General features: G+C 54.3%; 87 protein-coding genes, 2 tRNA genes, 2 pseudogenes, 1 CRISPR repeat array and 1 other annotated feature. Of the genes and pseudogenes, 42 read left to right on the top strand and 49 right to left on the bottom strand.

Annotation, left to right across the window (positions count from 1 at the left end; genetic code table 11):
- Nucleotides 1-170 precede the first annotated feature (170 nt).
- Nucleotides 171-2,768 carry a type I DNA topoisomerase gene (gene topA, locus F153LOC_RS17475; RefSeq protein ID WP_102103867.1) on the bottom strand — a complete coding sequence of 866 codons (2,598 nt, stop codon included), beginning with the start codon at nt 2,766-2,768 and terminating at the stop codon, nt 171-173.
- A 399-nt stretch (nt 2,769-3,167) separates the two neighbouring features.
- On the opposite strand from topA, the gene F153LOC_RS17470 reads away from it, so the two are divergent.
- The gene (locus F153LOC_RS17470) at nt 3,168-3,419 is read left to right on the top strand and encodes a YciN family protein (RefSeq protein ID WP_100779968.1); all 252 of its coding nucleotides are present in this window, start codon (nt 3,168-3,170) and stop codon (nt 3,417-3,419) included.
- 34 nt (nt 3,420-3,453) lie between these two features.
- On the opposite strand, the gene sohB is transcribed toward F153LOC_RS17470, so the two are convergent.
- Complete coding sequence (sohB, locus tag F153LOC_RS17465; RefSeq protein WP_102103868.1) at nt 3,454-4,497, bottom strand: protease SohB; 1,044 nt, start codon at nt 4,495-4,497, stop codon at nt 3,454-3,456.
- A 254-nt stretch (nt 4,498-4,751) separates the two neighbouring features.
- Here sohB and F153LOC_RS17460 point away from each other — a divergent pair, with 254 nt between their 5' ends.
- Both F153LOC_RS17460 and cobO read left to right on the top strand, forming a co-directional pair.
- Nucleotides 4,752-5,513: a YciK family oxidoreductase gene (locus F153LOC_RS17460; protein ID WP_102103869.1), complete on the top strand. Its 762-nt coding sequence runs from the start codon at nt 4,752-4,754 to the stop codon at nt 5,511-5,513.
- On the top strand, nt 5,510-6,100 hold the full coding sequence (cobO, locus tag F153LOC_RS17455; RefSeq protein WP_100779965.1) for a cob(I)yrinic acid a,c-diamide adenosyltransferase: 591 nt from the start codon (nt 5,510-5,512) through the stop codon (nt 6,098-6,100). The genes F153LOC_RS17460 and cobO overlap by 4 nt, the downstream gene beginning before the upstream one ends.
- 33 nt (nt 6,101-6,133) lie before the next feature.
- Here cobO and rluB read toward each other — a convergent pair whose 3' ends face one another.
- From rluB to rnm, 3 genes are all read right to left on the bottom strand, one after another.
- Nucleotides 6,134-7,009: a 23S rRNA pseudouridine(2605) synthase RluB gene (rluB, locus tag F153LOC_RS17450; RefSeq protein ID WP_102103870.1), complete on the bottom strand. Its 876-nt coding sequence runs from the start codon at nt 7,007-7,009 to the stop codon at nt 6,134-6,136.
- A gap of 99 nt (nt 7,010-7,108) precedes the next feature.
- Nucleotides 7,109-7,729: an L-threonylcarbamoyladenylate synthase gene (locus tag F153LOC_RS17445; RefSeq protein WP_095282224.1), complete on the bottom strand. Its 621-nt coding sequence runs from the start codon at nt 7,727-7,729 to the stop codon at nt 7,109-7,111.
- Nucleotides 7,726-8,610 (bottom strand): RNase AM, encoded by an 885-nt coding sequence (gene rnm, locus F153LOC_RS17440; RefSeq protein ID WP_102103871.1) that lies wholly within the window; start codon nt 8,608-8,610, stop codon nt 7,726-7,728. The genes F153LOC_RS17445 and rnm overlap by 4 nt, the downstream gene beginning before the upstream one ends.
- A gap of 138 nt (nt 8,611-8,748) precedes the next feature.
- On the opposite strand from rnm, the gene trpL reads away from it, so the two are divergent.
- The 6 genes from trpL (at nt 8,749) to trpA (ending at nt 15,422) form a co-directional block, all read left to right on the top strand.
- Nucleotides 8,749-8,793: a trp operon leader peptide gene (gene trpL / locus F153LOC_RS21900; protein WP_107704263.1), complete on the top strand. Its 45-nt coding sequence runs from the start codon at nt 8,749-8,751 to the stop codon at nt 8,791-8,793.
- Nucleotides 8,770-8,864: a sequence feature (Trp leader region), on the top strand. It overlaps the preceding gene by 24 nt.
- A 25-nt stretch (nt 8,865-8,889) precedes the next feature.
- A complete protein-coding gene (locus F153LOC_RS17435; RefSeq protein ID WP_102103872.1) occupies nt 8,890-10,452 on the top strand; it encodes an anthranilate synthase component 1 in 1,563 nt (520 codons plus the stop codon).
- Nucleotides 10,452-12,047, top strand: coding sequence for a bifunctional anthranilate synthase glutamate amidotransferase component TrpG/anthranilate phosphoribosyltransferase TrpD (trpD, locus tag F153LOC_RS17430; RefSeq protein WP_100779962.1), 1,596 nt, complete (start codon nt 10,452-10,454; stop codon nt 12,045-12,047). The genes F153LOC_RS17435 and trpD overlap by 1 nt, the downstream gene beginning before the upstream one ends.
- A 3-nt stretch (nt 12,048-12,050) precedes the next feature.
- Entirely contained in the window at nt 12,051-13,409 is a 1,359-nt protein-coding gene (gene trpCF / locus F153LOC_RS17425) for a bifunctional indole-3-glycerol-phosphate synthase TrpC/phosphoribosylanthranilate isomerase TrpF (protein WP_102104131.1), read from the top strand.
- 10 nt (nt 13,410-13,419) lie between these two features.
- A complete protein-coding gene (gene trpB, locus F153LOC_RS17420) occupies nt 13,420-14,613 on the top strand; it encodes a tryptophan synthase subunit beta (protein WP_102103873.1) in 1,194 nt (397 codons plus the stop codon).
- Entirely contained in the window at nt 14,613-15,422 is an 810-nt protein-coding gene (gene trpA, locus F153LOC_RS17415) for a tryptophan synthase subunit alpha (RefSeq protein ID WP_102103874.1), read from the top strand. Before trpB ends, trpA begins: the two co-directional genes overlap by 1 nt.
- Nucleotides 15,423-15,454: 32 nt before the next feature.
- On the opposite strand, the gene F153LOC_RS17410 is transcribed toward trpA, so the two are convergent.
- Nucleotides 15,455-15,907, bottom strand: coding sequence for a MarR family winged helix-turn-helix transcriptional regulator (locus F153LOC_RS17410; protein WP_100779959.1), 453 nt, complete (start codon nt 15,905-15,907; stop codon nt 15,455-15,457).
- Nucleotides 15,908-15,980: 73 nt separating this feature from the next.
- On the opposite strand from F153LOC_RS17410, the gene F153LOC_RS17405 reads away from it, so the two are divergent.
- The 4 genes from F153LOC_RS17405 (at nt 15,981) to F153LOC_RS17390 (ending at nt 18,987) form a co-directional block, all read left to right on the top strand.
- On the top strand, nt 15,981-16,928 hold the full coding sequence (locus F153LOC_RS17405; RefSeq protein ID WP_102103875.1) for a zinc-binding alcohol dehydrogenase family protein: 948 nt from the start codon (nt 15,981-15,983) through the stop codon (nt 16,926-16,928).
- 161 nt (nt 16,929-17,089) lie between these two features.
- Nucleotides 17,090-18,301: a selenium metabolism membrane protein YedE/FdhT gene (gene yedE, locus F153LOC_RS17400; protein ID WP_102103876.1), complete on the top strand. Its 1,212-nt coding sequence runs from the start codon at nt 17,090-17,092 to the stop codon at nt 18,299-18,301.
- Nucleotides 18,298-18,531, top strand: a complete 234-nt coding sequence (gene yedF, locus F153LOC_RS17395) for a sulfurtransferase-like selenium metabolism protein YedF (protein ID WP_100779956.1) — start codon at nt 18,298-18,300, stop codon at nt 18,529-18,531. The genes yedE and yedF overlap by 4 nt, the downstream gene beginning before the upstream one ends.
- A gap of 141 nt (nt 18,532-18,672) precedes the next feature.
- A complete protein-coding gene (locus tag F153LOC_RS17390; RefSeq protein WP_102103877.1) occupies nt 18,673-18,987 on the top strand; it encodes a PTS sugar transporter subunit IIB in 315 nt (104 codons plus the stop codon).
- 57 nt (nt 18,988-19,044) lie between these two features.
- Here the strand turns inward: F153LOC_RS17390 and ompW are convergent, their stop codons facing one another.
- Nucleotides 19,045-19,680, bottom strand: coding sequence for an outer membrane protein OmpW (ompW, locus tag F153LOC_RS17385; RefSeq protein ID WP_100779954.1), 636 nt, complete (start codon nt 19,678-19,680; stop codon nt 19,045-19,047).
- A gap of 174 nt (nt 19,681-19,854) precedes the next feature.
- On the opposite strand from ompW, the pseudogene F153LOC_RS21550 reads away from it, so the two are divergent.
- The 4 genes and pseudogenes from F153LOC_RS21550 to yciA form a co-directional block, all read left to right on the top strand.
- Nucleotides 19,855-19,941 (top strand): annotated as a pseudogene (locus F153LOC_RS21550) (YkgJ family cysteine cluster protein); the annotation flags it as partial.
- A 25-nt stretch (nt 19,942-19,966) separates the two neighbouring features.
- Nucleotides 19,967-20,710 (top strand): YciC family protein, encoded by a 744-nt coding sequence (locus F153LOC_RS17380; protein WP_100779953.1) that lies wholly within the window; start codon nt 19,967-19,969, stop codon nt 20,708-20,710.
- 31 nt (nt 20,711-20,741) lie between these two features.
- Nucleotides 20,742-21,281, top strand: a complete 540-nt coding sequence (locus F153LOC_RS17375; protein WP_100779952.1) for a septation protein A — start codon at nt 20,742-20,744, stop codon at nt 21,279-21,281.
- Nucleotides 21,282-21,408: 127 nt separating this feature from the next.
- Nucleotides 21,409-21,807: an acyl-CoA thioester hydrolase YciA gene (gene yciA, locus F153LOC_RS17370; protein WP_100779951.1), complete on the top strand. Its 399-nt coding sequence runs from the start codon at nt 21,409-21,411 to the stop codon at nt 21,805-21,807.
- 29 nt (nt 21,808-21,836) lie between these two features.
- On the opposite strand, the gene tonB is transcribed toward yciA, so the two are convergent.
- Nucleotides 21,837-22,562 carry a TonB system transport protein TonB gene (gene tonB, locus F153LOC_RS17365; protein WP_102103878.1) on the bottom strand — a complete coding sequence of 242 codons (726 nt, stop codon included), beginning with the start codon at nt 22,560-22,562 and terminating at the stop codon, nt 21,837-21,839.
- A gap of 221 nt (nt 22,563-22,783) precedes the next feature.
- On the opposite strand from tonB, the gene F153LOC_RS17360 reads away from it, so the two are divergent.
- Nucleotides 22,784-23,080 carry a YciI family protein gene (locus F153LOC_RS17360; RefSeq protein ID WP_100779949.1) on the top strand — a complete coding sequence of 99 codons (297 nt, stop codon included), beginning with the start codon at nt 22,784-22,786 and terminating at the stop codon, nt 23,078-23,080.
- 140 nt (nt 23,081-23,220) lie between these two features.
- On the opposite strand, the gene F153LOC_RS17355 is transcribed toward F153LOC_RS17360, so the two are convergent.
- The 5 genes from F153LOC_RS17355 to F153LOC_RS21545 all read right to left on the bottom strand — a co-directional run bounded on the left by F153LOC_RS17355 (nt 23,221) and on the right by F153LOC_RS21545 (nt 25,225).
- Nucleotides 23,221-23,613 carry a cell envelope integrity TolA C-terminal domain-containing protein gene (locus F153LOC_RS17355; RefSeq protein ID WP_233210351.1) on the bottom strand — a complete coding sequence of 131 codons (393 nt, stop codon included), beginning with the start codon at nt 23,611-23,613 and terminating at the stop codon, nt 23,221-23,223.
- Between the two features lie 57 nt (nt 23,614-23,670).
- Nucleotides 23,671-24,306: a leucine efflux protein LeuE gene (gene leuE / locus F153LOC_RS17350; RefSeq protein ID WP_100779948.1), complete on the bottom strand. Its 636-nt coding sequence runs from the start codon at nt 24,304-24,306 to the stop codon at nt 23,671-23,673.
- 66 nt (nt 24,307-24,372) lie between these two features.
- A complete protein-coding gene (locus tag F153LOC_RS17345) occupies nt 24,373-24,783 on the bottom strand; it encodes an Exc2 family lipoprotein (RefSeq protein WP_102103879.1) in 411 nt (136 codons plus the stop codon).
- 17 nt (nt 24,784-24,800) lie between these two features.
- Entirely contained in the window at nt 24,801-24,929 is a 129-nt protein-coding gene (locus F153LOC_RS21895; protein WP_213015980.1) for a KPN_01571 family protein, read from the bottom strand.
- Nucleotides 24,930-25,051: 122 nt separating this feature from the next.
- Nucleotides 25,052-25,225 (bottom strand): YciY family protein, encoded by a 174-nt coding sequence (locus F153LOC_RS21545; protein ID WP_087892605.1) that lies wholly within the window; start codon nt 25,223-25,225, stop codon nt 25,052-25,054.
- Nucleotides 25,226-25,368: 143 nt separating this feature from the next.
- Here F153LOC_RS21545 and cls point away from each other — a divergent pair, with 143 nt between their 5' ends.
- Together cls and F153LOC_RS17335 are read left to right on the top strand one after the other, a co-directional pair.
- Nucleotides 25,369-26,829: a cardiolipin synthase gene (gene cls, locus F153LOC_RS17340; protein ID WP_100779946.1), complete on the top strand. Its 1,461-nt coding sequence runs from the start codon at nt 25,369-25,371 to the stop codon at nt 26,827-26,829.
- A 34-nt stretch (nt 26,830-26,863) separates the two neighbouring features.
- Nucleotides 26,864-27,193, top strand: coding sequence for an HI1450 family dsDNA-mimic protein (locus F153LOC_RS17335; RefSeq protein ID WP_100779945.1), 330 nt, complete (start codon nt 26,864-26,866; stop codon nt 27,191-27,193).
- A 30-nt stretch (nt 27,194-27,223) separates the two neighbouring features.
- Here F153LOC_RS17335 and F153LOC_RS17330 read toward each other — a convergent pair whose 3' ends face one another.
- The 7 genes from F153LOC_RS17330 to F153LOC_RS17295 all read right to left on the bottom strand — a co-directional run bounded on the left by F153LOC_RS17330 (nt 27,224) and on the right by F153LOC_RS17295 (nt 35,157).
- Nucleotides 27,224-28,060, bottom strand: coding sequence for an ion transporter (locus F153LOC_RS17330; protein ID WP_102103880.1), 837 nt, complete (start codon nt 28,058-28,060; stop codon nt 27,224-27,226).
- Nucleotides 28,061-28,108: 48 nt separating this feature from the next.
- Complete coding sequence (gene oppF, locus F153LOC_RS17325; RefSeq protein ID WP_100779943.1) at nt 28,109-29,113, bottom strand: murein tripeptide/oligopeptide ABC transporter ATP binding protein OppF; 1,005 nt, start codon at nt 29,111-29,113, stop codon at nt 28,109-28,111.
- Complete coding sequence (locus F153LOC_RS17320) at nt 29,110-30,123, bottom strand: ABC transporter ATP-binding protein (protein WP_100779942.1); 1,014 nt, start codon at nt 30,121-30,123, stop codon at nt 29,110-29,112. Before F153LOC_RS17320 ends, oppF begins: the two co-directional genes overlap by 4 nt.
- An 11-nt stretch (nt 30,124-30,134) precedes the next feature.
- Entirely contained in the window at nt 30,135-31,043 is a 909-nt protein-coding gene (oppC, locus tag F153LOC_RS17315; RefSeq protein ID WP_102103881.1) for an oligopeptide ABC transporter permease OppC, read from the bottom strand.
- Between the two features lie 14 nt (nt 31,044-31,057).
- A complete protein-coding gene (gene oppB / locus F153LOC_RS17310) occupies nt 31,058-31,978 on the bottom strand; it encodes an oligopeptide ABC transporter permease OppB (RefSeq protein ID WP_100779940.1) in 921 nt (306 codons plus the stop codon).
- Nucleotides 31,979-32,102: 124 nt separating this feature from the next.
- On the bottom strand, nt 32,103-33,737 hold the full coding sequence (gene oppA, locus F153LOC_RS17305; protein ID WP_102103882.1) for an oligopeptide ABC transporter substrate-binding protein OppA: 1,635 nt from the start codon (nt 33,735-33,737) through the stop codon (nt 32,103-32,105).
- A 772-nt stretch (nt 33,738-34,509) separates the two neighbouring features.
- Nucleotides 34,510-35,157 (bottom strand): YchE family NAAT transporter, encoded by a 648-nt coding sequence (locus F153LOC_RS17295; RefSeq protein ID WP_102103884.1) that lies wholly within the window; start codon nt 35,155-35,157, stop codon nt 34,510-34,512.
- A 486-nt stretch (nt 35,158-35,643) separates the two neighbouring features.
- Between F153LOC_RS17295 and adhE the strand changes: the two genes are divergently transcribed.
- Nucleotides 35,644-38,325, top strand: coding sequence for a bifunctional acetaldehyde-CoA/alcohol dehydrogenase (gene adhE / locus F153LOC_RS17290; RefSeq protein ID WP_100779936.1), 2,682 nt, complete (start codon nt 35,644-35,646; stop codon nt 38,323-38,325).
- A gap of 81 nt (nt 38,326-38,406) precedes the next feature.
- On the opposite strand, the gene tdk is transcribed toward adhE, so the two are convergent.
- On the bottom strand, nt 38,407-39,021 hold the full coding sequence (gene tdk / locus F153LOC_RS17285) for a thymidine kinase (protein ID WP_100779935.1): 615 nt from the start codon (nt 39,019-39,021) through the stop codon (nt 38,407-38,409).
- A 549-nt stretch (nt 39,022-39,570) separates the two neighbouring features.
- On the opposite strand from tdk, the gene hns reads away from it, so the two are divergent.
- The gene (hns, locus tag F153LOC_RS17280; protein WP_008502781.1) at nt 39,571-39,984 is read left to right on the top strand and encodes a histone-like nucleoid-structuring protein H-NS; all 414 of its coding nucleotides are present in this window, start codon (nt 39,571-39,573) and stop codon (nt 39,982-39,984) included.
- A gap of 198 nt (nt 39,985-40,182) precedes the next feature.
- On the opposite strand, the gene galU is transcribed toward hns, so the two are convergent.
- The 3 genes from galU to rssA all read right to left on the bottom strand — a co-directional run bounded on the left by galU (nt 40,183) and on the right by rssA (nt 43,293).
- Nucleotides 40,183-41,091, bottom strand: a complete 909-nt coding sequence (galU, locus tag F153LOC_RS17275; RefSeq protein WP_100779934.1) for a UTP--glucose-1-phosphate uridylyltransferase GalU — start codon at nt 41,089-41,091, stop codon at nt 40,183-40,185.
- Between the two features lie 197 nt (nt 41,092-41,288).
- Nucleotides 41,289-42,302: a two-component system response regulator RssB gene (rssB, locus tag F153LOC_RS17270; protein WP_102103885.1), complete on the bottom strand. Its 1,014-nt coding sequence runs from the start codon at nt 42,300-42,302 to the stop codon at nt 41,289-41,291.
- Between the two features lie 88 nt (nt 42,303-42,390).
- Nucleotides 42,391-43,293: a patatin-like phospholipase RssA gene (rssA, locus tag F153LOC_RS17265; protein WP_102103886.1), complete on the bottom strand. Its 903-nt coding sequence runs from the start codon at nt 43,291-43,293 to the stop codon at nt 42,391-42,393.
- A gap of 115 nt (nt 43,294-43,408) precedes the next feature.
- Here rssA and F153LOC_RS17260 point away from each other — a divergent pair, with 115 nt between their 5' ends.
- The 4 genes from F153LOC_RS17260 (at nt 43,409) to F153LOC_RS17245 (ending at nt 45,109) form a co-directional block, all read left to right on the top strand.
- A complete protein-coding gene (locus F153LOC_RS17260) occupies nt 43,409-43,867 on the top strand; it encodes a YchJ family protein (RefSeq protein ID WP_100779931.1) in 459 nt (152 codons plus the stop codon).
- Nucleotides 43,868-43,914: 47 nt separating this feature from the next.
- Nucleotides 43,915-44,757, top strand: a complete 843-nt coding sequence (gene purU, locus F153LOC_RS17255; protein ID WP_100779930.1) for a formyltetrahydrofolate deformylase — start codon at nt 43,915-43,917, stop codon at nt 44,755-44,757.
- A gap of 156 nt (nt 44,758-44,913) precedes the next feature.
- A tRNA-Tyr gene (locus tag F153LOC_RS17250) sits at nt 44,914-44,998 on the top strand.
- A 26-nt stretch (nt 44,999-45,024) separates the two neighbouring features.
- Nucleotides 45,025-45,109, top strand: a tRNA-Tyr gene (locus tag F153LOC_RS17245).
- Nucleotides 45,110-45,282: 173 nt separating this feature from the next.
- On the opposite strand, the gene narI is transcribed toward F153LOC_RS17245, so the two are convergent.
- The 5 genes from narI to F153LOC_RS17220 form a co-directional block, all read right to left on the bottom strand.
- The gene (gene narI, locus F153LOC_RS17240) at nt 45,283-45,960 is read right to left on the bottom strand and encodes a respiratory nitrate reductase subunit gamma (protein ID WP_102103887.1); all 678 of its coding nucleotides are present in this window, start codon (nt 45,958-45,960) and stop codon (nt 45,283-45,285) included.
- Nucleotides 45,960-46,670 (bottom strand): nitrate reductase molybdenum cofactor assembly chaperone, encoded by a 711-nt coding sequence (gene narJ, locus F153LOC_RS17235; RefSeq protein ID WP_100779928.1) that lies wholly within the window; start codon nt 46,668-46,670, stop codon nt 45,960-45,962. The genes narI and narJ overlap by 1 nt, the downstream gene beginning before the upstream one ends.
- On the bottom strand, nt 46,667-48,202 hold the full coding sequence (gene narH / locus F153LOC_RS17230; RefSeq protein WP_102103888.1) for a nitrate reductase subunit beta: 1,536 nt from the start codon (nt 48,200-48,202) through the stop codon (nt 46,667-46,669). Before narH ends, narJ begins: the two co-directional genes overlap by 4 nt.
- Nucleotides 48,199-51,942 carry a nitrate reductase subunit alpha gene (locus F153LOC_RS17225; RefSeq protein WP_102103889.1) on the bottom strand — a complete coding sequence of 1,248 codons (3,744 nt, stop codon included), beginning with the start codon at nt 51,940-51,942 and terminating at the stop codon, nt 48,199-48,201. The genes narH and F153LOC_RS17225 overlap by 4 nt, the downstream gene beginning before the upstream one ends.
- A 379-nt stretch (nt 51,943-52,321) precedes the next feature.
- Complete coding sequence (locus F153LOC_RS17220) at nt 52,322-53,719, bottom strand: NarK family nitrate/nitrite MFS transporter (RefSeq protein WP_102103890.1); 1,398 nt, start codon at nt 53,717-53,719, stop codon at nt 52,322-52,324.
- Nucleotides 53,720-54,029: 310 nt separating this feature from the next.
- On the opposite strand from F153LOC_RS17220, the gene narX reads away from it, so the two are divergent.
- Both narX and narL read left to right on the top strand, forming a co-directional pair.
- Nucleotides 54,030-55,826, top strand: coding sequence for a nitrate/nitrite two-component system sensor histidine kinase NarX (narX, locus tag F153LOC_RS17215; RefSeq protein ID WP_102103891.1), 1,797 nt, complete (start codon nt 54,030-54,032; stop codon nt 55,824-55,826).
- Entirely contained in the window at nt 55,819-56,469 is a 651-nt protein-coding gene (gene narL / locus F153LOC_RS17210; protein ID WP_100779923.1) for a two-component system response regulator NarL, read from the top strand. The genes narX and narL overlap by 8 nt, the downstream gene beginning before the upstream one ends.
- 2 nt (nt 56,470-56,471) lie before the next feature.
- Here narL and F153LOC_RS17205 read toward each other — a convergent pair whose 3' ends face one another.
- Nucleotides 56,472-57,878: a YchO/YchP family invasin gene (locus tag F153LOC_RS17205; RefSeq protein WP_102103892.1), complete on the bottom strand. Its 1,407-nt coding sequence runs from the start codon at nt 57,876-57,878 to the stop codon at nt 56,472-56,474.
- 326 nt (nt 57,879-58,204) lie between these two features.
- On the opposite strand from F153LOC_RS17205, the gene F153LOC_RS17195 reads away from it, so the two are divergent.
- The 3 genes from F153LOC_RS17195 to F153LOC_RS17185 all read left to right on the top strand — a co-directional run bounded on the left by F153LOC_RS17195 (nt 58,205) and on the right by F153LOC_RS17185 (nt 60,907).
- Nucleotides 58,205-58,558 carry a DsrE/DsrF/TusD sulfur relay family protein gene (locus tag F153LOC_RS17195; RefSeq protein ID WP_102103894.1) on the top strand — a complete coding sequence of 118 codons (354 nt, stop codon included), beginning with the start codon at nt 58,205-58,207 and terminating at the stop codon, nt 58,556-58,558.
- Between the two features lie 107 nt (nt 58,559-58,665).
- Nucleotides 58,666-60,450 carry a methyl-accepting chemotaxis protein gene (locus F153LOC_RS17190; RefSeq protein WP_102103895.1) on the top strand — a complete coding sequence of 595 codons (1,785 nt, stop codon included), beginning with the start codon at nt 58,666-58,668 and terminating at the stop codon, nt 60,448-60,450.
- A 214-nt stretch (nt 60,451-60,664) separates the two neighbouring features.
- Nucleotides 60,665-60,907, top strand: a complete 243-nt coding sequence (locus F153LOC_RS17185; protein ID WP_100779919.1) for a DUF1883 domain-containing protein — start codon at nt 60,665-60,667, stop codon at nt 60,905-60,907.
- Between the two features lie 31 nt (nt 60,908-60,938).
- Here the strand turns inward: F153LOC_RS17185 and F153LOC_RS17180 are convergent, their stop codons facing one another.
- Entirely contained in the window at nt 60,939-61,634 is a 696-nt protein-coding gene (locus tag F153LOC_RS17180; protein ID WP_100779918.1) for a gamma-glutamylcyclotransferase, read from the bottom strand.
- A 178-nt stretch (nt 61,635-61,812) separates the two neighbouring features.
- Nucleotides 61,813-62,043 (bottom strand): putative cation transport regulator ChaB, encoded by a 231-nt coding sequence (chaB, locus tag F153LOC_RS17175; RefSeq protein WP_102103896.1) that lies wholly within the window; start codon nt 62,041-62,043, stop codon nt 61,813-61,815.
- A 270-nt stretch (nt 62,044-62,313) separates the two neighbouring features.
- Between chaB and chaA the strand changes: the two genes are divergently transcribed.
- Nucleotides 62,314-63,414, top strand: coding sequence for a sodium-potassium/proton antiporter ChaA (gene chaA / locus F153LOC_RS17170; protein WP_100779916.1), 1,101 nt, complete (start codon nt 62,314-62,316; stop codon nt 63,412-63,414).
- 71 nt (nt 63,415-63,485) lie between these two features.
- On the opposite strand, the gene kdsA is transcribed toward chaA, so the two are convergent.
- From kdsA to hemA, 6 genes are read right to left on the bottom strand one after another with little or no spacing between them, the layout of a single operon-like run.
- Entirely contained in the window at nt 63,486-64,340 is an 855-nt protein-coding gene (kdsA, locus tag F153LOC_RS17165) for a 3-deoxy-8-phosphooctulonate synthase (protein ID WP_100779915.1), read from the bottom strand.
- A gap of 36 nt (nt 64,341-64,376) precedes the next feature.
- Nucleotides 64,377-65,186, bottom strand: coding sequence for an invasion regulator SirB1 (gene sirB1 / locus F153LOC_RS17160; protein WP_100779914.1), 810 nt, complete (start codon nt 65,184-65,186; stop codon nt 64,377-64,379).
- A gap of 2 nt (nt 65,187-65,188) precedes the next feature.
- A complete protein-coding gene (gene sirB2 / locus F153LOC_RS17155; protein WP_102103897.1) occupies nt 65,189-65,581 on the bottom strand; it encodes an invasion regulator SirB2 in 393 nt (130 codons plus the stop codon).
- A complete protein-coding gene (gene prmC, locus F153LOC_RS17150; protein WP_102103898.1) occupies nt 65,578-66,408 on the bottom strand; it encodes a peptide chain release factor N(5)-glutamine methyltransferase in 831 nt (276 codons plus the stop codon). Before prmC ends, sirB2 begins: the two co-directional genes overlap by 4 nt.
- The gene (gene prfA, locus F153LOC_RS17145; RefSeq protein ID WP_100779911.1) at nt 66,408-67,490 is read right to left on the bottom strand and encodes a peptide chain release factor 1; all 1,083 of its coding nucleotides are present in this window, start codon (nt 67,488-67,490) and stop codon (nt 66,408-66,410) included. Before prfA ends, prmC begins: the two co-directional genes overlap by 1 nt.
- Nucleotides 67,491-67,532: 42 nt before the next feature.
- Nucleotides 67,533-68,789, bottom strand: coding sequence for a glutamyl-tRNA reductase (gene hemA / locus F153LOC_RS17140; protein ID WP_102103899.1), 1,257 nt, complete (start codon nt 68,787-68,789; stop codon nt 67,533-67,535).
- Nucleotides 68,790-68,999: 210 nt separating this feature from the next.
- Between hemA and lolB the strand changes: the two genes are divergently transcribed.
- The 4 genes from lolB (at nt 69,000) to dauA (ending at nt 73,353) form a co-directional block, all read left to right on the top strand.
- Nucleotides 69,000-69,611 carry a lipoprotein insertase outer membrane protein LolB gene (gene lolB, locus F153LOC_RS17135; protein ID WP_102103900.1) on the top strand — a complete coding sequence of 204 codons (612 nt, stop codon included), beginning with the start codon at nt 69,000-69,002 and terminating at the stop codon, nt 69,609-69,611.
- Nucleotides 69,608-70,477 (top strand): 4-(cytidine 5'-diphospho)-2-C-methyl-D-erythritol kinase, encoded by an 870-nt coding sequence (ispE, locus tag F153LOC_RS17130; RefSeq protein WP_102103901.1) that lies wholly within the window; start codon nt 69,608-69,610, stop codon nt 70,475-70,477. Before lolB ends, ispE begins: the two co-directional genes overlap by 4 nt.
- Nucleotides 70,478-70,602: 125 nt before the next feature.
- Complete coding sequence (prs, locus tag F153LOC_RS17120) at nt 70,603-71,550, top strand: ribose-phosphate diphosphokinase (protein WP_003856663.1); 948 nt, start codon at nt 70,603-70,605, stop codon at nt 71,548-71,550.
- Nucleotides 71,551-71,673: 123 nt separating this feature from the next.
- Nucleotides 71,674-73,353 carry a C4-dicarboxylic acid transporter DauA gene (dauA, locus tag F153LOC_RS17115; RefSeq protein WP_102103902.1) on the top strand — a complete coding sequence of 560 codons (1,680 nt, stop codon included), beginning with the start codon at nt 71,674-71,676 and terminating at the stop codon, nt 73,351-73,353.
- Nucleotides 73,354-73,435: 82 nt separating this feature from the next.
- Here the strand turns inward: dauA and ychH are convergent, their stop codons facing one another.
- On the bottom strand, nt 73,436-73,711 hold the full coding sequence (gene ychH / locus F153LOC_RS17110; protein ID WP_100779906.1) for a stress-induced protein YchH: 276 nt from the start codon (nt 73,709-73,711) through the stop codon (nt 73,436-73,438).
- A 272-nt stretch (nt 73,712-73,983) separates the two neighbouring features.
- Here ychH and pth point away from each other — a divergent pair, with 272 nt between their 5' ends.
- Together pth and ychF are read left to right on the top strand one after the other, a co-directional pair.
- Nucleotides 73,984-74,568, top strand: coding sequence for an aminoacyl-tRNA hydrolase (pth, locus tag F153LOC_RS17105; protein WP_100779905.1), 585 nt, complete (start codon nt 73,984-73,986; stop codon nt 74,566-74,568).
- Nucleotides 74,569-74,694: 126 nt separating this feature from the next.
- Nucleotides 74,695-75,786 (top strand): redox-regulated ATPase YchF, encoded by a 1,092-nt coding sequence (gene ychF, locus F153LOC_RS17100; protein WP_100779904.1) that lies wholly within the window; start codon nt 74,695-74,697, stop codon nt 75,784-75,786.
- A gap of 130 nt (nt 75,787-75,916) precedes the next feature.
- Nucleotides 75,917-77,746: a CRISPR direct-repeat array (repeat unit 28 nt; unit sequence TTTCTAAGCTGCCTGTACGGCAGTGAAC).
- Nucleotides 77,747-78,015: 269 nt separating this feature from the next.
- Here ychF and cas6f read toward each other — a convergent pair.
- From cas6f to cas1f, 6 genes and pseudogenes are all read right to left on the bottom strand, one after another.
- The gene (gene cas6f, locus F153LOC_RS17095) at nt 78,016-78,570 is read right to left on the bottom strand and encodes a type I-F CRISPR-associated endoribonuclease Cas6/Csy4 (protein ID WP_102103903.1); all 555 of its coding nucleotides are present in this window, start codon (nt 78,568-78,570) and stop codon (nt 78,016-78,018) included.
- Between the two features lie 9 nt (nt 78,571-78,579).
- Nucleotides 78,580-79,575, bottom strand: a complete 996-nt coding sequence (gene csy3, locus F153LOC_RS17090) for a type I-F CRISPR-associated protein Csy3 (RefSeq protein WP_102103904.1) — start codon at nt 79,573-79,575, stop codon at nt 78,580-78,582.
- 11 nt (nt 79,576-79,586) lie between these two features.
- Entirely contained in the window at nt 79,587-80,531 is a 945-nt protein-coding gene (gene csy2, locus F153LOC_RS17085; protein WP_102103905.1) for a type I-F CRISPR-associated protein Csy2, read from the bottom strand.
- Entirely contained in the window at nt 80,524-81,846 is a 1,323-nt protein-coding gene (csy1, locus tag F153LOC_RS17080; RefSeq protein WP_102103906.1) for a type I-F CRISPR-associated protein Csy1, read from the bottom strand. The genes csy2 and csy1 overlap by 8 nt, the downstream gene beginning before the upstream one ends.
- Nucleotides 81,847-81,867: 21 nt before the next feature.
- Nucleotides 81,868-84,831, bottom strand: a complete 2,964-nt coding sequence (gene cas3f / locus F153LOC_RS17075) for a type I-F CRISPR-associated helicase Cas3f (RefSeq protein ID WP_102103907.1) — start codon at nt 84,829-84,831, stop codon at nt 81,868-81,870.
- A 47-nt stretch (nt 84,832-84,878) separates the two neighbouring features.
- Nucleotides 84,879-85,358: pseudogene (gene cas1f, locus F153LOC_RS17070) on the bottom strand (type I-F CRISPR-associated endonuclease Cas1f); the annotation flags it as partial.
- Between the two features lie 566 nt (nt 85,359-85,924).
- Between cas1f and F153LOC_RS17065 the strand changes: the two are divergent.
- Nucleotides 85,925-86,464 (top strand): DUF2058 domain-containing protein, encoded by a 540-nt coding sequence (locus F153LOC_RS17065; RefSeq protein WP_102103908.1) that lies wholly within the window; start codon nt 85,925-85,927, stop codon nt 86,462-86,464.
- 12 nt (nt 86,465-86,476) lie between these two features.
- Here the strand turns inward: F153LOC_RS17065 and F153LOC_RS17060 are convergent, their stop codons facing one another.
- Nucleotides 86,477-87,172, bottom strand: coding sequence for an RluA family pseudouridine synthase (locus F153LOC_RS17060; RefSeq protein WP_102103909.1), 696 nt, complete (start codon nt 87,170-87,172; stop codon nt 86,477-86,479).
- Between the two features lie 127 nt (nt 87,173-87,299).
- Here F153LOC_RS17060 and F153LOC_RS17055 point away from each other — a divergent pair, with 127 nt between their 5' ends.
- Entirely contained in the window at nt 87,300-87,650 is a 351-nt protein-coding gene (locus F153LOC_RS17055) for a DUF1304 domain-containing protein (protein ID WP_100779902.1), read from the top strand.
- A gap of 137 nt (nt 87,651-87,787) precedes the next feature.
- Here the strand turns inward: F153LOC_RS17055 and F153LOC_RS17050 are convergent, their stop codons facing one another.
- Nucleotides 87,788-88,393, bottom strand: a complete 606-nt coding sequence (locus F153LOC_RS17050) for a LysE family translocator (RefSeq protein WP_102103910.1) — start codon at nt 88,391-88,393, stop codon at nt 87,788-87,790.
- Between the two features lie 168 nt (nt 88,394-88,561).
- On the bottom strand, nt 88,562-89,500 hold the full coding sequence (locus tag F153LOC_RS17045; RefSeq protein WP_102103911.1) for a LysR family transcriptional regulator: 939 nt from the start codon (nt 89,498-89,500) through the stop codon (nt 88,562-88,564).
- Between the two features lie 99 nt (nt 89,501-89,599).
- Here F153LOC_RS17045 and F153LOC_RS17040 point away from each other — a divergent pair, with 99 nt between their 5' ends.
- Nucleotides 89,600-90,034: a DMT family transporter gene (locus F153LOC_RS17040; protein ID WP_102103912.1), complete on the top strand. Its 435-nt coding sequence runs from the start codon at nt 89,600-89,602 to the stop codon at nt 90,032-90,034.
- 9 nt (nt 90,035-90,043) lie between these two features.
- A complete protein-coding gene (locus F153LOC_RS17035) occupies nt 90,044-90,535 on the top strand; it encodes a DMT family transporter (RefSeq protein WP_102103913.1) in 492 nt (163 codons plus the stop codon).
- A gap of 74 nt (nt 90,536-90,609) precedes the next feature.
- Here F153LOC_RS17035 and F153LOC_RS17030 read toward each other — a convergent pair whose 3' ends face one another.
- Nucleotides 90,610-91,116, bottom strand: a complete 507-nt coding sequence (locus tag F153LOC_RS17030) for a phenolic acid decarboxylase (RefSeq protein ID WP_102103914.1) — start codon at nt 91,114-91,116, stop codon at nt 90,610-90,612.
- Between the last annotated feature and the right edge of the window lie 4 nt (nt 91,117-91,120).

The raw sequence follows: 91,120 nt of genomic DNA, 5'->3' as shown, positions 1-91,120 counted from the left end.
ATGGTTAAATCCTTATCAGTTATGGGGATAACAGATTCGGATTTTCCCATGAGTAGCATTATTGGCAGAGCCAACTTATTGCTGACCACCTCCATAGGAGGTGGTGTTCATGCAGGGATAAAAAAGGGCCGGAATTCCGGCCCTTTCAGGTAAGTCACAGGAAGAAAAGATTATTTCTTGCCTTCAACCCATTTACCATCCACGAAGAATGCAGACCAGCCGGTCGCTTTACCCTCTTTCTCGGCAGCGACGTACTGCTGCTTCGTTTTACGGCTAAAGCGGACAACGGTCTTATTGCCTTCCGGATCCTGCTGCGGCGCATCGGCCAGATAACGCAGTTTCTCTGGCAGACGGTCGCGGAAGCGGTACAGCTCTTCCACCAGCGGCGCACGGGTTTCACGCGATTTCGGGAAGGTGTTGGCGGCGAGGAACACGCCCGCAGCACCGTCACGCAGCACGAAGTACGCGTCAGACTTTTCACACGGCAGTTCTGGCAACGGAACCGGATCTTCCTTCGGAGGAGCCACTTCGCCGTTACGCAGGATCTTACGCGTGTTCTTACATTCGTCGTTGGTACACGCCATGTACTTACCGAAACGCCCCATTTTCAGGTGCATTTCAGAACCACACTTCTCGCACTCCACAATCGGGCCGTCGTAGCCTTTGATGCGGAACTCGCCCTCTTCGATTTCGTAGCCATCGCAGGTCGGGTTGTTACCGCAGACATGCAATTTACGCTTCGGATCGATCAGGTAGCTGTCCATCGCCGTGCCGCATTTCTGGCAACGGCGTTTCGCACGCAACGCGTTGGTTTCTGCATCGTCACCTTCCAGCACGTTGAGAACTTCGTTCTCTGGCACCAGGTTGATGGTGGTTTTGCAGCGCTCTTTCGGCGTTAAGGCATAGCCAGAACAGCCGAGGAACACGCCGGTAGTCGCGGTACGGATACCCATTTGGCGGCTACAGGTCGGACATTCGATGCTGGTCAGGACCATCTGGTTCGGCTGCATTCCGCCCTCTTCTGGCGCTTTTTCAGCTTTCTCCAGTTGTTGGGTGAAATCGCCGAAGAAGCTGTCGAGCACCTTCTTCCATTCAGCCTGATGGTTAGCCACCTGGTCGAGGCGGTCTTCCATCTGCGCGGTGAAGTCGTAGTTCATCAGCTCGCGGAAGTTATCTTCCAGACGATCTGTCACGATCTCACCCATTTTTTCAGCGTAGAAACGACGGTTCTCAGCGCGAACGTAGCCACGATCCTGAATGGTCGAAATGATCGACGCATAGGTGGACGGGCGGCCGATACCGCGTTTTTCCAGCTCTTTCACCAGTGACGCTTCGCTGAAACGCGCAGGCGGCTTGGTGAAGTGCTGGGCCGGGATCAGTTCCGTCAGCGAAAGCTCATCGCCCTTGTTCACGGCTGGCAGCGTACGATCTTCATCACCTTTACGCAGTGCTGGCATGACTTTCGTCCAGCCGTCAAAGCGCAGGATACGGCCGCGCGCTTTCAGACGGAAATCGCCTGCGCCTACGGTCAGTGTTGTAGAGTCGTATTTTGCCGGATTCATCTGGCAGGCCACGAACTGACGCCAGATCAGCTGATACAGCTTCTGGGCATCGGTTTCCATGTCTTTCAGGGCTTCGGACTCGACAGCCACATCGGACGGACGGATCGCTTCGTGCGCTTCCTGAGAGTTTTCTTTGCTCGCATACTGGATAGCGCTTTCCGGCAGGTATTTCTTGCCGAAATTATCGCTAATGTAGTCGCGCACCATGCTTACGGCGTCCTGGCTCAGGTTCGTTGAGTCGGTACGCATATAAGTGATGTAACCCGCTTCATACAAGCGCTGCGCCATCATCATGGTTTTCTTCACGCCAAAGCCCAGACGCGTACTGGCCGCCTGCTGGAGCGTAGAGGTAATGAAAGGCGCGCCCGGTTTGCTGCTCGTCGGTTTGTCTTCACGATCCAGCACCTGATATCGGGCTTTTTCCAGCAGCGCAACCGCCGCCATGGTTTGATCGCGATTAACCGGACGGAACGGTTTGTCTTTTTCGTGGGTCACCTGCAGCGGCAGTGCATCACCGCCTGGCGTTGCGACATTCGCATCGATTTCCCAGAACTCTTCCGGCACAAACGCTTTGATTTCGCGCTCACGCTCGACGACCAGACGCACCGCTACGGACTGAACACGTCCAGCGGAAAGGCCACGCGCGATTTTCTTCCACAGCAGTGGCGAAACCATGTAGCCCACCACGCGGTCCATAAAACGACGCGCCTGTTGAGCGTTTACACGATCGATATTCAGTTCGCCCGGCTTTTCAAACGCCTGACGAATCGCATTCTTTGTAATCTCGTTAAACACGACACGGCTGTATCGCGAGTCATCACCACCAATGATTTCCCGCAGGTGCCATGCAATGGCTTCCCCTTCGCGGTCAAGGTCGGTTGCGAGATAGATGTGGTCAGCTTTTTCGGCGAGCTGCTTCAGCTCATTAACGACTTTCTCTTTGCCGGGCAGCACTTCGTACTGTGCTTCCCACTCGTGCCAGGGATCGACACCCATACGGTTGACGAGCGCGCTACGTTCATCCTTTTTAGGCTTCTTAGCCCCTTTGGTGGAGGTAGAGTCTGCGCTCTTTTTACTGGCTGAGCCACTGGTCGGCAAATCGCGGATGTGACCAACACTGGATTTAACCACATAGTCATTACCCAGATACTTATTGATCGTTTTGGCTTTTGCCGGGGACTCAACGATGACGAGAGCTTTACCCATATTCACCTTTACCTAATTTAATTCTTCCAGGAATACGCCGCATGTTGATTTCCCTTCCGCTGGCGACGCGTTGTTGATATTGCGACGACGCCAGGGGATATCAACCCCTTTCTTCCTACCGGACAACAGCAGAACCTGTCCAGGTGATTGAGTTATCGGGCATTTCACTCTTATCAAAATGACTATGCGACGAGCTTTCGGTCGAATGTCAAGCAATTCTGTTGCCAGAATGACGAAAGCGCACACTCTACCTGATAAAATCTGTTACGCAACTTTATTAGCATGCAAAAGCAAATCGTGCCAGCTTTGCACCAGGCGCGTAGCCCCGCGAAAAACAGGGAAAATTTGCCCAGGGTGCGCGTCCGGCGTAGACTATTGCCACTGTTTAAGGAGTGGAATATGCAGCAAAATACCCAACCTATCGATCGTGAGACTTTGCTTGTCGAAGCCAACAAACTGATTCGTGAACACGAAGATACCCTGGCCGGTATCGAAGCCACCGGCGTTGAGCAACGTAACGGCGTGCTGGTGTTCAGCGGCGAATACTATCTCGATGAGCAAGGGTTACCCACCCCTAAGAGCACGGCGGTATTTAACATGTTTAAATACCTGGCCCATGCGCTCTCAGAGAAATATCACCTGGTCGATTAACGCGAAACGCGAGGCAAATGCCTCGCGTTTTTGTTTACAGCAGCGGTTTTTGTCCGCGTTGTAGCCAACGCAACAGCAAGCGGTCCGCGCTCTCGGCGGCACTATTTGTGAAGCGGTCAAGCATTCTCTTACGTTGAGTATAGCGTACGCCCACCAGCTCACGGCCCTCCATAAGGCTCAACAGCAGGTCATCGCTGGTACCCACTTCATCTACCAGCCCTTTTTCCTGTGCCTGAAGGCCATACCAGTGTTCACCGGTCGCTACATGCTCGATGTCCAGCGACGGACGCATCCGTTTAACGAAGTCCTTAAACAGATGATGCGTTTCGTTGAGATCTTCACGGAATTTCTGTCGGCCCTCTTCCGTGTTCTCGCCCAGCAGGGTCAGGGTGCGCTTATACTGCCCGGCGGTGTGCAGCTCGATGTCGATCTCTTTATTTTTTAGAAAACGATTAAAGTTAGGGATCTGCGCCACCACCCCGATCGAGCCGAGAATGGCAAAGGGCGCGGCCACGATTTTATCGGCAACACAGGCCATCATATAGCCACCGCTGGCCGCGACTTTATCCACCGCAACCGTCAGCGGAATCTGTTTTTCACGCAGGCGCTGCAGCTGAGAGGCGGCCAGACCGTAGCCATGCACCACTCCACCCGGGCTTTCGAGGCGCAGAACGACCTGGTCCTGAGGTTTTACGACCGCCAGTACCGCCGTGACCTCTTCGCGAAGTGAAGTAACTTCATGGGCATCCATACTGCCTTTAAAATCCAGCACATAGACCCGTGGTTTCGTCGTTTCCTGATGATCCTGTTTCGCCTTCGCTTTTGCCGCTTTGGCTTCAAGCTTTAGCTTTTTCTTGTGCGCCTTATGCCACTGTTTCTGCTGATGTCCATCCAGCAGCGCCACCGACATGTCTTCCTGCATCTCCTTATACTGCTCGCTTAAGCGGGTAATGCGCAGTTCACCACGCTGACGCTTACGCTGCGTCAGGTTCACGATCAGCACTGCAATCACCGCTATAGCGATAACCACTGTCGCGATTTTGGCCAAAAACAGACCGTACTCAGAAAGTAATTCCACGTGTTCCACCTTGATTTAACCACGAATCTTTCACGACCAGTGTACAACAGCCTTTGCCAGGCGTCTCGCATACGACAATACCGCTGCGAGGCGCTTTCCAGAATTTCTTCTTGTGGCTGAAATCGTTGCAAATTGTTAATTCAGAAGCCTTCTCTCCTGTAGACTGATTGAAATCACCCGCCGTTTCGGGCATAAAGCCAAAAAGTGAAAGAAAAGCAGGCGCCGCAGGCCCGTCATGCGCCACAGGAGTATTCGTGCACTATCAACCACAAAAAGATCTACTGCAAAACCGCATCATCCTGGTGACCGGTGCCAGCGACGGCATTGGCCGTGAAGCGGCACTCACCTACTCTCGCCACGGCGCACAGGTAGTACTACTCGGTCGGAATGAAGAAAAGCTGCGCCGCGTGGCGCAAGAGATTAGTGACGCCAGCGGAGAGACGCCGCGCTGGTATATCCTCGATTTACTGACCTGTACGCCGGACTCCTGCACGGAGCTTGCACAGCGTATCGCCGCGCACTACCCGCGCCTGGACGGTGTGCTGCACAATGCCGGTCTGCTCGGAGAAGTGCGTCCGATGGATGAGCAGGACCCGCAGATCTGGCAGCAGGTGATGCAGGTTAACGTTAACGGCACCTTTTTCCTCACCCAGGCGCTGCTTCCTTTATTACTCAAGTCTGAATCCGGATCGCTGGTATTCACCTCGTCGAGCGTCGGGCGTCAGGGGCGAGCCAACTGGGGCGCTTACGCCGCGTCGAAGTTTGCCACCGAAGGGATGATGCAGGTGCTGGCCGAGGAGTATCAGACCCGCCATCTGCGCGTCAACTGCATTAATCCAGGCGGCACGCGCACGGGCATGCGCGCCAGCGCGTTCCCGACAGAAGATCCGCAAAAGCTCAAAACTCCCGCTGAGATTATGCCGCTCTATCTGTGGCTGATGGGCGACGATAGCCGCCGTAAAACCGGTATGACATTTGATGCCCAGCCGGGCCGTAAGCCAGGGATTTCGCAATGAGTGAAGAACGCCATCAGCAGCGCCAGCAGCGTCTGAAAGAACAGGTCGATGCCCGAGTCGCCGCCGCGCAGGAAGAACGCGGCATTGTTATCGTGTTTACCGGCAACGGAAAAGGCAAAACCACGGCAGCCTTTGGCACCGCCACGCGCGCTGTCGGTCACGGTCAGAAAGTGGGTGTGATTCAGTTCATCAAAGGCGAATGGCCAAACGGTGAGCGTAATCTGCTGGAGCCGCACGGCGTGGAATTTCAGGTAATGGCGACCGGTTTTACCTGGGACACGCAAAACCGTGAAAGCGATACCGCCGCCTGCCTCGCCGTGTGGGAACACGCAAAACGGATGCTGGCCGATCCGACGCTGAACATGGTCCTGCTGGATGAAATTACCTACATGGTGGCATATGATTATCTGCCCCTGGAAGAGGTGCTGGACGCGTTGAAAAATCGCCCTGTCCACCAGACGGTCATTGTGACCGGACGCGGCTGCCATCGGGATATTCTGGAGCTGGCCGATACGGTCAGCGAACTGCGCCCGGTCAAACATGCGTTTGACGCCGGAATAAAAGCGCAAATCGGTATCGACTACTAGAAAAGAAAAACCCGGCAGCCGCCGGGTTTATTTTTAGCCGTTGTTGTTACGGCTGCCAGAGCGGCGAGAGGTGCTCACCTGGCTGTGGCGTTTCACCGCGCGACGAATCTGATTCGCTTTCACGCGACGACGTTCTTTTTCAACCGCCACTTTGGTCGTGGTTTCTGGCTGCAGTTCCACCAGTTCACGCAGGTAGTTAGTCTGGGTCAAATCCAGCTCGGTGTAACCACCGCGCGGAATCCCCTTCGGCAGCAGAATGTCACCGTAGCGCACGCGAATCAGACGACTCACCTGCACGCCAACCGCTTCCCACAGACGACGAACCTCACGGTTACGACCTTCCGTCAGCGTGACGTTATACCACTGGTTGATCCCTTCACCACCGGTGAATTTAATGGTTTTGAACGCCGCAGGACCATCTTCAAGCTGAACGCCGCGCGACAGGTCACGCAGTTTATTTTCATCAACCTGGCCGAAAACACGCACAGCGTATTCACGTTCCACTTCTCGGCTTGGGTGCATCAGGCGGTTAGCCAGTTCACCGTCGGTGGTGAACAGCAGCAGACCGCAGGTGTTCACATCCAGACGGCCTACCGCAATCCAGCGCGCGCCGCGCAGTTTTGGCAGACGGTCAAAGACGGTTGGGCGGCCTTCCGGGTCGTTACGTGTACACAGCTCGCCTTCCGGCTTGTAGTAAGCCAGCACGCGGCAAATCTGTTCAGCAGACTCTTTCACGGAGATCACATGACCGTCGAGACGGATCTTCATCCCCGGAACGACTTCAACGCGGTCACCCAGCTTGGCAATTTTGCCGTCAACGCTGACGCGACCCGCTTCGATAATCGTTTCGATTTCACGGCGTGAACCGTGGCCAGCACGCGCCAGCACTTTCTGTAATTTTTCGCTCATTGAGCATCCTTCAGGTGTCGCCTTCACAGGCGTCGAATTAGGGTCAAAATAGCGGTCTACCGCTGTTTTGATGGCCGCGTAGTATAGCCGCTTATACCTTTACAAGAAAGGCTTTACGTCACCCACGCCTTCACGAATCACTTCTGGTGCATCTTCCGTCAAATCAACGACCGTCGTCGGCTGCTGGCCGAGGTAGCCACCGTGAATAATCAGGTCTACCTGTTTCTCCAGACGGTCTTTGATCTCCTCCGGGTCGGACTCGGTGAAATCGCTGCCCGGCAGCATCAGGGAGGTCGACAGCATCGGTTCGCCGAGGGTCTCAAGCAACATTTGCGCAATCGGGTTAGACGGCACGCGCATCCCGATCGTTTTGCGTTTTTCCTGCAACAGACGGCGCGGCACTTCCTTGGTCCCTTTCAGAATGAAAGTATAGTTGCCCGGCGTGTTATTTTTGATTAAACGGAAAGCGACGTTGTCTACGTAGGCGTAGGTCGAGATTTCCGAAAGATCGCGGCACATCAGGGTAAAGTTATGCCCGTCCGGCAGATGACGGATGCGGCAAATGCGCTCCATCGCCCCTTTGTCTTCGATTTTGCAGCCCAGCGCATAGCCGGAATCGGTCGGATAGACAATCACACCGCCCTTGCGAACGATCTCAACCGCCTGATTGATCAGACGCGCCTGCGGGTTATCCGGGTGAATATAGAAAAATTGACTCATGCTTCCCTCTCTTCAATATATTGCTGCGGCTGCTCCCAAAGTGCCCAGACGGGTTCCACGCCTGCGGGTAACCAGAGCTTACGCCCCAGCTCAATCCATGCACAAGGCTGATGGAAATCCGAGCCTTGCGACGCAAGCAGACCATACTGACGCGCATAGGTCGCCAGCTGACTACGCTCATTGGGTGCCTGCTGGCACTGGGAAACTTCCATCGCTTCTCCACCCTGTTCGGCGAAGTGCGCCAGCAGTCTTTTCAGCCACTTAGCCGAAAGGTTATACCGACCTGGATGGGCCAGCACCGCCTTGCCGCCAGAATGATGAATGACATCAATAGCTTGTTTTATTGTACACCACTGTGGCGGAACGTAACCGGTTTTACCGCGTGCCAGATATTTTTTGAAGACATCGGCAAAGTTATTCGCTTTACCCGCTTCGACCAGAAAACGGGCGAAGTGGCCGCGCGTCACAGCGCCGCCGTTAGCCAGGCGTCGTGCCCCTTCCAGCGCGCCGGGAATCTGCGCTTTCTCCAGCCGCTCGCCAATCAGTTCCGCGCGTTGATTGCGGCGCGCTTTCTGCTCTTCGAGGAACGCACACAGGGCCGGATGTTCGATATCAATATTCAGGCCGACAATATGAATTTCGTGATTTTCCCAGACCGTGGAGATTTCTACGCCGGATACCAGCGTCAAGGGCAGCGCGCTGCGGGCAATCTCCGCGCGTGCCGCCGGAATAGCATCCGTGGTGTCGTGATCGGTTATTGCCAGCGTACCTACACGCATTTCTACCGCGCGGTGAACCAGCGCTTCGGGCGTCAGCAGGCCATCAGAGGCCTGGGTGTGGCTGTGTAAATCATAAATCACGGCGTATTTTGTCTCGCTCAAAGCGGTTTCCATCACAGGTTTGTCGTATAACAGAGGGCTATGATAACGGCTTAAGCGCAAATTCTGAAATCAGGGGTTGACAATACGCCATCGAACTAGTTAACTAGTACGCAAGTTCACTCAAGAAGGTATCTGAAAATGAAAGCACATTTCTCTCTGCACGGTTGGTGGCGCACTTCCTGATCCTCGGGCAGTGTCACTCGTCTGCAAATTGCAAACAGATACCAGGCCCGCCACGATGCGGGCTTTTTTATGAACAGAATTAATGAGAACAACAATATGCAAACCGCTAAAACACACCTTGAGTTGCTGACCTGCGAAGCCGTGTATCGCCACAACCCTACCGCCTTATTCCACCAGGTGTGCGGTGCACGCCCGGCCACCCTGCTGCTCGAGTCTGCTGACATCGACAGTAAAGACGATCTGAAAAGCCTGCTGCTGGTTGATAGCGCACTGCGTATTACCGCATTAGGTGACACTGTCACCATTAAAGCACTGTCTGAAAACGGTTCCGCCCTGCTCCCGCTGCTTGATGCGGCGCTGCCAGCGGGTATCGAAAACGAACAGCGCCCGGAAACACGCATTTTGCATTTCCCGCCGGTCAGCCAGCTGCTGGACGAAGACGCGCGTCTCTGCTCCCTCTGCGTGTTTGACGCCTTCCGCCTGCTGCAAAACCTGGTCGAAGTGCCAGAGAATGAGCGCGAAGCGATGTTCTTCGGCGGGCTGTTTGCCTATGACCTGGTGGCCGGTTTTGAAGACCTGCCTGAAACCGAACAAGGCAATCGCTGCCCGGATTACTGCTTCTATCTGGCGGAAACGCTGATGGTGATTGACCATCAGAAAAAGTACACCCGCATTCAGGCGAGCCTGTTCACCCCTTCGGTTTCGGAAAAACAGCGTCTGGCGCAGCGTATCGAACAGCTTCAGCAGCAGATGACCGAAGAGCCGACGGCGCTGCCGGTCCAGCGTATCGATCATATGCAGTGTGAAACGAATCAGACAGATGACCAGTACGGTGCCGTTGTACGTCAGATGCAGAAAGCGATTCGCGCCGGTGAGATTTTCCAGGTGGTGCCATCGCGCCGCTTCTCGCTGCCGTGCCCGTCTCCGCTGGCCGCGTATGACGTGCTGAAGAAAAGCAACCCAAGCCCGTACATGTTCTTTATGCAGGACAACGATTTCACCCTGTTCGGCGCGTCGCCAGAAAGTTCGCTGAAATATGACGCGCCTAGCCGCCAGATTGAAATTTATCCGATTGCCGGTACACGACCGCGCGGTCGCCGTGCGGATGGCTCCTTAGATCGCGATCTCGACAGCCGCATTGAGCTTGAGATGCGTACGGATCATAAAGAGTTATCCGAACACCTGATGCTGGTCGACCTGGCCCGTAACGATCTGGCGCGCATTTGTACGCCAGGCACTCGGTATGTCGCGGATCTGACTAAAGTCGACCGTTACTCCTTCGTGATGCACCTGGTGTCTCGTGTAGTTGGCGAGCTGCGCCATGACCTCGACGCGCTGCACGCCTATCGTGCCTGCATGAATATGGGCACCCTGAGCGGCGCGCCGAAAGTCCGTGCGATGCAGCTGATTGCCGGAGCCGAAGGCCGTCGTCGTGGCAGCTACGGCGGCGCCGTGGGGTACTTCACCGCGCACGGCGATCTGGACACCTGTATCGTCATCCGCTCCGCCTACGTGGAAGATGGCATTGCCACCGTCCAGGCAGGCGCAGGCATTGTTCTCGATTCTGTTCCGCAGTCTGAAGCTGACGAAACTCGCAGTAAAGCTCGCGCGGTATTGCGCGCCATTGCCACCGCACACCACGCACAGGAGATTTTCTGATGGCTGACATTCTGCTGCTCGATAATATCGACTCCTTTACTTACAACCTGGCAGACCAGCTGCGTGCAAACGGGCACAACGTGGTGATTTACCGCAATCATGTTCCGGCGCAAACCCTGATTGAGCGCCTGGAAACCATGCAAAACCCGGTGCTGATGCTCTCTCCAGGCCCGGGTGCGCCGAGCGAAGCGGGCTGTATGCCTGAGCTGCTGACCCGTATGCGCGGCAAACTGCCGATTATCGGCATCTGCCTTGGGCACCAGGCGATTGTTGAAGCGTACGGCGGATACGTCGGCCAGGCGGGTGAAATTCTGCACGGTAAAGCCTCCAGCATTGAACACGACGGCCAGGCGATGTTTGCCGGGCTGCCAAACCCGCTGCCGGTCGCGCGTTATCACTCGCTGGTCGGCAGCAATATTCCGGCGGGGCTGACGATCAACGCCTCTTTTGAAGGAATGGTAATGGCCGTGCGTCACGACGCTGATCGCGTCTGCGGCCTGCAGTTCCATCCGGAATCGATTCTGACCTCTAACGGTGCACGCCTGCTGGAGCAGACCCTCAACTGGGCGCTGCAGAAGCTGGAGCAAACCAACACGCTGCAGCCGATTCTGGAAAAACTCTACCAGGCCCAGACGATGACCCAGCAGGAGAGCCACCAGCTTTTCTCTGCGGTGGTTCGCGGTGAGCTGAAGCCAGAACAGCTGGCCGCCGCGCTGGTCAGCATGAAAGTGCGCGGTGAGCAGCCACAGGAAATTGCCGGTGCGGCCACCGCCCTGCTGGAAAACGCCGCCCCGTTCCCGCGTCCGGATTATGCGTTCGCGGATATCGTCGGCACCGGTGGTGACGGCAGCAACAGCATTAATATCTCCACCGCCAGCGCCTTCGTGGCGGCGGCCTGCGGCATGAAAGTGGCGAAACACGGTAACCGCAGCGTCTCCAGCCGCTCAGGCTCTTCCGATCTGCTGGCCGCGTTCGGGATTAACCTCGACATGAACGCTGAACGTTCCCGTGAAGCGCTGGACGATCTGGGTGTCTGCTTCCTGTTCGCGCCGAAATATCACACCGGTTTCCGCCACGCGATGCCGGTCCGTCAGCAGCTGAAAACCCGCACCCTGTTTAACGTGCTGGGGCCGTTGATCAACCCGGCGCATCCGCCGCTGGCTTTGATTGGCGTCTACAGCCCGGAACTGGTACTGCCGATTGCGGAAACCCTGCGCGTGCTGGGCTATCAGCGTGCGGCCGTGGTTCACAGCGGCGGAATGGATGAAGTGTCGCTCCATGCGCCAACGCTGGTTGCCGAGTTGCGCGACGGCGAAATTCAGAGCTATCAGCTGGACGCTGCCGACTTTGGCCTGACGCCCTATCATCAGGAACAGCTGGCAGGCGGCACCCCGGAAGAAAACCGTGACATTCTGACACGCTTGCTACAAGGTAAAGGTGAAGCCGCCCATGAGGCCGCTGTCGCCGCCAACGTCGCGATGTTGATGCGTTTGCACGGCGAAGAAGACTTACAGGCTAACGCACAAAAAGTCATGGCCGTATTGCGCTCCGGCGCAGCTTACGACCGCGTTACCGCACTTGCGGCAAGAGGGTAAATGATGCAGACCGTTTTAGCGAAAATCGTCGCCGATAAGGCCATCTGGGTAGAAGCGCGCAAAGAGCAGCAGCCACTGGCCAGTTTCCAGAATGACGTGGTTCCCAGCCAGCGCCGTTTTTATGATGCCCTGCAGGGCGCGCGCACCGCGTTTATCCTGGAGTGCAAAAAGGCCTCGCCATCGAAAGGCGTGATCCGCGACGACTTCGATCCCGCGCGTATTGCCGGGGTCTACAAACACCATGCGTCAGCCATTTCGGTGCTGACGGATGAGAAATATTTCCAGGGCAGTTTTGATTTTCTGCCGATTGTCAGCCAGATCGCCCCGCAGCCGATTCTGTGCAAAGACTTCATTATTGATGCGTACCAAATCTGGCTCGCGCGTTTTTATCAGGCCGACGCCTGCCTGCTGATGCTCTCCGTGCTGGATGACGAGCAGTATCGACAACTGGCCGCCGTCGCCCACAGCCTGAATATGGGTGTGCTGACAGAAGTGAGCAACGAAGAGGAGCTGGAACGCGCCATTGCGCTGAAAGCCAAAGTCGTCGGCATCAATAACCGCGACCTGCGCGATCTCTCCATTGACCTGAACCGTACGCGCCAGCTGGCGCCACGTCTCGGGGCTGGGGTCACCGTTATCAGCGAATCGGGCATTAATACTTATGCCCAGGTTCGCGAGTTGAGCCATTTCGCAAATGGCTTTTTGATTGGCTCGGCGCTGATGTCCCACGACGATTTGAATGCCGCCGTTCGCCGCGTGCTGTTGGGTGAGAACAAAGTCTGTGGGCTGACGCGCCCTCAGGACGCCGCCGCCGCCCTCGAGGCGGGTGCCGTCTACGGCGGGCTGATTTTTGTCGACTCGTCTGCGCGAGTGGTAACGGAAGATCAGGCCCGCGACGTGATTGCCGCTGCACCGCTGAGCTATGTTGGCGTGTTCCGCGATGCGCCAGTTTCGGAGGTCGCCGCCAAAGCTGAAAACTTATCGCTGGCTGCCGTGCAGCTGCACGGCAACGAAGATCAGGCGTACATCAATGAGCTTCGCCAGGCACTGGCACCGCAGGTGCAAATCTGGAAAGCGCAAAGCGTGAGCGACACGCTGCCTCCACGCGATCTCCAGCATGTCGATAAATATGTGCTGGACAACGGCCAGGGCGGAACCGGCGTTCGCTTCGACTGGTCCCTGCTGAACGGTGAAAAGCTGGACAACGTCCTGCTGGCGGGTGGATTAAGCCCTGATAACTGCGTAGAAGCCGCGAAAGCTGGCTGTGCGGGTCTCGATTTCAATTCTGGCGTGGAGTCTCAGCCGGGTATCAAAGATGCCAGTAAGCTGGCCTCGGTATTCAAGACGCTGCGTGCATATTAAGGAAGAGCAAATGACAACTTTATTAAATCCCTATTTTGGTGAGTTTGGTGGCATGTACGTGCCGCAGATTTTGATGCCTGCCCTGCGCCAGCTTGAAGAAGCGTTTGTCAGCGCGCAGAAAGATCCGGCCTTCCAGGCGGAATTTACCGACCTGCTGAAAAACTACGCGGGCCGCCCGACGGCGCTGACCAAATGCCGTAACCTGACCGAAGGCACAAACACCACCCTGTACCTTAAGCGTGAAGATCTGCTCCACGGCGGCGCGCACAAAACCAACCAGGTGCTGGGCCAGGCGCTGCTTGCCAAGCGGATGGGCAAAACCGAAATCATCGCCGAGACCGGTGCAGGCCAGCACGGCGTGGCATCAGCGCTCGCCAGCGCCCTGCTCGGCCTGAAATGCCGTATTTACATGGGTGCGAAGGATGTAGAGCGTCAGTCGCCGAACGTATTCCGTATGCGTCTGATGGGTGCCGAAGTGATCCCGGTACACAGCGGCTCCGCCACGTTGAAAGATGCCTGTAACGAAGCGCTGCGCGACTGGTCTGGCAGCTACGATACCGCGCACTACATGCTTGGTACCGCTGCGGGTCCACACCCGTTCCCGACCATCGTGCGTGAATTTCAGCGCATGATCGGGGAAGAGACCAAAGCGCAGATCCTCGAAAAAGAGGGTCGTCTGCCGGATGCGGTTATCGCCTGCGTCGGTGGTGGTTCTAACGCCATCGGCATGTTTGCTGATTTTATTGATGACGAAAGTGTGGGCCTGATCGGTGTCGAACCTGCGGGTCACGGCATTGAAACCGGCGAGCACGGTGCGCCGCTGAAACATGGCCGCGTGGGTATTTACTTCGGCATGAAGTCGCCGATGATGCAAACCGACGAAGGCCAGATTGAGGAGTCTTACTCTATCTCCGCCGGGCTGGATTTTCCGTCCGTCGGGCCGCAGCACGCGCATCTGAACAGCATCGGCCGCGCGGATTATGTCTCGATTACCGATGACGAAGCGCTGGAAGCGTTCAAAACTCTGTGCCGCAACGAAGGGATTATCCCGGCGCTGGAGTCTTCTCACGCGCTGGCTCATGCGCTGAAGATGATTAAAGAAAACCCGGAAAAAGAGCAGCTGCTGGTGGTTAACCTTTCCGGTCGCGGTGACAAAGATATCTTCACCGTTCACGATATTCTGAAAGCACGAGGGGAAATCTGATGGAACGCTACGATAACGCATTTGCTGAACTGAAAGCCCGCAAGGAAGGCGCGTTTGTTCCCTTCGTCACGCTGGGCGATCCAGGCCCGGAGCAGTCGCTGAAAATTATCGACACCTTAATTGCTGCGGGTGCCGATGCGCTGGAGCTGGGGATCCCGTTCTCCGATCCACTGGCGGATGGCCCGACCATTCAGAACGCCACCCTGCGCGCCTTTGCCGCAGGCGTGACCCCAACCCAGTGCTTTGAGATGCTGGCGGCGATCCGCCAGAAGCATCCGACCATTCCGATTGGCCTGCTGATGTATGCCAACCTGGTCTTCAGCAAAGGTATCGATAATTTCTACGCCGAATGTGCACGCGTGGGCGTTGATTCAGTGCTGGTCGCCGATGTGCCGGTAGAAGAGTCTGCACCGTTCCGTCAGGCAGCGATGCGTCACAACGTCGCGCCGATCTTCATCTGCCCGCCAAACGCCGATGACGAACTGCTGCGCCAGATTGCCTCTTACGGTCGCGGGTATACCTATCTGCTGTCGCGCGCGGGCGTTACCGGTGCGGAAAACAAAGCGGCGCTTCCCCTGCATCATCTGGTGGAAAAACTGGCCGAGTATCACGCTGCCCCTCCGCTGCAGGGCTTCGGAATTTCATCGCCAGAGCAGGTCACCGCAGCGATTGATGCCAATGCCGCAGGCGCTATCTCCGGATCGGCGATTGTGAAAATTATCGAGCGCAACGTCGATAAGCCAGAGCAGATGCTGACTGAACTGCGCGACTTCGTCACCGCGATGAAAGCGGCGACGCGCAAGGGCTGAGTCTTCTCACCGTCTGGCGACCCGCCAGACGGTTATTCCCCTTTAATACTGTCCGCGTATTTGCGCACCAGCCGAAACAGACTCCCCACCTCGTCTTCCTGCCAGTCGCTGAAAATCTGGTTCATTAGCGTCATACGCGCCTGCGCGATTTTCATCGTTAACGCTTTTCCTTGCGCCGAGGTGGATACTTCGGAAACCCGTTTATCCGTCGCGCCTGGCTTTTTCTGCACCAGCGCTTGTGCCTCCAGACGTTTAACCTGGCGACTGACGGTGGTGTAATCGCGCCCCAGCCTGTCGGCAAGCTCGACCACGCCCAGCGGGCCGTAGCGATCGATGGTGATGAGCAACGGGAACAAAATTTGATCCAGCGAAACGCCCGCCTCCGACAGCAAGGTGTTGTCGCGTTGCGGCTGATTCATCACGCCCATGATATCCAGCAGTGCGCCGTGAAAATCCGTGACATCGTATTTATGTGCATATTGCATATATTTTCCTGGCGAGTATAGTGCTCTAAAAGATATGTGCATTTTACACATATTCCACAACAGGAGAAAGTGTATGAAAGCAGCCGTTGTTTATGATCCGCTCGCTGGGCCGGTTTACGCCGATTTCGCAACACCTAACGCTGAGCCAGGCCAGCACCTCGTTCGCGTTACCGCCTCGGCAATCAGCCATGTGGTGAAAAGCCGGGCCTCCGGTAAGCACTACAGTTTTGACGGTACACTGCCCTTTATCGCCGGGATCGACGGAACGGGCGTCACCGAAGCAGGTCAGCGCGTCTATTTTGCGTTTCCGCCGTCCCCCTGGGGCAGCATGGCGGAGTTTGCCCCAGTCGATATGAATCTCTGTATTCCCTTACCTGAGGGGCTGGACGACGCCACCGCCGCCGCGATGGCGAATCCGGGAATGTCGGCGTGGGCCGCACTGGTGACGCGCGCGAAGTTTCAGCCAGGTGAGACCGTGCTTATCAACGGGGCCACGGGCAGTGCCGGGCAGCTTGCGGTGCAAATTGCCCGCTACCGTGGCGCCGGGAAAATCATCGTTACGGGCCGCAATCCGCAGGCACTGTCCCGCCTTAATGCGGATGTGAGCATACTGCTGAATGACGATAACGCGCGCATCGGACAGGCGTTTGCAGACCAGGCGGCCCAGCAGATTGATGTGGTGATCGACTATCTGTGGGGGCAGAGCGCGCTCGCTATTCTCAACGCCCTGGCAAAACACACGCCAGGGCTGACGCCGATGCGTTTTGTTCAGGTCGGCTCACTTTCCGGCGCGGAGATTGCGCTGCCGAGCGCGGTGCTGCGCGCCTCTCCGATTCAATTAATGGGCAGCGGGATTGGCAGCCTGTCGCTTGCACAGCTCATTCATGCCACGGGTGAGATGTTTCAGGCGGCGGTTCCCGGTGGATTCACGATCGCCACCACCAGGGCACGGCTGGAAGTTGTCGCTCAGGCGTGGTCACAGGATGACAGCAAAAAACGCACGGTGTTTGTGATGAACTGAAAGGAAAACGGCAGAGCCTCTACGACTTAAGGGTGAGGACAAAATTGATCGGGTCGAGCTTTTGGGTGAACGACACTTTTCAAATAGGATCGTAAGAGTATGATCCCCTTTCTTTTCGGCTCTCAGCCGTTTTAAATCCTTCTGAGTTCAGAGGTTTACACATGTCATGGCAACACTTCAAACAGGCTTATCTGATTAAGTTCTGGTCCCCTGTTCCTGCAGTCATCGCTGCGGGTATCCTCTCTACCTACTATTTTGGCATTACCGGCACCTTCTGGGCGGTCACGGGTGAATTTACCCGCTGGGGCGGACAGCTTTTGCAGCTGGCGGGCGTGCATGCCGAAGAGTGGGGTTATTTTAAGCTGATTCATCTGGAGGGCACCCCGCTCACCCGCATCGACGGGATGATGATTATCGGGATGTTCGGCGGCTGTTTTGCGGCGGCGCTGTGGGCCAATAACGTCAAACTGCGTATGCCCCGCAGCCGTATTCGTATTGCGCAGGCCATCGCGGGCGGGATTATCGCCGGGTTTGGCGCGCGTCTGGCGATGGGGTGCAACCTGGCGGCCTTCTTCACGGGTATTCCTCAGTTTTCCCTGCATGCCTGGTTTTTCGCCGTGGCGACCGCCATCGGTTCTTACTTTGGCGCGCGTTTCACGCTGCTGCCTATCTTTCGCATTCCGGTCAAAATGACCAAAGTCAGCGCCGCCTCCCCGCTTACGCAAAAACCGGATCAGGCTAAGCGCCGTTTCCGTCTGGGGATGCTGGTCTTTTTCGCGATGATTGTGTGGGCACTGTGCACCGCATTTAATCAGCCAAAACTGGGGCTGGCGATGCTGTTTGGCGTCGGCTTTGGGCTGCTGATTGAGCGCGCGCAAATCTGCTTTACCTCGGCGTTCCGCGATATGTGGATCACCGGGCGCACCATGATGGCAAAAGCAATTATTGCCGGGATGGCGGTCAGCGCCATCGGTATTTTCAGCTATGTGCAGCTGGGCGTGGAGCCAAAAATCATGTGGGCCGGCCCGAATGCGGTGATTGGTGGTTTGCTGTTTGGCTTCGGTATTGTGCTGGCGGGCGGATGCGAAACCGGCTGGATGTACCGTGCTGTAGAAGGACAGGTGCACTACTGGTGGGTGGGTCTCGGCAACGTCATCGGCTCGACTATTCTGGCGTATTACTGGGACGATCTCTCACCTGCACTCGCCACCAGTTGGGATAAAGTCAATCTGCTGAACACCTTTGGTCCGTTGGGAGGGCTGTTGGTCACCTACGCCCTGCTGTTGATCGCCTTTTTACTGGTTATCGCCCAGGAGAAACGATTCTTTCGTCGCACCGCGCGTAACACTGAAACACAGGAGAATGTGGCATGACGCAAATTGTCCCTGATTATCGCCTCGATATGGTTGGCGAACCTTGTCCGTACCCGGCCGTCGCCACCCTCGAAGCCCTGCCGCAACTGAAGAAAGGGGAAATTCTGGAGGTGGTCAGCGATTGTCCTCAGTCGATCAATAACATTCCACTGGATGCCAAAAATCACGGCTATACCGTGTTAGATATTCAGCAGGACGGCCCGACCATTCGCTATTTGATTCAGAAGTAACGCCCCTCTGACAACGTTCCCCAGCGGGAACGTTGTTCCCTCCGCATTGCCGATGAAAAAACAACCAACACGTTGCGTTAGCTCTCATTTTCTTTTTATCACGAAGAATACTGTATCCACAGTTTCCATGAGGATAATCTGATGAAAAAGTTACTGATATGTTGTCTGTTCGGCAATACCGCCCAGTCGCTTGCCAGGAAAATGCAGCATGCTGCTGATGCGCGCGGAATGAAACTGCTGATAAGCGCCGTCGGGCTGGATAATTTCGCCAGCGTCGCCCCGGCTTTTGACGCCTTTTTAGTCGCGCCGCATATTCAATATAAGCTTGAAGAATTACGGGCAGTGATTGGCGAAGGCCAGCCGATCACGGTTATCGAAAGCTATCCGTTTGCCTCACTGGACGGTGAGAAAGTGCTGGAGTTTGTACATAAGCATATGCCGGAGCTGGTGGCATAGCGTTGATCAATGAAAACTGGCCGCAGTACGACCAGTTTTTTACGAGCGTCGAAGCAATCAGAAACGATAACCCGCCGAGAACATAAACACCCATGGGTCCAGGCGCGTATGAACGCTCTGCTGTTCGCCGCCAGCCTTGAAGCGCACGTCGGTGTCGATATCCATATACCAGACGGACATGTTCAGCAGCCAGTCGCGGTTGATCAGATAATCCAGCCCGACCTGCCCCGCAGCACCCCAGGAATCTTTCAGACTCAGATCGGAAAGACCATTCTCTTTACCCGTATCGTTAAACTTCTCGTCGAAGAAGGTGGTGTAGTTCACACCTGCACCGATATACGGACGCACTTTGCTGCTGGCATCACCGAAGTACCACTGCGCCATCAGGGTTGGCGGGAGCTGATGAACCGTTGCAATATTTCCCGTCGGACCGGTGCCGACTTTGTGGCGGAATGGCGTTGCCGCCAGAAGTTCAATACCGACATTTTCCGTTGCCATATAGGTGAACGTCAGGCCCAGTTGGGTATTGTTGCTGACGTTAAAGCCGCCCAGACTCCCCAGCACATTGTCCGATCCCTCTGTCGGGCGAACCGTTGCCGAACCCGCACGAATAAAGAACTCACCCGCTTCATGTGCGTACGCACCGCCAGAAATACTGCTTAAGATCAGGGCTGCCACTGCTAACTTTTTCATATCCGCTCCATCGTTGTGGTTTTATTGGCGCGGTGAATATACTCATAAATAAGTAACAAGTGATCTAACTCAGATCACACTTGGTCTGGTAATTTAACATTCATTGATCCAGATTAATTTTTGCCGTGCAAACAGACACGCATATCCTCGTCTCAGGTCAATTTTGCAAAATGACCGAGGCTTTACAAAGATATGCTTTTCCATACAAGTCATGGTGCTGCCACGACAGAGTTATCCAGGGTACAATTGCCCGCTTATTAATACCTGCAATACTCAAGGAGAGTGCATGTCTATCACGGCGAAGTCCGTCTACCGTGACACGGGGAATTTCTTCCGCAATCAGTTCATTACTTTTTTACTGATCGCCTTGCTTTGCGCGTTTATCACGGTGGTGCTTGGCCATGCGTTTTCGCCGAGTGATGATCAAATTGCCACCCTGAGCCAGGGCGATCATCTCGCCGGCAGCGGCGGGCTGTTTGATCTGGTTCAGAACATGACGCCAGAACAGCAGCAGATTTTGCTGCGCGCCTCTGCGGCATCGACCTTCTCGGGTTTGATCGGTAATGCGATTCTGGCGGGCGGTGTCTTGCTGATGGTTCAGCTCATTTCTGCGGGACATCGCGTCAGCGCCCTGCGCGCCATCGGTGCCAGCGCGCCTGTACTGCCTAAACTGTTCATCCTGATCTTTTTGACCACCATGCTGGTGCAGATTGGGGTGATGCTGGTGGTCGTGCCGGGTGTACTGCTGGCAATTATCCTCTCGTTCGCCCCGGTGATGCTGGTGCAGGACAAGATGGGAATATTTACAGCCATGCGCAGCAGTGTAAAACTGGCATGGGCAAATATGCGCCTGGTGGCCCCGGCGGTGATCAGCTGGCTGCTGGCTAAAACCCTGCTGCTGCTGTTTGCACCGAACTTTGCGGTCTTGACGCCAAACGTCGGTGCGGTGGTTGCAAACACGCTGAGTAACCTGATTTCAGCCGTGTTGCTGGTCTATTTATTCCGCCTGTATATGTTGATTCGCCAATAGTCTCCCTGAAAGCAGATAATGGAATCGAAGAATGAAGCAGTTTCTTGATTTTTTACCACTGGTCGTGTTTTTCGCGTTTTACAAGCTCTACGACATCTATGCCGGCACAGCCGCGTTAATCGTCGCGACGGCCGTGGTGCTGATTTACAGCTGGGTGCGTTACCGTAAAGTCGAAAAAATGGCGCTGATCACCTTTGTACTGGTGGCGGTGTTTGGGGGATTAACCCTGTTCTTCCATAACGATGAATTTATCAAATGGAAAGTGACGGTCATTTACGCACTGTTCGCGGGTGCGCTGCTGTTCAGCCAGTGGGTGATGAACAAACCACTGATTCAGCGCATGCTGGGCAAAGAGATCACCCTTCCTCAGGAAGTGTGGTCGCGCCTGAATATCGCCTGGGCGCTGTTCTTTATCCTCTGCGGACTGGCGAATATCTACATTGCGTTCTGGCTGCCGCAGAATATCTGGGTCAACTTCAAGGTCTTTGGCCTGACGGCGTTGACGCTGATTTTCACGCTGCTTAGCGGTGTGTATATCTATCGTCATATGCCTCAGGACGATAAGCACTAAAATTGAAGGCCAGGCAGCGTGCTGTCTGGCCTTTTCTCTTCCCGACCGTCTGCTTTTCGTATTTCCCACCAGCTGTAAATCATAGTAGCATCCCGCCTGTCGTCTTCCGTAACGAGCTTAAGAAACAATGACAACAACGAATGACGCCCCTCAGGGCGAACTGGTTTTACGCACACTTGCTATGCCTGCCGACACCAATGCGAACGGTGACATCTTTGGCGGGTGGTTAATGGCCCAGATGGACATGGGTGGCGCGATCCTCGCAAAAGAGATCGCACATGGCCGCGTGGTGACGGTCAGAGTCGACGGGATGACATTTTTACGTCCGGTCGCAGTGGGTGATGTCGTGTGCTGCTACGCACGCTGCGTCAAACGCGGTAACACGTCGATATCGATCAACATTGAAGTCTGGGTGAAGAAGGTCTCTTCCGAGCCGATTGGCCAGCGCTACAAGGCGACTGAAGCGCTGTTTATCTATGTCGCGGTGGACAATCAGGGCAAACCTCGCCCACTGCCACAGGTATAAAAAAAGCCTCCATCTGGAGGCTTTCTTGTTTATTCCATCTGCGCCCCGCCGTTCAGGCGGAAGACGATGTTAACGATAAGTCCATTCCCCGGCTTGCCAGGCTCGTAGCGCCATTTACGCATCGCGGCTTTCACCTCTCGCTCGAACATGTTTGCTGGTTGCGCCGAGAGCACTTCGACGTTATCGACACGGCCATCCGCGGTCACGTCGAACTTCACACGCAGACGTCCTTCAATGCGCAGGGCCTGTGCACGCGCAGGATACTGCGGCTGATTGCGGCTCATCGCGCGCGGACCAGAAGGAGCAGACACCACCGGCTTCGTCGTCGTCGGCGAACTATTCATGACCGGTTTCGCGGGTGCGGTGTTCTGGGTTGACTGTACCGCGCGGGGTTCGACCGGACGCTCTTCACGCTTCGGACGCTCCTCGACCTTTTTCACCGGCTTCGGTTTTGGCTTCGGCTTAGGTTTTGGCTCCGGCTTGTGGATCACCACGGGCGCTTCTTTCGGCGGTTCCGGAACAACTTCAGGTTCTGGTTCTGGCTCAGGCTCGACAACCGGCTCCGGCGGAGGCGGAACCACCTGCGGCTCCAGGTCTGCCGGCGACACCATCGTCACAGAAATCGGCTGCGCAGGTGCTGGCATTTCAATAACCTGATGAACCGAAGTGTAGAGCAGCGCCGCCACGACAGCGCCGTGGATCACAACGGACAGTAGCGTCGGCCAGGGAAAGCGGCGAGGTAAATCGAGGGTCATCGAAGTCATAATCGTTACAGTTAAAAAACCAGACCCTGATTTTAAATGCAAATAGCAATCATATTCAATAAGACACTCCATCTTCTCGCGATTTAACTGCTCGCAAGGCCAAAAAAGTCGCATCTTTGTTATGGTTTTAACAAGGTCGTTATCTTTACATTGCAGTCATCGATGCTTTCACATAACGTAATTGACACTTTTTATGGCTAAGGAGCTCCGCCGTGCTTTACGTGATTTACGCTGAAGATGTTGCCGATTCTCTGGAAAAACGACTTTCCGTGCGCCCTGCCCATCTCGCGCGTCTGCAACTGTTACATGACGAAGGAAAATTACTGACCGCCGGCCCGATGCCCGCAGTGGATAGCAACGATCCCGGTGCGGCTGGCTTTAGCGGTTCTACGGTCATTGCGGAGTTTGAATCGCTGGAAGCTGCACAGTCCTGGGCCGAAGCAGACCCGTACGTCGCGGCAGGGGTTTATGAGAAAGTGACGGTCAGACCGTTCAAGAAAGTGTTTTGAGGTGAGGGGGAAGGCTCCCGCAGGCGCTTTTCCTATATCGTCATCACGATTGCATTGATACCAAAAGCCCCGCCAGTGCGGGGCTTTTATTTTTTACATGACGCAACAGGGCAGGAAAAAAGTAATACCCATCACCTCATTCACTCCCCGCGCATACTAAAACCGGCTCTGCGAAAGTCTCGATATACTTCGGGATTGGTGAATGCCGGGAACTTAGCTTTCTGGGCTGCGGATTTGAGTGCTTCGCAATAGGCTTTATTGCCGTCGCTGGTCGATATGTTTAACGCCGTGCCATCCTCTGCAAACTGGATGTGCAACCTGCATCGTTTTCCTTTCCAGCGCTGAGGATCAACAAGTTGGTTATTGATGGCATCTCTGATGGCTCGCGCCTGTGCGCCCCACTCATCCTTGTCATCCCAGCGGCCGGAACTGCAATCACCCATTGCGGTGGTTTTATGGCATCCGGACGGATGTAACGGTGCGCAGCCCGAGACCAGGCTTATCAGAATGGCGAGCATAAGAATCTTATTCATGTGAAACCTTTAATATCGTCCCGCCAACCGCTTTCACGTTTGGCGGGACGATGGTTCTCAATGCAATGACGCGAGTCGTGCCGCAAAACCCACAAACAGCAAACCGATCAAGCCATTTCCCAGCTTCGCCAGTTTCTTTTTGGTTTTCAGGTAGCGGGTGACAAACGCGCCGGAGAAGATCAGGAAACTCATGTACATAAAGCTGATAAGCTCAAGAGTGGTCGCGAGGATCAGGAAAGAGGTCCCGGTGTTTTTCGCGCTGACGTCGATGAACTGCACGAAGAATGAGACGTAGAACAGAATCGCTTTAGGATTGGTCAGGCTCAATACCAGCGAGCGCTTCATGATCATGCTCGCGGGTTCCGTTCCTCCGGCTTGCGCGCTATTTTTATGCGTCATCACTGACCAGAGCATTTTGCCACCCAGCCACAGCAGATAGAGCGCACCGAGATAGCGGACAATGTTGAACAACACCGGTGTGGTCTGGATCAGCGCAGCGACTCCTGCCCACGCCAGAAACATCAGTACCGCATCACCGATGAAAACCCCCGTGGCGGCGAGATAACCTTTTTTCACCCCGTGGCCGATGCCAGTTTTTAAGACAAACAACGTATTTGGGCCAGGCACCAGCACAATAAAGAAAGCACCCACAACATAAGTCCAGAAATTGAGAACACCAAACTCCGCAAACACCACCCGCTCCTTTTATCAAATAAATGAAAATGCCGCAGCTAAGCGGCATTTCAGGGTTAACTTTCGCTATTGTACGCCGTTATACCCGTCAAGATAAGACGCTGCCAGCTCATTCCCGAACAGCTTCGCATCTTTCTCTTCCATATCAGATGACCACTGATCGCTCTTATTGCCCGTAAAGCTGTTATTAGTTTTGACGCCTTTCAGCACCTGATCGCGGATACTTTGCGCATACTCATTGGCTTCCACCAGGGTGCGCCCCGCTTTGCGGTCCGTTTTGCCCTGCTCGTAGAGCTCGCGAAACTGCGGCACATTCAGGCGATAATTGAGCTGTTGGCTATTGGCGAAATTTCCACCGACAAAATTCGATTGATGAGAAACGAAGTAATAAGCGTGTCTTTCAGGTGCGGTTTTGCTGTTGGCGCATCCGACGAGGGCCGTCACGGCCATGAGTGCGGCGAGGTATTTACTGTTCATCCCTTTTTATTTCCCTTTTATATGTTCCACTGCATCATCCAGGCACCGACAAAATCAACCAGCCCTGAAAATGATGACAATCCCAAACTTTCCCTGAGCGCATCCAGCGCAAAAAGCACAACCAATACCCACAGGAATGGATTCATCTGTTTTTATTCAACACGTTATGTAGGTGAATTATATCTGAACAGCAGGGGGCGAAGGATACTGCGAAAATTGATAGTTATGCGGAAAACATCAGGCACCTGTCACGGTGCCTTCAGGGTACTCAGAGATCGCGAACGGCAAACACCAGTGCATTACGGTGATGGCTTAGTCCACATTTTCTGATGGCGTGGATACGCATATTGCGGCGGGACTGAGCCTCAAGCCAGCGGGCTTTACGACGACTCATTTGTCGCAACATGCGCCAGCGCCCTACTTCCGTTCTGCTGCGCTTCATGTCTACAACTCTTTCCTTAACAGAGACGCCATTATAAACCCCTGCCCACGGTAAACCAGCGCTTTTACCCACCCTTTTTATTTGCCAGATCAATTCTGATGCGTACACTCATAACAATACGCTTTCAAAAGGATTTTTTATTTATGACAACCTTCTACACCGTGGTGAGTTGGCTGGTCATTCTGGGATACTGGCTGCTGATCGCAGGTGTGACGCTTCGCATCCTGATGAAACGCCGGGCCGTCCCTTCTGCCATGGCCTGGCTTTTGATCATCTACATCCTGCCGCTGGTAGGAATTATCGCGTATCTCTCCTTTGGTGAATTGCATCTGGGTAAGCGCCGCGCCGAGCGTGCGCGCGCCATGTGGCCGTCGACGGCAAAATGGCTGAACGACCTCAAATCCTGCAAACATATTTTCGCCCAGGAGAACAGCAGCGTCGCCTCGTCACTGTTCAAACTTTGCGAACGTCGTCAGGGAATTGGCGGCGTCAAAGGCAACCAGCTGCAGTTACTCACTACCTCCGACGATGTGATGCAGGCGCTGATCCGCGATATCCAGCTCGCCCGACATAATATCGAGATGGTGTTCTATATCTGGCAGCCCGGCGGAATGGCCGACCAGGTAGCCGAATCGCTGATGGCGGCATCGCGCCGGGGTATTCATTGCCGTCTGATGCTCGACTCCGCCGGTAGCGTGGCGTTCTTCCGTAGCCCCTGGGCGACCATGATGCGTAATGCCGGCATTGAAGTTGTCGAAGCGCTGAAGGTAAATCTGCTGCGTGTGTTCCTGCGCCGCATGGATTTACGCCAGCATCGTAAGATGATCATGATCGACAACTATATTGCCTACACCGGCAGCATGAACATGGTCGATCCGCGCTTCTTTAAACAGGACTCTGGCGTGGGTCAGTGGGTCGATTTAATGGCGCGTATGGAAGGCCCGGTTGCCACAGCGATGGGGATTGTTTACTCCTGCGACTGGGAAATCGAAACCGGCAAACGCATTCTGCCGCCACCGCCCGACGCAAACATCATGCCGTTTGAGCAAGAGAGCGGCCATACCATTCACACCATCGCATCGGGGCCTGGATTTCCTGAGGATTTAATCCACCAGGCGCTGCTCACGGCAGCCTATTCTGCGCGTGAATATCTGATCATGACTACGCCCTACTTTGTCCCGAGCGACGATCTGCTCCATGCGATTTGCACCGCCGCACAGCGCGGTGTGGATGTCAGCATTATTATGCCGCGTAAAAACGATTCAGTTCTGGTGGGATGGGCCAGCCGGGCCTTCTTTAGCGAACTGCTGGCAGCGGGTGTCAAAATTTATCAGTTTGAAGGGGGCTTGCTGCATACCAAGAGTGTGCTGGTCGACGGCGAACTGAGCCTGGTCGGTACGGTGAATCTGGATATGCGCAGCCTGTGGCTCAATTTTGAAATTACACTGGTGATTGATGACGTCGGTTTTGGTGGCGATCTGGCGGCGGTGCAGGACGATTATATCTCCCGCTCGCGCCTGCTGGACGCGCATCTGTGGATGAAACGCCCGCTGTGGCAGCGGATCACCGAACGACTGTTTTACTTCTTTAGTCCGTTGCTGTAAAACGTGCCCAACGATGTTTTAACAGGTAATCATCATGGAAATGGATCTGAACAATCGCCTGACTGAAGACGAAACCCTTGAGCAGGCCTACGACATTTTTCTCGAACTGGCGATGGACAATCTCGATCCCGCAGACGTGATCCTCTTCAATCTTCAATTTGAAGAGCGCGGCGGCGCAGAGCTGTTTGACCCGTCCGAAGACTGGGCCGAGCACGTCGATTTCGACCTCAACCCGGACTTCTTCGCCGAAGTGGTGATTGGGCTGGCCGATACTGATGGCGGCGAGATTAACGATATTTTTGCCCGCGTGCTGTTATGCAGGGAAAAAGATCACAAACTGTGCCACATCCTCTGGCGCGAATAACAAAAAGGCTGCGATGGCAGCCTTTTTTATTTAGTCCGGTAGTTCACTCCCACAGCGATTACAAAACCGCGCGCTATGCTCATGGCTCGCCTGCTGGCATCTCGGGCACTTACGCTGCTGCTGACGATTCTGAAAAGCCGCGCTCATGTGAGTGGTAATCAGACCGGTCGGGATAGCAATCACCGAGTAACCAATCAAAATGAGCACTGATGCCACGATCCTGCCGAGCGGCGTGTGGGGGGTAATATCCCCGTAGCCCACGGTCGTCACGGTGACAATCGCCCAGTACACCGACGCATTCAGCGTGGTGAAACCGTAAGTCGGCCCTTCAATCAGATACATCAGCGCGCCGAAAACCACCATCACAATCGCGATAAACGAATAGAACAGGATCAGCTGATGCCGGGCGCTATAAATGGCTTTCCAGAACACGCGTAATGACGGCATAAAACGCAGCAGTTTCAGGACGCGCAGCACGCGGATGGCGCGCATCGCTCGCCACGCAAAAACATAATTGATGCTGATTTCAGGCCATAGCCACATTACATACAGCGGCAGAATCGTCGCTAAATCAATAATCCCCCAGAAGCTGAACACATATTTCGCCGGATTCGCCCAGCTGAACAGGCGCAGGAAATACTCCAGGGTAAATATCAGGGTGACAAACAGCTCCAGCCAGACGAACAGATGCCATTCATCAAGCGTAAGGTGATACTGCGTCCCCAGGCCGGATTCAATAAAGATGATGAATACGCTGAGAAGCGCAAACAGGCCGCACAATCCTTCGAAGCGACGCCCGGAGCGGGTGTGAGGATCGAATAGCAGGCGATAGGTCTTACGCCGTACAGAAGAAACGGATATCGACACGTTAACCTCGCAAAAGAAGAAGGGCTGACATCATGTCAGCCCTTGCGATTATAACGGGTCTACTTTCAGGCAGGAAACCGCATGTCGGAAACTTCCTTCCAGAACAGGCCGGGTTTGCGCACATTCCGGCCCCGCCATTGGGCAACGCGTGCGGAACACGCAGCCAGACGGCGGGTTGATCGGCGAAGGCAGCTCCCCTTCCAGAAGCTGGATCACTTTATTTTTTTCCAGATCCGGGTCGGGAACCGGCACCGCAGACATCAGCGCTTTGGTATACGGGTGCAGCGGGTTGTGATAGACCTCATCATAGGTGCCCAGCTCAACCGCATGGCCAAGATACATCACCAGCACGCGGTCGGAGATGTGTTTCACCACCGCCAGGTCGTGGGCGATGAAGATCAGCGACAGCCCCATTTCACGCTGCAATTTCTGCAGCAGGTTCACCACCTGCGCCTGAATCGACACGTCCAGTGCTGAAACCGGTTCGTCACAGATAATCAGCTTTGGTTCCAGAATCAGCGCGCGGGCAATACCGATACGCTGACACTGGCCGCCAGAAAACTCGTGCGGATAGCGGTTGATAAGGTTCGGCAGCAGGCCCACTTTCATCATCATCGCTTTCACGCGGTCGCGAACTTCCTGACGCGGCATTTTCGGATGATAGGTGCGCAGCGGCTCAGCAATGATATCGCCGATGTTCATACGCGGGTTCAGGGAAGCCAGTGGATCCTGGAAAATCATCTGGATGTCGCTGCGCACCGCGCGCCACTCTTCCTGTTTCATTCCCAGCAGGTCTTTGCCAAGCCAGGCCACTTTGCCGTCCGTCGCTTTGACCAGGCCGATAATGGCGCGGGCAAAGGTCGACTTTCCGCAGCCGGACTCGCCGACCACGCCCAGAGTCTCCCCTTCGTAAAGACGCAGGGTGACGCCATCGACGGCTTTCAGGGTTTTCGACGGCTGCCAGAACCACTGCTTGCCGTCTTTGATGTCGAAATGCACTTTTAGGTCAGCGATTTCGAGCAGGACATTTCTTTTTTCGTCAATGGCGTTCATACCAGCTCCTCATGCGGCTTAAAGCAGGCGCGCAGGCGGCCTGGTGCAAACTCTTCCAGCGGGGGTGCGCTGTTGCAGATTTCCATCGCGTACTGACAGCGAGGCTGGAACGGGCAGCCTTTCGGCAGACGCAGCAGGTTTGGCGGGTTGCCGGGAATGGTCAGCAAGGATTCGCCTTCCGCATCGAGACGCGGAACCGCATTCAGCAGGCCGATAGAGTACGGGTGCGCAGGATGATAGAACACATCGCGCGCCCTGCCGTACTCCATGGTACGACCGGCATACATCACCAGCACTTTGTCACAGATGCCGGCCACGACGCCGAGATCGTGGGTAATCATGATGATGGCGGTGTTGAACTCACGCTTCAGTTCATTTAGCAGGGTCATGATCTGTGCCTGAACGGTCACGTCCAGCGCGGTGGTGGGTTCATCGGCGATCAGCAGTTTTGGCCGACACAGCAGCGCCATGGCGATCATTACGCGCTGGCGCATCCCACCGGAAAACTCATGCGGGAACATGCGCATGCGTTTACGCGCTTCGGGCATTTTGACTGCATCCAGCATTCTCACCGACTCTTCGAACGCTTCTGCTTTGTTCATGCCTTTATGCAGCATCAGGACTTCCATCAGCTGCTCGCCCACACGCATGTACGGGTTCAGCGAGGTCATTGGGTCCTGGAAAATCATCGAAATCTGTTCTGCGCGCAGCTTGTTCAGCTCGTGCTCAGGCAGATTCAGAATGTTTTTGCCGTTAAAGGTCGCGGTTCCTCCGATGCGGCCATTCGGTGCCAGCAGCCCCATCAGCGCAAAGGCGGTTTGCGATTTACCGGAGCCGGACTCACCGACGATACCCAGCGTTTCACCGGCCCGCAGATCGAAATTCAGATCGTTGACGGCAGTAACATCGCCATCCGGGGTTTTAAAGGTGACGCGCAGATCTTTGACATCCAGCAGCACGTTTTGCTGCTTTTGCGCCTGTGGCGCAGCTGCCGTTTCAATAATAGTCATCGCGGCACTCCTTAACGGTCTTTCGGGTCGAGGGCATCACGCAGGCCATCGCCGATAAAGTTGAAACAGAACAGGGTTACCACCAGGAAACCAGCCGGGAATAGCAGCAACCACGGAGAGACTTCCATGGAGTTTGCGCCATCGCTTAACAATGCGCCCCAGCTACTCAGCGGCTCCTGGGTACCCAGACCGAGGAAGCTCAGGAAGGATTCAAACAGGATCATGCTGGGTACCAGCAGTGATGCGTACACCACAACCACGCCGAGCACGTTTGGCACGATATGACGCACCACAATCCCGCTGACGGAGACACCGCCCACCTGTGCTGCTTCGATAAATTCTTTACGCTTCAGGCTCAGCGTCTGGCCGCGCACGATACGCGCCATATCCAGCCAGGAAACCATCCCGATAGCCACAAAGATCAGCAGGATGTTTTGTCCAAAGAAGGTCACCAGCAGAATAACGAAGAACATAAACGGGAAGGAGTTCAGGATTTCCAGCAGACGCATCATCACGGAATCCACTTTGCCGCCGAGGTAGCCGGAAAGCGAGCCGTAAAGTGTGCCGACGATCACCGCCACCAGCGCCGCAGCGATACCGACCATCAGAGAGATACGGCCACCAATCGCCACGCGCACCAGCAGGTCGCGCCCGGAGGAGTCCGTACCAAAGTAGTGGCCGGAAACCATATCGGGAGCACTGGACATCATGCCCCAGTCAGTATCGAAATAGGTGAACTGCGACAGCATCGGGGCCAAGGCCACGAACAGGGCAATACAGATCAAGACGACCAGACTGGCGACGGCCGCACGGTTATGCATAAAGCGACGGCGGGCGTCCTGCCACAGGCTACGCCCTTCGACTTCAAGTTTCTCAGTGAAGTTTTCCAGCGCCTCGCTGTTTTTCTTACTCAACATCATGGCGTGCTCCAGCGCTAGTAGCGAATTTTCGGGTCGATAACGGCATACAGCACATCGACAATGGCGTTAAAGAGAATGGTCAGTGCACCGACCAGGATCGTAAGGCTGAGCACCAGCGAGTAGTCACGGTTCAGGGCGCCATTCACAAACAGCTGACCGATACCCGGCAGGCCGTAAATGGTTTCAATGACCATGGAACCCGTGATGATCCCAACGAACGCAGGGCCCATATAGGAGAGCACAGGCAGCAGCGCAGGTTTTAACGCATGACGGAGAATGATGCGGTGCATCGGCAGGCCTTTCGCCCGCGCGGTACGAATAAAGTTGGAGTGGAGCACTTCAATCATCGAACCACGGGTAATACGCGCGATACTGGCGATATAGGCCAGAGAGAGCGCCACCATCGGCAGAATCATGAATTTTAGCGCCCCGCCGTTCCAGCCGCCTCCGGGCAGCCATTTGAGCGTGATGGCAAATATCATCACCAGTAACGGTGCCACCACAAAGCTCGGGATAACCACCCCGGTCATGGCGATCCCCATTACCGTGTAGTCCCATCGGGTGTTTTGTTTCAGCGCGGCGATGACGCCTGCGGTGACCCCCAGAACAACGGCCAGAATAAATGCCGCTGCGCCTAACTTAGCCGACACGGGGAAGCTCGATGCGACGAGGTCGTTAACGGAATAGTCTTTATATTTAAACGAAGGACCAAAATCGCCCTGCGCCAGCTGCTTCAGATAATTGAAGTACTGCGTGGAGATAGGATCGTTTAAATGGTATTTGGCTTCGATGTTCGCCATGACTTCTGGCGGCAGTGCGCGCTCGCTGGTAAACGGACTACCTGGTGCGAGACGCATCATGAAGAATGAAATCGTAATGAGAATAAAAAGCGTCGGTATCGCTTCAAGACAGCGACGTAGGATAAATTTCAACATTGCCCGTACCTTCTGGCGTGTGCCTTTTACACAAGCTCGTTCAGTCGTTCCTGAATGATGCCGTGTATATTGTGCGATGAATTAAGACACGGTGGGGCAAATAACTTTGCCCCACGGTTTGCCATTAATGCTTAATGATGTACAGATCTTTGGTGTAGATGTTATCCATCGGATCTTTGCCGGTATAACCGCCAACCCATGGTTTCACCAGACGCGCGTTTACATAGTAGTAAACCGGTACAATCGCAGAATCCTGACCCAACTGCTGTTCCGCTTTGTCGTACAGTGCAGTACGCTGCGCTTCGTCAGTCACTTTCAGCGTATCTTTCATGATCGCGTCAAAGGCCGGGCTCTTATAGTGCGCGGTGTTCATGGAGCTGTCAGACAGCATGGTGTTCAGGAAGGAAGTCGGTTCGTTGTAATCCGCACACCAGCCCGCACGCGCCACGTCATAGTTGCCCTGATGACGGGTATCCAGGAAGGTTTTCCACTCCTGGTTCACCAGCTTCACATCCACACCCAGGTTTTTCTTCCAGATGGAGGAAGCCGCGATGGCCAGTTTTTTGTGCAGATCGGAGGTGTTGTACAGCAGGTTAAACGTCAACGGTTTATCAGCGGTGTAGCCTGCTTCAGCCAGCAGTTTTTTCGCTTCTTCGTTACGTTTTTCCTGAGTCCAGGAGAACCACTCTGGTTTGGTCAGTTTCGCACCGTCAGTATATGGCGGGGTATAGCCGAACGCAGGCAGATCGCCCTGTGCTTTTACTTTGTTCACGATGATGTCGCGATCCAGACCCAGCTTCAGCGCGGTACGTACGCGAGCGTCATTGAATGGCGCTTTCTGGTTGTTGATTTCGTAGTAATAAGTACACAGATACGGGTCAACGTGAACTTCGGTCGGGATCTCTTTTTTCAGTTTCTGGAACAGTTCGATCGGCAGGTTGTTATAAGTCATGTCGATCTCACCGCTGCGGTAGCGGTTTACGTCGGTGACTTCAGACGAGATCGGCAGATAGGTAATCTGATCGACGATGGTTTTCGCGTTATCCCAGTAGTTGGTATTACGCTCCATCACGATACGCTCGTTAACCACCCAGTCTTTCAGCTTGTAGGCACCGTTGGTCACGATGTTCGCTGGCTGAGTCCATTTCTCACCGAATTTTTCGATAGCGGCTTTGTTGACCGGTGACATGGCCGGGTTAACCAGCAGTTTGTAGAAATACGGAACAGGTTCGCTCAGGGTCACTTCCAGCGTGTGGTCATCAACCGCTTTTACGCCCAGCTCAGAAGGTTTCTTTTTGCCGTCGATAATTTCATCAACGTTCAGGATGTGACCGTACTGCGGATAGCTGGCGTACGGGGATGCGGTGTTTGGATCCACCAGACGCTGCCAGCTGTATACGAAATCTTGTGCGGTGACAGGTTCACCGTTGGACCATTTTGCGTCTTTACGCAGGTGGAATGTCCAGACTTTAAAGTCTTTATTATCCCAGGATTCAGCAACGCCCGGGATCGGGTGACCGTCTTTAGTGGAGGTAATCAGCAGGCCTTCAAACAGGTCGCGGCTGATGTTTGCTTCAGGAACGCCTTCAATTTTGTTCGGATCCAGTGACTGTGGCTCGGCGCCATTGTTGCGGATCATGGTTTGCTTTTCTGACAGTGTGACACCTGCAGGTACATCAGCAGCCATTGCCATATTACCTGCGATTAGCGCAGTGAAAATTCCTGCGGCAATCAGACTTTTTTTTGTGATGATGGACATTGTGTTGATACTCCACTCATTATAATTACTGGTTTTAATGCCAGCCTGTTTATTTCCCCTAAGGGGTCCTGAACAACGCAGGAGTTTAGCTGCTGTCAGGTCGTTTACTTCTTGCTATCACCGACTGTACTTATTACTGGTGGCTCGTTTGGCCGCCTTGCGTCGATTCTTAACACGCCTCCCCTGTTTTGAGGCGTGTGATGTCTCGTTGAGATGAGCGTTATATTTGAAAATCATTCTCATCTGGAAAAGTGCGTTGGCAAAATATAAGGCCGGAAAGTACCAAATGGCTTAATTTCGCGCCAATACATTTTGCAAATTTGTTAAGCAATTCTCTTTTACGGGGAGTCCCGTTTTTCTGGGGGGCGTCCTGCCACACATCAAAGGTAAAGAAACTACCAAATATTCAATGTGATAGAGAGTTTTCTCTCGCCAACCGCTGTGCTGTGGTCACCTCGGTGGGTTTTTGTACAAAAAATTAACAACTGATTATTATTTAGCACATTCGTCTAGGGGAATGTTGAAATTACTAATATCATTTCAGTTATCGCACAGCAAGCCCCAGAGTATCGTGTGAGTAAAATAACAGAGTGTTTGCGCGGTTTATGTTCAGGTCGAGTGACAGGATAAAACTAACTTACTGAAATGTAAGAAAACATATTTATTAGCAGAATTTATTATGTCTTGTGAAGTTTTCAACTTTATTTATATGATTTGCTGATAATCACGAAAAAAAACGGAGCCACTGGCTCCGCTCTTTCATATGAAAACGTTAATTTAGTAACCCAGGGAAAATACTTTTTAGCCCGGTCACAATAAATTCGATCCCAAGCGCCATCAGCAACAGGCCCATAATACGGGTAATAACGTTAATGCCGGTCTGCCCCAGCAAACGCACCAGCCAGGGTGCAATTCGGAAAACGCCCCAGCAGCAGAGGGCAAACAGCGCAATCGCCACCGAAAAGCCAACCAGATGCACCCAGTTGTGGTAGCGGGTTCCCCAGACGATGGTCGAGCTGATTGCCCCTGGCCCGGCCATCAATGGCAACGCCAGCGGCACAACGCCGATACTTTCGCGCACCGCCGTTTCTGATTTTTCCTGCTTGTTCTGTTTATCCTCACCCAGCTTACCGCTGATCATCGACATGGCGATAGTCACCACCAGGATGCCGCCGGCGATACGGAAGGAGTCGATGGAGATGCCAAAGATTTGCAGAATCGAATCACCGAGGAAAAGCGACGTCAGCAAAATGATGGCCACCGACAGGTTTGCAGTCAGGTTGGTCTTATTTCTGGCAGCCGCCGTCTGGTAACTGGTCATACTAATGAAGACAGGAATGATCCCGACCGGGTTCACCAGCGCGAACAACCCGATAAAAAACTTAAAATAGGTAGAAAAATCAAAGAGCAATGGGGTCACAGTTAGCTCCGTAAATCAGCATGGCCCAGGCGACAGAATAAAGGGATAAAAACCGCGCTGAAGATACGCTTTTTATCAGCATACTTCACCAGAAATCTGCGCCAAAACGCTATGATTTTCATGTGTTATGTATTTGTGTAAGCAATGATAGTTTTGATTCCATTACTTTTGTAATTATTTAACACTTGATATGATTGTGCGAAATACCCGTGCTGAAAGGTATCAGCTTCGGTGTAAATTGATTTAGATCATGTTTTTCGTACTCAGAAGTGAGTAATCTGGGTGACACCAAAAGGGAGAGAAAGAAACAAAAAGGGATGATGCTAAAGTCAGGCTCTTTTAGTAAGTTAGTGCAAAGCGTTAACAGTAAACGAGACTAAACCTTTGTTTTACTGTGTGTTAAGCAAGTACTGGCACCTCGTCTATAATGTTGTCGTATCGAGCGCTGGTTTACTAAAAGAGTTTAAACATTATCAGGAGAGCATTATGGCTGTTACTAATATCGCTGAACTGAACGCACTCGTCGAGCGCGTCAAAAAAGCCCAGCGTGAATATGCCAATTTCACCCAAGAACAGGTTGATAAAATCTTCCGCGCCGCCGCACTGGCTGCTGCAGATGCTCGAATCCCTCTCGCTAAAATGGCCGTTGCCGAATCCGGTATGGGTATCGTAGAAGATAAAGTGATCAAGAACCACTTTGCTTCTGAGTATATCTACAACGCCTATAAAGATGAGAAAACCTGTGGCGTGCTGGCTGAAGACCACACCTTCGGTACCATCACCATTGCAGAACCTATCGGTATCATTTGCGGTATCGTTCCGACAACTAACCCGACTTCTACCGCGATCTTCAAATCTCTTATCAGCCTGAAGACGCGTAACGCCATCATCTTCTCCCCACACCCACGTGCTAAAGATGCGACTAACAAAGCCGCTGACATCGTACTGCAGGCAGCCATCGCTGCGGGTGCACCAAAAGATCTGATCGGCTGGATTGACCAACCTTCTGTTGAACTGTCAAACGCACTGATGCATCACCCGGACATTAACCTGATCCTGGCGACCGGTGGCCCAGGCATGGTTAAAGCAGCATACAGCTCTGGTAAACCAGCAATCGGCGTAGGCGCAGGTAACACCCCTGTTGTTATCGACGAAACGGCTGATATCAAACGTGCTGTTGCTTCTGTCCTGATGTCCAAAACCTTCGATAACGGCGTTATCTGTGCTTCTGAGCAGTCCGTTGTTGTGGTTGATTCTGTCTATGATGCGGTGCGCGAGCGCTTCGCAAGCCACGGCGGCTACCTGCTGCAGGGCAAAGAGCTGAAAGCGGTTCAGGACATCATCCTGAAAAATGGCGCACTGAACGCCGCCATCGTTGGTCAGCCAGCTTACAAAATCGCTGAACTCGCAGGTTTCACCGTACCCGCTACCACTAAGATCCTGATCGGTGAAGTGAAAGTGGTTGATGAAAGCGAACCTTTCGCACACGAAAAACTGTCCCCTACTCTGGCGATGTACCGTGCGAAAGACTTCGAAGACGCTGTGGTCAAAGCAGAGAAACTGGTGGCAATGGGCGGTATCGGTCATACCTCTTGTCTGTACACCGACCAGGACAACCAGCCAGAACGCGTGAAATTCTTCGGCGACAAAATGAAGACCGCACGTATTCTGATTAACACCCCGGCTTCTCAGGGTGGTATCGGTGACCTGTACAACTTCAAACTCGCGCCTTCCCTGACTCTGGGTTGTGGTTCATGGGGTGGTAACTCCATCTCTGAAAACGTTGGTCCTAAGCACCTGATCAACAAGAAAACCGTTGCTAAGCGAGCTGAAAACATGTTGTGGCATAAACTTCCGAAATCTATCTACTTCCGCCGTGGCTCTCTGCCAATCGCGCTGGATGAAGTGATTACTGATGGCCACAAACGTGCGCTCATCGTGACTGACCGTTTCCTGTTCAACAACGGCTATGCAGACCAGATCACCTCTGTTCTGAAAGCGGCTGGCGTTGAGACTGAAGTTTTCTTCGAAGTAGAAGCTGACCCAACCCTCACCGTTGTTCGTAAAGGTGCGGAACTGGCGAACTCCTTCAAACCGGACGTGATCATCGCGCTCGGTGGCGGTTCCCCAATGGACGCCGCGAAAATCATGTGGGTTATGTACGAACACCCAGAAACGCACTTCGAAGAACTGGCGCTGCGCTTTATGGACATCCGTAAACGTATCTACAAGTTCCCGAAAATGGGCGTGAAAGCGAAAATGATCGCCGTCACCACCACTTCCGGTACCGGTTCTGAAGTGACTCCGTTTGCGGTTGTTACCGACGACGCAACCGGTCAGAAATACCCACTGGCTGACTACGCGCTGACTCCAGACATGGCTATCGTTGATGCCAACCTGGTGATGGATATGCCGAAATCACTGTGTGCATTCGGTGGTCTGGATGCAGTGACTCACGCCCTGGAAGCTTACGTTTCTGTACTGGCATCTGAGTTCTCTGACGGTCAGGCACTGCAGGCTCTGAAACTGCTGAAAGAAAACCTGCCAGCGTCTTACAACGAAGGGTCTAAAAACCCGGTTGCTCGTGAGCGTGTGCACAATGCTGCGACTATCGCAGGTATCGCGTTTGCTAACGCCTTCCTGGGTGTATGTCACTCCATGGCGCACAAGCTGGGCTCTCAGTTCCACATTCCTCACGGTCTGGCGAACGCCCTGCTGATTTCCAACGTTATCCGCTATAACGCGAATGACAACCCAACCAAGCAGACTGCATTCAGCCAGTACGACCGTCCAATGGCTCGTCGTCGCTACGCTGAAATCGCAGACCACCTGGGTCTGAGCGCTCCTGGTGACCGTACCGCTGCGAAGATCGAGAAACTGCTGGCATGGCTGGACAGCATCAAAGCTGAACTGGGTATTCCTAAGTCAATCCGTGAAGCGGGCGTTCAGGAAGCTGACTTCCTGGCACACGTTGACAAGCTGTCTGAAGATGCCTTCGATGACCAGTGTACTGGTGCGAACCCGCGCTACCCACTGATCTCCGAGCTGAAACAGATTCTGCTGGATACCTACTACGGCCGTGAGTTCCATGAAGACAACGCTGTTGCAGTGAAAACTGAAGCACCTGTTGTTCTGAAAGCTGACAAGAAAGTGAAGAAAAACGCTTAATTGCTTAGCCCAATAAAAAACCCGCCTCGGCGGGTTTTTTTATGTCTGTTGATTACTCTACAAACAAAGGGGAATAAGCTGTTATCGGCGAGAATTTTCCTGAATTGCCGTCAGTGAGCCGACAACCAGCGCTTCTTTATAATGCTTGCGGCATACCGAGATATAACGCTCGTTGCCACCAATCACCACCTGCTCCCCTTCTGCGTAAGGTTTCCCTTCCTGATCAAGACGAAGCACCATACTGGCTTTACGGCCACAGAAACAGATAGTTTTCAGTTCCACCAGCTTATCTGACCACGCCAGTAAATACTGGCTGCCAATAAACAGCTCTCCACGGAAGTCGGTGCGTAAACCGTAGCAAAGCACGGGAATATCCAGCTGATCGACCACTTCAGATAACGCATGAACTTGCTCGCGGGTCAGGAACTGGCTCTCGTCCACCAGAACGCAATGTACCGGCTTCTGCGCGTGTTCTGTGCCGATATCTTTTAGCAGGTCAGTCTCTTTATTAAACAGCGTTGCAGGCGACGACAGGCCGATACGCGAGCTCACCTTTCCGGCACCAAAGCGATCGTCAATCTCGGCGGTGTAAACGATAGCGCGCATACCCCTTTCTTGATAGTTATAAGCCGACTGTAGGAGCGCCGTGGACTTCCCTGCATTCATTGCGGAATAGTAAAAATAAAGTTGTGCCATTGGTCGTTAAACCCTAATCAATGTGTAATATTCCCGATGGTTGATTGTACCCTATTTTTCCCCCTTTCTCAGCGACGCTACGCACAGACTCAGCCTGAGAAGTAAAGTCAGGTTCCGGACGAAATGAGAAAATAGCATGTTAAAACAGGCAGTAATCTCACCTGGACGTCATAAACCCTGACATTTCAACTTAAGCAAATCCTGATTTTTATAGTGGAATCAGCCGGCTTTAAAATTCAGTATTTATTAACTATCGGTGCGGTTAAACGGCTTTATGGGAGTAATACAAAAGGTTGATATTTATCCGGGGTAACTATAAGCGGTTAGAGATTTGTCACAAAACTAAACACTCTGGCCATCAGTTTATCCCATTAGCAGGGATATCAAATCCGTCTTTGGCGTAATGAAATTTAAGTTAGCGTCATTAATAATAGCGCCAGATATTAACTCTTTTTTGAATTCCTTACATTCCGACCTATTGCACATCTGAAATTATCACTCTATTATTAGGACAACAAACCAACCCAATATAAGTTTGAGATTACTACAATGAGCGAAGCACTTAAAATTCTGAACAACATCCGTACTCTTCGTGCGCAAGCAAGAGAATGCACCCTCGAAACGCTGGAAGAAATGCTGGAAAAATTAGAAGTTGTTGTAAACGAACGTCGTGAAGAAGAAAGCGCTGCTGCTGCTGAAATCGAAGAACGCACTCGTAAACTGCAGCAATATCGCGAAATGCTGATTGCAGATGGTATCGATCCAAACGAATTACTGAACAGCATGGCTGCTGCTAAGACCGGTACTAAAGCTAAACGCGCTGCTCGCCCGGCTAAATATAGCTACGTTGACGAGAACGGCGAAACTAAAACCTGGACTGGCCAGGGCCGTACCCCAGCAGTAATCAAGAAAGCCATGGATGAGCAAGGCAAACAACTGGACGATTTCCTGATCAAGGATTAATCACCCCGCCTTCAGAAAAATCCCGTTTATACGGGATTTTTTATGCCTGTAATTTACCGCCGAGATATCTTCTTACACCCCGTCATATAGCCACATCTATTAGTGCCAACTTCCTTACATACCCTCGGTGCCGGTATCAGGCATAAAAAAACCGGTGGAGTAAGACTCACACCGGTTTCGACCATCACGGGGGGCAGATTAGTTTTTAATACCCATGGTCTCTTTCAGCCAGGCTTTAAATTCTTCGCCCAGTGAGTTATGGCGAATACCATATTCAACGAAAGCCTGCATATAACCGAGTTTATTACCGCAGTCATGGCTCTTGCCTTTCATGTGGTAGGCTTCAACGGTCTCTTTTTCGATCAGCATATCAATGCCATCGGTCAGCTGGATTTCGTCGCCAGCGCCCGGAGGGGTTTTCGCCAGCAGTGGCCAGATCTCTGCGCTCAGCACATAGCGACCAACAACCGCGAGGTTAGACGGCGCCACATCGGCTTTTGGCTTCTCAACCACACCGACCATTGGCACGCTCTCACCTGGCTTCAGATCAACGCCTTTGCAGTCCACAACGCCATACGCAGTCACGTCTTCAACAGGTTCAACCATGATCTGGCTGCTGCCGGTTTCGTCAAAGCGACGAATCATGTCGGCGAGGTTGTCCTGAGAGAGGTCTGATTCGAACTCATCGAGAATCACGTCTGGCAGAATAACCGCGACCGGCTCATCACCGACAACCGGATGCGCGCACAGCACAGCGTGTCCCAGGCCCTTAGCCAGCCCCTGACGCACCTGCATGATGGTCACGTGAGGTGGGCAGATTGACTGAACTTCTTCCAGCAGCTGACGTTTAACGCGTTTTTCCAGCATGGCTTCAAGTTCAAAACTGGTATCGAAATGGTTTTCGATAGAGTTTTTGGACGAATGGGTCACCAGCACAATTTCTGTAATACCGGCAGCAATACATTCATTGACGACATACTGGATTAATGGCTTATCGACCAAAGGCAGCATTTCTTTCGGAATTGCCTTTGTGGCCGGTAGCATCCTGGTTCCCAATCCCGCTACCGGGATAACGGCCTTTGTAACTTTCGAATTTAGGGCAGCCATTGAAATCTCCTGAACTGTTCAAGTTTTGAACTTTATGCATTGAATAACGCGACAAGTATATCAGTCTCGTTCAGTAAACCGGGTCTGAAAAGGGCACGTTACCCATCAATTAGGATAAATACGTATCAAACTGGCAGTGATAGTAGCACTGCCGTTAAAACGAAGGTAAAGCTATCTGACGAATAAAATTCAACTGCTTATTCCGTGGACAACATTAAGCGTAAACGCCCACCTGCTCCCCAAATTTGACACTGCCAGGACGCGCAGCGGTGACTTATTTGATTAAGATAAGTCGTACCCAGCGTACCTAAAGGAACACCATTGCTGACCTGAATATGATGCTCACCGGTATTCAGCGTGGCGTTTAGACCCGCAGAGACCAGAATGAGATTTTTTAATTCGCTATGGTAATAACCGACTAACAGCGGAAACTGTCCGGGCAAATTGGCCTGACGGAAAAGATGGTTCACCTGTTTCAGCAATGCCCCTAATTCAGGAAGTCGTTGCCCCTGATGGGAGAGTTGTTCTTGTAACAAACCGTTAAATAATGCCCGCAATAATAATGCCGCTAATACCCCGTTATCACCCGCTCTCGTCACATCGAGGCAATAAAATGCCAGGTCAACATCCGATAACGGTGCAATATCAAGCACCAGGCCGTGCTGATCTGCGGCAACAAGTTGTCGATAGTTAATTCTGCAATGCGATATATTCTGCTGAACCGGTGGCTGAAGTTCTTGTAAAAGCTTAGCAGCAGCATGGGGATTACTGACCAGCGCATCCCAGTCCTGGAAAAGGCGCTCTTCTTCCTCGACGCGGGAATTAAACATATTCGGATAGAGGCAGGCGAAAACTGTTTCCCGCAGACGGTTCAAATCTTTAACCGGCTTCAGGAGCACATCCTGCACGCCGAGACGCAGCGCTTTGGCGATATCGGCCATATTTTCGGTCGCTGAGATCACAAGGATAGGCGTCTGGTCACCTTCATTGCGCAGATGCTCCACCAGTTTAAGCCCGTTCATGCGCGGCATCGCGATATCACAAATCATCAGATCGGGCTTGGCTGACGCCATTTTTTCCAGCGCATCCACCCCATCAACGGCCAGTATGGTCGTTGCGCCCAGCGAACTTAACCACGAATCCATCAGCGAACGGAAAACGGGCTCGTCTTCGACTATCAGAATCTGTTTTCCTGCCAATGGCTGTGTCATGGTCTCTCCTCTGGCAGACGATAAATCAATAGTGGCATGCTATTGGTACTACCGCCTGTCAGATTTTGCTGAAGTCTTCAAAAAAGGGCTAAGCTGTCGCTCGCACCAAAGGTAACAGTTCGTCCATTTTTTTCTCAACAGCCAGTGCTCCGGCGGCGATCGCCGCATCTGCGCGATGGAAGTCGAGTGTTGATATTTGCGGACAGAATGGCTGAATCAGAATATCCGGAGGATCACCCGCCATTCGATTTCGCTTCAGGCGATTCTCCAGTACCTGAATAGAAGTGGTCATGATCTCCATTGCCGTCGGCGCGGAGACCATCCGGCGCGTCGTTGCACGCCCTAAACGCTCACGCAGGCGCTTATGCCAGACCAGCTTTTCGTTTTCCGTTTCGTCGTTCTGGAGATTCACCGGCATTAAATCTTGTTGCATCAGGTGGGCGTCATGCTGCAAATCGACGGCGATAACAATATCAGCGCCCATCGCGCGGGTCAGCGAGATCGGTATTGGATTTACCACGCCGCCATCCACCAGCCAGTAGCCATTATGAGGAACCGGTGCCATCAGGCCAGGAATACTGCAAGATGCACGAACGGCAAGGTGGATATCCCCCTCGGTGAACCAGATTTCCCTGCCCGTGCTGAGATTGGTTGCCACGGCGCCAAAGGGCATCTGGCAATGGTTGAAGTCATCCAATGGCATGATTTGGCGGAACTGGTTAAACACGCGCTCACCGCGCAGCAGGCCGCCGCGTTGCCATGAAAGATCCATCAGGCGCAGTACGTCCCAGTAGCTAAAGGAACGCACCCACGTTTCAAGTTCCGGCATTTTACCGCACGCGTAGGCGGCACCCACCAGCGAACCAATTGAACACCCTGCTACAAGATCAACATCGACACCCAGTCGTTTTAGCGCGTTAATCACGCCAATGTGCGACCAGCCCCGGGCTGCACCTGATCCCAGCGCCAGACCAATTTTTACCTTTCTCATTAGCCCTGTTTGACTTCCCCTGGATTCCTAACGTAGCGTCATCGCTACTGCTCAGTTAACATAGTGCCACCTGGGCGTTTAAACGCCGTGACTTTTTTATTCCAGGAAGAGAATTGTGTCTCAACTCTGCCCCTGTGGTAGCGCCCTCGAGTATAGCCTATGTTGCCAGCGATATCTTTCTGGCAACCTGGTTGCACCCGATCCATCACACCTAATGCGCTCCCGGTATGCTGCTTTTGTGATCAAAGACGCAGACTACCTGATTAAAACCTGGCACCCCTCGTGCCACGCCGCTGACTTCCGCCAGGAAATTGAAGCCGGATTCGCCAATACGCAATGGCTCGGCCTGACGCAGTATGAAACCGCCCCCGGCAGCACGCCCAATGAAGGTTTTGTCAGCTTTGTTGCCCGATTTATCGAGCACAATAAGCCTGGCGCCATCATCGAACGCTCCCGGTTCATACTGGAGGGCGGACAGTGGTACTATATTGATGGTACTCGTCCGCAGTTTGGTCGTAACGACCCCTGCCCCTGCGGTTCAGGTAAAAAATTTAAAAAGTGTTGCGGGCAATAACGCCTGACCACAAATAACAAGCAAACACTCAACAGGATTTCCTCGCGATGCAATCATTACAACGCAAAATACTGCGTACCATTTGCCCGGACCAGAAGGGTTTGATCGCCCGTATCACCAACATTTGTTACAAGCATGAACTGAACATCGTGCAGAACAACGAATTTGTGGATCACCGCACCGGCCGCTTCTTTATGCGCACCGAACTGGAAGGGATCTTTAACGACACCACCCTGCTCGCCGATCTCGACGGCGCGTTACCGGAAAACTCCATACGTGAACTGACCCCTGCCGGGCGTCGTCGCGTGGTGATTCTGGTCACCAAAGAGGCCCATTGCCTGGGCGATCTGTTGATGAAAGCCAATTACGGTGGTCTGGACGTCGAAATTGCCGCGGTAATCGGCAACCACGATACCCTGCGCACTCTGGTTGAGCGTTTTGATATTCCGTTCGAGCTGGTGAGCCATGAAGGCCACACCCGCGAAGAGCACGACGATTTGATGGCTCAGGCCATCGAAGCGCACAACCCGGACTACGTGGTGCTGGCGAAGTACATGCGCGTGTTGACGCCGTCATTCGTTTCCCGCTTCCCGAATAAGATCATCAACATTCACCACTCGTTCCTGCCGGCGTTTATTGGTGCGCGTCCTTATCACCAGGCCTACGAGCGTGGTGTGAAGATCATCGGTGCAACCGCCCACTATGTAAACGACAACCTGGATGAAGGCCCGATCATCATGCAGGACGTGATTCACGTCGATCACACCTACACGGCGGAAGACATGATGCGTGCCGGACGCGACGTCGAGAAGAACGTGTTAAGCCGCGCGCTGTATCAGGTGCTCGCCCAACGCGTCTTCGTTTACGGTAACAGAACGATTATTCTTTAATCCTTTGTGAAATGAATTGATTAGCTTTGCGCCTTTACGGGTAAAAAGCAGACAAACGAATCGTTTTCATCAAAGGAATGCTTTACAGGGGCGCGTCATTTGATATGATGCGCCCCGCTTCCAGCAGGAAGCAGGCCAGTAAAAGCATTACCCCGTGGTGGGGTTCCCGAGCGGCCAAAGGGAGCAGACTGTAAATCTGCCGTCATCGACTTCGAAGGTTCGAATCCTTCCCCCACCACCATCTCAACGCTCAAGCATCATACCCCTGGCGGGGTTCCCGAGCGGCCAAAGGGAGCAGACTGTAAATCTGCCGTCATCGACTTCGAAGGTTCGAATCCTTCCCCCGCCACCATCTCGCAGATCAAATCCCAACTTTACTGTTCGCGCAATATTCCAGCCCTCTACTCTTCTCCATTAAATATTTACCAGACTTTCACACACCTGCTCTTCTCTCGTGGTAATTCGTTTCCAGAGGTGAAAAAAAACCCCGCCGAAGCAGGGTTTTGTTCATTCAGCATGCGCCGCTTAGCGACGTGCGCGAACGATCTGATATCTACGCGTCAGATACTCGACCGGCACGCTCCAGATATGCACCAGGCGCGAGAACGGGAACAGCACGAACAGCGTCATACCCAGCACCAGATGCATGCGGAAGATAAACGCCACACCATCCAGATGCGTGGACGCCCCGCCGTGGAAGGTCACCACAGACTGCGCCCAGCCAACCAGTTTCATCATTTCGCTGCCGTCCATATGCTGGGCAGAGAAAGGAATCGTCGCCAGACCCAGGGCGCACTGAATCACCAGCACCGCCATCACCAGAATATCAGCAGCTGTCGTGGTCGCACGGATGCGAGGGCTGAACAGACGGCGTTTGAGGAGCAGCAAACCGCCCACCAGACACATCAGGCCCGCAGCACCGCCGCCAAACATCGCCATTTTCTGTTTCACGTCCAGCGGCAGCCAGGCTTCATACATCCAGTGCGGTGTCAGCATCCCGAAGGCATGGCCTGCAATCACACCCAGAATCCCGATGTGGAACAGGTTAGACGCCAGGTTCATCCCTTTGCGATCCAGCATCTGGCTGGAGCCTGCACGCCAGGTATACTGGCCGTAGTCGTAGCGCAGCCAGCTGCCCACCAGGAACACGGTACCCGCAATGTAAGGATAGATATCGAAGAAGAACATATTCAGGAAGTGCATTAGTGCTGTCCTCCGTTAGAGATATTCAAATATTGCGGGGCGACAGCTCCGGCAAAACGACGCTGGTGAGCCGAGATTTCTGACTCGCCACAGTTCTGGTCAGCAAGGAATTTCACCTGCTCTTCTTCCCAGACCGCATCCAGCGCCTGTGGGGTATCATCGCGCGCTTCATCGGCGATTTTCTCCGCCACTTTATCGCTGTCGATGGCGGTATTCGCCAGTTTCACCAGCAGATCGAACAGCACCGCATAACGGCTTTCACGCTGCTTCAGGCGCGCACTTAACAACGCAAGAATCGGCGCGATGTCCTGCAAACCGCCCAGCGCCTCTTCACGCGGCAGCTGAGCCAGATATTCCAGGTACAGCGGGAGATGATCCGGCAGTTCGCGGCTGTCTAACTGCAAGCCCTGAGCTTCGTACTGCGCCATCAGGTCAACCATCGCCTGACCACGATCGCGGGATTCACCGTGAACGTGTTCGAACAGCAGCAGCGAAGTCGCACGGCCACGGTCGAACAGCTGGCTGTAGTCAGACTGCGCGTCCAGCTGATCCTGAGTGAGTAAATCGCGCAGGAAAATACCCAGCGCCTGTGCATCTTCTTTATCCAGATTTTCTGATGACGCGAGTGCATCAAAGAGTTCCTGCTGATGCTGCCACAGGGCAGCATCAGGGTACTCGAGCAGACGCGAAACAATGACGAGTTCAATCATTGGTGCGGCTCCGTTTTGCTGGTCACATCCATCGCATCAATGCGACGGCTGTTAAACAGGTTGAATTTGCTGTCTGAACCGTGGCAACCGTCGCCAAAGGTAAAGCCACAACCGCTCTTCTCCGGGAAGGCTTCACGCGCCAGTTCACGGTGGCTGCTCGGCACCACGAAACGATCTTCGTAGTTCGCAATCGCCAGATAGCGGTACATCTCCTGCGCCTGGGCTTCGCTTAAACCCACCTCTTCCAGCGCGCGGGTATCGATCACACCCTCGACCGTTTCCGCACGTTTGAAATGACGCATCGCCAGCATACGTTTCAGGGCCAGCAGCACCGGCTGGGTATCGCCTGCGGTGAGCAGGTTCGCCAGGTACTGAACCGGGATACGCAGACTTTCCACGTCCGGTAAAATACCGTTGCTGCCCAGCTCACCCGCATCGGCGGCGGACTGAATCGGTGACAGCGGCGGCACGTACCAGACCATCGGCAGCGTGCGATATTCCGGGTGCAGCGGCAGGGCCAGCTTCCAGTCCATCGCCATTTTGTACACTGGCGACTGCTGTGCGGCGTCAATCACGCTCTGCGGGATACCGTCTTTCAGCGCCTGCTCGATCACTTTCGGATCGTTAGGATCGAGGAATACGTCCAGCTGACGCTGATAGAGATCTTTCTCGTTCTCGGTGCTTGCAGCGGTCTCAATCGCATCCGCGTCATACAGCAGCACGCCCAGATAACGAATACGGCCTACGCAGCTTTCAGAACAGACGGTCGGCATACCCGCTTCGATACGCGGATAACAGAAGATGCACTTCTCGGACTTCCCGCTCTTCCAGTTGAAGTAGATCTTTTTGTACGGGCAACCGGTGATACACATCCTCCAGCCGCGGCACTTGTCCTGGTCGATCAGGACGATGCCGTCCTCTTCACGTTTGTAGATCGCACCGCTCGGACAGGTCGCCACACACGCCGGGTTGAGGCAGTGTTCGCACAGACGCGGCAGATACATCATGAAGGTATTTTCGAACTGACCGTACATCGCCTTCTGCATGTTTTCGAAGTTCTGATCTTTCGACAGTTTCTCGAATTCGCCGCCCAGATCGTCTTCCCAGTTCGGACCTTTACTGATTTTGTCCATACGCTGGCCGGTGATCAGTGAACGCGGACGGGCAATCGGCTGATGTTTCCCTTCTGGCGCGTTGTGCAGATTCTGGTAGTCAAAATCAAACGGCTCGTAGTAATCATCGATGCCCGGCAGGTGCGGGTTAGCGAAGATTTTACCCAGCAGCAGCGCTTTGTTACCCATGCGCGGCACCAGTTTGCCGTTGATCTTGCGGATCCAGCCGCCCTTCCATTTTTCCTGGTTTTCCCAGTCGGTCGGGAAACCGGTGCCCGGCTTGGTTTCTACGTTATTAAACCACGCGTATTCCGCGCCTTCGCGGCTGGTCCAGACGTTTTTACAGGTGACTGAGCAGGTATGACAGCCGATGCATTTATCCAGATTCAGCACCATGCCGACTTGTGAACGAATTTTCATTTTACGCTCTCCTGTACCTGGTCATTACCTTCGCCATCTAACCAGTCAATATTCTTCATCTTACGCACCACCACGAACTCATCGCGGTTAGAGCCGACCGTACCGTAGTAGTTAAAGCTGTACGCCAGTTGCGCATAACCGCCGATCATGTGAGTCGGTTTTGGCGTGATACGCGTCACCGAGTTATGGATACCGCCGCGCTGCTGGGTGATTTCAGAACCCGGCAGGTTCACGATACGTTCCTGCGCGTGGTACATCATGGTCATCCCGGCTGGCACACGCTGGCTAACTACCGCACGTGCCGTCAGCGCACCGTTGCTGTTGAACACTTCAATCCAGTCGTTATCCACGATGCCCAGATCTTTGGCATCCACTTCGCTCATCCAGACGATTGGCCCGCCGCGACCTAAGGTCAGCATCAGCAGGTTGTCGCTGTAGGTAGAGTGGATACCCCACTTCTGGTGCGGCGTCAGGAAGTTCAGCGCTTTTTCCGGGTTACCGTTGGATTTCTCGCCCATCACCTCTTTCACCGAACGGGTGTCGATTGGCGGACGGTAAACCAGCAGGCTTTCACCGAAATCACGCATCCACTGGTGGTCCTGATACAGAGACTGACGACCGGTAAGGGTGCGCCACGGGATCAGCTCGTGAACGTTGGTATACCCGGCGTTATAGGAAACATGCTCATCTTCCAGACCAGACCAGGTCGGGCTGGAGATGATTTTGCGCGGCTGAGCCTGAATATCGCGGAAGCGGATTTTCTCGTCTTCTTTATTCAGCGCCAGATGCGTGTGGTCACGACCGGTAAACTCGCTGAGTGCAGCCCAGGCTTTTACCGCCACCTGGCCGTTGGTTTCGGGTGCGAGGGTCAGGATCATCTCTGCCGCATCAATCGCCGTGTTCAGCATTGGCTGGCCTTTCGCCGGGCCGTCCGCTTTGGTGTAATTGAGCTTACGCAGCAGATCCATTTCGGTCTGGGTGTTCCAGGCGATGCCTTTCCCGCCGTTACCGATTTTCTCCATCAGCGGGCCGATAGAGGTGAAACGCTCATAGGTGGCAGGATAATCACGCTCCACCGGAATGATGTGCGGCGCGGTTTTACCTGGGATCAGGTCGCATTCGCCTTTTTTCCAGTCCTTCACATCCAGCGGCTGCGCCAGTTCGGCGGCGGAGTCGTGCTGGATGGGCAGCGTCACTACGTCGGTTTCCACACCCAGGTGGCCTACGCACACTTCTGAGAACTTTTTGGCGATGCCTTTGTAGATTTCCCAGTCGCTTTTGGAATCCCACGCCGGGTCAACGGCCGCAGACAGCGGGTGAATAAACGGATGCATATCCGACGTATTCATGTCGTCTTTTTCGTACCAGGTCGCCGTCGGCAGCACGATATCGGAGTAGAGACAGGTACTGGAGAGACGGAAGTCCAGCGTCACCACCAGATCCAGCTTGCCGTCGAGACCGTTGTCTTTCCACTCGACTTCTTCAGGTTTCACGCCGCCCTGTTTGCCCAGATCTTTACCCTGAATACCGTGGTCAGTGCCCAGCAGGTACTTCAGCATGTATTCGTGGCCTTTACCGGACGAACCAAGCAGGTTCGAACGCCAGATAAACAGGTTACGTGGGTGGTTTTTGCCGTTTTCAGGCTGTTCCGCCGCAAAGCGAAGTGAGCCGTCTTTCAGGGATTTCACGGTGTAATCGACCGGTGACATGCCAGCTTTTTTCGCTTCTTCTGCGATGCGCAGCGGGTTAGTGCCCAGCTGTGGCGCAGAGGGCAGCCAGCCCATGCGTTCTGCACGCACGTTGAAGTCGATGAGATGCCCGGTATAGCGGGATTTATCCGCCATTGGCGACAGCAACTCCTGCGCGGTGACAGTTTCGTAACGCCACTGGCTGGAGTGGTTGTAGAAATAAGAGGTGCTGTTCATGTGACGCGCCGGACGCTGCCAGTCGAGGCCAAACGCCAGCGGCTGCCAGCCGGTCTGCGGACGCAGTTTTTCCTGGCCCACGTAGTGTGCCCAACCGCCGCCGCTCTGACCGATACAGCCGCAGAACACCAGCATATTGATCAGGCCACGATAGTTCATATCGAGGTGATACCAGTGGTTCAGGCCCGCGCCGACGATAATCATCGAACGACCGTGGGTTTTGTCAGCGTTGTCGGCGAATTCACGCGCGATACGGGTGATTTGTGCGCGTGGCACGCCCGTCACCTGCTCTGCCCAGGCCGGGGTATACGCTTTGATATCGTCGTAGCTGGTTGCGCAGTTTTCGTCGTTCAGACCGCGTTCCAGACCGTAGTTGGCCATCGTCAGATCGTAAACGGTGGTCACCAGTGCGGTCGATCCGTCAGCCAGTTGCAGACGTTTCACCGGCAGTTTGTGCAGCAGGATGTTTTCCAGCTCCACCTTCTTGAAGTGTTCAGAACCTTCACCGCCAAAGTACGGGAATCCGACTTCCGCGATATCGTCCTGGCTACCCAGCATGCTAAGGCGCAGTTCGGTCTCATCACCGGTGGTCGCGTTACGTTGCTCGAGGTTCCATTTGCCTTTTTCACCCCAACGGAAACCGATGGAACCGTTCGGCGCGACCATATCCCCTTCATTGTTGAAGGCGACGGTTTTCCATTCCGGGTTATTTTCCTGGCCCAGCGCATCCACCAGATCCGCCGCACGCAGCATACGACCCGCTGCGTAGTAGCCGTCGCGCTCTTCAAGCATCACCAGCATTGGCATGTCAGTGTAGCGACGCACGTAGTCGGTGAAATACTGGCTTGGTTTGTCGAGGTGGAATTCACGCAGCATGACGTGACCCATCGCCAGCGCCATCGCGGCATCGGTACCCTGTTTCGGTGCCAGCCACAGATCGCACAGTTTCGCGATTTCGGCGTAGTCCGGCGTTACGGCAACGGTTTTGGTGCCTTTGTAACGTACTTCAGTGAAGAAGTGGGCGTCCGGAGTACGGGTCTGCGGCACGTTAGAGCCCCAGGCGATGATATAGCTGGAGTTGTACCAGTCAGCGGATTCAGGAACGTCAGTCTGTTCGCCCCAGGTCTGCGGAGAGGCTGGCGGTAAGTCACAGTACCAGTCGTAGAAGCTCAGGCAGGTCCCGCCGATGAGAGACAGGTAGCGCGCACCCGAGGCGTAAGAGACCATCGACATCGCCGGAATTGGCGAGAAGCCTGCCACGCGGTCCGGGCCGTAGGTTTTAACGGTGTAGACGTTGGAGGCCGCAATCAGCTCGTTCACTTCCTGCCAGGAGGAACGAACAAAACCGCCGCGTCCACGCGCCTGTTTAAAGCTTTTCGCTTTATCAGCGTCTTCAATAATGGAGGCCCAGGCATCAACTGGATCGCTGTGCTGCACTTTTGCTTCACGCCACATCTTCATCAGGCGTTTACGCATCAGCGGGTATTTCAGGCGGTTAGCGCTGTACAGATACCAGGAGTAGCTCGCACCACGCGGGCAGCCGCGCGGTTCATGGTTTGGCATATCCGGGCGGGTACGCGGATAGTCGGTCTGCTGCATTTCCCAGGTGACCAGACCGTTCTTAACGAAGATCTTCCAGCTGCAGGAACCGGTGCAGTTTACACCGTGTGTAGAACGAACGACTTTATCGTGCTGCCAACGTTGACGGTATCCATCTTCCCAGTCCCGGTTGGTTTCCAGAACCTGACCGTGCCCATCGGCAAAGGTCTCGCCCTTCTGCTTGAAGTAGCGAAACCGGTCCAAAAATTTGCTCATCGGGTATCTCCTGTGTGGAGCCTGTGGCTCTCTAAATCGACATTGCTGATTTGCAGCGAAGGTAACGCTATGAAAGATGACGGGAATTGATAACGATCAAGGCGAGCGGGCTCTGTAACGCAGGGTATTAGGGCGAATACCACCAAAGCGGTAGAAAAATTAATTTTTTAACTATCTGTTATTTATAGATATTTTATATTTATCCTCCTTATAGCCCCGCTTTTTTTAACATCTTAGGTATTAAGGGGTAGATACCGCTGCAAGGCGATGGCGATCACAGTGTTAGCCCGGCTCCCGTTTCTACACCCAACAAGTATGTTGTAACTAAATGCAGGATAAAAAAACGCGGCACTGAGGCCGCGTAAACGGATAATCAAACTTACTTATTTTTCTTAGTATTCCGGCCGTATACCAGCCACGTGATCACCACGCAGGCGACATAGAAAATAAGGAAGACTTTCATCGCACCCGCCGGGGAGCCGGTCAGCTCCAGAGAGATGCCGAATGATTTCGGGATAAAGAAGCCACCGATCGCGCCAATCGCTGAGATAAAGCCCAGTGCCGCTGCGGTGTCGGTTGCGGCTTCACGCATCGCGCGCTCTTCAGTACCGCCCTGCGCTTTCACACGATCCATAGTCAGCTTACGGAAGATCACGGAGATCATCTGGAAGGTCGAAGCACTCCCCAAACCGGCCGTCAGGAACAGCCCCATGAACACCGCAAAGAACGCGATAAAGTTACCGCCCTGGCCGTTGGTTGGCAGCGTCAGGAACAGCAGCGCACAGAAAACCGCCATCAGGATAAAGTTCACCAGCGTGACGCGAGTCCCGCCCAGACGGTCGGAAATCATCCCCCCTGTAGAGCGTGCCAGAGCGCCGATAAACGGACCGAAGAAGGCAAAATGCAGGATCTGCACATCCGGGAACTGGGTTTTCGACAGCATCGCAAAACCTGCGGAGAAGCCGATAAAGGAGCCAAAGGTCGCCAGATACAGCAGCGCCATGATCCACAGATGGGCGCGTTTCAGAACCGGCAGCTGCTCACTCAGCGACGCTTTAGACGCGGACAGATCGTTCATAAAGAACCAGGCCGCCAGCGTGAAGACCACCAGGAAAGGCACCCAAATCCAGGCCGCGTTTTCCAGGAACAGTTTAGAACCGTCTGCCTGTTCCACGCCGGTGCCGCCAAAGACAGCAAAGATAGACATGGAGATCGCCAGCGGCGCGATCAACTGCATCACGCTCACGCCCATATTCCCGAGGCCGCCGTTAATACCCAGCGCGCCGCCCTGCTTTTGTTTCGGGAAGAAGAAGCTGATGTTAGCCATGCTGGAGGCAAAGTTAGCACCGGCAAAACCGCACAGCAGCGCGATGATGACAAACACGCTGAACGGAGTAGACGTATCCTGCACCGCAAAACCCAGCCACACGCAAGGGATGATCATGATACCGGTGCTGAACGCCGTCCAGCGACGACCACCAAACAGCGGAACCATGAACGCGTAAGGAACACGCAGCAGCGCGCCGGAAAGCGCAGGTAACGCGGTCAGCATAAACAGCTGATCGGTCGTGAAGTTAAAGCCTACTTTCGGCAGGTTCACCGCCACAGCACTGAACAGCATCCAGACACAGAATGCCAACAACAAACACGGAACAGAAATCCACAGATTACGACTTGCTACACGTTGACCACGCTGTTGCCAGAACGCCGGATCTTCCGGATGCCATTCTGTTATAACAGCACCGGATGCCCTTTCCGGGGCGGATGAGTGACTCATAGACACCTCTGATTATCGAATGATGCTGCAAACATTAGGGTTTTAAGCAGGCGGTAAGTTGATATAAATCAAAGGAAAAGTTGACTGTCAGACGCTCAAAAAAACGCCATGACTCTTAGTGAGTAGATGATTTCGGCAAAAAAGGTGTGGTTTTTTAACGGCGCTGACGGTTTGCCGGTCCCCCCTCCCCCTGGCCATTACCCCTGCGGCAATTTAGGAGTAATCCTTTGTTGGTATGGGTATACTCCAAGGTATGCATGAAAATAGCGCCATTCCTGGAGGCAGGCAAAATCAGGAGCCCGGCAAGCCCATGTTAAAACGACTCTTCTCTCCGCTGACGCTGGTTAATCAGCTGGCCCTTATCGTGTTGCTGTCCACCGCTATTGGTGTGACCGGCATGGCGATCTCTGGCTGGCTGGTACAGGGCGTTCAGGGTAGCGCGCATGCCATTAACGAGGCAGGCTCCCTGCGTATGCAGAGTTATCGCCTGCTGGCGGCAGTGCCGCTGACGGCGGAAGACAAGCCCCTGCTGGATGAGATGGAGCGTACCGCATTTAGCCCGGAACTGGAAATCGCCGCCCGTCGCGATGGTCAGACAAAACAGCTTAACGCGCTGCAGGGCTACTGGCACAGTCAGCTCAAACCCGGACTGCAGCAAGCGCACAGCCCTGATACGGTGGCCGGTGATGTGGCGAGTTTTGTGGCGCGCATCGACACGCTGGTCTCCTCTTTCGACTCCTCCACCGAAATGCGTATTGAGCGCGTGGTCACAGTCCACGGCGTAATGGCTGTTTTTATGGCGCTGCTGCTGGTGTTTACCATCGTCTGGCTGCGCGCTCGCCTGCTCTATCCCTGGAAGCAACTGCTGGCCGTGGCCCGTGCCGTCACTCAGCGTGATTTCACCCAGCGCGCGCACATCAGCGGACGCAACGAAATGGCGATGCTCGGTCAGGCGCTGAATGATATGTCCGGCGAGCTGGCCGAAAGCTACGCGGTACTGGAAAAACGCGTACAGGAAAAAACCGCCGGGCTGGAGCAAAAAAACGAAATCCTCTCGTTCCTGTGGCAGGCGAATCGCCGTCTTCACTCTCAGGTTCCGCTCTGCGAGCGCCTCTCCCCGGTGCTTAACGGCCTGCAAAATCTGACCCTGCTGCATGACATTGAACTTCGGGTCTATGACGTCGAAGACGAAGAGAACCATCAGGAATTCACCTGTCAGTCGGATATGACCTGCGATGACAAAGGGTGCCACCTGTGCCCGCGCGGGTTACCAACGCCCGCCAGCAGTGGCACAACCCTTAAATGGCGTCTCGCGGACAACCACACTCAGTACGGCATTTTGCTGGCCACGCTGCCGACCGGCCGCCATTTGAGCCACGATCAGCAGCAGTTGGTCGATACGCTGGTCGAGCAGCTCACGGCGACGCTGGCGCTGGATCGCCATCAGGAAAAGCAGCAGCAGCTGATCGTCATGGAGGAGCGCGCGACCATTGCCCGCGAGCTGCATGACTCGATAGCCCAGTCGCTCTCCTGTATCAAAATGCAGGTCAGCTGCCTGCAAATGCAGGACGATGCTCTGCCACCCACCAGCAAAGAATTATTGAGTCAGATTCGCAACGAGCTGAACACCTCCTGGGTGCAGCTGCGCGAACTGCTGACCACCTTCCGTTTACAGCTCAACGAGCCAGGTTTACGCCCGGCGTTAGAGTCGAGCTGTCAGGAATTTAGCGCCCGGCTGGGCTTCCCGGTGAAGCTGGACTACCAGCTTCCGCCGCGTTTTGTCCCTTCCCATCAGGCCATTCATCTGCTGCAAATCGCCCGCGAAGCCCTGAGCAATGCGCTCAAGCACGCCGACGCGACGGCAGTGACGGTGACTGTTGCGCACCATGATAATCAGGTGAAACTGACGGTTCTGGATAACGGCCGCGGCGTGCCGGAAAACGCTGAACGAACCAACCACTATGGGTTAATTATTATGCGAGACCGCGCGCAAAGCCTGCGCGGGGATTGCCAGGTTCGCCGGGGAGAGTCTGGCGGCACTGAAGTCGTAGTGACCTTTATTCCCGAAAAGCCTCTAATCACTTCCGAAGGAGAAAACCATGACTAATCAGGAACCGGCAACCATCCTGTTAATCGACGATCATCCGATGCTGCGCACCGGCGTAAAACAACTTGTCAGCATGGCGGCAGATATCACCGTCGTGGGAGAAGCCAGCAACGGCGAACAGGGTATTGAACTTGCCGAGTCACTCGATCCTGATTTGATCCTGCTCGATCTCAATATGCCGGGCATGAACGGCCTGGAAACCCTGGATAAACTGCGTGAAAAGTCCCTCTCCGGGCGCATCGTGGTGTTCAGCGTTTCCAACCATGAAGAAGATGTCGTCACCGCGCTAAAACGCGGCGCAGATGGCTATCTGCTCAAAGATATGGAGCCGGAAGATCTGCTGAAAGCCCTGCAACAGGCCGCCGCAGGTGAAATGGTCCTGAGTGAAGCCTTAACGCCGGTGCTCGCCGCCAGCCTGCGCGCCAACCGCGCGACGTCCGACCGCGATGTGAGCCAGCTGACCCCGCGCGAGCGCGACATCCTGAAGCTGATTGCTCAGGGCCTGCCGAACAAAATGATCGCCCGCCGTCTGGATATCACGGAAAGCACGGTCAAAGTGCACGTTAAACATATGCTCAAGAAGATGAAGCTCAAGTCGCGCGTTGAAGCGGCCGTCTGGGTTCATCAGGAGCGTATTTTCTAGTTTTATTCGTCCGGCAGCAGTTTCCATCTCGGATCGTCATCCGGCACTGCCAGCAGCGGTGGCGACAGAGAGAGCGTGATCTCATTGGAAGAGACACGCTGCCCGTCTTCATCCTCGACCACCACCGACAGCCGCCAGCGGTTCGTCGCGCCTTCACGGTCATCCCAGGCCGGAAGTATCACACTCCAGCCATCGCTGCTGCTCGCATTCGGTGGCGAAGTCAGACTTAACGCCTGCGTATCGCCCTGCCAGTGAAGACGACGCACCCCATGGGTACTGCGGATCTGCAGTTTCAGATTCACGGTTTCACCCGGATGCAAATCCCACGGCGGCGTTGCCAGATAGACCGACAGCGTCTTGCGCTGGCGGAACTCCATCACCGGCAGGCTGGACCGATCCGGCGAATCGTAGCGACTTCCGCGCAGGGAGCGCGCAGCCGCCACTTCATCCGACGAAAGCTGTTTTTTCAGCGGAACGCCAAAACGATAGTTGAGTTTCATGCCAAGATTATTCTGGCTGACACCGCTCTCGCCCTGCTTGTGCGCCGCCGAAAACGTGAGAAGTGGCACAGGCGTGTAATCCAGCCCGAGGTTTACCGCCATCGGGTTGTGATACCCGGTGCCGCTGCGAAACAGATCGACGTTATCACCGAAATATTGTTCGAAGCTGACGCTGGTATTGAAATGATGAAAGTACGGCAGCCAGGCTTTGGCCGTCACGTCATAGCCCCGCGCCATCCGCTGCTCTTGTACGTCGGAGCTGTCGCGCCAGCTGGCGAACGGCTGGTAGTAGTTCGCCGATAAGCGCAGGTTTTCACCCCAGGCTTCGGCACCCAGCCCGGCGCGCTGTAAATTCTCATCCAGCAAATTATCGTAAAAGGTGTTGTAGCCCAGCAGCCATTTCCCCGCGACCCAGCGCTGGCCGATGCCCGCGTTACTCACCAGCCCGTCGGTTTGCTGCGTCAGCCCGAGCTGGCTCCAGCTCAGATAGCGGTTGTTGTCCTGCCACGGAATAAACCACCTGCCGCTGCTGCCGGTAAATTTGCCGTCGTCATCCACCAGCAGATCGACGCTGGCATTACCCCAGGGCGACAGCCAGGACTCGATCTGCTGATTCACTTCTCCACTGACAACGTCGCGCACCTGACCGAATGCAAACTGGCGCGCCTGCTCGCCGGTGGTCAGGCCGTTGTCGGTCATGCTTGCTTCACCGAAGGCTTTCGCCATCTCCGCCAGATGTTTTTCACTCTCACCGGAGGGTTGAGCTAACCCGAGATCCGGCAGACCATCACCGTTGTTATCAAAGGGGTTTTTCGCCTGATTTTCAAATGAACGGGAGGCAGCCGAAACGGCTCCGGCCGGAAAAAGGAGGAGTAACAGCAGCGCGCGAATGTGTGGTGAAGACATCATGAATGTCGTAACTGTGATCCAGATCGCAAGTTAATACAGTGCTAACCTTAACGCGTTCCGGACATTTTTGCAGCCTTAAGGGCAATTTCAGGAATATCCCGAGAGGCTGGCTTTACACTCCACCGCGTACCGTTTTCCCGGCGCGCACAGCCAGATGTTTAACGCACCGCGCTCGCGCGGTAGCATATGCGCATGACCGCTGATGCTGTTCCCCCTCCGATGGCACCGGGTGGCCCGCCATTGAAATTCGTCATGCTTACTCTGCGGGGTCAATATTATCCCGTGGACTAAGCCCTATCCGTGCCTTATTACACTGAGGAGTTACCATGCAGAAAATTGTGATTGTCGCCAACGGCGCGGCCTACGGCAGTGAATCCCTGTTCAACAGCCTGCGCCTCGCCATCGCCCTGCGCGATCAGGAGAGTGAACTGGAGCTGCGTCTGTTTCTGATGTCCGATGCCGTCACCGCCGGGCTGAAAGGGCAAAAACCGGCAGAGGGCTATAACATTCAGCAGATGCTTGAGATCCTCACCGCCCAGGATGTGCCCGTGAAACTGTGTAAGACCTGCACCGACGGGCGTGGGATCACCGCCCTGCCGCTGATTGACGGCGTTGAGATTGGCACCTTGGTGGAACTGGCGCAGTGGACCCTGTCCGCCGATAAAGTATTAACTTTTTAATAATAAACCCGTAAACATATTTTTTACTTATGGACGCGGTTGCACCATCAAGTTACCGGCTGGGTTGCCGATAGGCTACTTAAGTCAACTCAGCAGGTACACAGTGAATGTTAAGATCAATCCGTGCCCGTATCATCGCCGCGACAACAGGTTGTCTGGTTGTCGCCCTTCTTCTGAATACCATTATTAACTTCGAGGTCACGCGGCAGGATAACCAGCAGTCGCAGCGCGATATTCTGGCCAGCACCAGTGCCAGCCATAATCTCGCCATTGCCGACTGGGTTAATAGCAAGCTGACGGTGATCGCCTCCGCGCAATCCGTGGCGCTGAGCGACGATCCGGTCCCGGTGTTTAAGCAACTGGCTCAGGCCGGTGGCTTCACCAACGTCTACGTCGGCTATGCCAGCAAAACGGCAAAATTCTCTGACCCCGCAGGCGTCCCGGCGGATTACGATCCAACCGTACGCCCGTGGTATCAGCAGGTCGTCAGCGCCGATGCGCCTGTCGTTACTGCGCCCTACGTGGATGCAGGAACCGGTAAACTGGTGGTGACCTTTGCCGTGCCGGTGAAGGAAAATGGTGAGCTGAAAGCGGTGGTCGCCGGGGATGTGGCGATGGACAGCGTAGTGGCTAACGTGCGGGGTATTCACCCGACGCCTGCCAGCAGCGGCCTGCTGATTGACAGCGACGGTACGGTGATTGCCGCCAGCGATCCGGCCCTGACACTTAAACCCTTCAATGAAGCCATCAACGGCGTCGATATCAACGCGCTGAAAAAAGGCACGGAACTCGACGGCACCCTGGGCGGCGCGGAGAAAACCTTTATCGCTACGCCGGTGGCGGGGACTCACTGGCTGTTAGTCGTCGCCCTCGACAGTAACGATGCCACCTCCGGGATGCGCTCTCTGCTGAAAGCCTCGGGGTTGTCACTGGTGATTCTGGTGCTGCTGAGCGGTGCGATTGTTCATTTTATTATTGCCCGCCTGCTCAAGCGCCTGTCAAATATCCGCGATGCGATGCACGCCATCGCCAACGGAACAAACGATCTGTCTCAGCGCCTGCCGGATAACGGCCAGGACGAAGTGGCGGAAATCGCCCAGGCCTTTAACGCCTTCAGCGATAAGCTGTCGACAGTAATGGTGCAGCTGCGCGACGCCAGCTCGTCGGTCAAAAACGCCGCGCGCGAAATCGCGGCGGGCAACCAGGATCTCTCGGGACGTACCGAGCAGGCGGCCTCCAGCCTGCGTGAAACCGCCAGCGCCGTGGAGCAGATTACCGCCTCCGTCACCCAGTCCACCGAATCCGCGGCAGAGGCCAACGATCAGGCGAGCAAAGCGTCGGCTGCGGCTTCGCGCGGCGGCGAAGTGGTGTCTCAGGCCATCACGACCATGCAGTCTATCGAAGTGGCGTCGGCCAAAATCGGTGATATCACCAGCGTGATTGACGGGATCGCCTTCCAGACCAACATCCTGGCGCTGAACGCCGCCGTAGAAGCGGCCCGTGCGGGCGAACAGGGTCGCGGATTTGCGGTGGTGGCCGGAGAAGTACGCAGCCTGGCAAGCCGTAGCGCGCAGGCGGCCAAAGAGATCAAAACGCTGATCGACTCAACCGCCCACAGCGTAGCGACCGGCTCCCGCTACGTGCATCTGGCCGGGGAGAGCATGGACGAGATCCGCTCCACCATCGGCAGCGTATCGGGGATTATGCGTGAAATCACCATCGCCACCAGCGAGCAGATGAAAGGCATTCATGAGATTAACCACGCCGTGACCCATCTCGACAGAATGGTGCAGCAGAACGCTGAACTGGTGGTGGAATCCGCCGCCGCCGCGAGTGCCCTGCAAAGCCAGGCGGGCGACCTTGCTGAAACGGCGGGACATTTCCGCATATAATTTTCTTCCGGCGCGTATTGGCCTGTTCAAATACGCGCCAGCTGAACCCTTTCAGGCATTTTGTCATTTTTGTTTAAACGTTATGCCATTTTTTGATCAAAATCAGCATCCCCTCTCTTCCCCTTTGGTGTTATGCAATGAGTGAATTGTGAACAACATCACGCTCAGGATTAACCGCAGGGAGAGCGTTGTTTCCGGACTATGGGGTAAAGAGATGGCACTGGTAAAAACAAGTTTGAAGCTGTTTGGCGGGGATACGGTGGTGGTGCGCTGCTCAGAGCGCTGTCATATTCATTTGATGAGCGCTAAAGCGCAGAAGTCGTCGCAGGCGGATATTTTAAGCGTGCAGAATAAAGACAATGCGTGGTTAACGGTGCCCTATACCGGCACCTGGGATGTACTGATCGACAGCCACAGTCAGTCGCTGGAGCACTCCGTCAGCTACGTCGCTGCATAACATTTACGCCCGGCAAGCCGGGCGTATCTTTTCAGGCAAAACCCGGACGCAATGACGCTTCGCGGGGATCCCCCTCAATTAATGCTTTCACTTTAGCGACCAGCTCGTTCAGGCAGTCATCCTGCATTCCTAAGCGCGTCAATTCCTGATCGAGGGAGAACAGGTACTGGGCATTGGTACCCAGCGGCCCACTGGCGGCGGCGATAAGCGGCGCGATCACCTGCGTTCGGGTGTCGGATTCGTACAACGGATGACGCGGGTCCATGATAAACACCAGCGCGTTGACGGTGCGACCGTCGTCGAGTTCAAGCTTGCACCAGCTCGGCATGTAGCAGCCGGTGATCATTTCGCGCTTCCACAGCAGCGCCAGCTCCTCTTCGAGGGTATCGTCCGGCAGACGATAGGCCACACCGGTGGTGCGCCCGCCCTCTTTTAGTGCAAGCATTCGGCCAGGCTGACAGGCGCTGCCACGTCCGGCGGTCAGGCGCAGACAAAATGCGCGGTGCCATCCGGGGAGCGTGCCCGTTGCGGATTCCACATACTCCAGCGCGGGATTCCACATCAGCGAACCATAACCAAATATCCATACCGGGCCTTCATCCGGACGACAGGCAATCGTCGCTGCGAGCGACGCTGCACGTTGTTCAGCCGACCAGAGAAGCGATTCCTCAATAGCACCAAATGCCGTCTTACAATCTGCCTTCATTAAGAAATCACGCGTTAACACTTTCCACCTCCGCCACTGCATGCTTCCTTGCGACATCTTGTTGCGCCTTCCCGGCATTTCGTTTTCTGCTCATTTTGACAGCAGTCAATAAACGATAAGCAATTCACAGGCCAGTTGCAATACAACGAAAGTTCAACAGCCGGAAAAGTCAAAACAGAGGCGGCTAATCATAAGGCGACTATTTCTTTTTATGCCATTTATCATCTTCTCCTTTTTTATAATCATGTTTTACCGCCGCCCACGCGACACGATGGGCAGTCTCTTCGCGGCTCGCATCGTCGCGACGGTCCTCTTTATCCTTATATTGATCCCAGGCGCTGTTAAACGCCTCTTTATAAATATCCTGTGCGTGGGCAGGCAGTACATGCTGAACGCTGTCGGGCAGGTCGCTTTTCGATTTGTAGGGCATGACTCACCTCTTTTTGGTCAAAAAGATAAGTGTGGTCGATGGCTGTTTCCCCTGCCAGTCAAAATGACAATTGTGTGAAATTAATTAACTTAATACACTGTTATTTAGACTGTATTTAGATTAAAAACGTTTTTACGGGCAGTTTGAGAAAAATCGCTGCTGTGACGTAAAATTAAGTAAAACATCACTGGTAATTAACGGTTTTCTGTTAGTTTAATGGCCTGCAATTTCATTCTATAATTACAAACACCTGCATTGACGGAGTATCACATGACAACAACGCATGAGGCGGTTAAGACCCGCCACAAGGAGACGTCGCTTATTTTCCCGCTTGTGGCACTGGCTGTGCTGCTCTTCTGGGGAAGTAGTCAGTCACTGCCAGTGGTCGTTGGAATTAACATTCTTGCTCTTATTGGTATTTTATCCAGCGCATTTAGCGTCGTACGCCACGCCGATGTTCTGGCTCACCGCCTGGGTGAACCCTATGGCTCTCTGATTTTAAGTCTTTCCGTCGTTATTCTCGAAGTCAGCCTGATTTCCGCACTGATGGCGACGGGCGACGCCGCCCCGACGCTGATGCGCGATACGCTCTATTCGATCATTATGATTGTTACCGGCGGTCTGGTGGGCTTCTCGCTGTTATTGGGCGGGGGGAAATTTGCCACCCAATATATGAATCTGTTTGGCATTAAACAGTATTTGATCGCCCTCTTCCCGCTGGCGGTTATTGTGCTGGTCTTCCCGATGGCGCTGCCGGGTGCGAATTTCACCACCGGCCAGGCACTGCTGGTAGCCCTGATTTCCGCCGCGATGTACGGCGTCTTCCTGCTGATTCAGACCAAAACGCACCAGAGCCTGTTCGTGTATGAGCACGAAGACGACGGCGACGACGATGACCCGCATCACGGTAAGCCATCAGCGCACAGCAGCCTGTGGCACACGGTTTGGCTGATCGTACATCTGATTGCGGTTATCGCCGTCACCAAGATGAACGCCAACCCGCTGGAAACCCTGCTGACAGAGCTGAACGCGCCTGTGGCCTTTACCGGCTTCCTGGTAGCGCTGCTGATTCTCTCGCCGGAAGGTTTAGGTGCCCTGAAAGCGGTGCTGAATAACCAGGTCCAGCGCGCCATGAACCTGTTCTTCGGCTCGGTGCTGGCGACGATTTCACTTACCGTCCCGGTGGTGACGTTGATTGCCTTTATGACCGGCAATGATCTGCATTTTGCGCTGGGTGCACCAGAGATGATTGTTATGGTAGCGTCGCTGCTGCTGTGCCAGATCTCGTTCTCAACCGGACGCACTAACGTACTGAATGGCGCTGCGCATCTGGCGCTGTTTATCGCCTATCTGATGACGATATTTGCCTGACGTTCTGCGCCATTGCCGCGCCGCCAGACATAAAAAAACCCGCCGCGGCGGGTTTTTTATTTGCTCAGAGATTAGTTGCTGGTATCCAGCTCATCGAAGCTCTTCACCAGATCGTCAATCGCTTTGATCTGTTTCAGGAACGGCTCCAGTTTATCCAGCGGCAGCGCGGATGGGCCGTCGCATTTCGCGTTGGCTGGATCCGGGTGCGCTTCGATAAACAGACCGGCCAGACCGGTCGCCATACCGGCACGCGCCAGCTCGGTGACCTGACCACGACGGCCGCTGGAGGCAGCACCAAACGGGTCACGGCACTGCAGCGCATGAGTCACGTCGAAAATCACCGGGGAGTTGTTAGAGACTTTCTTCATCACGCTGAAGCCCAGCATGTCGACCACCAGGTTGTCATAACCGAAGTTTGCACCACGGTCACACAGAATGACCTGATCGTTGCCGCCTTCGATGAATTTATCGACGATGTTACCCATCTGGCCAGGGCTTACGAACTGGGGTTTTTTCACGTTGATGACTGCGCCGGTTTTCGCCATCGCTTCAACCAGATCGGTCTGACGCGCGAGGAACGCCGGAAGCTGAATCACATCCACCACGTCAGCAACAGGCTGCGCCTGAGACGCTTCGTGCACGTCGGTGATCACTTTCACGCCAAACGTCTGTTTCAGCTCCTGGAAAATCTTCATCCCCTCTTCCAGGCCCGGGCCACGGTAAGAGTTGATAGAGGAGCGGTTGGCTTTGTCAAAAGAGGCCTTAAACACATACGGAATGCCCAGTTTCTGGGTCACAGTCACGTAGTGCTCGCAGATACGCATGGCAAGATCGCGGGATTCCAGAACGTTCATGCCACCAAACAGCACGAACGGCAGGTCGTTTGCCACGTTGATATCACCAATGCTAACCACTTTTTGTTTCATAGGATCGCCTTATTCAGGTGTGAATCGGAATTAAGATTAATGCAGTGTAATTTGTTTATGCGCGATCGAGTTGATCTGCGCGCGAATCATTTCGCTTATCGGATCTTCCGGGCACTGCTCAACGAAGTAATTCAAATCGTTGAGGGCAACGTGCTCACATTCCAGCTGCGCGTAGATAAGGCCACGGTCGCGGATCTCGTACGGGTCTTCCGGATTGAACTGCAGCAGCACTTCGCTCGCGCGCAGGGCCAGCTCCATCTGCCGCTCTTCCATCAGCGCGGCTTTCAGCGTATCCAGCAGTTTACGCACCACTTCGGCGTTATCCGCCTCATCGAGATCTTCGTTAAACAGCTCTGCCACCGGGCTAATATTGCCCTTCAGCCAGACATCCAGCGTGTGCTCGTCCAGCGTGTCGCCATTGAACGGATTGATCAGCCACATTTCGCCATCCAGCCACTCCGCGCGCAAAATCATCTGAGTCGGAAAAATGACCGGCACCAGCGGAATATCCAGCCGGTTAGCGACCCACAGCAAAACAGCCCCCAGAGCAACGGCGCTGCCCTGACGGTTCTTCAGTACCTGATCCAGCCACAGCGCGTCGGAGAGGCGATACACGCCGCGCGTGTCGCAAAAGCCCCATTCGCCGTAAAACAGCTCGATCAATTTTTCCAGCTGCCAGTCCTGAGGACGCGCTTCGCTGATCTCTTCACGCGCCAGGCTCGCCAGATTTTCCAGCTCATCGTAGACCCACTGCGAGGTGAAATCGTCACGGATCATCTCAGAGATCAGGACCATTCCATCGCAAAGCGGTACTTTATTAAATTCGAAATCGGCTAAGGACCTCATACTTACCCCAGTAACGGTATTCTTGTGGTGGCGAGTTTAATGATGATGTACAGCACCACCAGCCCCAGCAGGAAGGCGATAAAACCGGCCTGCTGGCTGCGCGGACGACGACGTCCAAGCGCGATAAAACCCAAAACGATGTAGATGATAACGCCAAACAGCTTTTCAGTCAGCCATGCGCCTTTATCAGTAAATGGCAGATAGCCCGTCAGCCACATCAGACCGGCGCCGGAAAGCAGCAAAACCGTGTCGATGCAGTGCGGAGCAACGCGCACCCAGCGGGCGTCGATGAGCGGATGGTTGCTGTAACGCCACCAGTAGCGCACCACGAAAAAGCTGATGGTCAGTACCACGGCGGCAATATGCACAGCGATCAACACGCTGAAGACGCTCATGGCTTTTTCCCCAGCGTCAGGCGTTCGTTGCCGCCGTAGTCACGACAGGTTTCGACGCTCGCGTATCCCGCCGCGCTAAACAGCGCACGGACCGCTGCCCCCTGCGTCCAGCCGTGTTCAAGCAGCAGCCAGCCGCCGGGCACAAGGTGCTCGCGGGAGGTCGTGATAATATGTTCGATATCGGCCAGCCCGTCGTTCGCTGCAACCAGCGCCGTGAGCGGCTCAAAGCGCACATCCCCCTGCGACAGATGCGGGTCGTGCTCGTCGATGTAGGGCGGATTGCTGACGATCATCTCAAAGGTGTGCTGCGCCAGGGCGGAAAACCAGCTGCTTTGATTGATCTGAACGTTACTGAAACCCAGACGCGCAAGATTGCGCTGCGCCAGGGCTACCGCGTCAGGCATTACGTCGACCGCGGTAACCAGACAATCCGGGCGCTCGCTCGCCAGCGCCAGCGCAATCGCGCCGGTGCCCGTGCCTAAATCCAGGATGCGACACGGACCGTCAGGCAGACGCGCCAGCGCCTGCTCGACCAGACACTCGGTGTCCGGGCGCGGGATCAGCGTGGCGGCTGAAACATACAGCGGCAGCGACCAGAACTCCCGTTCACCGGTCAGGTGCGCCACCGGCTCACCGGTTTTACGCCGGGCGAGCAGCGCCGCGAGCTGCGCTTCCTGTTCAGGCGTCAGCAGCGTCTCACCGAATGCCAGGAGATAAGTGCGCGCTTTTCCGGTGACATGTTCCAGCAAGATTTCGGCGTCGCGACGCGGGCTTTCACTGTTGGAAAGCTCGCTCGCGGCGGCACGTAACCAGGCCTGAAAATCCATTAGTCCTGCTCGGCCAGCGCGGCCAGCTGATCGGCCTGGTATTCCTGCACGATCGGCTCGATCAGGGAGTCGAGTTTGCCTTCCATCGTCTCATCCAGACGGTAAATCGTCAGGTTGATGCGGTGGTCGGTCACGCGGCCCTGCGGGAAGTTATAGGTGCGGTTACGATCGCTGCGATCGCCGCTGCCCAACAGGTTACGACGCGTAGAGGCTTCGGCCTGCTGGCGTTTCGCCATTTCGGCGGCGCGAATACGTGAGCCGAGCACCGCCAGGGCTTTGGCTTTGTTTTTGTGCTGGGAGCGTTCGTCCTGACACTCCACCACGATGCCGGTCGGCAGGTGGGTAATACGGATCGCGGAATCGGTGGTGTTAACGTGCTGACCGCCCGCGCCTGACGAACGGAAGGTATCAATACGCAGATCGGCTGGATTGATATCCGGCAGTTCAGCTTCTGGCAGCTCCGGCATCACCGCAACGGTACAGGCAGAGGTGTGAATTCGCCCCTGAGATTCCGTCGCCGGGACACGCTGCACCCGGTGCCCGCCGGACTCAAATTTCAGACGGCCATACACGCCGTCGCCGCTGATCTTAGCGATCACTTCTTTATAGCCACCATGTTCGCCTTCGTTGGCGCTCATGATTTCTACGCGCCAGCGGCGGGATTCCGCGTAGCGGCTGTACATGCGGAACAGATCGCCGGCAAACAGCGCGGCTTCGTCGCCACCCGTTCCGGCGCGAACTTCGACAAACGCGTTGCGCTCATCGTCCGGATCTTTCGGCAGCAGAAGAACCTGGAGCTGCTGCTCCATCTCTTCGGCGCGCGCTTTGGCGTCCTGCAACTCTTCCTGCGCCATTTCGCGCATTTCAGGGTCGTCGAGCATCATCTGCGCGGTTTCAATATCTTCCTGAACCTGCTGCCATTCAGTAAAGCAGCGCGCAACATCACTGAGCTGCGCATATTCGCGCGACAGGGCGCGAAAACGATCCTGGTCAGCAATAGTCGCGGCATCACCGAGCAGGGCCTGAACTTCTTCATGGCGCTCGTGCAAAGCTTCCAGTTTGGCGACGATAGAGGGCTTCATAGGCGTAAAATGCACCTTGTAATAGAAAATGGGTGGGTGGCGCTATTCCAGCCCGAGGCTGTTGCGCAGAATAGTCAGGCGTTCATCATCCCCGTCACGGGCTGCCTGTTGAAGTGATTTGGTTGGAGCATGGATCAACCGGTTGGTTAGCTTCCACGCCAGGTCCTGCATAATGACCTGCGGATCGCCGCCCTGCTCGAGGGCCGCCATCGCTTTGGCCGTCAGATCGTCACGTACCTGTTCCGCCTGACCACGGTATTCGCGAATCGTCTCGCTGGCGCTTTGCGCGCGCAGCCAGGCCATAAATTCGCTCGATTCCTGCTCGACAATCGTCTCTGCCTGCACCGCCGCCGCTTTACGTTGGGCGAGGTTATGGGAAATGATACTTTGCAGATCGTCAACGCTGTAGAGATAGGCGTTTGCCAGCTTGCCGACTTCCGGCTCGACGTCACGCGGGACGGCGATATCCACCAGCAGCATTGGCTGATTGCGGCGCGATTTTAGCGCACGCTCCACCATCCCTTTACCGATAATAGGCAGCGGGCTGGCGGTTGAACTGATAATGATGTCCGCATCTTTCAGGCGTTCATCGATGTCGCTGAGGGCAACCACTTCTGCGCCCACTTCGTCTGCCAGTGCCTGCGCGCGTTCGCGGGTCCGGTTGGCGATGATCATCTGCTTGACCTTGTGTTCACGCAGATGACGCGCCACCAGCTCAATGGTCTCCCCGGCGCCGACGAGCAGCACGGTGACCGTTGAGAGCGATTCAAAGATTTGACGCGCCAGCGTACAGGCTGCGAAGGCAACAGAAACCGCACTGGCACCAATGTCGGTTTCGGTTCGCACACGCTTCGCCACGGAGAAAGATTTCTGGAACATGCGTTCCAGCTCGCTGGCTTTGAGATGGCCTTTCTGGGAATCGGCAAAGGCTTTTTTGACCTGCCCGAGTATTTGCGGCTCGCCAAGCACCAGCGAATCGAGGCCGCTGGCGACGCGCATCAGATGGCTGACCGCATCATTATCATGATGCCAGTACAGACTGTTGCGCAGCTCTTCTTCGTTCAGATTGTGGTAGTCGCATAACCAGCGGATAAGCGCTTCGTGGAGGTTGTCTTGTTCTTCCACGCTCAGATATAGCTCGGTACGGTTACACGTAGAGAGCACCACACCACCCTGCACCATCGGCTGGGCAAGCAGGCTATCCAGCGCCTGGTCGAGCGTATCCGGCGAAAACGTAACGCGTTCTCGCAGCGAAACCGGGGCTGTTTTGTGGTTGATACCGAGTGCTAAAAGGGTCATGTGAGCGGGAGTAGTACCAGCGTTAATAAGGTTAGCAGGTCGCATCATACAGGATGCGCGAGATCAATAAAAGAGAGTGCCCCCTTTCGGAGTAATAGCCGTTTCCGGCTAATTTCATGATTTAAGACAATATGAACGTAGACGCTGCCACCGCCCGGCGCTAGCATTAAGGGTTATAACTGCAACGCATCTCAAGGATTTGTCACGACTATGGCCCGATTCATTCGCTTGTTACCGCTGGCGGCGCTGGTTCTCACCGCCTGCTCGATTACTCCGCCCAAGGGCCCCGGCAAAAGTCCTGATTCACCGCAGTGGCGTCAGCACCAGCAAGAGGTGCGCAATTTAAGCCAGTATCAGACGCGCGGTGCGTTCGCTTATCTCTCCGATCAGCAAAAAGTGTACGCCCGCTTCTTCTGGCAACAAACCGGGCAGGATCGCTATCGCCTGCTGTTGCTGAACCCGCTCGGCAGCACTGAACTGGAGCTGAATGCCCAGCCAGGCACCGCGCAGATCACCGATAATAAAGGCCAGCACTACACCGCGACAGATGCCGAAGAGATGATTGGCAAACTGACCGGCATGCCGATTCCGCTTAATAGCCTGCGCCAGTGGATCCTCGGTCTGCCGGGCGACGCCACCGATTACAAACTCGACGACCAGTATCGCCTGAGCGAACTCAACTACACCCAGAACGGGAAAACCTGGAAAGTGGTGTACGGCGGCTATGACAGCGCAAGTAAACCGGCATTGCCATCCAATATGGAACTGACGGAAGGCAGCCAGCGTATTAAGCTCAAAATGGATAACTGGATCGTTAAATGATGAGCCAATGGCCCTCTCCGGCGAAGCTGAACCTGTTTTTGTACATCACCGGGCAACGCGCTGACGGCTACCACATGCTGCAGACGCTGTTTCAGTTTGTCGATTATGGCGACACAATCTCCATCGAATTGCGCGACGACGGCCAGATTCACCTGCTGACGCCCGTTGAAGGCGTCGCTCATGAAGATAATCTGATCGTGCGTGCCGCGCGGCTGCTGATGAACGCGGCGGCCGGCTCGGGAAGGCTTCCGGCGGGAAGCGGTGCCGATATCCATATCGAGAAACGCCTGCCGATGGGCGGCGGTCTGGGAGGCGGCTCTTCTAATGCCGCGACGATACTGGTTGCCCTGAACCATCTCTGGGGCTGCGGATTAACACCTGATGAACTGGCCGCGCTGGGGCTTTCGCTCGGCGCCGATGTACCGGTGTTCGTTCGCGGTCACGCCGCATTTGCCGAAGGGGTTGGCGAGATCCTCACGCCGGTCGATCCACCGGAGAAATGGTATCTGATTGCCCATCCTGGTGTGAGTATTCCGACCCCGGTTATTTTTAAGGATCCGGCGTTGCCACGGAACACTCCCGTCCGGTCAATAGAAACGTTACTAAAATGTGAATTCAGCAACGATTGCGAGGTTATCGCAAGAAAACGTTTTCGCGAGGTTGATGCGGTGCTTTCCTGGCTGTTAGAATACGCCCCGTCGCGCCTGACTGGCACAGGATCCTGTGTTTTTGCTGAATTTGACACCGAATTCGCCGCTCGTCAGGTGCTAGAGCAAGCCCCGGAATGGCTGCATGGTTTTGTGGCGCGTGGGATGAACACTTCCCCGCTACAGCAGGCCATTCTGGCGCAGACTGAGTTTCGGTGACAACGTCACCCTGTTCCAGACGTTGCATCGCGCTCTTTAATACACCGCCTGGATAGCGTTCGCCTGGCCCGCACAGTTAGTGGCGAATGTTATCCACCATTGGACGCATGCCTGAGGTTCTTCTCGTGCCTGATATGAAGCTTTTTGCTGGTAACGCCACCCCGGAACTAGCACAACGTATTGCCAACCGCCTGTACACTTCCCTCGGCGACGCCGCTGTAGGTCGCTTTAGCGACGGCGAAGTCAGCGTACAAATTAACGAAAATGTACGCGGTGGTGATATTTTCATCATCCAGTCCACCTGTGCTCCAACTAACGACAACCTGATGGAATTGGTTGTTATGGTCGATGCCCTGCGCCGTGCTTCCGCAGGCCGTATCACGGCTGTTATTCCTTACTTCGGCTATGCCCGCCAGGACCGTCGTGTCCGTTCCGCGCGTGTACCGATTACCGCTAAAGTGGTTGCTGACTTCCTGTCGAGCGTCGGTGTTGACCGCGTTCTGACCGTTGACCTGCACGCAGAGCAGATCCAGGGCTTCTTCGACGTTCCGGTTGATAACGTATTCGGCAGCCCAATCCTGCTCGAAGACATGCTGCAGCTGAACCTGGATAACCCAATTGTGGTTTCTCCGGACATCGGCGGCGTGGTTCGTGCTCGTGCGATTGCCAAACTGCTGAACGATACCGACATGGCGATCATCGACAAACGCCGTCCGCGCGCTAACGTCTCTCAGGTGATGCACATCATCGGTGACGTCGCTGGCCGTGACTGTGTGCTGGTTGATGACATGATCGACACCGGCGGCACGCTGTGCAAAGCCGCTGAAGCGCTGAAAGAACGTGGTGCTAAGCGTGTGTTTGCATACGCAACTCACCCGATCTTCTCCGGCAATGCTGTCAACAATCTCCGCAACTCCGTCATCGACGAAGTGGTGGTGTGCGATACCATTCCATTAAGTGATGAGATCAAGGCGCTGCCAAACGTACGTACCCTGACCCTGTCAGGCATGTTGGCCGAAGCGATTCGTCGTATCAGCAACGAAGAATCCATCTCTGCGATGTTCGAACACTAATCGAACACGGCCCAAAAACCCGCTGCGGCGGGTTTTTTTGTCTTCATTACCTATTTGTATGATTAATACCTCCTTCACCTGCCATTCACATGACAGATGATGTGCTCACGGAAAAAGAGAATTGTGAAAAACGTAGCGTCCTCACATGTTCTGCCCTTTCGCGCCCTCATCGACGCCTGCTGGAAAGAAAAATACACCTCATCACGTTTTCTGCGTGATGTTATCGCCGGGATCACCGTCGGGATTATTGCCATTCCACTGGCGATGGCACTGGCGATTGGCAGCGGCGTTGCCCCGCAGTACGGGCTGTACACCTCGGCAGTTGCCGGGATTGTCATCGCCCTGACGGGCGGGTCGCGCTTTAGCGTCTCCGGCCCGACAGCAGCCTTTGTGGTGATCCTCTACCCGGTCTCCCAGCAGTTTGGTCTGGCCGGTTTGCTGGTCGCCACGCTGATGTCTGGCGTATTTTTGATTCTGTTCGGTCTGGCCCGTTTTGGCCGGTTGATCGAGTACATCCCGCTCTCCGTGACGCTCGGTTTTACCTCCGGGATCGGCATCACCATCGGGACCATGCAAATCAAAGATTTTCTCGGTTTGCAGCTCGCACAGGTGCCCGAACACTATCTGCAAAAGGTCGGTGCCCTGTTTATGGCCCTGCCGACAGCGAATCTGGGCGATGCGGCGATCGGTATCGTCACGCTCGGCACGTTAATTCTCTGGCCACGGCTGGGCATTCGCCTGCCGGGGCATCTTCCCGCGCTGCTGCTGGGCTGCGCAGTGATGGGCGTGGTTAACCTCCTCGGCGGACACGTCGCCACTATCGGCTCGCAGTTCCACTACATTCTGGCGGATGGCTCCCAGGGCAACGGCATTCCTCAGCTACTGCCTCAGCTGGTGCTGCCGTGGAATTTACCTGGCTCGGACTTCACCCTAAGCTGGGACTCCCTGCGCGCCCTGCTCCCGGCGGCGTTCTCTATGGCGATGCTCGGCGCGATTGAATCGCTGCTCTGCGCGGTGGTGCTCGACGGTATGACCGGCACCAAGCACAAAGCCAACAGCGAGCTGGTCGGCCAGGGATTGGGTAACCTTATCGCGCCGTTCTTTGGCGGCATCACCGCCACGGCAGCGATTGCCCGTTCTGCGGCCAACGTGCGCGCCGGAGCTACCTCGCCAGTGTCTGCGGTTATCCACTCTCTGCTGGTGATCCTCGCCTTGCTGGCGCTCGCTCCGCTGCTGTCGTGGCTCCCGCTTTCCGCGATGGCCGCCCTGCTGCTGATGGTAGCGTGGAACATGTCTGAGGCGCACAAAGTGGTGCATCTCCTGCGCCGTGCGCCGAAAGACGACATCATCGTAATGCTAATCTGTATGTCCCTCACGGTGCTGTTTGACATGGTTATCGCCATCAGCGTCGGGATTGTGCTGGCCTCGCTGCTGTTTATGCGCCGCATTGCGCAGATGACGCGCCTGTCACCGGTGAATGTCGAGGTGCCGGAGGATGTGCTGGTGCTGCGCGTTATCGGCCCACTGTTCTTTGCGGCGGCGGAAGGTTTGTTCAGCGATCTGGAATCGCGTATTTCCGGGAAGCGGATTGTGGTGCTGAAATGGGATGCAGTCCCGGTGTTGGATGCTGGCGGTCTGGATGCATTCCAGCGCTTTGTGAAGCGTCTGCCGGAAGGCTGCGAACTGCGGGTGAGTAATCTTGAGTTCCAGCCCCTGCGCACCATGGCGCGCGCGGGTGTGCAGCCGATTCCGGGGCGCCTGGCGTTCTACCCGAATCGCGAAGCGGCATTAGCGGATCTCTAAGCATAAAAACGGCTCCATCAGGAGCCGTTTTTGTATTCATCTTTTGCAGGCTGGTTAGCGCTGCGGTTACCCGGCAGGTGTACTAGCTAGGTTTATGCTGGTCCCGGCGGCAGCGTTTGTCGTAATGGCGTACCCACCAGTATCGGTCGCTGACCTGCTCATGACCACTCACGCGGGCCCCTGCCAGCCACAAAACAGCACCTAAAAAGATGCTTAGCACCGCGCCGTGCGCGAAGTATTGTGGGAGGTCAAGTTGCGGCAACTGGTTTAAAATAGAATAACCCACACCTGCTACCATCACGAACAGGCCCAACCCCATTAGCACGTTACCGAGTCGTGAAGCGTTTCTGCGTTTCATATGTCACCTCCGGAACTTTGGGTTGCAGGGAAATGTCCCTAATCCTTGTGTGTAAAGTATAGACAACGGGTCTTTTATGAGTTGCGTGAATGATCACAATAATGAGCACGCCCGAGACAAAAGTTTACAAATAAGCGCCTGAACAGCTTGAAATTCTAATGATTCAAACCCGTCATTATTCAAATTTCCCCTCTTCCTGCCGCAGAATTTTGTCAAGCGGCGCGCCAGACAGTAAACTACGCGGCAAATCTGGAACCTTTAGGAATTGAAACGTGACGATTAAACTGATTGTCGGCCTTGCCAACCCAGGCGCAGAGTATGCGGCCACCCGCCATAACGCCGGAGCCTGGTATGTCGATCTGCTGGCCGAGCGGTTACGTGCCCCCCTGCGTGAAGAGCCGAAATTTTATGGCTATACCTCACGTATCAACCTCGCGGGAGCCGATGTGCGTCTGCTTGTTCCGACCACATTCATGAACCTGAGCGGTAAAGCCGTGGCGGCGATGGCGACGTTTTATCGCATCAATCCGGATGAAATTCTGGTCGCCCACGATGAGTTGGATTTACCGCCCGGTGTCGCTAAATTCAAACTCGGCGGCGGTCACGGCGGTCACAATGGCCTGAAAGACATCATCAGCAAACTCGGCAATAACCCGAACTTTCATCGTTTACGCGTGGGAATCGGCCATCCGGGCGATAAAAACAAAGTTGTCGGTTTTGTACTGGGTAAACCACCCGCTTCCGAGCAGAAGCTTATTGACGATGCCGTAGACGAAGCGGCGCGCTGTACCGAGGTGTGGCTTAAAGAAGGTTTGACCAAAGCGACAAATCGTTTACACGCCTTTAAAGCGCAGTAGTCCGCGCGAGACGCCATTTTTACCGCGCGTGACGGCGGTTACGTGTATAATAGGCAAAGTTATTTACTTTTCTTCAATCGGTTAATGCTAACGGGTTGAATATCAAGACATTAAGGTGATTTAAAGATGGGATTTAAATGCGGTATCGTTGGTCTGCCAAACGTGGGCAAATCCACCCTTTTTAACGCGCTCACCAAAGCGGGTATCGAAGCAGCAAACTTCCCGTTCTGTACGATTGAGCCGAACACCGGCGTCGTGCCGATGCCTGACCCACGTCTGGATCAGCTCGCTGAAATCGTTAAACCACAGCGCATTCTGCCAACCACCATGGAATTCGTCGACATCGCGGGCCTGGTAAAAGGCGCCTCCAAGGGTGAAGGCCTGGGCAACCAGTTCCTGACTAATATCCGTGAAACCGAAGCCATCGGCCACGTAGTGCGTTGTTTTGAAAACGACAACATCATCCACGTGAATAACAAAGTCGATCCGGCTGACGATATTGACGTTATCAACACTGAGCTTGCCCTGTCCGATCTGGACACCTGCGAACGCGCAATCCACCGCGTGCAGAAACGAGCCAAAGGCGGCGATAAAGACGCGAAAGCAGAACTGGCAGCCCTGGAAAAATGTCTGCCACAGCTGGAAAACGCAGGCATGCTGCGCGCGCTGGATCTGACAGAAGAAGATAAAGCGGCGATCAAATACCTGAGCTTCCTGACCCTGAAGCCAACCATGTACATCGCGAACGTCAACGAAGATGGTTTTGAAAACAACCCGTACCTCGACAAAGTGCGTGAAATCGCCGCTGGCGAAGGCTCTGTCGTTGTTGCTGTATGTGCTGCCGTTGAGTCTGACATCGCTGAGCTGGACGATGCCGACCGCGAAGAGTTCATGGCTGAGCTGGGCCTGGAAGAGCCGGGCCTGAACCGCGTTATCCGCGCGGGCTATGAGCTGCTGAACCTGCAAACCTACTTCACCGCTGGCGTGAAAGAAGTACGCGCCTGGACCATCCCTGTCGGTGCCACCGCTCCGCAGGCGGCCGGTAAAATCCACACCGACTTCGAAAAAGGCTTTATCCGCGCACAGACCATCGCGTTTGAAGACTTCATCACCTACAAAGGTGAACAAGGCGCGAAAGAAGCCGGCAAGATGCGTGCAGAAGGAAAGGATTACATCGTCAAAGATGGCGACGTAATGAACTTCTTGTTTAACGTCTAAATAAAATTTGTTGTCTCGTGAGGTCACTGAATCTCACAAGAATCGCAGAACTATAAAATCCACGCGCTTGCGTGGATTTTTTTATCATACCCATCGCATCTCGTGACCGCCTTACCATGCTGACACATCATTTATAAGCTGCCTGTACGGCAGTGAACGCGCTGGTCTGACTGGTCGGGTAGTTGCAACGTTTCTAAGCTGCCTGTACGGCAGTGAACATTTTCAATACTGGCGCGCAGATGGCGGATAATTTCTAAGCTGCCTGTACGGCAGTGAACTTTTTATTGCCCATATCTCAGCTGCTTTACGATTTCTAAGCTGCCTGTACTGCAGTGAACACACTGAAAGCATCCGGCCTGCGCCTTTCGACTTTCTAAGCTGCCTGTACGGCAGTGAACATCGATAGTTACGCCAGCCCAGATCCCGCCCTTTTCTAAGCTGCCTGTACGGCAGTGAACAGGTACGGCAATGGATTATCCTTCCCTGAAGTCTTTCTAAGCTGCCTGTACGGCAGTGAACATCGGGCCGATGAATGTCACAAACGACGTTGTTTTCTAAGCTGCCTGTACGGCAGTGAACTCGTTAGAAACGATCGGTTAGCGTGGGGCTGATTTCTAAGCTGCCTGTACGGCAGTGAACCTTACGCTACTGCGCTGGCCGTTCGCGATGACTTTCTAAGCTGCCTGTACGGCAGTGAACGTCTGGCTGGCGGTTAGGTCGGATGCTAATGATTTCTAAGCTGCCTGTACGGCAGTGAACTCTGCCCGTCATTCTCATGCAGATATCCGTATTTTCTAAGCTGCCTGTACGGCAGTGAACCTGGGGTACGCATACACGCTCGCCCCGGAGGATTTCTTAGCTGCCTGTACGGCAGTGAACCGAAAAAGGGGGGCGACGCCGACGCGGGTGACTTTCTAAGCTGCCTGTACGGCAGTGAACCGGTAATATTCCCGTTTATCGTTTGCAGCGATTTTCTAAGCTGCCTGTACGGCAGTGAACGTCGTCTTCGAGGTGATTGCGGTCGACCTCGATTTTCTAAGCTGCCTGTACGGCAGTGAACAGCAGGTGATCGGTAAAGCTACGCTGTACTGCTTTCTAAGCTGCCTGTACGGCAGTGAACATCAGTACAATCAGCAATACAGCGTCAACGTATTTCTAAGCTGCCTGTACGGCAGTGAACTCTCCGTATCAATCTGCTGAATAGCACGGTTATTTCTAAGCTGCCTGTACGGCAGTGAACCTCCTGGCTTTCGCGGTGAATATGCCCTCAACTTTCTAAGCTGCCTGTACGGCAGTGAACTAGTTTGAATAACACCTGCTACAGCTATCTGTTTTCTAAGCTGCCTGTACGGCAGTGAACCTTGTCCTGCTGTGCCTGTGGTGGCTGCATCGTTTCTAAGCTGCCTGTACGGCAGTGAACAACCTGTTAACATGGCGAGTCCAGAAACATTGTTTCTAAGCTGCCTGTACGGCAGTGAACATAACTGGAGAGCTGGCCACTGGCCAGCCTGGTTTCTAAGCTGCCTGTACGGCAGTGAACGCGCGGTGGACGGACGCCCGGACGACGTCGAATTTCTAAGCTGCCTGTACGGCAGTGAACTTGAAGGGATCAGAAAAGCAGGGGGAAACAGTTTTCTAAGCTGCCTGTACGGCAGTGAACGGTTGCCCAACGGCAACAGCATTGATGTAGTCTTTCTAAGCTGCCTGTACGGCAGTGAACTCCACATTTGTTGATGAATCTCCCCGGTTGACTTTCTAAGCTGCCTGTACGGCAGTGAACATAAGTTGCTGATGTTTATGTTCGGCGACAGTTTTCTAAGCTGCCTGTACGGCAGTGAACTTCAGTGCCTGCCGATTGATTGCGTTCTGGTTTTTCTAAGCTGCCTGTACGGCAGTGAACAGTTGGGGCACTGATTTAGCGCGCTGGCGCAATTTCTAAGCTGCCTGTACGGCAGTGAACAGAAACATCATATGAATAACCCTATGATTAAAATAAAAATATCATCATTTATCCTTCTAAAACCCTTTTTTGAACTTGATTATTAAAAACCAACAAAAACAGCGTATTACAATTGTCGTAAAAATTAGGGTGTCTTGCTTACGCACACCCTAAAACCATTTCGCTGCGCGTCTTCCTGATTCTATCTGAAGAGCTGGGGTGTCCATTCCTCATCTTTTCACTCGTCCAGAGTCGTGCCATGCCAACGTCATTGGCATGGCATACCAGGTTCAGAACCACGGTACCGTTGCCGTCGCGCTCAAACCGTAACTGCCGAATGTGCCGCTACGCCGTTCTGGCTGAATCTCGCCGTGGCGTATAAACAGGCGGAACGGTTGCCCGGTTGAGAGGCTTTTAAGCTGCAGGAAAGGTAAATCCGTAGTGTGGTTTTTCATCTCCTGAATTCGCTGTTCAGCCTCTTCCTCCGTCAGCCAGCCTTTACGTACTGACCGACGCATCAGGCGGGCGGAATTGCTTTTGACCTGTACACGCTCCACGGTACGCCAGCCGCAATCTGTCGGAACCAGCGCAAGTGCTGATGCCGCACAGTAATCGTTCAGACCGGCTCGCCAGCGCATGGCTTCCAGTGCGGTAAGCGCATCGTGAGTGCCGTGCAGTCGGATTGTCCCTCCTGGCGTTTTTCCATGATGCGGAAAACTGATGCCTATATCCCCCTCACCCCTTGCACCCAGCGCCCGATGCAGTTTGGCAAACAATGCCGCCATCAGCATCGGTTCCTGAAACTCAGGGTCCGGCAGTACACGAATATCCTGGTAGCTGTCCATGAGCGCCCCTTATTCCGATTTCTCACCAAACACGCCACCGCGGATCAGCACCGCCATCACATAGTGCTGCTGCTCAACGGGTGGTTCATCGCCTTTAACAACCCAGTTATCCAGCAGGGTATAGAAATCCATTTTTTCTTTCGGCTGACGGCAGGCGATACCGCGGCTGGTGACAGAACCGTAAGGCTCGACGGCAATCGCGCCAAGCTCCTGCACCTGCGGGTGCCAGGTATCAATGGTGCGCAACGCGTTGCCCACTTTTTGAGAGTGCAGCGCTGCCACGTCGTTAACCTGATAAAGCACTTTGCTTTTGGTGCTGTTACTGTCCAGGACCAGTTCCTGAGACGGAAACACTTCCTGTCCCTGGCCCAGACGCACATACGCTTCTACGTTCAACAGGACGAATGAATCGCCTTTCAGACCGCCGGCGATTTCATTGGCCAGTTCCTGAACTATCGCGTCACGCTGGTCAAAATCACGCAGGGAGTAGTAGTGCGCGTCAAACTCCCAGGTTTTGCTGCCTTTGACGATCACACTGATATGCTCAGCCCCGACACGGTTGCGCCATAGAAAGCGCCCGTTGGCGAGGTTTGTCGCATAGCGCAGCGCCAGTTCCGCGAAACCGTTTTTACTGATATAGCCTTCAATCACTGCCTGTAACGCATCCTGATACTGCTTGTCGTTACAGACGGATGGCATGGAGAGATTGCCTAGCACGCGCAAGGAAAACGCCATTTTCAGTGTGTCGGCATCCGCCGGAAGCGCCGCGACATCCACCCGTTGCAGGTTGGCTTTTTGGATTTCCGCATCGAGTTTTGCGGGATCGCTAGCCAGCGCATTTTTCAGGCGGTTGGAGATGGTACCGCGTACCGCCTTTTCCTGGATGTGAACTGGCTGCCACTGCGTACCCTGCCAGTTGCCGGATGACATTACGGCGTCTGAGTTCGCCAGTTTGCGTTCAAATGCCAGTACAGAAGCTGTTTTAATCACAGAATTTTTAGCCATTTTTTAATCCCTTAAATTTCATCTGAATAGTTTGAGTTGTCGTCCGGCTCGTCTTGCGGCGCATCGTCCGGCAAAGCCTGTCCGCGGCAGTAATAACCGGTGTCGGTGATGTGATACCGCCAGAGCAGATCGTCGGGCACTTTAATGTGATGAACACCGCGCCATTCACCGATGCCGTACACCGCTTCGGCAAAACAGAACGGCGTGTCGTTGTCGCGGGCGTTGCTGACCGTGCCGGGTTCATACAGTGGAGAAATACGCTGCCAGCCCGTCATCAACGGAACGAGGTAGCCCGGCTGCGGCTTTTTCACATAGCGCCAGTCTGCGCTCTCTTGTGGATTATCAGTGTCCTGCGCAGCCATTTTGAGGGCTGCGAAGTCCAGCCACGCATCCAGCACTTCCGCATCGGGATGTATCTCTTGCAGCGCTTTATGGTGTTCAGCCAGGAAGGACGAACGGTCGCACAGGGCAAAGCCCGGCATCAGGCCGTAAAGCCGGGTTTTCAACTCAGAGATGCCGCAGACCTGAACCCTGCGCAGGCCGGTAATCGAGCCGCCTGCCAGTTTCTGCGTCTGGCACAGTATGTGCAGATGTTCCGCCAGTTTATTCATGCCGATATCGCCATTGACGATTTCGCCGTGGCACTCCATCACCAGTGAAACCGTCATGTGCATCCGGCCCTCTTCGTTGAATGAGGCGGTTTTGGCTTCTCTGGTTAACGGATTTCGCGTCAGCGCAAACTGGTAATCGCGCCCGGACGAGTAAGCGTGGACCTGATGGCGATGACAAATCACGCCACAGCCTTCCAGCCGCAGCCCGTGGCTGGCCTGAAGTTTGCGCGACAGTGCATGCGTGTAGCCGAGAAAATGGGTAATCGCCGGAAAGCCCCACGTCAGGCCCGCGACCGCGTTGGCGTTTTCCACCGTCAGCCACGGCAAAATAATGAGATTACGCATCGTGATATCTCCTGATCGCCTGCTCCATTTCACGCAGCCTGCGTCGGAAAAGCGGTTTGGTCTGCCACTCACGACGTTCGGTTTGGCCCACTTTCAACTCTGCACGGCGAAGATGGCTGTTGAGCCAGAGGGCAAAATCATCCGCCACCAACTCTTGCCACTCGTCTTTGTCGCGTTCGTTAAAGAAAGAGGCGTCGATTTTCGCGCGCCACGGGTCGAGCCACAGTTTTTGATGCGCTTTGAGCTGACATTTTTCGCTCTGCGTCCAGCCAGCCCAGTCACGACGTTGTATATCGGCAGCGACGTTAAACAGCATATCGATGATTTGGTCCGCGTACCTTTCGCACTGCCTGCGAATAACCTCGTTCTTATCACCTCTGGTTTTGATGAGCAAATCCGTTAAGCGACGGCGGATCTGGCGCGTGTTGCGCTCAAACGGTCCCTGACCGAATATCGTTTTGATACCCACAGGCGCTTTATCCTGTATTTCCCACCGCGGCGCGGAGGAGGATAGCAGCCAGACGCGCCCTCCCCGGCTGCTGTTAAGCGCCGAGATATTCTGCGGTTTGGTACCGCCGAAATTCATTACCGCCGTGTTGGGGAACACCACCAGCGGTTGCGAATGCCATTTTTTATCGCGTCGGGTCTGCCAGACGGCTTTGCTTTCTTCACTGAAACGCAGCGCCACCATGCGCTGATGCATCGCCTGGGCAAGCGAAGAGGAAAACAGCGGGTTCAGCAGATGGTAACCCTCACCCACCGGAACGTAGACCTGTTTGGCAAGCTTATGGGACGTGGGCTGTTTAGTGGTTAATGCGCGAGAAAATCCATCAATCCACAGCGCGAGCTGCGCGTCGTTTTCAGCCAGCGATGTGAGGGGGGAAGCATCGCCGCGCTTGAGGCAGTCCAGCAACGAGTCACCGTCGACTTCAGTTTGCAAAAGCTTTGCGACATCAAGCGCAGCGGCGTTACCCACGGCGTCTACCGCCGGTTTTGCCAGCGTGGACGTGGAAAGATAACCGTCCTGCGCCTCAGTCTGCGTAAAGATGCTGCTGCTTTTCGCATCACCATGCGTGAATTTAGCAGCATGCGTCACAAGGCTAATTTGTCCGGCGCGGCTGGCGGCATCGGTAAGCCAGGCCCGCGTTTCATAGCGCTGTTCCAGTTCACGGCGTTCCAGCAAAATCTGGCTTTCCAGCATCGCGTCTGCACCGTTCAGCCGCTTCGCCGCGTCTTTATCGAAAGTATCGAGCCTGGTTTGTCGTCGTTTATCAATATATTCGACGACAAAGCCAGTAAGTCCTTTTTGCGACATATCTGCTCCTGATAGTGAAAATTAAAGTTCCCTGAACACACCCAACACCGGATGCCACAGCCAGGCTTCAGTCGACTCCGCCTGACGGGTACGTAAATTGATTTCGCCGTATTTCTGGCAGACGTCGCTCAAATCCATATCACGCAATTCAGCCAGCGCCAGCAGCACCCTGGCGTAATCGGTATCGATCCACGCGCTTACACCTTCCGCCATTTCCAGCGCGCAGGGGTCAAACTGCCCGGCGTCTTTTCCGCTGGCCTTACCTTCTTCGCTTAACGAAAAGATCGGCTCATCGCCCTCCTCTTCCATCCACAGAAAAAACTGCGCTTCCGGCTGAGTCTGACGAAACGGCGTGCGGCGCTGGAGCTCGCCGCTCCAGTTCACCGGCAACCGCCACCAGTGCGCCGCCACCGGCACATCGTCCCGTTGAGCAAGCAGTTCCTCCCGCGTACGCGAGTGCTCCAGCACGCCCAGATTGTCAAAACGATTGCCGCGCACGGCACCGTTCAGAATGCGTGGAATGGCATTGATCGCGTGGTATTCCTCAGGCTTAAGGAGGTCAGTCAAATCGTGACTGCTGAGCCGAAAACTGGCGCATTCAAAACCGGGGTTGCAGTAGGCCGGGCTCTCGGTGTTCGTCTCGCGCAGTGCTTTCACGTTTTTATTGAGGATCAGCACGTTCGGCTGACGAGGAGGGATCTGGCGGTGGCGCTGTATGCGCCCGGCGAACTGAATCAGTGAGCGCATCGAGCTCGGCTCGATAATTCCCCAGCAGGCATCCCAGTCGCGTCCGACTTCGATGACGGACGTGCCCAGCACCACAAAAATATGATGCTGCGCCGAATGCCGTTCCATCTTGCGAATAATGTCCGGGTGAAGCGTGAGTGGGTTTTCCCTGTCGCGGGTAAAAGCCCCGTCGAGCTGCTTTTCGATATGTGCACGCACCGCAAGCGGCTGCTGGCTGTGGTACACGCAGTAATGAATACAGGTGTTTTCCGGGGAGGCGATACGCATCAGCGCCCGGGCGGTAGCCACCAGCGGGTTGATGTTTGCCATGCGCACCAGGCCAAGCGAGACGGTTTTTCCGTTTTCATGCAACTGACGGTGCGACGCATGCAGATTCAGGATCTCCCGATGCAGCACACCGGCGAGCGCGGTAATCACCGCTTCCGGCCGGGTGGATGCGGAGGAAATCGTGACTATCTCTGCTCTGCGCAAAACGGTTTCCTTGCATAAGCGTTTCGCGCGCTGGCTCGCGAAGGCATCGTGTTTATCTAAAAAGTCTGCAGGTGAACGGCCCGCGTATTCCGCCGTGTCATATTCATCAAACCAGGCGCAGCTCACCTCGAGAGGTAAATCGGGTTCGCTACTGGCCTGTTGAAAAGCTTTACGCCCGGAGCAATAAGCCGTAAACAAGGCCATAACAAGCGCAGGCGGCAGCGTAGCGGAGGAGAGCAGCACGCGCGAGCCGAGCATCCCCGCCCAGTGAACCAGGCGGCACAGGGCATGCTGATCGCTCACGTCAAAATCATCCGGTTCATCCAGCACCAGGTCGCTGGTTAACAGCCGCAGCATGGGGGCAATCTGCCTGCCGCCGCGCACGCCCTCAGTGGCGGGCATCAGATGATCAATTGTCGCCACCAGAACCGGAGCGCTCACCAGCTTACTGAGTTTATCATCGCCGCCGATCACGTGACGTAGCGGGCCGTCGGGCAATGTGCCGTCATAGTGCACATACTGATGATGTTCAAAGAACGCCTCTGCCGATGCGCTGCTCTCGTCGTGATCCGGTTGGGTGCGCTGCTGGTGTAGATCCCGCACCGCAGAGGAACCGACCAGCACCGCGAGGTCGTCCTCGCCAAGGCCGAGGCGGGTGCGTAACGCATCTCCCGTTTGCAGCGTCAGCGTACGCAGGCCCAGCGCCACGGTGAAACGACAGCCCTCTTCCTCCTGCGCCAGCGCATACATGATGCGCGCATTGGCGAGCGTTTTACCGCAGCCGGTGGAGGCCATATTCACGCCAAAAAAGCCGTGCTTTCGCGTGCTGTCTCTCAGCTTTTGTGCCAGATCCCAGGCCTTGTTTTGCCAGTAATAGCGTTCATTTGTGGCGCGTTCACGGAATTTTTTATGTCGGGTAATGGCGGGCAGATTTGCGCGCAAACCGGGCAGCATACGCCCAAGCAGAAGCGCGTGATGGCCCACACCAATGGTATGCTCATCCAGTTTTTGCTTGCACTGTCGGGTTTGTTGATCGGTATTCGCCCACGCCTGATACGCTTCATCCTGCCAGCGGGCGACAGGCGGCTGTGATGAATAATAGTGATCTGCCAGCATCAGCGCCAGACGTGCCAGATGAACAGTAAAATGCTGATTCAGCGTACCGAAATCGTGAAGTGAAATGGCATGCGCGGCCCGTTTTGCCAGCTGACGCGCTTTCTCCCGCCAGGTATGACTTTGCAGCGGTGTACCGGACGGGAATGTCCAGGCACGCTGAAAATCTTCACTTTTCCAGTGATCTTTCCGGTGATTAAGGGCGTTCCACTCCACATTCAGCTGATGAGTTAACCAGTTCGCATCCTTATCAAGTGAGGGTGCGTTTCGCCCGGGATATTGCGGTAAACGGTGATGGGAGAGAATTAGCCACATCACCGCCTGTGCCACGGGCGGCATTTCGGTAAATGGGCTGCTGCCTCCTTCCGGCGGATCGTTTTGTAGACTCTCTAACCATACGGCTTCATCAGCAGCGTTCAGCTCACCGAGTTTCGCCAGCCACTGTTTATCCGATTGCTTATCGACAAATGCCTGAAACAAACGCACGGAGATCCACTCATGGCGAAAAGGCTGGTACGGTTTATTTGCCTTGCCCTGTAATCCGGCCTGAAACAGTGCCCCGGCTTTACCAAAATCGTGAAACAAACCGGCAATGCCTGCCAGCAGCGCAATACTTTCTGTACTGCGCCAGCGGGAGATCAACAAAATGTTCATATGCGCTGCTGCCCGTAGGATTGCGCAGTTTTTTGCAGCGAAGTTATCGTAATTTCAAAATGATTTTCACGCTGCATTTTACTGCTCAGCCAATGCCGCTCAATTTTTTCAATGCGAACCTGCTGAAAAGCTTTTGCCGCTGCAAGCCGTCTATTTTCATCAAACCAAAAGGAAACCCAGTTTTGAAGATATTCCGTTGGACGATATTCGCTTTGCGGTGTTATCCAGGAGATATCAATATGTGTCTCATTGCCTGAATATAAGGGTGTTCCACCGCCGCCACAAAAACCAACCAGCACGCCCGCCCTTGCAAACTCACGCATTGCCGCCTGCGTTACCGACGTGCCGGTTCCCAGCATAACAACCGTAGTGTTAGCAATGGGGATATTCCAGTAGAGCGAAGTCTTTCCTTCTTCTGTGACATATTCCACTCGCCCGCCATTGACCAGTACACGACAGTACTGCAGGTAATAAATATTGGCACGTTTAGAGTGAAGGATAGTTTTTAGATCTGATGGCATAAGCATGAGAATAAAATCCCTTTAAAAAGCGTTAATGAAACGCTAACTCATCCTTGAGATATAAGAATCATGTCAAACAGGAAGTAGCTTACCTCTGACTCTTATTTCCAAAAGAAAATAAGTGTAACGATCTTGATTTTCTCCGCATTCACAAGCTCATGCATATATTAAAAGGAATCCATCATTGTATTTCCCCTATTTCGTTACCAGCCCGCTCAGCATGGGTATGATGATTTTTTTATATCGGGAGGAGATAAAAAGAGTTTTATCGAAGAGCGTAGTTAGACGAAGGCCAGGGAGCCTAACCCGGAGAGGGGATTTGCTGTATAACTCCCCCTTTCTTCAGGGGTTCAAATGTCGAGAGCATCATCCAGACAGAACTCAGTTTTTGTTCACTGATCCTGTAACATCTCTCCTAAAAACCGTGCGACATCTAATAATTTTTTTGTGTTCTGACAACAGATGGGCAATAACTTCAACCCTTATCAAATCCACGCTTCGGCGTGGATTTTTTATTTGTATAAAATTACAGGTATAATCCCGGCAAATTTCCAACAGGTTCAGATACGAAGATGACAAAACTTACCTTACAAGAGCAGATGCTCAAAGCAGGCCTGGTCACCAGCAAAAAAATGGCCAAAGTTCAGAGAACGGCGAAGAAATCCCGCGTGCAGGCTCGCGAGGCGCGTGAAGCGGTGGAAGAGAACAAAAAAGCCCAGTTCGAACGTGATAAGCAGCTGAGTGAACAGCAAAAACAGGCGACGCTGGCGAAAGAGTTTAAAGCACAGGTGAAACAGCTGATTGAGATGAACCGCATCGTGGTGTCACGCGGGAACATCGATTTCAACTTCACCGATAACAACCTCATCAAAAAGATCGTTGTCGATAAAACGACGCAGACGCAGCTGATTAATGGCCGTCTCGCCATCGCGCGCCTGGTGGTGGACGGTGCAAGTGAGAGTCAGTACGCGATTATTCCGGCAAGCGTCGCGGATAAAATCGCCCAGCGTGATGCAGACAGTATCGTACTGAACAGCGCCCTGAGCCAGGAAGAGCAGGACGAGGACGATCCGTACGCCGATTTCAAAGTGCCTGATGATTTGATGTGGTAATGACGTTTATGGTCAGAACGGGCTGGCATTACGCGCCGTGATGCGCTCATCGCTCACGGGATGCATAAAGTGCAGCTCGCTGGCGTGCAGCATCAGACGCGGCGTGCGCCCGGTACCTGGCAGCGTGAGGCCACCATACAGATCGCAGCCTAAAATTGGGTGCCCCAGCTGCTGGCAGTGAATACGCAGCTGATGGGTGCGCCCGGTTTCCGGAGTCAGCTCGACCCGCGTCAACGGCAGTAACGCCCCTTCCCTTTCCTGATAAATACGTTCAATCACCCGATAGCGAGAGCGCGCGGGCTTGCCCGTGATAGCGCAAATCGACATCAGCGGGAACAGCGCCGGATCTTTGGCAATCGCTGCATCTATCACCCCCTCGTTATCGTCCAGATGCCCGCACAGCAGCGCAGTGTAAATCTTGGACACGCGACGCTCGCTAAACTGCTGGCACAGCGCCGCATTGATAGCCTTATTACGGGCCACCACCATCAGCCCGGACGTGCCGAAATCCAGGCGGTGCACGAGGGTGCAGCCAGGGAAAATCTTCACCAGTCGATAATGCACCGAGTCGAGATTCTGAGGATTTTTCCCCGAAAGGCTCAACAGCCCCGCCGGTTTGTTGATCAGCACCAGATGTGCGTCCTGATAGAGAATTTCAATCTCGTCGAGACACGGCGGGGCAATAAAGGTATCGATAATCGTAGACATCAGGCTGCACGGATAAAGAGTGGGAGCGGATGATAACGAATTTTCACCCTGGTGGCGAATCACCCTGCCGCACCCGCTGGAATTATCTATACTCCCTTTCATCTGCCCTCACCCTGTAAGGCCGCCCGTGTTTGCTACTCTTCTTGTCGCTGTCGTTGCCGTTATTCATCTTTATATTCTGGTGCTCGAAATGTTTTTGTGGAACACCAAAACCGGCCAGAAAGCTTTTAACTTGAGCGCCGATTTTGCGCGCGAAACCCGCGTTCTCGCCGCGAATCAGGGGCTGTACAACGGCTTTCTGGCGGCGGGATTGCTGTGGGGCTTATGGCTCGGCGAACGCGGTGTTTCGGTGATATTCTTCTTTCTGATCTGCGTGCTGGTTGCAGGTATTTTTGGAGCGGTAACCGCCAGTCGGAAGATACTTTATGTGCAGGCGCTTCCAGCGCTTGCCGCGATCGTGGCGCTAATAGCCCGTTGAGATCATCCATTACCGTTTTATTTCCACATCCGGAACAATAAAGCGTTACGTCTCACCGCCGGCCTGATATCTCTCCCCAGCATCATCCGTAGCTGACGGCCTGAATCATAACGGCAACGTTGTGCCAAATGCGGGCATTATCCCTTTATCAGGCTATGCAGAGAAAAAGCAATGAGCAACATCCCGCCAGCAATGTTGACGTATTTTTTGAGCATTAACGGGTTCGTTTTTTTAACCGAAAATATCAGTGTCTGGCTCACAGAGAAAAGCCAAACGCTCATCACCACGACATGCACTGATGCCAGCGTCAGGTAATTGCTAACCCCTCCCTTTATCCCTGCGAACTGTGAAACGACCGTCACATAGAAAAGGATGGCTTTTGGGTTCAAAACATTCGCAAGCCACGCCTCTTTTAACGTCACCACATGCTTTGAATCCCTAAACCCGTCTGTAGTGACCGTTATCCCACTGCGGATAAGCATCGCGCCCAACCAGAGCAGATAGGCCGTTCCGGCAACTTTGAGTACTGCAAACGCTGCCGGGGACGAGATGAGCACAGCAGTCACACCCAGCCCTATTAAAACCGCATGGGTGTATATGCCCAACGCTGTTCCGGCGAGCGTTCTGATCAGGCCTTTGTGACCACCAGCCAGAGCACTGTTCATAACGAGAGTGAAGCTTGCGCCGGGGGACAGTGCTACAGGCAGTAGTGCTGGCATAAAGCCGAAAATGTTCACATCCATAGATTTTGGATAGTAATGGACACTCTCACAGATTGCCAGTTGAGGCGCTGCGTAACCCTCTGCACTGCCACCGGAATCAACAACCGCACGATTCTGCACAAGGTCCCCGATTCACTTTCTAAGCCTGGAAAAAACTGACGCCGGTTATGCTCCATTGCCAGCCTGAACTTACCCCTCAGACTGCCAGTAAAGCGGCGAACCAAACACCTCAAGATAGTAATCGATAACCGCCCTGACGTTCAGCGGCGGATGGCGGGTGTGGGGGTAGATAGCCGCAATGTTCTGTGGCTCCGTTTTAATAGAGGTATCCATATCGGTCAGTAGCGCGATCAGCTCACCGCTTTTCAGTCTTTCAGCAATCAGCCAGTCCGGAAAAAGCACAATGCCCATCCCGCCCAGAGCCGCAATAAGCAAAGTCTCTGCGTTATTGGATGACATCAGTGGCGACACAGGATAGTGCACCCACTCCTCACCTGGCCTGCGAACCAGCCAGCGGTTTGGCCCGGAAGAGCCGCTGTAGACAAGGCATTTGTGGCGTCCGAGATCCTCCGGGCATTCAGGCATACCGTATTTATCCAGATACGCAGGCGACGCAGCCAGGTGATAAAACTGCTGCCCGAAAACGCGCGCATGAAAGGAGGAGTCAGCCAGAACGCCAATCCGGAAAATGACGTCGGCGGCATCCCTGTGTGGATCGATGTAATCATCGGTCAGAGTCAGCTCAATGGTCAGACGGGGGTAACGCGCCGTCAGACCCGGTAGTCCAGGGGCCACATGCCGCTGTCCGAAAAATACCGGGGCATTAATGCGAATTAGACCTGAAGGCTCCAGCGCACGTTCATCCAGTTCACGACGCGCATCCTCAAGATTACCGGCCATGGCGCGTGCGTGCCGGATAAAAAGGTGGCCACTTTCAGTCGGAATGACCGCGCGTGTGTTGCGATAAAAAAGCTGCTGACCGAGCGCGTCTTCAAGATGATGGATAACTCGTGAAACCTGCGAAGCCGATATTCCTTCGCGGCGCGCAACCACGGAAAAATTCTGCGTTTCATACACGTCAATAAAGATTAAGAGAGAACGGATACTGATATTGCCTGCGGCATGCATTGATGCAAATCCTGCAAAGGTGTTTCCTGAATTATGGCATTTTTCACATCTCAGGCCAGGTGTAATCTTCTGCGCTTAGACAACCGTAGAGAGTTTGCTATGCAACTGGTACTGATTTTAATTGTTATCGCGGGCGGAATGGGATTGTCCGTAGAGGCCGGGCTGCTGGGGCCGCTGGGAGGAGAAGTCGGCGATTTATGGGCGACATTCAGCGTATTCGGCGTGGGTGCGGCCCTGACGTTTTTGCTGATGCTGTTTTTCAGTCCACGTAATAGCCCATCCTTTTTCGCGCAGCCCTCCTGGAACCTACTGGGCGGGGTGCTCGGCCCTGTTTACGTCATTATTCTGACCATCGCTACCCCGGCAATCGGTATCGCTATGACGATGATAGGCATTCTGGCAGGACAGGTATCCAAAAGCCTGATCATTGACCACTATGGTCTGCTGGGCACGCCACGCCGGAAAATTGACAATAAACGCATTATCGCGCTGATTTTTATCGTACTGGCGCTGGTTCTTGTTGCTCGGGGTTAAGAAAAAATGATGACATTTATGATGATTGTGTTGGCGGTTATTGGTGGTGCAATGCTCAGCATTCAGGCTGCGATAAATGGTCAACTGGGTAGCAAAGTGGGTGTATTCAAAAGCGCATTCCTGACCTTCTCCGTCGGCGCGCTTATTACTGCCCTGCTGATTTTCTTCTTTGAACCTAAACATGCTACCAACCTATTGGATGTACCGAAGTGGCAACTGTTAGGTGCGATGTTTGGTGTGCCTTACATCGTCATTATGGTCTTTGCCGTCCAACGTATCGGCACAGCCGTTGCAACGGTTGCTGTGATTTTCGGTCAGCTGACAATGAGCATGCTGATTGATAACTTTGGCTGGCTTGGTAACGGGGCGATCCCCTTCTCGATGAATCGTCTGGGTGCCATTCTCTGTCTGGGTATCGCGCTATTCTTCATCTATTCCAGCAACAGAAGCAAAGCAGTACCAGCTAAAGAAACGCGTCATCAGGCAACCGTAAACGAATAAACGTCCCGGATGAGTAGCAAAAAAAAAGAAACCGTCGTCGTGACCGGTTTCTTTTAAATTTAGCGGGGTGTTATTTAACGCAGATTATCTGGAAAATTGTCCGGCAATTCACTCGCCGCGCAGGCAATCACATCGTCATTATTGGCACCGCAGTCACGAATAAAGGTGATGGTGGCAAATTCATCAATAACCTCCGTCGGATAAGCCGGACCGGCATCGCGGTACTGATTCATCAGCGGAATATGGTCATTCTGGAAACACACGGTTTTTTCGGGGTTATTCATCACCCAACGTGGGAAGAAAATAGTGCCATGGAAGAGTTTATCCCCCAGGTTGACAATTAAGCTCACATCCGTGCCGGTTGGCTCCGTCCATGAGATTTTGTAAATACTCTCACCCACGCGGACGATATAAGCCTGCTGATCTTTGACCCAACGATTCCCCACCAGGCCGCTGTGAATACGGTAGTCCAGGGTTTGTTCATTTTTGACATAAATTTCGTAGTTCCAGCCGTTATCGTAGGTGTACACCAGATGTTTACCGACAAAACCGCTTAAATCATGTTTATCAAAGTTGCTCATTTCA

This window comes from Lelliottia sp. F153, from assembly GCF_002870005.1.
Taxonomy (GTDB): Bacteria; Pseudomonadota; Gammaproteobacteria; order Enterobacterales; family Enterobacteriaceae; genus Enterobacter; species Enterobacter nimipressuralis.
Note: the sequence above shows the minus strand (reverse complement) of the source record. Positions and strands in the feature narration are given on the sequence as shown.

What these genes read in the sequence shown, in the direction of transcription:
- trpA (WP_102103874.1), top strand. Translation starts at nt 14,613, where the DNA reads ATGGAACGCTACGATAACGCATTTGCTGAACTGAAAGCCCGCAAGGAA.
- F153LOC_RS17335 (WP_100779945.1), top strand. Translation starts at nt 26,864, where the DNA reads ATGGAAATGGATCTGAACAATCGCCTGACTGAAGACGAAACCCTTGAG.
- csy2 (WP_102103905.1), bottom strand. Translation starts at nt 80,531, where the DNA reads ATGCGTAATCTCATTATTTTGCCGTGGCTGACGGTGGAAAACGCCAAC.
- cls (WP_100779946.1), top strand. Translation starts at nt 25,369, where the DNA reads ATGACAACCTTCTACACCGTGGTGAGTTGGCTGGTCATTCTGGGATAC.
- oppF (WP_100779943.1), bottom strand. Translation starts at nt 29,113, where the DNA reads ATGAACGCCATTGACGAAAAAAGAAATGTCCTGCTCGAAATCGCTGAC.
- rssA (WP_102103886.1), bottom strand. Translation starts at nt 43,293, where the DNA reads ATGAGAAAGGTAAAAATTGGTCTGGCGCTGGGATCAGGTGCAGCCCGG.
- narX (WP_102103891.1), top strand. Translation starts at nt 54,030, where the DNA reads ATGTTAAAACGACTCTTCTCTCCGCTGACGCTGGTTAATCAGCTGGCC.
- F153LOC_RS17320 (WP_100779942.1), bottom strand. Translation starts at nt 30,123, where the DNA reads ATGACTATTATTGAAACGGCAGCTGCGCCACAGGCGCAAAAGCAGCAA.
- F153LOC_RS17445 (WP_095282224.1), bottom strand. Translation starts at nt 7,729, where the DNA reads ATGAGTCAATTTTTCTATATTCACCCGGATAACCCGCAGGCGCGTCTG.
- F153LOC_RS21545 (WP_087892605.1), bottom strand. Translation starts at nt 25,225, where the DNA reads ATGAAGCGCAGCAGAACGGAAGTAGGGCGCTGGCGCATGTTGCGACAA.
- F153LOC_RS17035 (WP_102103913.1), top strand. Translation starts at nt 90,044, where the DNA reads ATGACATTTATGATGATTGTGTTGGCGGTTATTGGTGGTGCAATGCTC.
- narH (WP_102103888.1), bottom strand. Translation starts at nt 48,202, where the DNA reads ATGAAAATTCGTTCACAAGTCGGCATGGTGCTGAATCTGGATAAATGC.
- cas3f (WP_102103907.1), bottom strand. Translation starts at nt 84,831, where the DNA reads ATGAACATTTTGTTGATCTCCCGCTGGCGCAGTACAGAAAGTATTGCG.
- F153LOC_RS21895 (WP_213015980.1), bottom strand. Translation starts at nt 24,929, where the DNA reads ATGAATCCATTCCTGTGGGTATTGGTTGTGCTTTTTGCGCTGGATGCG.
- ychH (WP_100779906.1), bottom strand. Translation starts at nt 73,711, where the DNA reads ATGAAACGCAGAAACGCTTCACGACTCGGTAACGTGCTAATGGGGTTG.
- rssB (WP_102103885.1), bottom strand. Translation starts at nt 42,302, where the DNA reads ATGACACAGCCATTGGCAGGAAAACAGATTCTGATAGTCGAAGACGAG.
- hemA (WP_102103899.1), bottom strand. Translation starts at nt 68,789, where the DNA reads ATGACCCTTTTAGCACTCGGTATCAACCACAAAACAGCCCCGGTTTCG.
- F153LOC_RS17375 (WP_100779952.1), top strand. Translation starts at nt 20,742, where the DNA reads ATGAAGCAGTTTCTTGATTTTTTACCACTGGTCGTGTTTTTCGCGTTT.
- ompW (WP_100779954.1), bottom strand. Translation starts at nt 19,680, where the DNA reads ATGAAAAAGTTAGCAGTGGCAGCCCTGATCTTAAGCAGTATTTCTGGC.
- csy1 (WP_102103906.1), bottom strand. Translation starts at nt 81,846, where the DNA reads ATGTCGCAAAAAGGACTTACTGGCTTTGTCGTCGAATATATTGATAAA.
- F153LOC_RS17390 (WP_102103877.1), top strand. Translation starts at nt 18,673, where the DNA reads ATGAAAAAGTTACTGATATGTTGTCTGTTCGGCAATACCGCCCAGTCG.
- F153LOC_RS17470 (WP_100779968.1), top strand. Translation starts at nt 3,168, where the DNA reads ATGCAGCAAAATACCCAACCTATCGATCGTGAGACTTTGCTTGTCGAA.
- F153LOC_RS17435 (WP_102103872.1), top strand. Translation starts at nt 8,890, where the DNA reads ATGCAAACCGCTAAAACACACCTTGAGTTGCTGACCTGCGAAGCCGTG.
- yedE (WP_102103876.1), top strand. Translation starts at nt 17,090, where the DNA reads ATGTCATGGCAACACTTCAAACAGGCTTATCTGATTAAGTTCTGGTCC.
- yciA (WP_100779951.1), top strand. Translation starts at nt 21,409, where the DNA reads ATGACAACAACGAATGACGCCCCTCAGGGCGAACTGGTTTTACGCACA.
- F153LOC_RS17185 (WP_100779919.1), top strand. Translation starts at nt 60,665, where the DNA reads ATGGCACTGGTAAAAACAAGTTTGAAGCTGTTTGGCGGGGATACGGTG.
- kdsA (WP_100779915.1), bottom strand. Translation starts at nt 64,340, where the DNA reads ATGAAACAAAAAGTGGTTAGCATTGGTGATATCAACGTGGCAAACGAC.
- hns (WP_008502781.1), top strand. Translation starts at nt 39,571, where the DNA reads ATGAGCGAAGCACTTAAAATTCTGAACAACATCCGTACTCTTCGTGCG.
- adhE (WP_100779936.1), top strand. Translation starts at nt 35,644, where the DNA reads ATGGCTGTTACTAATATCGCTGAACTGAACGCACTCGTCGAGCGCGTC.
- narI (WP_102103887.1), bottom strand. Translation starts at nt 45,960, where the DNA reads ATGCACTTCCTGAATATGTTCTTCTTCGATATCTATCCTTACATTGCG.
- cas6f (WP_102103903.1), bottom strand. Translation starts at nt 78,570, where the DNA reads ATGGACAGCTACCAGGATATTCGTGTACTGCCGGACCCTGAGTTTCAG.
- topA (WP_102103867.1), bottom strand. Translation starts at nt 2,768, where the DNA reads ATGGGTAAAGCTCTCGTCATCGTTGAGTCCCCGGCAAAAGCCAAAACG.
- narL (WP_100779923.1), top strand. Translation starts at nt 55,819, where the DNA reads ATGACTAATCAGGAACCGGCAACCATCCTGTTAATCGACGATCATCCG.
- F153LOC_RS17195 (WP_102103894.1), top strand. Translation starts at nt 58,205, where the DNA reads ATGCAGAAAATTGTGATTGTCGCCAACGGCGCGGCCTACGGCAGTGAA.
- F153LOC_RS17190 (WP_102103895.1), top strand. Translation starts at nt 58,666, where the DNA reads ATGTTAAGATCAATCCGTGCCCGTATCATCGCCGCGACAACAGGTTGT.
- F153LOC_RS17060 (WP_102103909.1), bottom strand. Translation starts at nt 87,172, where the DNA reads ATGTCTACGATTATCGATACCTTTATTGCCCCGCCGTGTCTCGACGAG.
- trpB (WP_102103873.1), top strand. Translation starts at nt 13,420, where the DNA reads ATGACAACTTTATTAAATCCCTATTTTGGTGAGTTTGGTGGCATGTAC.
- F153LOC_RS17405 (WP_102103875.1), top strand. Translation starts at nt 15,981, where the DNA reads ATGAAAGCAGCCGTTGTTTATGATCCGCTCGCTGGGCCGGTTTACGCC.
- purU (WP_100779930.1), top strand. Translation starts at nt 43,915, where the DNA reads ATGCAATCATTACAACGCAAAATACTGCGTACCATTTGCCCGGACCAG.
- sirB2 (WP_102103897.1), bottom strand. Translation starts at nt 65,581, where the DNA reads ATGAGCGTCTTCAGCGTGTTGATCGCTGTGCATATTGCCGCCGTGGTA.
- F153LOC_RS17220 (WP_102103890.1), bottom strand. Translation starts at nt 53,719, where the DNA reads ATGAGTCACTCATCCGCCCCGGAAAGGGCATCCGGTGCTGTTATAACA.
- lolB (WP_102103900.1), top strand. Translation starts at nt 69,000, where the DNA reads ATGGCCCGATTCATTCGCTTGTTACCGCTGGCGGCGCTGGTTCTCACC.
- F153LOC_RS17050 (WP_102103910.1), bottom strand. Translation starts at nt 88,393, where the DNA reads ATGGATGTGAACATTTTCGGCTTTATGCCAGCACTACTGCCTGTAGCA.
- oppA (WP_102103882.1), bottom strand. Translation starts at nt 33,737, where the DNA reads ATGTCCATCATCACAAAAAAAAGTCTGATTGCCGCAGGAATTTTCACT.
- F153LOC_RS17030 (WP_102103914.1), bottom strand. Translation starts at nt 91,116, where the DNA reads ATGAGCAACTTTGATAAACATGATTTAAGCGGTTTTGTCGGTAAACAT.
- chaA (WP_100779916.1), top strand. Translation starts at nt 62,314, where the DNA reads ATGACAACAACGCATGAGGCGGTTAAGACCCGCCACAAGGAGACGTCG.
- F153LOC_RS17355 (WP_233210351.1), bottom strand. Translation starts at nt 23,613, where the DNA reads ATGAATAAGATTCTTATGCTCGCCATTCTGATAAGCCTGGTCTCGGGC.
- yedF (WP_100779956.1), top strand. Translation starts at nt 18,298, where the DNA reads ATGACGCAAATTGTCCCTGATTATCGCCTCGATATGGTTGGCGAACCT.
- F153LOC_RS17040 (WP_102103912.1), top strand. Translation starts at nt 89,600, where the DNA reads ATGCAACTGGTACTGATTTTAATTGTTATCGCGGGCGGAATGGGATTG.
- oppB (WP_100779940.1), bottom strand. Translation starts at nt 31,978, where the DNA reads ATGTTGAAATTTATCCTACGTCGCTGTCTTGAAGCGATACCGACGCTT.
- F153LOC_RS17205 (WP_102103892.1), bottom strand. Translation starts at nt 57,878, where the DNA reads ATGATGTCTTCACCACACATTCGCGCGCTGCTGTTACTCCTCCTTTTT.
- rluB (WP_102103870.1), bottom strand. Translation starts at nt 7,009, where the DNA reads ATGAGCGAAAAATTACAGAAAGTGCTGGCGCGTGCTGGCCACGGTTCA.
- ispE (WP_102103901.1), top strand. Translation starts at nt 69,608, where the DNA reads ATGATGAGCCAATGGCCCTCTCCGGCGAAGCTGAACCTGTTTTTGTAC.
- sirB1 (WP_100779914.1), bottom strand. Translation starts at nt 65,186, where the DNA reads ATGAGGTCCTTAGCCGATTTCGAATTTAATAAAGTACCGCTTTGCGAT.
- F153LOC_RS17345 (WP_102103879.1), bottom strand. Translation starts at nt 24,783, where the DNA reads ATGAACAGTAAATACCTCGCCGCACTCATGGCCGTGACGGCCCTCGTC.
- tdk (WP_100779935.1), bottom strand. Translation starts at nt 39,021, where the DNA reads ATGGCACAACTTTATTTTTACTATTCCGCAATGAATGCAGGGAAGTCC.
- narJ (WP_100779928.1), bottom strand. Translation starts at nt 46,670, where the DNA reads ATGATTGAACTCGTCATTGTTTCGCGTCTGCTCGAGTACCCTGATGCT.
- prmC (WP_102103898.1), bottom strand. Translation starts at nt 66,408, where the DNA reads ATGGATTTTCAGGCCTGGTTACGTGCCGCCGCGAGCGAGCTTTCCAAC.
- chaB (WP_102103896.1), bottom strand. Translation starts at nt 62,043, where the DNA reads ATGCCCTACAAATCGAAAAGCGACCTGCCCGACAGCGTTCAGCATGTA.
- F153LOC_RS17045 (WP_102103911.1), bottom strand. Translation starts at nt 89,500, where the DNA reads ATGCATGCCGCAGGCAATATCAGTATCCGTTCTCTCTTAATCTTTATT.
- ychF (WP_100779904.1), top strand. Translation starts at nt 74,695, where the DNA reads ATGGGATTTAAATGCGGTATCGTTGGTCTGCCAAACGTGGGCAAATCC.
- F153LOC_RS17380 (WP_100779953.1), top strand. Translation starts at nt 19,967, where the DNA reads ATGTCTATCACGGCGAAGTCCGTCTACCGTGACACGGGGAATTTCTTC.
- galU (WP_100779934.1), bottom strand. Translation starts at nt 41,091, where the DNA reads ATGGCTGCCCTAAATTCGAAAGTTACAAAGGCCGTTATCCCGGTAGCG.
- tonB (WP_102103878.1), bottom strand. Translation starts at nt 22,562, where the DNA reads ATGACCCTCGATTTACCTCGCCGCTTTCCCTGGCCGACGCTACTGTCC.
- F153LOC_RS17225 (WP_102103889.1), bottom strand. Translation starts at nt 51,942, where the DNA reads ATGAGCAAATTTTTGGACCGGTTTCGCTACTTCAAGCAGAAGGGCGAG.
- cobO (WP_100779965.1), top strand. Translation starts at nt 5,510, where the DNA reads ATGAGTGAAGAACGCCATCAGCAGCGCCAGCAGCGTCTGAAAGAACAG.
- oppC (WP_102103881.1), bottom strand. Translation starts at nt 31,043, where the DNA reads ATGATGTTGAGTAAGAAAAACAGCGAGGCGCTGGAAAACTTCACTGAG.
- F153LOC_RS17065 (WP_102103908.1), top strand. Translation starts at nt 85,925, where the DNA reads ATGACAAAACTTACCTTACAAGAGCAGATGCTCAAAGCAGGCCTGGTC.
- prfA (WP_100779911.1), bottom strand. Translation starts at nt 67,490, where the DNA reads ATGAAGCCCTCTATCGTCGCCAAACTGGAAGCTTTGCACGAGCGCCAT.
- F153LOC_RS17410 (WP_100779959.1), bottom strand. Translation starts at nt 15,907, where the DNA reads ATGCAATATGCACATAAATACGATGTCACGGATTTTCACGGCGCACTG.
- csy3 (WP_102103904.1), bottom strand. Translation starts at nt 79,575, where the DNA reads ATGGCTAAAAATTCTGTGATTAAAACAGCTTCTGTACTGGCATTTGAA.
- trpCF (WP_102104131.1), top strand. Translation starts at nt 12,051, where the DNA reads ATGCAGACCGTTTTAGCGAAAATCGTCGCCGATAAGGCCATCTGGGTA.
- trpD (WP_100779962.1), top strand. Translation starts at nt 10,452, where the DNA reads ATGGCTGACATTCTGCTGCTCGATAATATCGACTCCTTTACTTACAAC.